This is a genomic window from Corynebacterium sp. HMSC064E10 (genome assembly GCF_001812505.1).
Classification (GTDB): domain Bacteria; phylum Actinomycetota; class Actinomycetes; order Mycobacteriales; family Mycobacteriaceae; genus Corynebacterium; species Corynebacterium amycolatum.
Genome location: NZ_KV809173.1, coordinates 1,090,488 through 1,179,173 on the forward strand (window position 1 = coordinate 1,090,488; position 88,686 = coordinate 1,179,173).

Here is an 88,686-nt window from a genome sequence, read left to right on the forward strand (position 1 = left end):
GACGCAGACTCGCATGTTTGGTGGGCTTCAGATTAGAAACTCCCAGGTCAGATTCACCCAAAAGCCCGAAAATGCCACCAAACATGCGAGTCTGGGTATTTTGGGCCTGTTTTGAGCCCTTTACCTGGTGCGCATGGGAACTATATTGCAGGCGTGGCTGAAGTGACGCATGGGGCGTACCAAGTAACCGGGGCGTACCAAGTAACCGGGGTGCACCAAGTAACCGGGGTGCTGGCTAGGCAGAGCCCACCCAACCCAAACCAACCCACCCAACCCAAACCAGCCCAATCAGAACTACAACTCCTGCTCGCGCTCAGCGTAGCCAGCCTCAGCGGCATCATAGGCCGCGGCCCACCAAGACTCGTTGGCGCGATACCAGTCGATGGTCTCGGCAAGGCCCGCGGAAAAGTCTTGGTAGCGCGGCTGCCAGCCAAGGGTACGGATGGATGCGGGATCAATCGCATAACGACGGTCATGCCCCGGGCGGTCAGTGACACGGACGAAATCGGACCGCGCACGTCCGAAGCCCTCCAGGATGTCGCCGACCACGTCGAGGTTGGAACGCTCGCCATCTGCACCGATGAGGTAGGTCTCCCCCACCTCGCCGGAATCCAAGATTGCCCAGACCGCGTCATTGTGGTCATCGACGTGAATCCAGTCCCGAATATTCTCGCCGGTGCCGTACACGCGAGGGCTACGACCGCGCAGCAGACCACAAATCTGCCGAGGAATCAGTTTCTCCGGATGCTGCCGCGGGCCGTAATTATTCGAGCAGTTACTAATAGTCGCAGCCAGTCCAAAGCTACGTACCCAAGCCCGGACAAAGTGGTCCGCAGACGCCTTGGAGGCCGAATAGGGGCTGGAGGGTTTGTACGAGGTGGCCGTCGTAAAGCGTGCTGGGTCGTCGAGAGCGAGATCGCCAAAGACCTCGTCTGTGGAGATGTGGTGAAGGCGAACATCGTGGGTGGTGCAGACCTTCGCCAGATTCACAGTGCCCATGACATTGGTGGTGACGAAGGGATCGGCATCCACTAGCGAGTTGTCGTTATGGCTCTCGGCGGCGAAGTGGACGACGGCGTCGAAGCGGGGCACGAGGCGATCGATCAGCTCCGCGTCACGAACATCGCCGCGGATGATCTCACAGTCCGCGCCTTCCAAGCTCGCAGGGTTCGCGGCATAGGTGAAAGCGTCCAGCACCGTGACATTCACATCCGGCCGCGTGGCCAGAGTACGGAGGACAAAGTTGGAACCAATAAAGCCGGCACCACCGGTGACGAGAACACGCATGGAAGCGATTCTAGTTCACCCGGCGATACCGGCTTGTACAAGTATGAAAGCTTAGTTCAGGCCAGCGTACGAGTGCAGACCCGAAACCACCATATTGATGAAGAAGAGGTTGAACACCATGGTCGCGAAACCGAAGATATTAATCCACGCGGCTTTGGTATTACGCCAACCCGAGGTCGCGCGAGCGTGCAGGTACAGAGCGTAGATAATCCAGGTAATCAGAGCAGTGGTCTCCTTCGGATCCCAGCCCCAGTAGCGGCCCCATGCGGACTCCGCCCAAATAGCGCCCAGCACAATGCCCAGACCGAACAGCGGGAAAGACCAAATAGCGGTGCGGTAAGCAATTGCATCCAGCTTCTGCGCGTCCGGCAGCGGCGCGACCAGCTTGCCCAGGAAACCCTTTTCGTTGTCCTTGCGGTTGTACATCCGCAGCATGTAGAGAATCGACGCGACACCGGAAATCAGTGCAATACTGCAGCCGATAGAAATAATCGAGACGTGAATCGGAATCCAAATCGACTGCAGTGCCGGCACCACTGGAGCAGCCTCAACATATAGGTTCTTACCCCCGTAGAACATCAGCGCCAGAATCGGTGCCAGCATCCACGGCCAGAACACGCGCATGGCCTCACGATGCAGTACGCCAGCTGCAATTGCCATAGCAAAGAGGATTGAAACTGATACGTACTCGTAGAGGTTGCCCCACGGGAAACGCTGCACGGCCAGGCCACGCAATAGCACCGATGCAAAGTGCACGGCTACACCGACGTAAATCAGCATTTCCGTCACAACGCCGAGTCGGTTCGTCAGCGCCTGGTTCCTAGGCTCGCTTGCCGACGCCTTCGTCTCCGACTCCCCCGAGTCAGCGACACTAGCGGTGGTAGCTCCATCACCAGCACCGGCGGCTACCAGCTCGCGCTCCGCAACCTGGCTCTTAGCTTCAGCGGCCGCGATACGACGGCTGTAGTAGGCAATGGATACAACAAAGGCCACAAGATAAAAGGCGAAGGCCGTGAAGTACGACCAGTCCGAAAACTGCGCCAGTGTCTTATTGACGAGCATGTACTTGGCTCCAAAAATGTGGAATTAGCGGAATACTTCTTCAAACCCTAGTACTAAAGCGGGACTAAGCAAAAGGGGACCGGAGACACGGGGGACGCAAAAAGTTGCGCGGAGGCGCATTTTCCGCCTCCGCGCATTCAGCCTGTGGCAGGGATGGACCAGGCTTAGTGGTCAGTTAGCTTTTGGCCTTGTTGTCCGCGCTCTCGTTGGTCGCAGTATTGTTGTCGGCAGCATCCTCGTCATCACTGTCACGTTCCAGGATGTCGTCAACGATGTACTGGAACTCCTCGCCCCAACCGGCCTTGTCTGTGCGGGCCAGGCCACCGAACTCAACGCGAGTGCGGCCATCTTCCAATGGGAACATGCGCACCCACACGCGCCGGCGCTTAATGCCCAGCGACATCACCATGCCCGCCAGTGCGGCCACAGTCGCCACCAGCACCCAGAACTGCGTGGGATCGTGCGAGATCTGCAAGTTGACGAATTCCTTCGCACCGAGGAATTCAATCTTGGTGCCGTCGGCAAGCTCGGTGGATTCGCCCTGTTTGAGGTTGACGCGGGCTTCCTTAGCCAGCTGACCCGAGTGCATCAGGTCGCGGTCGAGGGAGAACAGCCCCTGCGAGCGACCAGTGTCCAGGCCCGCGTCGCCGCGGTAGATGTCGACAGCCACGGCCGGGTCTTGCATCGCCGGGTAAGAGGACTGCAGCAGAGCACCCTTTTCACCAGTAAACTCCGCGGTCGGAGCGAACAGGCCCTCGATTGCAATCTGGTTCTGGCGGCGCTCGAACAAGTCCGGGTACATGCCCGCTGGTGGGTCGAAGCGCAGCGCCCCAGAGGACAGGAAGAAGGTCGGGTCATCCGGGCGGAACTGGACAATCGACGTACGCGACTCACCATTCGGCCAGGTCACCTTAAAGGCCGGGGCAAAGCCGTGCCCCTGCAGGTAGACGCGGTCACCGGCGATGCGCAGAGGGTGGTTGACCTGCAGCGTGGTCTTCTCCCACTCATCGACAGGCTTACGCATATCCTCTTCTTCTGCGAATCGGATGTGCGAGGTGAACATCTTGGCCTGGCCGTTCGGCAGGTAATCGGCGGCAAAGTCCTCCACCTGAATACAGAACGGGTTCAGAGTCGTACCGTCGAAGGTGTTGCCCGAGCGCAGCGAGTCATAGTTTGCCGCTGCGGTGTTACAGAACGGAACGCCCACCGCGCTGTTGACGTTGTCATCAGAAATTTCGGTGCCGGTGTTGGTCAGCAAAATGACCTGGCCCTCGTAATAAATCATGCGGCCCAAGCCGACGATGATAATCAGCAGCGCAATGCCCAGGTGGAATACCAGGTTGCCGAACTCGCGCAGGTAGCCCTTCTCTGCAGAAAAGGAGCGTGCCCCGGCGCGGTCTTCATCTGCTGGGGTTTCGGTCAATGCCCACTTGTTCAGGCGCTCACGCACCCGCTTAGAAACTTCGTCCGCGGGGGCATCGACGACGGCTTCGTCGTGAAGCGGAAGACGCGCCAACCGTTTCGGCGCCCTAGCCGGCGGCGTTTTCATGGCCTTGTAGTGGTCGATGGTGCGCGGAATAATGCAGCCGACCAGGGAAATCAGTAGCAATGCCACGATGGCGACGAACCAGACGGACGAGAAGACATCGAAAAGCTGCAGCTTATCCATGATCTCGGCGGTCTTGCCGTTGGCGGCAAGATACTGGTCGACCTTGTCCTTATTCAGCGAGCGCTGCGGCAACAGGGCACCCGGAACCGCTGCGAAAGCGAGAATGAACAGCAGAATCAGCGCCGTGCGCATGCTGGTCAACCAGTTCCAGACCTGCTGGAAGGGCTGTCGTACCTTATTCCAATTCACCGACATCGAAGAAATCTTTCACTAAATTGGCGTTACCGTATCAGTAATAAAAGCGGCCTGAACCCAGGCAACAAAAACATCCCACAGTCCCGTGACCAGGGCAATTCCGACCAGCACCAGCGCCACACCACCGATGAGCTGAATGGTTCGCGAGTGCTTACGCAGGAAGTCCACTCCCCGCATCGCACGTGCCGACCCCAGCGCCACCAAAATGAACGGCAGCCCCAGCCCCAGGCAGTAAGCGATAATCAGCGCCACTCCCCTGGCCGCAGTCATGCCCTGTGTACCTGCGGACACCGAAATAATTGCAGTCAGCGTCGGGCCCAGACACGGCGTCCACCCCAGCGCGAACACCGCGCCGAGCAGTGGCGCTCCCAGCCAGGTGGTCCAGCGCTTCGGCGCCATGCGGGTGTCTTTCTGCAGCGCTGGCACCATGCCCATGAAGGCAAGCCCCATCACGATGGTCACCACGCCACCGACAATCGTCAGCGTGCGCGCCTGCAGACGCAACGTGGACACGAGCCCGAAAATCGAGGCCGACCCCAGCACGAAAATGACAGTAAAGCCCAACACGAACAGCAACGCGGCCAGGCCGACGCGGGCTGTTGAGGAACGCTGGCCACGACCTCCATCGCCGTCATGCTTATCGACGGAGGTTGCGTCCGCAACTCCCGTCGTCACGCCGTTGCCCTGCGCCCCCGATGCTCCGGAAATACCGGTGAGATAGGAGACATAACCTGGCACAAGCGGGATAACGCACGGGCTAGCGAAGGAGACGAGACCGGCCAGTGCAGCGGCGAGCAGCCCCAACACAATGGGACCGCCGGTGGCGACGTCGGCGAACTGCTGGCCGATGCCATCGGCAAAATAGATCGTGTTCATGGCAAAAGTTCCCATGCCGGGGCCTAGCCCTCCGCCTTCACTTCATCGACAGCCTTCATCAGCATCGTGTGATCGACCTCGCGGAGGAATACCTTCGCCGGGCGGTGCTGCTTGTCCAGGATGATGGTCGTCGGAATCACCGACGCCGGGATGCCGCCGAGTGCACCGGCGTTGACGAAAGCCGGGTCATAGATCGACGGGTAGGTGATGCCGTTGTCCTTCACAAAGTCGATTGGAGCTTGGCGGACGTTGTCGCGGACGTTAATGCCGAGGACGGTGCCGATTCCCTGCTCTTCCATCTGTTCCTGAACGTACTGCAGGTCATCAGACTCGGAGCGGCACGGTGCGCACCACTGGCCCCAGGCGTTCAGAACCACAATCTGGTCTTTGAAGTCATCAAGAGAGATTTCCTTGTCATCGTCCTCGAGAGAAGGACCGAAGACATTGCCGACCGGCTTGCGCTCCTCTGGTGCGTAGTCAATGATTTGCTGACCACCCGGAGAAACAAACTCGAACTGACCGCCAACGGCGACGGCGTCGTGTCCCACCGACTCTCCGGGGTTACATGCCGCGAGCGACAGAGACAGAGTTGCTGCCACCAGCGTTGCTGCAATTCGGGACGATGAGACCTTGGCCACCTGGGTGCCACCTTCCGGGGTCAGTGAAACTTCAACAAAACTATTTATTCACCTTACAGGTGACTTGCCGGCTCACTGTAGCGCACGTCGACAATGGTGTCTCCGACGAAGATTAAGGAGGTCACGCTCGCCAGATCACACTGCCTGTTTGCCGGGTTGTGCGCGAGCTTCAAGTACCGCGCACGACGCTGAGCGGCAATGATGCACAGCTGGTGGGTCACCAGCACCGCTTCCGCTCCCTCGGCGGCCTCGCGGGCTCGCTCGATGGCATGGAACATGCGGTCCGCAATCTCCTCGTAGGGCTCGCCCCAGCTGGGCACGCTCGGACGACGCAGCCGTGGCCAGTACTTCGGATTCCACAGTGCGGAGTCAATGCCCTTGATGTGCAACCCCTCAAAGGAGTTACCCGCCTCTAGCAAATCTTCATCCAGGATTGGCTTCGTGCCGATTACCTCGGTGAATGGCCGTGATGTTTCCTGCGTGCGCTGCAGTGGAGAGCAGGCGAAGTAGCGGATGTCGTGGCCTTCGAAGGACGAGGCCGTGGCCGCTGCCTGGCGCTGACCACGCTCTGACAGGTGCCAGCCGGGCAGACGTCCGTAGAGAATCTTATCCGGGTTATAAACCTCGCCGTGGCGGACGAGATGCACAACCGTGGTCTTGGCGTGCTTTGTCGCACGCTTAACTGCCTGATTCTCCGGCTGTACCGGCTGCGCGGCCTGCGGTGCTGCCTGCGGTGTGGCTTGCTGTGCTGCCTGCTGCTCGGCCTGCGAATCGGTCTTGTTCGACACGTGTCACCTACTCCGGCTTGGCGGCTGCCGCCGCCTCGGCCGCGCGGGCTGCTGCACGCTCGATGATTTCGAAGTCGGCGTCGGTGAGTGCGGCGGAGACGAACCAGGTCTCGTAGCAAGAAGCCGGCGGGTAGACACCATTGGCCAGCAGTGCGTGGAAGAAGGCCGGGTAGCGGAAAGTATCCGCTGCCTGCATCTGCTCAAAGTTGTGCCCCTCACCCTCGGCGAAGCGCGGCGATAGCATCGTGCCCGCACGCTGAATGTGGTGGGCCACGCCCTGCTTGGTCAGGGCATCGGACAGAATCGTGGCCAGGCGATCTGCGTTGGCCGCAACGGTGTCATAGACATCCCTCGTGGCGTTTTCCAGGTTGGCCAGGCCAGCTGCCATAGCGACCGGGTTACCGGAGAGTGTGCCTGCCTGGTACACCGGACCGTTCGGAGCCAGGTACTCCATGATGTCGCGGCGACCGCCGAAGGCAGCGGCCGGCAAACCACCGGAGACGACCTTGCCGAAGGTGGTCAGGTCACCGGCCACACCATCAATGCCGTACCAGCCGTTGTAGGAAGCGCGGAAGCCAGTCATAACCTCATCGAGGATCAGCAGAGCGCCGTCTGCGTGGCAGACTTCCTTCAGCTTCGCGTTGAAGTTGTCCTGCGGTGTGACGGTACCCATGTTGCCCGCTGCCGCCTCAGTGATGACACAGGCAATCTCGCCCGGGTTCTCAGCAAATGCGGCCTTGACCGCCTCAATGTCGTTGTAAGGAACAACAATGGTGTCTGCAGCCGATGCACCGGTGACACCCGGCGAATCCGGCAGACCGAAAGTAGCGACACCAGAACCGGCCGATGCCAGCAGCGCGTCCACGTGACCGTGGTAGCAGCCGGCGAACTTGATGATCTTGGAACGGCCAGTGAAACCGCGAGCCAGGCGAACTGCGGACATGGTGGCCTCAGTGCCGGAGTTGACCAGACGCACCTCATCTACCGACGTACGCTCAACGATGTGACGAGCCAGATCGGTCTCAGCCGTCGTCGGAGCGCCGAAAGACAACCCGCGAGTGGCGGCACTCTGAACGGCCTCCACCACTGCCGGGTGGGCGTGGCCCAGAATCATTGGACCCCACGAGCAGACCAAGTCCACATATTCGTTGCCATCAACATCCACGAGACGAGAGCCCGCGGCGTGGTCAATGAAACGTGGGGTGCCACCGACGGAACCGAAGGCGCGGACCGGCGAGTTCACGCCACCCGGCGTCACTGCCTGAGCCTGCGTAAAGAACTCTGCCGAACGCTCGGTGAGCTCAACGTTTTCTGGGACATGAGGAGCATTAATGTCTTGAGTCACGGTGACCATCGTAGACGGCCACTCGGATTAAGGGCTACCCTGCCCTACCAACGTCCCAGCTTCACCCTGAATAGATGCTTCCTGCGGGACGACACTCGACGGGAACGCCAGTCGATCCACAAGCTGGAGAAAATCATCAATAGCGATGCCAGGAGCGGGTGAATCATACCGGTCATACCCAGCAGGATGACTGCAACGTTGTAGAACCACGCAAAGTAGATGTTGGAGTCCATCATCCGCACCACAGCACGTGCGATTTCAATGGCCTCCGGAATCGACAACACGTTGTTGCGCAGTGCCACGACATCGGCGTAATCGACATCAAGATTCTGGTTGCCTTCGGTGTTGTCCATCAAAACACCCACATCAGCGGCACGCAGAGAGTCCCGGATGTCCTTGTCGCCAACCATCACGACTGTCTCACCGTCACTGTGGACCGAACGCACCGCAATGGCCTTGCGGGAGGCAATGATGCCCGCGAATACTCGCGAGATATTCAGCCGGTCAGCGAAACGACGAGCTACTGGGTACGGATCTCGCGTGATCATCATGGTGTCCACGCCCATATCCTCCAGCTGGTCAATGCTCTCGACCGCATCGGGCTTAATGTCCTCACCAATGGTGATAACACCACGGACCTTGCCACGCCACGACACCACCATCGGTGTACCGCCACTGAGCGCAGCCACGGCCATTTTCTCGCTGAGTGCAGTGAGATCACGTGGACGCCAAACACGCCCCTCAACAAAGCGCATCTCCAACTTGTCGTCGGAGTCCTTCACCGGAATCTCTACCTGGCCAACGAACGCACCGTCTTCCGCAATTGCGACATGCACGGTCTCAATCCAGTGCGGCACCTCGCCACCGCCGGAACCGGCGTCGCGGGATGCACGGCACGCGCGCACGATGGCCGCCGATGCCGGGTGGTTGCTCTCCATCATGAGAGCGCCCGCCACACGCAGAACCAAATCCGGATTTTCATTGCGCTCTGCGGCGACACCGAGCACGTGGGTGTCACCCTCGGTCAGGGTTCCAACTCGGTTAAAAATCACCACATTGGCGGTAGCCAACTTCCGGAAAGTCTCATTGCCACGAATCAAAATTCCGTTACTAGCACCGGCCAGAATCCCGATGCGCTGCACGGTCGACGTAGACATTGCCAATGCCACCGGCGCGATGCCCGAGAGTATGGCCAGCGCCACCGCGAGGGCACCGCTCATCGTGCCCGTCGCCAGCCACCAGCCGCAAAATGCCACGCCTGCCAATGACAGCGTCCACGGCACCAGCTCTGATGCCGAGTGCACTGCGGTCTGGTGCATCACCGTTTCTTCTCGAACCGCTTGACGCAGCCAGCGCGCTATCGATGACGCCCGGGTCTTGAAACCGGTGCGCTCCACGCGCACCTTGAGCTCCGAATCCAGGTTGATTGCGCCGGCCCAAACCTTGGAGTTGACCTTGACCTTCTGCGGTTCAACGCCAATACCGAGTAGCTGTGCATCCATCGTGGACGCACCACCGATGACTGAGCCATCGACCGGAATCACCGAGTGCGGTGGAACCACGATGTCATCACCGATATTGAGCTCGGCGACCGTTACCTCCACTCGTTTCGGCTCCGCGGATTTGGCGCTCTTGCGCACGACCGTCACATTTCGCTCAGCTGGAATGCGCAGGTTGCGCAAAATCTGTCCAGTACGCACCTTGTTGTAGCGCGTAAACATACGGCCTGTTAGCAACAGCACGGTCAGGCCGCAAGCAACGTCGAAAAACACCTCTGCCGAGGCGCTTTCCCGGTAGTTGAAAGCAAACCACGTGGGCGCAGTGGTATATCCAATCTGTCCCGCGGGACCAAAGATAAGCTGCGCCAGCGACCACAGCCACGCCAGCAGAATGGCAATGGAGCTCGCCCCATCCAGCGCCGACATCCGCCGACGCAGGGACGCCGCCATTGCCCGGTGGAACGGCCAGCCACCCCACCACACCACAATCGTGGTCAGCACAAGGCACATCCACTGCCAGCCCGGGAACTGCCAGTTGACGTTCAACGACGTCACCAGCACCGGAATCGATAGGAACAGGCTGCCCCAAAAGCGCTGCTTGGTCACCAGTTCACGCGCCGTGAACAGTACCTCCGCACCGCCGCCGCTTCGGCGCAAGGCCGCTTCACGACGGCGAATGCGCTCCTCCTCATTCTGTTGAGCGGCAGCCGGAACAGCGGGACGGCGATGTTGTGACACATCCAGCCGAGTTGCACGACGACGAAGCGTGCTGCGCGTGAGGTACGACTCGACCCCGATTTCGCGGAGAGCTTCGATGAACTGATTCGGATCGATGGTATCGGGCGCTGTAATCCACGCGCGTCCGGGCTTGTAAACCACAGAGGCTGTCACATCTGGAAAGGATTCCAAAACATGCTCAGCACGCTCAGCGCTCTCGGCGTTTTCCAAGTTTTCCAGGATGAGTGCGAAAGCTGTGTTGGACTGGCCTCTGCGGTGTGCAAGCCGCTGATGGGCACTTTCTTCGTCGATGTCCTGACGGCTTCGTGGCAATGCCTTACGAGCAGCGACCTTGGCATCCACAATCGCCTGTTCAACGCGATTGTCCAGAGAGAAATCAAACTCACCGGTGTCACTCATGGCCTTTGAAACTTTCCGTCTAATCCTGTGGCTGATTGGCGCGCGTGAGCGCTAATTCACGATAGAGCAACAGTAGTCCACACGCCATCGCCAGGCTGGGCACGATAACCCATACAGTCAGCGCACCGGCCATAATGGCAAAGAACATGGCGAGAGCCGTGACAATCACCATGATGAGCAGGCAGTTCCGGGAGAGTTTGAACTCAGTGGCCGTCGGCAAGCAGCCGCTACCAATGAGCGAGCAGACCAGCGTCACACCGGCGACGATGTAGATATCGCGGCCAACGGCAGCGGGAGCCTGCGAGTAATCTCCGGTGACCAGTATCAAGCTCAGGACAATCTGGGCGATGAGCGCGACGAAGAGCACCCACTGCCAGGGCCGACTCGGCAGGGACATCATTGCTTGGACTCCTCAGGCTGCTTGGGCTGCTTGGGCTGTGACTGGTCCAGCTGCTGTTGCTGCTTTGTATCAGCGCCATGCTTCGACGCTCCCGGCAGATGCGATTTCGGCGCGGACGGAGTCCACGGTTTCGAGGGGCGCTGATGATTGAAGTAGTCCTTGGACTCCTTCGAGGCGGCGAGCACCAGGCCAGCTACCGCGGCAGTGGCAGAGGCGATTCGCACAATTCCGCTGATAAGAACAAGGGATGATGGCACTCCCGATTCTGAAGCCGTAGAAGAGAAGAAGGACATCAGCGCCGACAGTGCCAGGTAAAGCGAGCCGATAACCAGCACGGTGCGAGCACCTTCGCTCCCCTTGCGCATTCGCTCGATGATGGCGAAGAACGCGATGCAAAGCCCCACTGCGAAAAAGAACGCGATAACGATACTCGCCTTCATGGCGGCATCAATCTGGCCCTCGCTGAAACCCGGGAAATTCTCCTTAGCGGTTGAGGGGCTCATCAGCATTTCCGGATGCAGCCAGTAGGTCACCGTGGCTACTGCAGCGAGGAGCAGCTGCAACACGGCCGTAACCCGCCACGCCTGCCTAGCTCCCTCGACCTGCTCGGGAATTGCGGGCTTCTTCTCTTCTTTAGTCATCCGTCCACTTCTCGATGTTTATTACTGCACGTTCGCCTCAGCGAATTAGAACTGGGCGCGCAGCTTCTTCGCCAAGTCCACCGCTGCGTAGGTCAAAATCTGCTCCGCACCGGCACGGCGAATGCTCAGCACTGCTTCCATCATCGCAGCATCCAGGTCAATCCACCCGTTGGCGGCAGCGGCGTGAATCATCGCGTACTCACCAGAGACCTGGTAGGCAGCAACCGGCACCGGCGAGATGTCTGCGACCTCGCGCAGGATGTCCAGGTAGCTCATGGCCGGCTTGACCATCACCATGTCCGCACCCTCGTCAACGTCGAGCTGCACTTCGAGCAGGGACTCACGACGGTTTGCAGGATCCTGCTGGTAGGTACGGCGATCGCCCTGTAGCGAGCTGCCCACGGCTTCACGGAATGGACCGTAGAAGGCGGAGGCGTACTTTGCCGAGTACGCCATGATGGAGACATCCTCATGGCCAGCGGCGTCCAGCCCCTCACGAATAGCGGCAATCTGGCCGTCCATCATGCCCGACGGGGACACGATATGTGCACCGGCGTCGGCTTGGGCAACGGCCATCTTGACGTAGTTAATCAGCGTGCGGTCATTCTCAACGACCGTGTTGCCGAAGCGATCCGTGCCCAGTACGCCACAGTGGCCGTGGTCAGTGAACTCATCCAGACAGGTGTCGGCCATGATCAGAATGTCATTCCCGAACTCGTCGCGGAGACGACGCAGAGCGCGGTTGAGAACGCCCTCCGGATTCCAGGATTCAGAGCCCTCGCCGTCCTTATCCGCATCGAGCGGGACACCGAAGAGGTCAACCGCCGAGATACCTGCCTCAACAGCCTCGCGCACAGCTTCCACCAGGGAGTCTTCGGTGTGCTGCACTACCCCGGGCAGGGAGCTGATTGGCTTCGGCTCATCAATCCCATCTGCAACAAACATGGGAAGGATGAGATTCTTCGGAGTCAGTGTCGTCTCTGCCGTCATCGCACGCATCACCGGGTTGGTGCGCAGCCTGCGTGGGCGACGAATCGGGAGAGGAAATCCAAACTGTTCGAGATCGATTTCGCGGGATGATTCAGAAGCTCCAGATGTAGTCATAAAGACAACCTTAATCAAAACGCGAACTCGCCCCGATTCGCCCTGGTTTAGGCCTTGGTTTTACGCGAACGACGACGCTTTTTGCGCGGCGGTGGCAGTTGCCCTGCAGCCCGCAATTGCGCAACATGCTCTGCCAGCGCGTCCACCAGCTCCGGGATGCTTGCCCGCTCCGGCACGACATCTACACGCAGACCGTACTCGCGAGCCGTGGCTGCGGCCATCGGCCCGATGCAGGCAATGATGGTGCGAGCATGCGGCTTACCCGCGATGCCGACCAGGTTCTTCACCGTCGACCCCGAGGTAAAGCACACTGCGTCGAAGCCACCGGACTTAATCATGTCGCGGATGTCCGCACTCGGTGGCGCTGCCCGCACGGTACGGTAAGCGACCACATCATCGACTTCCCAGCCCAGGTCAATCAGACCGTCGACAAGCACGTCGGTGCCGATGTCGGCGCGTGGCAGCAATACGCGGTTGACCGGATCGAGATCCTCGATGTACTCCGGGAACACGTCGACGATGCCCGCGGCGTTCTGACGAGTGTCGTCCGGAAGCAGCTCCGGGGTAATGCCGAGATCACGGATGGCAGCAGCGGTGCGATGACCGACGGCTGCGATGCGGACGCCAGCGAACGAGCGCGCGTCCAAGCCGAATGCCTGGAACTTCTCCCACACTGCGGTGACAGCGTTGACGGAAGTGAAAACAACCCACTGGTAACGGCCGTCGACAAGCCCCTTGATGGCGCGTTCCATCTGCGCTGGGCTACGTGGTGGCTCGATTGAGATGGTCGGGACCTCAATCGGGATGGCGCCGTGCCCAACGAGACGAGCACTCATCGGCCCTGCCTGCGCCTTGGCGCGTGGGACCAGCACCTTCCATCCGTAGAGGGCCCGGTTTTCCCACCACGAGTACTTCGAGCGATTGTCCACACCCTTGCCAAGCGTGACCACCAGCGGACCGGCCAGGTCACCCGAAAGCTGCGCCAAGGTGCCCAGCGTGACGTCGTAGGTGCGCTGCAAACGAGTCGTACCGTTGACAGTCACCGACACCGGCAACGCCGACGGCAGACCGCGTTCACCGAGTTCGGAGGCAATGGCGGACAGGTCATCCTGCACGGCCTGCAGCACCAGCGGCTGCGGTGCCTGCGCCAACTCGTCCCAGTCCACATCGGCGCGACCGAGATCGGTCTCCGTGTACGTCGAGCCCAACGCGATACCGGCAAATGCCGGGACGGTGGAGGGCACGGACATACCAGGGACGATCTGGAACTCAACCTCGGCGTGCGAGACCTCGTTGATTTCGGCCAGCAGCGAATCGTTGGTCAGCGGATTTCCGGCCACCAAACGCACTACATCATTGCCTTTGGCTGCTTCTTCGACGAGCAGGGCGGCCATCTTCTTGGGATCGTCGATAGGCTCGCGCAAATCTGCAGCGGTCGGCGGTGCCGGACGCGGTGGCTTACGACGAGATCCCTTGGCCTTGGCTGCGGCGCACATGTGCTCGTACTCTTCCTCGGCTTCCTTCAGCAGCTCGGGAGGAACAGGCACATCGGTTGCGACGAGTTCTCGAACCCCCGGCATGACATCGGCGTCGACGTAGGCGATAGCGGTGTCTGCGAGAATCTCACGGGCGCGAAGCGTCAGCAGGTCGGGATTTCCAGGACCAGCGCCGACGAACAGGATGCGTCCCGTTGCTGCGGGGAGGGAGGTGTTCATCGTTGCGGAGTGATTTCTTTTCTATTGGTTGTTCACTTTTCGTGCCGATGAGTCACTAAGGAAGAAAGCGGACATGCGCCAACACATGTGAGGGGCAGGTAGACACCTGAATCTCACATGCGAGCACACGAAGGAAACCCTTATCCCAACGGCATGCATACAGGCCTATTAGCATAAAGGGTTTGAGCCAAATTAACTAACCGGCTACTTTTGAGATTCCCGCAGGGTATCGCCCATTACCTCATGAGCACCCTGTTCAAGCAGGGCCGCCGCAACCTTCCGGCCAAGCTCATCGGCCTTATCCACGGTTGCGGTAGCGGTCTCGAGCAACTGGCGCGATCCGTCGACTGCGAACACCCCCGCCCGCAGGGTGAGTTCACCGCTATCGCTCACGGTTGCGTAGGCCGCAACCGGGGCGGTGCAGCCCGCTTCCAGCTCATTGAGTACAGCGCGCTCAGCGACAGCGCGGGCATGGGACACCGGGTGGTCAATCTTCCGCAGAATATCCACAATTTCGCGGTCAGCAGTGCGGCACTCCAGCGCCAGGGCGCCCTGCGCCGGGGCCGGCATGAGGACGTCCACGTCCAGGGATTCCGCAATCTCTCCGAGACGCCCCGTACGCTCCAGTCCGGCGCGAGCCAGAATGACAGCGTCCAAGTCCTCAGAGACGCGCCCCATGCGGGTTTCGATGTTTCCACGCAGTGGTACAAGTTCCAGGTCGGAGCGCAGCGCACGCAGCTGAGAGACACGACGCGGCGCGGAGGTACCCACTCGAGCCCCCTCAGGCAGGTCCATCAGCGGCGTGGCATCGCGGGAAATCAGCGCCTCTCGCGGGTCGACGCGCTCCGGCACGGCTGCGACCATCATGTCGTCTTCCGGCAACGTGGGCAGATCTTTAAACGAGTGCACGATAATGTCGCACACCCCCTCGCGGAGTGCATGACGCAGCGCCTGGGTAAAGACACCGATACCAATCTTTTCCACCGGGTCGTGGCGGTTATGGTCACCGGCGGTCTTTACAATCACCAGCTCTGCAGGCTGCCCCAGCTCAATCAGTGCATCACGGACGTGGCCGGCCTGTGTCGTGGCCAGTTCCGAGCCCCTGGTACCGATACGAATAGTCGCTGGGTCAGGCATGTTTCCCTCCGGGTGTTAATTTTTGGTGGTTTCAGCAACGCCTTCAATGATGGCACTACTGTCAAGACCATACTGCTCAAATCCCTGCATCCGCCCAATTCGGCCCTCAACCATGAGATCTGCGGGGATATCGGTGTCAGCATACAGGCCAGAGGGCGTAGATAGAGGCAGGTCGAAGAGCTTCTGCAGCGCAAGCGCGTAGTTGCCGCCACCCTGCTGGCTAGAAAGCTTCTTGACCTGCACCGTTGGCGCGTGCAAGAGCTTATCGACGACGCGGCGAACCGTGGACTCGACTTCGCGACGTTCCTTTTGCGTAAGACCTGGTGTCTTCGCCTCCAGGCGAGCGAGCTCAGCCGCCGCCACATCTGCCGCACGCTCACGCAGAGCGCGAACAGTCGGTGCTACCTCGCTTGCACGCTGCGCCGTGAGGTAGGACTCCAACTCTTCGGCCACAATGTCGCGCGCTGCAGCCTCATCATCACGGCCCGGGACCTCCGTGCGAGTCATCTGCAGCAATTCGATGTTGAATAGTGCAATCCCCTCAAGCCCGGAGACATCCTCCGCAACGTCGCGAGGCATAGACAGGTCGACGATGGCGAGCGGGCCGTGGTCGATGACATCAGCAGCTGAAACGACGGGAGTCATGGCCCCAGTGGCGCTGACGAGAATGTCCACATCATCGAGGACATCGGCGAAATCATGCAACGCAATAGCAGTAGCGGGGATGCCTGCTTCGATGGAGTGGTTGGCCAGGTTCTGCGCCCTGTCAACGGTGCGGTTGGCAATAATCAGACGGTCAATACCGCAGCGCCCCAGGTAGCTAGCGGCCAGCGAACTCATCGCACCGGCGCCGAGGATCAGAGCCGAACGTCCGGCCAGGATATCGGTACCCTCAGCGACGTCAACACCAGAGTTGAATCCGGGTTGCAGTGCAGCAACCGCCTCGTCGATGGCCACGGAGACCATCGATGCGCCCGCGTTATCAATCAGCGTTTCGCTGTGGACTCGCTTGCCTGTGTGCAGCGCCTTCTGTGCCAAGTCATGCAGCATGCGACCGACTGTGCCGGCTTCGTCCGCTTCCTGGTAGGCATTGCGAATCTGACCGATAATCTGCTGTTCGCCCAGCACCATCGAGTCGAGACCAGCACACACCGAAAAAGCATGCTCCGCCGCAGCCTGTGCATACCGCACATAGAGGTGCGGCGTCAGTTCATCGAGTTCGAGCCCAGTACGACCGACAATTTCACGGACCACGGCCGATAGCCCGGAGTGGAAGCCGTTGGCCACCACGTAGTACTCAACGCGGTTACAGGTCGACAACAGCATCGCTTCGCTGATCGCTTCATCCGCAACCAGCCGAGCCAAAATGGCCTCTCGCTCAGTTTCACCGACGGAGACCTTTTCAAGAAGGGTCACCGGTGCAGACCGGTACGACATTCCGACGAGAAGCACACTCACCGCTCAATCACCGCTCTATTGCTCCTTCACAGGCCCCGCTACGGGCTTTTTCACACAGCTACGACTGTTAACGCTAGACAACTCTGCCATCTCGTCACAACAAAGGCATACTTTACTTAGCCTCTACCTCGATGTTCGCAGCACTCCCCTGCTTCTTTGCTGCTACTTCACATTCTGCCATGTCTCCGCAGCTCCTAGCAGTTCGGCAGAGTTGTCTCCCGAACTTATTCGGCTTCCGCTATCGCTTCCAGGAGTTCATCGTCATCGATTTCCCAGCAAGCGATTTCCTCATCATTGACCAAAATCACCGGTACGCGATCGCCAAATTCCATGGCCAAGTTCGGATCGGTATCGACATCTTCTACCTGGAACTGCGCATTTTGGCCCCGAACCAGCGGCTCAATCTGCGCAATCACTCGGGCGCACGAACCGCACGTCTTCCTACTCATCACCGTCACAGTCACCATAACGGCCAGTCTAAAGGTCGACTGTTTCGCTTTACGACGTCCCCCTCCCCACACTTCCCTGCAAAAGTGACTCTTCTTATCCTTGCCCCATCCGCTCCTTGAATCTCAGCGCGCGGCTTTGCCTAAAGAGCGGATACTATTCAACAAGAGCTTCCGATAACGGATATCAGTTGCATACACCGTGGAAAGAGATTTTCGTACCGTGAGTGAGTTCAGTGCCAACAACCGCTCCCCCTTCCCCATCGACATGCTGGGCGACCTTGCTTCCTCGCAGGGGAACGTCCGCAACTTCCTCGAGCAGATAGTTCTCGCTCCGCTCAATGATGAAGCACAGGAGGAAGCTGGTACTGCAGCAGCTGCCAATGCGCTGGAAGCTCTCGGCGAGGTCTACGACGTCGGCGGCGAAGAACTGGCTACGGGATTTCGCAGTGTAGCGGGTGCCGAAGATGCCGCTGGCGGTGCACGTGTGCTCTCGCAGCCCATTCCGGGTGTCGAACGAGATCAAGGCGCAGCCGCTTTCTTCGACGTGGACAACACGCTTGTCCAGGGCGCATCAATCTTCCTCTTTGCCATGGGGTTGGTCGAGCGCGGGTTCATCAAGAAGCGCGATTTGGCCGGGATGATTTGGAAACAGCTTAAATTCCGAATCTCGGGCGCGGAAAACGCCGCCGACGTAGCTAAGGCCCGCGAACAGGCATTGGAGTTTTTCGCCGGCCACGATGTGGATGAAATGGTCAAACTCGGCGAAGAGATCTTTGAAGAAAAGATCAGCGACCGCGTTTACCAGGGCACCCGCGATCTGGCGGAATTGCATATCCAGGCTGGCCAAGAGGTCTGGCTGGTCACCGCCACCCCGGTGCAGCTGGCCCAGGTTATCGCTAAGCACATCGGGCTGACCGGCGCCCTCGGCACAGTCGCCGAGGTCAAAGATGGAAAGTTCACCGGCCGCCTGGTAGGCGATATCCTCCACGGCCCGGGTAAGAAGCACGCGGTAGCAGCTCTGGCGGCCTCCTCCGGGTTGGACATGTCTCGCTGCACGGCATACTCAGATTCCGCCAACGACATTCCCATGCTGTCCATGGTGGGCACCGCCGTGGCCATCAACCCGGATCGCAAATTGCGGAATTACGCCCAGAAGATGGGTTGGACGATCTACGACTACCGTCACTTCCGCTCCGTAACCTTCGCCACGATGCGGTGGCTCTCGATCGGAGCACTACTGGCAGGAGTTGCTGGGGGCGCGGGACTCGTCGGCAAGCGACTGTGGGACGCGAACAAGGAAAGCTAAGCGCTGCTAGAAGTACTCGAGAGTAGTGACCGCATTTATGACAAAAATGGCTCGAAAAATGACCTGAAAGTGCCATAAACTCGCACAGTTTCACATTTGCAGCCCGCGATCTTTTGCTACTTAATCCGTACTCAGCAGCTCCCCCCCCAACGACAAAACCCGCCCTATCTCAACGAGACCGGGCGGGTTTTGCTTTTAAAACGTGTACGCGACGCAGCACGCGCGCTCCTGCGATAACGGCAGGAATGCTGGCTTACTTGCCGAGCTTACGACGCTGCACGCGGGTACGGCGAAGCATCTTGCGGTGCTTCTTCTTCGACATGCGCTTGCGACGCTTCTTAATGACGGAACCCATCGGCTCGACCTCGCTATTCGTTGACGGAAATTTCTTTTCTTGCACAATGGCGGCGTACTCAATGCGGCCTTACAACCGCCGAGATGTCACGCCCTTTTTCCTTCCGCCTTCACAGCTAGATACTTCATGACTTGAAGACGATAGGAAACAGGGGCGCAGCACAGCACCATGTACTAATCGGATTAATCATAGCGGGGACATATGCGTTCAGGTCAAACAGCCCCGCTTAAAAGGCAGAAAAAATTAACCCGCGTTGTAGAAAGAGGAGTCCAGGTATTCCTTGACTGCGGACTCATGGACGCGGAAAGAACGGCCAACGCGCACTGCCGGCAGCTCGCCAGCGTGAACCAGGCGGTAGACGGTCATCTTGGATACGCGCATGATGTCAGCAACTTCCGCAACGGTCAGAAAGGTGCCTTTATCTGCATTCTGCATTAGTTAATATTCCCTTCAGCGCACGCGACGCGCTGCAGGCTTCCCCTCCTGCAGAAAATCGTGACACGCACGTGCTTTTCATATCCTACCGGTAGGCAAGGTACCGGTGCGATTTTTGATAAAAAATAGGGGCATTGGCGAATGGTGTGACAGTTGTGACTAGCCCATCGTCCCTGCGTATCGGATTAGCTACTGCCCCTGGCCATTTCCAATGCCCCAAATATTGGGGTTACTTGTACACCCGCGACCACTCGGCGAAATACTTATTTACCCATCTCATTGGCCTTGTCATAGCAAGCCTGCAGCGCGCGATGCACCGCGCGGCGAATACCCTCTTCCTCGAAAACTCGGGTGGCCGCTGCCGTTGTACCGCCCGGCGAAGTGACATCAGCACGCAGCGCAGTCGGGTCCGCACCTTCCTGCATCATCATCTCGGCCGCACCAGCAGCCGTAGCCGACGCCAGACGCTTAGCCTGATCACGTTTGAGGCCCAGATTCACACCCGCATCGGTCATCGCCTCGACAAACTGGAAGAAGTAAGCCGGACCAGAGCCCGAGACTGCAGTGACTGCAGACATCAGCGACTCATCGACAACCTCAACGCTGCCGACCTTCTCCAGTAGTCCGACAACCTCGTCGGTCTGGCTCTCCGTGACAAAGCGACCCGGCGCGACTGCACAGACTCCCTTGCCCACCAGCATCGGGGTGTTCGGCATAACGCGGATCACCGGAGTGCCGACAGCACAGACACCTTCCATCTTGTCCAGTGTGATGCCAGCCGCCATCGACACCACGATGGTGTCAACTTCAGAGTCATCGAGCACGTCGGCAATCTGCTCGAGCATGTCGATAATCAAGTACGGCTTTACGCACAAGAACACCACGTCGGCACCGTCGACGGCCCCTACTGGGTCATCGGCATCGACAATGCCGTAGGTCTCCTTCAGACCGGCCAGGCTCTCCTTGGTTCGCCCCACCACATAAATCGAGGAGGGCGAGACACCACCGTCGATGAGACCACCGACGAGTGCGCTACCAATCTTTCCGCCACCAATTACAGCAATTCTTGTCATGGACGCTAAGTGTGCCAAAACTGGCCCACACATGCGAATGCAGGGACCGGAAAACTTCGCTTCCGGCCCCTGCATCAGGTGATGATTATTTTGTTGGCCCCACTACAACTGAAAGAGAATCCAGGGGCCAAATGTCAGTGCCAAACCGACAAGCCCCGCGAGAATCGGTGTCAGTTTGTCCTTCTCACGGCGCAGGTAGTTAGCCATTCCCGCGAAGCCACCAGAGACCACGAGAGCCATGATGACAACCACGATTTTTGGCAACGACGACCAGGCCATGGTGAAGCCCAGGAACACCAATGCACCAGCAATCAGACCCACGAAGACCTGAATCAGCAGCAACGGCACCGAGAGGGAATTGTCCTCGGCGTAGCCATCACGCGCGGCGACCTTGCCCTTGGAGCTCTTGGGTTCCTCACGCTTAACGACGTCCCGGGGCTCCGACTGCTTCTCGTCAGCTGCGACCTGGGTCGGTGTGGTCTCGGCCTGTACGTCTTCTGGCTGTGCTACTTCAGGAGTGACAGCGGCTGCCACTGCCGCCTCGGAAGCGGCCCCGGTATCGGCGTCAGCGTCGGCAGCCTCGAAGGTATCCGTTTCCTGAGCAGCTTCAGTCTCACCGACTGCGTCTGCTTCTTCCACCTGCGGCAGCACACGGGTTTGTTCTTCCGGAGCTTCTGTTGTTTCGGCCTCAGCAAGCTGTTCACCGTCGACGTCATCCGATTCCGCGGATGCCGCAGCCTCTTCGTCGACACTGCCCTGGACAACCGGAATGGAGGCAGTCGGACGGTCGTCGTAAGCGTTGGAACCGGTGAGTACTGCACGAGCGACTGGCCCCGGCTCCCCAATCTGCTGCGACTCGTCTGCCATGTCACGCAGTTCGGTGAAGGTGTAGGTAATCTCCGAACGCTCGGAGTTGACCATGACCGGACGGGGTTCCATCGGAATTGCCAATGGCACTGCAGTGGCTGCTGGCTGCGTAGTTGGCGTGCTCGGCGCAGCTTGTTCCTGCTGCGGAGTTGCCGGAGCAACCGGAACAGCCGGAGCAGCCGGTTCTTCGGCAACTTCGTCAGCTTCGACGTCAGCGACCTCGGCGTCAGCCTCAATTAATTCCGGCTCGTCCTCTTCCGGAGCAGCAGCTTCAGCCTCGGCCTCAGCTTGAACCTCATGCTCCGAAGAATCCGCCTCTTCAGCAACTATCACTGACTCAGCAACGGCCTCCGAGTGCTCCGGAGCTTCTGCCTCCGGTTCGGATGCCCGTGCTTCTTCGGTGCCGTTGGTCGCAGCTTCGTCGGCAAGCAGATCGCTCGTGGTCGTCTGACCGTCGTCTGCGTTGGAAAGAGCGTGCGCACCGCGTCGTGGTTCGCCGGCCTTAACGCGAGGGATTGAGCCAGTGAGTTCCTGAACGGACACACCGCCTTCTTCAAGGCTGCGTCGACGGCGGCGCCGCGGTGGTTCAGAGGGGGCTCCCTCCTTCTGCCGCCGCGCCAGCAGTTCGGCAACGGTGAGCTTTTCCTCGCTCATCTCAACCCTTTCCGTATAGGTCACTGTCCAGTCGTCGGAAGATAATGCCCTCGCGCAGAGCCCAAGGACAAATCTCGACCTTCTCTAATCCCAATGCTCGCATACTAGCCTCCGCAACGAGAGCACCTGCGACAATTTGGTGAGAACGATTTGCACTAACACCCTCAAGTTCAGCACGGTCAGCCGCCGTCATGCGTGAAATAAACGCAATCAACTGACGCAAACCAGCCGCAGTCAGGGTGCGCTTAACGCGCGGACCAGCAGCGGAAGGAGCTGCACCGGTCAGGCGGGCGAGAGTACGGAAGGTCTTCGAGGTAGCGACAGCCAAGTCTGGCTCACCAAGCGTGCGCAGATGACGAGCCGGCTCAGCGAGCTCAGCATCAATGTAGTCGCGCAGCAGGTCAATCTTCTTACGCTCCGGCGGGTCGGTCTCGAACCACTCGTGGGTCAAACGGCCCGCACCGAGCAGCAGTGAGTACGCGGCCTCCGGATCCTCATCGGTACCCGACGTCAGCTCGAGAGAGCCGCCACCGATATCCAGGTTGATTAGACGACCAGCAGACCAGCCGTACCAGCGCCGTACTGCCAAAAAGGTCAGACGAGCCTCGTCCTCACCGGAGAGAATCTGCAGCTTAATGCCAGTTTCCTTCTCGACGTGAGCGAGTACTTCGTCCGCGTTGGCGGCATCGCGAACAGCCGAAGTGGCGAAGCTAATCATCTCTTCGCACTTCATCTGCTCAACCAATTCCTTGGATTCAGCGACGTAGCCCGTCAGCTTGTCAATGCCCTTCTTGGACAGGTTGTTGTCCTTATCCAGGTACTCGACCAGCTTCATCGTCGACTTGGAATCGCTCATCGGAGTCGGATGTCCGCCCCGGCGGGCGTCCACCATCACCAAGTGGACGGTATTACTACCTACATCTAATACACCTAATCTCACTCTTAGTAGGTTAGACGGTCTACGGTGTATTGGTGTGAATCAACCCCACCCCCGCCCCGGTCGCGGACCACAACCATCTCCCGCTGAAGTCGCCTATGATTTTCCCCGAGAGTGGTTCGAGTTCGCCCACCCAGAGGACCCAGAACACATCATCACCTGCGACCTAACCTGGTTGATGAGCTCCTATCAATGCGCCTTCGGCACCTCCGCTTGCCTGGGCATCGACTCCGCGAACGCGGATGTCGGATGCTGCGGCCATGGCGCCTTTATCACCGACGACGAAGACCGCGAGAGGGTTATTGACGTCGTAAAGCGGATGGAAGGCGACTCCGCAGACCCCCAGTGGTGGCAGAACCGCCCCAAACAAACGCTGAAGTGGCTCGAAACCTACGAAACCGATCCCTCCGAGCCGTTGGAACCGTGGTTAGTGTGGGACGAGCTTGACGACGAAAACGGAGAGCCTGAGCCTGCTCTGAAAACGAAGGTCGTGAAGAATGCCTGCATTTTTGCCAACCGTGAGGGATGGCGAAATGGTGCGGGCTGTGCCATCCACCAGTGGGCGATGGCCAACGACATTGACCCAGTGAAGGTCAAGCCGGATGTGTGCTGGCAGGTGCCGCTACGTCGACTGGAGGACTGGGAGGAACGCCCAGACGGCCAGGAGATTCTGCGCACGACTATTACTGAGTACGACCGTCGCGGCTGGGGCGATGGCGGCGAGGACTTTGAATGGTTCTGCACGGGCGCGCCGGCCACACATGCCGGTGGCGAACCGATGTGGCGCACGCACAAGTCTGAGCTAATCGAGCTCATCGGCGAAGAGTGCTACGAAATTCTGGCGGAGCACTGCCGGGCTCGAGAGGCAGCGGGCGCGGCCAAGGCCTTCGGGCCGAGCGGCTACCCACTGCTGGCGATTCACCCGGCCACACGCGCAGCGGCCGAGGGGCTGGCACCGGACGAGGTTTAACGTCGAGGATTCATCAGATCGCCGGCGGAGAGCATCGGCAGCAGTTAGCTGCGTTAGTCCTCGAACTTGTAACCCAAGCCGCGAACGGTGACCAGGAACTCAGGCGAGGAAGGATTGCGCTCAATCTTGGAGCGCAGGCGCTTGATGTGTACGTCCAGCGTCTTGGTGTCGCCGACGTAGTCGGAGCCCCAGACGCGATCGATGAGCTGGCCGCGGGTCAGCACACGACCACGGTTGCGCAGCAAGTACTCCAGCAGGTCGAACTCCTTGAGCGGCATTGCGACATCATCGCCGTCAACGGTGACAACGTGGCGCTCGACATCCAGCACGACCGGGCCGCCGCGCAAGACCTCCTCGTAGATCTCCTCGACATCGTCGGAGTCGTCGTGACGACCGCGTCGCAGCACAGCCCGGATACGGGCAATAAGCTCCCGAGAGGAATAAGGCTTGGTCACATAGTCATCCGCACCAATTTCGAGGCCGACGACCTTGTCAATCTCAGTGTCACGGGCGGTGACCATAATCACTGGGACAGAGGACTTTAAGCGGATGTTTTTGCAGACCTCGGTGCCACTCATACCTGGCAGCATGAGATCCAACAGCACAATGTCCGGTTCTGCTTTGGAAAATTCTGCAAGTGCTTCCTGGCCGTCAGCGGCCATCCGCACCTCGAATCCCTCGCGCTGCAGCAGAAACGCTAGCGGCTCCGCCAAAGCCGTCTCGTCTTCGACAATAAGTACCTCAGTCACGGATTACTTCATTCCTTCCTTGGAATCCTTGTTCTGGGAATCCTTATCCTTGCCGCGGGTTTTGCCCGTACCACGCTGCGCGCTTTTCTTAGCCACAAGTTTACCCGCAGGCGGAGTGTGCCCGATTGGCAAACGTGCAGATACATCGCCGTCATTCGACGCGGAACCGGTCTTGTCCATCAGCGGTAGCTCAATGGTGAAGGTCGATCCAGTGCCCAGTCGACTCCACAGCTTGACGGTTCCCTTGTGGTTCGCTGCGACGTGCTTAACAATTGCCAAGCCCAGACCTGTACCACCTGTCGCCCGCGAGCGTGCCTTATCCGCACGGAAGAAGCGCTCGAAGATGCGCTTCTGGTTCGCCTGAGAAATGCCAATACCGCGGTCAGTTACACGGATAGCGACGGTGTCGTTATCCTCCGTGACTGCAGTCACGGACACAGGCGTGGCCTCTGGCGAGTAGTTGATGGCGTTTGAAATCAGGTTGGACACCGCAGTGATCAGCAGGCTGCGATCACCTTCAACGACCAACTCCGGCTCACAGTCAACGGTGATTTCAATACCCGCTTGCTCCGCGAGCATCTGGTTACGACGCACCGCTGCCTGGACGATCTCTTCAACCTTCACGGGCGACATGTCCGGCAGCGGCTCCGCCCCCTGCAGCTTCGACAGCGAGATGAGCTCCGTAATCATCGTCGACATCCGCTTGGACTCCTGCGTCAGACTCTCACTAAAGTGACGCACTGCCACCGGGTCGTCGGTAGCTTCATTCAACGCCTCAACCAACAGACTGATAGCCCCCACGGGAGTCTTAAGCTCATGGGAAACGTTGGCCACAAAGTCACGTCGTGCGGCTTCCATGCGAGCCTGTTCGGAGACATCCGCCGCGTAAATCACCACAAAACGGTCATCCACCAGTGACAGCGGAGTCAGCTGGCAACGGACGATCGTGTCCGGCGCCCCTGCCCGGCGCGACGGCAACACCAGTGTCAGCTCCTGGTCCTCCTGCGAGTCAAAAACCTTTTCTGCAGCTTCCCAGCCCACATCATTCAGGCGGCGCTCATAAACCAGCCCCAACTTGTGCGCCATGGAGTTGGACAAAATCAAATCACGGGAGATGTCAACGACCACCACCCCCGTCGGAGACTTCTGAATGGCCAGGTGCATGACCTGCGCCATGGTGGTTATTGTACTTTCCTCGTCGCTCCTCTGGCGCCGAGCGGCGTTATAGGCACCTGAGACAACCCCACCAAGAATCAGCACAGCTGCCATAACCGCAGCACCTAGTAGAGCAGCGATAATGATTTTTGACACGGGTCTTACCCTAAGCTCTTTTCACAATCCGCGCGCGCTGAAAAACTATTGCGCTCGCTAGCCCTAAATAAACCAAGGAGCACAGCCTCACTTGGCTGCGCCCCTTATCGGCCTATCAATCACCTACATATTTACTTGTTGCCCTGAGCGGCAACAGCAGCAGCACCTGCAGCTGCAGCTTCCGGATCCAGGTAGGTGCCACCCGGGTTCAAAACCTTGCCCTCAGCATCAAAATCGTAAACCAGCGGGATACCGGTCGGGATGTTCAGAGCGGCAATGTCCTCGTCCGAGATGTTGTCCAGGTGCTTGACCAGTGCACGCAGCGAGTTACCGTGAGCTGCCACCATGACAGTCTCACCGGCCTTCAGACGCGGCAGGATTTCCTCTTCAAAGTAAGGAATGAAACGCTTGACGACGTCCAGGAGGCACTCCGTGCGCGGAACCTCATCCAGGTTGGCATAACGCGGGTCATTAGCCTGCGAGAACTCGCTGTCATCCGACAGCTCCGGCGGCGGAGTGTCGTAAGAGCGACGCCAGGACATGAACTGGTCCTCGCCGTACTTCTCCTTGGTCTCTGCCTTGTTCAGACCCTGCAGAGCACCGTAGTGGCGCTCGTTCAGACGCCAGTCACGGATAACCGGAATCCACACCAGGTCAGCGGTATCCAGGGCAATGTGTGCGGTGTTAATTGCGCGACGCAGCAGCGACGTGTAGAGCACCTGCGGCTTCAGGTCTGCCTCTACGAGCAGCTCACCGGCACGTACTGCCTCAGCGCGGCCCTTGTCGGTCAGTGCAACGTCGACCCAGCCCGTGAACTGGTTGGATGCGTTCCACTCACTCTGGCCATGACGGACAAGAATCAGTTTTCCATTGCTCATACCCCCAATTGTGCCCCAAAACTGGACAGCCCGCCGTTCGTTGCCCCGCTATGTGGGTTACTACCCCCGGCTACTCAACCATGTGGCGGAACTGCTCCAGATTGGCCAGGTTTTCCCCGCGGTCAACCCGCCACTCCCACTCGCGCTTAATGGCCGATGCAAAGCCGCGTTCGAGGATCTGGTTGAAGTCCCCATCGGCCGTCTCCAGCAGCTGACCAAGGAGGCGATCGAGGTCATCGTCGGAAAGCTGAGCCGGCAGTTGACCAACCAGGTAGATGTCGCCTGCGGCGTCAATGGTGTAACCGATGCCGAACAGACGACGATTGCGCTGCAGCAACCACTTGTAGACGGCCTCGTGGTTTTCTTCGACAGCGCGACAAACGAAGGCTTCGACACGCAGGGAGTCAGGCGCCGGGATGAGACCAACGACGGTCTTTAGCTTCTTCTTACCAGGCAGAACCACCACGGCGGCATTGTCGGCAATGCCATGCTCAACACCGAGACGTTCTAGCTGCTCACCGAGGAATTTCAGCAGTCCTTGGATGTCCGTGCTCATCGTGAATCATCTCCCTGTTTATGTGGCTACGGCCCTGGCGATTCTGAAGCTAACGAAACCTACCGAGAGCCACCCGCATCCCGGATAGAGCCGGGACAATTTTCCTTTTGGAGTTCGGTTCGATGATAGACATCGGCCAACCGATCCACGGTCTTTTGCCAGGAAAACTCCAAGGAGTGCTCGCGCGCCTGGGTGGCCAACTTAATGCGCAACTCGTCGTCCTCCACCAGGCGACCGAGGGCATCGGCCCAGGCTGCGGGCTCGTGACCGTCGACAAGCAAACCGCTGACCCCATCGTCGACAGCGATGGAGAGCCCGCCAACATTCGCCGCGACAACGGGAGTGCCGGTGGCCTGAGCCTCCATCGCCACCAACCCGAAAGTTTCGTTGTAGCTGGGCACGGCGACGATGTCTGCGGCCTGGTAGAGCTTCGCCAGGTCCTGCGGCGGGCGTGGGGGCATGAAACGGACTAGGTGATCGATCCCCTCTTCCGCGGCGAGATTGGTGAACTCGTCGGGCGCGTGCACCCCAGAACCGGACAGGCCACCGCAGATAATCACTCGGACATTAGTGGCGGGATAGCGACGCATGAGCTCGCCAACACCGCGCAGCAATACCTGCGGCCCCTTCAGCCGCTGCAGCCTACCAACGAACAAAATGACCTTAGTGTGCAACGGGATGCCCAGCTCACGACGGGACCGCTCGGTGGCACGATCGCTGCCCGGCGAAAAGAGCTCCACGTCCACCCCGGGCGGCACGACATTGATGCGCCACGGGTCGGCATCGTGGAGATCCGCGAGCTGCTTAGCTTCGGCATCTGTATTGACGATGAGCCGGCATGCATTGTCCACAATCTGCTGCTCACAAATACGACGCGATTCAGGCTCTGGCGTATCCCCCTCTGCTAGATGGAGGTTCTTCACCGCCGCCAGCGTGTGCGCCGTGTGCACAAACGGAATATCAAGCAAATCCGACAGCAACCACCCCACCTGGCCAGAGAGCCAGTAGTGCGAATGAATCAGGTCGTATTCAATCCCCTGTTTGCGGGCGAACTCAATAACCCCGCCAGCAAAAGCCGGCATCTGCGTAGCCAGGTCTGACTTCTCCAGCCCCTCATATGGGCCAGCCACTATGTTGATGACACGGAAATTCTCACTGACCTGAATCACCGGTCCATCGCTGGAACGCGTGGCGCGAGTGAAAACATCCACCTTCACACCGCGTCGCGCCGACTCCTCGCAGGTGCGCAGCACGTAGACATTCATGCCGCCAGCGTCACCGATGCCCGGTTGCTCCAGCGGAGAGGTATGCATGGAGATCATCGCGATGCGGTTCGGCCACGCCGGGGTATTAGAGGTGGTGCTTGGGGTGGCTGCGTCTGCGCCCTCCGTTGCCGCCGGAAATATTTCGCTCATACTGCCCAGAGTGCCTATGCCAGGGGCAACCCCGCAAATGAGTACCTCAAATACGTGTATAGGAATTCCGGCATCGCAGTGCGACGTAGGGCACAATAGAGGTCGATACCTACTACGTCGTAGGTTATTATCACCTCACGACATAGTCAGGCGATAAACAAAACTTTAGGAGGACCCCATGGCCGATACATCCAGCTCACACGCTGCAAATGACTCTGCCCCAGCTCACGGTTCCACACCCAACGCTGCGGCCTCCAAGGCCTGGCTGAACCTGTATCCGGAGTGGACCCCACCCCACATCGACTACAACTTCGACACCCTCCTAGATGTCTACCGCCACACTCTGAGCAACCACCCGCGCCGCAAGGCACTGACCTTCTTCGGTCGCTCTACCTCCTATGCCGAACTGGATGCCAAGGTTCGCAGCGTTGCCGCCGGCCTGCGCGCACTCGGTGTACGCAAAGGCGATCGCGTGGCACTGCTCATGCCGAACTGCCCGCAGCACGTCATCGCCTACTGGGCAGTTCTGCATCTCGGCGCTGTTGCCGTAGAGCACAACCCCCTCTACACCGCCCACGAGCTGCGCCATCCGTTCAACGACCACGGTGCCCGCTTTGCCATCTGCTGGGACAAGATCGTCCCCGTACTTGAAGACCTTCGCAGCAACACCCCGCTCGAGACCATCATTGCGGTCAACATGCTGCAGGATCTGCCGTTTGTCATGCGCACCGCCCTGTCAATCCCGCTGCCGAAACTCCGCGCCGCCCGCGCTAAGCTGCATTCCTCCGCACCGCAGGTCATGGGTTTTGATGCTTTGCTTCACGACGCCGTCGGCGGAGACGGCCACGACCTCCAGGCCGATGAGTCCATCACTGCCGATGACACTGCAGTGATGATGTACACCTCTGGCACCACGGGCTCGCCGAAGGGCGCGCAGCTGAGCCACCGCGGGCTGGTCGCCAACATTCTGCAGGGTAAGGCCTGGGTACCGGGCCTTGGCAAGGAGCGGGAAATCTCCCTAGGCATCCTGCCGATGTTCCACGCCTACGGCCTGACCATTGTCACTAACTTGTCCATGCTGATTGGCGCTGAACTGGTGCTGGTGCCGGCACCGGAGATTCCGCTGATTATGAAGGTGATGAAGAACAATCGCCCGACATGGGTTCCTGGTGTGCCGACCCTCTACGAGAAAATTGTCGAAGCCGCCGAGCGCGATAATGTCGACCTCTCCGGCGTGAAGTTCGCCTTCTGTGGTGCCGCTACCCTGCCGGTTTCCCTCGTGCAGAAGTGGGAGAAACTCACTGGCGGTCGCCTTGTCGAGGGCTACGGTCTCACCGAAACCTCACCGATTATCGTCGGCAACCCGATGGACGGTAACCGCCGCCCGGGCTACGTTGGCCTGCCTTTCCCTGACACCGAGGTCGCCATCGTTGACCCCGATGACCCCACCAAGCTCCGCGCTGACGGCGAGGAGGGCGAGGTCATCGTCCGAGGCCCACAGGTTTTCGCCGGTTATCTCAACCTCCCGGAAGCAACGGAGAAGTCCTTTACCGATGGGCCGGCTGAGCTTCCCGCTGGCGACCGTTGGTACCGCACCGGCGATGTCGGAGTCATGGAGTCGGACGGCTTCATCAAGCTGGTTGCCCGCATCAAGGAGGTCATCATCACCGGTGGCTTCAATGTCTACCCGGCCGAGGTCGAGGAAGTACTACTCTCCCACCCGGACATCACCGATGCCACGGTTGTCGGCCTGCCAAAGAGCGACGGCTCCGAGATGGTCGTAGCCGCCATCACTCTTGCTGACTACGCCCGACTGGATTCCGATGCCTACCGCGACCACTGCTACGACAACCTGACCCGGTACAAAGTGCCGCGCGCATTCTTCCACCTGGAGGAACTGCCGCGTGACCAGATGGGCAAGGTCCGCCGCCGGGACGTCCGCGACGTGCTACTCAAGCAGCTGGAGCAGAAGGGCCAGAGCGTCGATTCGCTTTCCCACCGCAAGTCCCATTAGTTCACGGTGGTTTTGTAGTTGGGATAGGGGCCTGAGTAGAGCTGGCCCCTATCCCCATAAGGCGGATCCCCGCCCCCAGACTTAGTGACTAGGTTTATGGCAAAAAATTGCGAGTGAATGCAATTCACGTGTCATAAACCTAGTCACTTTCTCTATCCCCGCCCATTGACAGAAGGCCCGGGAGCGCAAGCTGAGGACTACCCAGCGGTTCTGTCAGCCCCAGCGGCCCCATCAGTCACGCCAGCCTCTCCAGCCCGGCTCCCCCTGGCCATCAGCCACCCGCCGCGGGCCTAATCGATGCTCACGCCGACCCACACCGGCTCGGGCACCAGGGTCACGCCGAATGCCTTTTCCACACCAGCGCGCACATCGCGTGCCAAAGCCACCAAGTCGGCAGCGGTCGTCGGCGCACCATCGCCGGACATCCCGCGGTTGGTCAGTGCCAGGGTGTGCTTAGTCGACAGTCGTGCGGGCGCACCGTCACCGGGGTAGCCCTTGGGGAACCCGGCGCGCTCGATAAGCCACGCCGCCGAGAGCTTCACGGCCCCCTCGTGGCCGGGGCCAGCGGGGAAAGCGGGCATATTCGCGGCCTCATCGGTCCCACGCAGCGCGGCAACCTTTGCACGCACGGTCTCCACCGAGTTCTCCGGAATGATCGGGTTGGTAAAGAAAGAACCCGCCGACCAGGTATCGCGGTCAGCATATTCGAGAACCATGCCCTTGCCCCGGCGCAGCTCAAGCACCTTTTCGCGCACCAGCTCAGCCGGCCTGCGAATCTCGCCAGCCGCAGCCTCGGCCTCGTCGACGCCCAGGCGCCGCGCCAGTTCGCCATAGCGAAGTGGCGCGGACATCCCATCCACGCTGAGCTCGAACCGCACGGCCAGCACCACTGCCCGTGCGGTGAACTTCAGGTTCGAGTAGCGGTAGGAAAGGTCGAGGGACTCCGGTTCCACCCACTCGACCGAGCCGGTTGCGCGATCGTAAAGCTGCACCGCGTCCAGAACCTGCGATACCTCAGCACCGTAGGCACCAACATTTTGCACCGGCGTGGCTCCGGCCGATCCCGGAATACCCGACAGGCATTCCAGGCCGCCAAAACCGGCGTCGACACTCATCTCCACGACCTCGTCCCAGACTGCACCGGCCTCGGCCTCCACGATTGCCGACACGGACTCCAACCCGTGTCCGCGAGTGCTCATGGTCACGTTGTCAGCCTCAATCACCACAGCCACCAGCGGCTCGAGTTCATCGGCTACCACCAGGTTGGATCCGCCTCCCACGATGAGGAGGGGCACGTTAGCGTCGTCAAGCGTGCGTACAACATCGACCACAGCGTCCGTCGTGCTACACCGGACGACGGCACGCGGCACCCCGCCGAGGCGGAGCGTCGTCAGATCCGAGAAAGCGGTACGCGTGCTGAGCTCCACCCCCTCTAGCCCCGCAAGCCCATCGATGGCTTCTTCCATGTCGGAGGTCAGGTGAATTGGGTTCGGCGATTGGTCGAGATTTTCCACGCCCCTAGCGTAGTGCAAGTTACGTATCATCAAGCGCATGACTACGACTAACACGCACACCGTCAACTTCGACCAGCCGATTGAGAAGGTCTACGAGGCCCTCACCGACGCCGGTTTCTGGGAGAAGGTCGCAAACCGTTTCTCGGCAGCTGACGGCAAGGTGGAAAAGTTCGAGACCACCGACGCTGGCACCACCGTCGTGATTCGCCAGACCGTCGCTGCCGACAAGATTCCGGCGCAGGCGCAGAAGTTCGTTAAGTCCGGGGTCGGCATGACGCGCACGTTCGTCATCAGCCCGCTTAACGACGACGGCGCGACCTCCACCGTGACCACAGAAGCTTCGGGCGTACCGGCATCCTTCAGTGCGTCCCAGAAGCTCACCGCCCAGGGCGAAGGTGCAGTGCTGACCACCAACTCCGAGTTCGCCATCAACGTGCCGCTGCTCGGTGGCAAGCTCGAGGAGAAGGCCGCTCCGTACCTGGAGCGCGTCCTCAACGCTGAGACCGCGGTACTGGCGGACTACGTCGCTAAGTAGGTTGCGCACCGGGGGGGCACCGGGGAAGGGTTTGCCACGCTTGCCGGGCTCCCCGGCGGATACCTGGCGAAGATAGGTGGTAGCGACGGAGCCGTCGTTAAGCAAGACTGGGAACCATGAGTTCTGCTAAACGCTCTTCGAGCGTCAAAGTCCTGCCCACCGTCCTCGGTGTCATCATCGTGGTGGCGCTTATTGCGATTGCCGGCGAAATCGGCGTCCGGATGTTCGTGAGCAAGGAGATTTCCGACGGTTACCGCACCTCCGCCGAGGAGCGTGGTGCGACGGTCACTGAGGACCCCAAGGTTTCTTTCGGCACCCGCCCGATGCTGCTCGCCTTGGCCACGAAGTCCGTGCCCTCGATGGATCTGTCCACTCCGAACACACTGGAGGTCAAGAACCCGGAGGCGCTGGGTGGCGCACCGGAGATCAACGGTGACCCGGCAGCGGAAGTGCACCTGGAAAACGTGGATCTGAGCAATCGCGCGGATCCGACGGCAGAGTCGCTGCGAGTAGATGTCACGATCCCACCTCAGCTGCTGCAGGCGCTGATTAACCGGGAAAGCGGTGTACGCGCTTCCACGATTACGCCGCTGCCAGACGAAGGCCTTTTCAACATTGAATTCGCCTCCGGATTTGCGACCTCCAAGTTCCGCCCGATTGCCAACGGCGGTCATATCGAAATCAACCTGGAGGGCGGCTCAATCCTCGGCTTAAACCTCGATGGCCTGGCCGGCTGGCTGGGAGAAGCGAGCGGTACGCTGTTGAGTTACGACATCGGCCACGGCATGCAGGTGGAGGAAGCGCACGTCACCGGGGAGGGCCTGGCGTTGACGCTGACGGGCGCAAATCTGCCTTTGTCGACCGTGAACGAACTTACCTTTAGCTAGCAGGTAAGATACCGAGAATGACTCGCTCTCTCATCACCGCAAAAAGCGGTACTCCCACCGAGCGCCAGTACATCTTCTCGCTCGGCTGTCCAGACCGTACCGGTATCGTTTCCACCCTGTCGACCTTCCTGTCCGACATTGGTGCGTGGATTACCGAGGCGGACTTTTTCTCCGACCCGGAGACCGGATGGTTTTTCACTCGCCAGGCGGTCCGCGCCGACGCGCTCGACCTGACTGTAGAAGAGCTGCGCGAGAAGTTCGCTGAGCTCATCGGTGATTGGGGCCCTGAGGTCCGCTGGAAGGTCACCGACAACGCTGTCCCGAAGCGCGCTGTCATCCTGGTGACCAAGGAAGGCCACTGCCTGCAGGATCTGCTCGGCCGCGTCGCACAGTCGGACTACCCGATGGAAATCGCTGCAGTAGTTGGCAACCACCGCGATCTGGAGCCACTGGTCGCAGCGTATGACATTCCTTTCCACCACGTGCCCTTCCCCAAGGATGCCGTCGGCAAGCGTAAGGCATTCGATGAGGTCGCCGAGATTGTCGACGCCGAAAACCCGGATGCCATCGTGCTCGCACGTTTCATGCAGATTCTGCCGCCGGATCTGTGCGAGAAGTGGGAAGGCCGCGCGATTAATATCCACCACAGCTTCCTGCCGTCGTTCATGGGCGCGCGCCCGTATCTGCAGGCTTATCGACGTGGTGTGAAGCTCATCGGTGCCACCTGCCACTACGCCACTGAGGACCTCGACGATGGTCCGATTATTGAGCAGGACGTCATGCGTGTCTCCCACAAGTACACCGCTGCGGACATGCAGCGTGAAGGTCGCGATGCGGAGAAGCAGGTCCTCGCCCGCGGTTTGCGCTGGCACCTGGAGGATCGTGTGCAGGTTTACGGCAACCGCACCGTGGTGTTCCAGTAGGTTTTCAGGGAACCAGCCCCAAAAAAAGAAAGTGTCTGGGGTTATGACAAAATAACCGGGTTTTTCACCCAGAAACTGTCATAAACCCAGACACTTTCTCAGTAGTGCAGCCTAGCACCCGCCCGGGACTAATAACCGCCCTGAGCGTTCGACAAAATGTCCTTGATCTGTGGGCGGACATCCAACCAGTAAATACCCGTGATGACTAGCCCGGCAATCAGCGGGATGCCCAGCATTGCCCAGCCCAGCCACGGCAGGAGCAGGAAGATAGCCGAACCGACCAGCATGCCGGCCCAGACGTTGCGGCTCTTGCGGTCTGCAGCGTCAAAGGCATCCGCGCGGGTGGTGATGACAAGCACCGCACCGATTAGCGCCAAGATGCCGATGACAAACGGAATGGCGAACTGAAACAGGACGTCCACATAGACGGAAATCGCCATTAGCGGCGAGTCCGCAAGACTGGGCAAAGATGGTAACAGGCGCACCGGGGGAACAACTCCTTTAACAGGGATGCATTGCTTTTTACATGCTAACGCACACCGTCTGATGTGCTGGGTTGTGCTGCTAAATAGCCCCAAACACCAAGGTCGACAGGGTGTAAATGGCCAAACCGGCCAGTGATCCGACAACTGTGCCGTTAACGCGAATGAACTGCAGATCGCGACCGACCATCAGTTCAATCTTGTCGGAAGCTTCATCGGCATCCCAACGCTCGACGGTCTCGGAAATGATCGAGGTAATCTCGCCCGCGTAATTATCAGCGATGAAGACGACAGCCGCTTCCAAACGGCGGTCCATTCGTTTGCGCAACTCAGGATCAGACTGGATCCGCTCGCCGTAGCGGGCGGCCGTTTCCGAGACCTTCCGACGGAGCAGGGAGTCCGGGTCGCGGGCAGCGTCGACAAGCTTTGCGGATGTTGATGCCCAAATCTTCGCCGGCGCCTGTGTGACGGCGGCGGACGAAAGAATGTCAGTCTTAATTTCTTCGACCTTGGCGATGGTCTTCTCGTCGTTCTGCAAGTCTATGGCGAGCTGCGTGAGGAAGCGGTGGAGTGCCAGGCGCGCGTCGTGCTTAGAGTCATGCTGCACCTGCCAGGTCCAATCAACCAACTCGCGATAGACCTTGTCGCCGATGAGATCGTTGACAAAGCTCGGTGCCCAGGATGGGGCGCGCTCTCCGACGAGGCGGTCGATAAGCTTCTGCGAGCCCAGCGACTTCCGGTGCAGCCACTCAGCCATCTGCTGGACGATGGGCTCGGTGCGCCCCTCTTCAATCAGCTGCTCGAGAACCTTACCCGCTGGTGGCCCCCACTCCGGAGCTGCAACTTCGTCGATGACTGCTGACTTCAGCACTGCGGCGGCATCGTCGGGATTAATCGCCTCCAGCACATTTCCGGTGAACTTACCGACCTCTGCTGACACTTTGTCGGCGTTTCCCGGCGCTACCAGCCATTCGCCGATACGCTCAGGGAGCTCGGCCTTACGCACCTTGTCCACAATCAAAGCGGGGTTCAGGAAGTTGTCTCCGACGAACTGCGCCAGGGACTCACCGACCTGGTCCTTCTTACGGCGGACGATAGCGGTGTGTGGGATAGGAATGCCGAGCGGGTGGCGGAACAGAGCTACGACTGCGAACCAGTCGGCGAGGGCACCGACCATGCCGGCCTCAGAAGCAGCGCGAACGTAGCCCACCCACGCGGGCACAACTTCGCCTGCGGATAAGTGTGAAGACTCAATACCGCGGCATGTGAAATACACAGCGGTTGCGATGACCAGAAGCATTGTAGCGAAAGCCTTGGCCTTACGCAGTTGCGCACGTTTTTCCGCTTCAACCTCAGGTGATGGCCCGGGAACTTCAAGACGGTCCGAGACCGTATCTACAGCTGCCGGGAGCTTAGCGGGGTTGTTATCCATGTGTATAGATTAGGCGCCGAAAACGCGAAAATGCCACCGCGCCGCAGTCCGCTGTTGGTGAGAGAGGTACTTCCCAGTACTTCCCCACCCCAGCACACTGTGCACAGTGGCATCAACTGTGGAGGTGCTAGTTCAAAAGGCTAGCGTTGCATCCGCCTAGAGGCGAGCCCCTTTAAACTGGGGCAAGCCTTTAGTGGTGAGTGCCGAATTCCTTTCGGTAAGCCTTGTAGTCACGACGACCGATGGAGATGCAGGCCACACCCGCAATAACCATAACCAGTGCGACTACCAGGCCAGCCCACATGAACACGCTGCCGTCGAAGTTCCAACCACCGGTGTAGTCGGTGTAGTTGGCGGCATCCTTAGCCAGGAAACCGTTGCTGTGAGAGGCAGCAGTCTGGTCGGCAAAAACGGTCGTTGCGAGACCGAAAATGAAGGTACCCCAAGCCGCCAGAGAGGCGAGAATGAGACCCATGCCAATCCAGGTAATGCTCTTGTGAAGCGAGGAGTATTCGGCATTCATGCTCTGAGGCACGTAACCGTCGACGAAGTGCTCTTCGCCCTGGTAACGCTTGACTGCATTCGCCATAATCTATGTCCCTTCTGGAAAACTCTAATCGAGAAAGAGTCTAGTCGTCCTTACCGCGGAAGAACGAACGAGCTCGTTCCTTGGTGACGGCGGCAACCGCAGTCAGCGGGATACCTGCCGGGCAGACGTCAGCACATTCACCATAGAGGGAGCACGGACCGAAGGTGCCTTCGACCTCGTCAACCATCTTGCGGGCACGCTTGCCACGCTCTTCCTTACCCAGCGGGACCAGGGAAAGGTGAACCAGCTTTGCGCCGGTGAACAGGTGTGCAGCACCGTTCGGGCAAGCTGCGACACAAGCACCACAGCCGATGCAGGCTGCGTGGTCAAGTGCGAACTCAGCGGTCTCGTGGTTCAGGTGCAGAGTATCTGCATCCGGAGCGGTACCAGCGTTGATGGAGACGTAGCCACCCTGCTCGAGGACACGGTCCAGAGCGGAGCGGTCAACGACCATGTCCTTGACGACCGGGTATGCGGCGGAGCGCATCGGCTCAATCTTCAGGGTGTCACCATCGCTGAACTGGTGCAGGCGCTGCTGACAGGTCGGGGTGTTCTGGCCCGGGCCGTGCGGACGACCGTTGACGTTCAGACCACAGGTACCACAAATACCCTCACGGCAGTCAGATGCGAACGCGAACGGCTCCTTGCCGGACTCGACGTACTTGGAGTTGACGTGGTCAAGCAGCTCCAGGATCGACATCTCTGCGACGGCGTCGTCAACGTCAACGGATTCAAAGTGTCCCTCGACGTTCGGACCTGCTTGGCGCCAGATTTCAAGGTGCAGTTTCATTACTTGTAGTTCCTTGTCATGAGCGGGACGGCTTCGAAGGTGAGCGGCTCGGCGTGGCGAATGAATTCGTGACCGGACTGATCCCATGCAGGACCATTGTTGCCTCGCTCCCATGCGGAAACGAAGCACCAGTTAGCGTCATCGCGCTCTGCCTCGCCATCTTCGGAGATGTGGTCATCGCGGTAGTGAGCACCGCAGGACTCATCGCGGTCGAGGGCGTCGACACACATGAGCTCACCGAGGTCGATGTAGTCAGCAACACGGTTAGCGTACTCGAGCTGCTGGTTCATCTCATTCGGCTCACCCGGGATGAACAGGTCAGACCAGAATGCCTTACGCAGTTCGCGGATCTCCTCGATACCACGAGCCAGGTCTTCCTTGTTACGGGCCACACCACAGTCGCGGTAGAGAATCTCACCGAGCTGGCGGTGGAAGTACTCAGCGCCGTGCTTACCCTGGATGCTCATCAGCTTGTCCAGGCGAGCCTGAGCGCGGTCCAGTGCTTCCTTGGCCTCCGGGGCATCCTCAGCCAGGCGGTCGGTACCGAGCAGCGGGCCAAGGTAGTTCGGAATGGTGAACGGCAGGGTGAACCAACCGTCGACCGAACCGGACAGCAGGGAGTTTGCACCCAGGCGGTTTGCACCGTGGTAGGTCCAGGATGCCTCGCCACCGGTGAACAGACCCGGGATGGAGGTCATCTGGTTGAAGTCAGACCACAGACCACCCATGGTGAAGTGGCAGGTCGGAGCAATGCGCATCGGAACCTTGTACGGGTCCTCACCGATTGCCTCTTCGTACATCTGAATCAGGTTCGAGTAGCGTTCCTTGATGACCGGCTGGCCCAGGCGCTCAATTGCGTCACGCAGATCCAGGTAGACGGAGTTCTTCAGCGGACCAACACCGTAGCCGGCGTTAATCTGCTGAGAGTTGGCACGGGAAGCGACGTCACGCGGGACGAGGTTACCGAATGCCGGGTAGCGACGCTCCAGGAAGTAGTCGCGCTCGTCCTCCGGGATGTCGTTGGCCGGGCGCTCGTCGCCCTTCTTCTTCGGGGTCCAAATACGTGCGTCGTTACGCAGGGACTCGGACATCAGAATGGTCTTCGACTGCCAGTGCGCGTTGACCGGAAGACCGGTCGGGTGGAACTGGATGAAGGACGGGGATGCGAAGTAAGCACCCTGGTCGTATGCACGCATGATGGCCGAAGCGTTGGAGTTCTTGGCCAGCGTGGACATGTGGTAGACGTTGCCGTAACCGCCGGTAGCCAGAATAACTGCGTGAGCAGTGTGAACGGTCAGCTCACCATTGATGAGGTTACGCATGATGGCACCCTGGCAACGGCCGTCGGCGACGATGATGTCAACCAGCTCGTTGTGGGTGAAGATCTCGACGTTGCCGAGACCAATCTGGCGCTGCAGAGCCGAGGTAGTCGACAGCTGCAGCTGCTGACCCGTCTGACCACGGGTGTAGTACGTACGGGAGACCTGCACACCACCGAAGGAACGGGTTGCCAGGGTACCGCCGTACTCGCGAGCGAACGGAGCACCAATTGCATTCAGGTGGTCGATGACGCGGACGGACTCGACAGCCAGACGCCAGCAGTCGTTCTCGCGGCAGCGGTAGTCGCCGCCCTTAACGGTGTCCTTGACGTGGCGGTAAGCGCCGTCGTTGTCGACCTTCTTACCGCGAGCGGAGTTGACACCACCCTGTGCAGCAATGGAGTGCGCACGGCGCGGAGCGTCGTGGTAGGTGAAAACCTGCACGTCGTAACCGAGCTCACCGAGGGCAGCAGCGGCAGCGCCACCAGCCAGGCCGGTACCGACGACCATGACGCGGAACTTACGACGGTTCAGCGGCGAAACCAGGTTGGCGTGATCCTTCTGGTACTGCCAGTGGTCCTTCATGGAGACCTTGTCACCCGGGGAGTTATCGGACAGAACCTTGCCGATCTTGACCCCGTCGACAACGCTTTCCGGCGCGCGGAAGTCCGCAGCGACGGTTGCTTCAGTGTTAGTCATAGTAAATTTCCTCCTCGACCTACGAGACCAGACCGGTCAGGACGGCGACTGGGATGAAGATGTTGCCGACAACAACCAGCAGCGGCAGCAGGCCGGACAGGAACAGCAGAACCTTGCGCCAGCGCTTACCGGTGATACCGAGGTCGGAAGTAGCAGTCCACAGACCGTGGGACAGGTGCAGCAGCAGAGCGAGCTGCGCAATGATGTACCAAACAACAACACCCGGACGCGAGAAGGACGCAATCACGTTCTGGTACGCCTCACCGTGCTCGAAAGAAGACGGAGCAACGCCAGCACCGATGGTCAGGTCCAGCAGGTGGAAGATGATGAAGGCCAGCAGCACGATGCCGGTGATCACCATCGAACGTGCAGTAAAGGTGTTCCAGCTGGACACCATGCCCTGACGGCGGAACTTGCCGCGGGACTGCTTAGCACGTGCAGCCAGGGTGAGGCCACCGAAAATGTGCAGGACAATAGCTACCAGCAGGACAATGCGGAAAATCCACAGAATGCCCTCGTTCGGAACTGCCGGAGCACCGACAGTGCGCAGGAAGGTCGCGTATGCGTTGAAATCTTCCGCGCCAGCGAAAATTTTCAGGTTACCCAGCATGTGGACAATAACGAAGAGGCCAAACAGCACGCCAGTGACGGCCATGGTCAGCTTCAGAGCCCATGAGGGGTATTTAGGCTGCTCGCGCAGCGGTTCTACATTAATTTTGCCGTGCGCGATTGCGTCACGGTTTGAACTTTTAACAGTCATGGCACCTCCAGTGTCATATTCACTCTAAAGTCACACAGCGCCTGGTAAACATTTTTCCCCCTTTTGGGTGGGGATTTTCACAGGTTACCTAGGGCTTTTCTCCGCCTTTTCTCAGGTTATCGCATTTTAGCCACTTCTGATGTCGTCGCTGTATAAATCCCCTTCCCCACCATAAAAACGCCCCTACCCCGACTTTTGCCGATTTTTCACCCGCCCAAACCAGCTAATAACGCAACATAAATAGCACGGAAATAAAAAACCGCCCACTTTTCTCAGGTGGACGGTTTTAATACTCAATAATTATGTTGCGAAATTCTTTATTTTTACCCCTGCCGAATTCCCCAAAGAACCCAAACAGCCACCCCCAACAGGCAATCCCCCCCCCATTGGCACCGTGTACAGCCGAAGCCGTCCGACTAATCCTCGCTCTGATCCGAGTTCGCCATCACCACGGTCAACGGCTCCGGACCAATGATCACCTCATGGCTCGCGACCATAATCGGTCCAACCTGGTGGTCGCCCTCCTCCAGGGCGACTTCCACCGTGCGGCCACGCACCGTCACCCGGATACGACAACCATGAATAGTGACTCGGTACGTCAGACCACTCCAGTCTTCAGGCAGACGCGGATCGATACTGTAGCGGCCATCGTGGTCACGGAAACCACCGAAGCCATAGACCAGGGACTGCCATACTCCACCGGCAGATGCGACGTGGACGCCATCGGCAGCGTTGCCATGCAGGTTCGCCAGGTCCACATAGAGTCCGCGTAGGAAGAAGTCCATTGCCTGCTCCTGCAAGCCCAACTCGGCCGCAACAATGGACTGCACAACAGCGGACAGCGAGGAATCACCAGTGGTGAGCGGATCGTAATACATGTAGTCTGCGCGCTTTTGTTCCGTCGTAAAGCGATTTCCCATGAGGAAAAGCGCAAGGACGACGTCCGCCTGCTTAATGACTTGGTGACGGTAAATCGTCAGCGGGTGGTAATGCAGCAGCAGCGGGCGCAGCGGGCCAACCTCGGGGTCGTCGAGATTCCAGCGTTTGCGCAGCAGGAACTGGTCATCCTGAGGGTGAATGCCGAGCTTCTCATCGAACGGGATGTACATCGCCTCAGCGGCCTGCTCCCACTCTTCAACCTCTCGCTCGGTGAGATCGAAGCGGTTGGTCAGTTCGCGGTAGGCGGCGGGGCGATCGCGCTTCATCTGCTTGACGACGTCCGCCGCAACCCGCAGGTTATACTGCGCCATCACGTTGGTGTACAGGTTGTTGTTCACCACCGTGTTGTACTCATCTGGGCCGGTGACGCTGTGAATCTGGAATTCGCGATGCTCGGCATCGAAGAATCCCAGCGACATCCAAAATCTGGCTGTACCGAGCAGCAAGTCCGTGCCCTCCTTGAGCAGGAACTCCTCATCGCCGGAGGCATAGACGTACTTCATCATTGCGTACACGATGTCCGCATCGATGTGGTACTGCGCCGTGCCGGCCTCAAAGTAGGCTGAGGACTCCTGACCATTGATAGTGCGCCACGGGAAGAGGGCACCGTCGTGCGCCAGTTCATCGGCACGCGCCCACGCGGCTTCGAGCATGTCCCAGCGGAAGCGCATGGCATTGCGTGAGAATTGCGGCGACGTATAAGTAAGGAATGGGGTCACGTAGATTTCCGTGTCCCAGAAGTAGTGGCCTCCGTAGCCGGTGCCGGTCATTCCCTTGGCCGGCACACCTTGGAATTCGGCGCGGGCGGCGGCCTGGATAATCTGCCAAATGTTCCAGCGCACTGCCTGCTGAATCTCCGGCTGATTGTAAATAACCACGTCAGAGCGCTCCCAGAAGCGTTCGAGCCACTCCTCCTGGTTCTCCATCAGCCTCAGCATGCCGATGCGTCCGACGCGGTTCAGGGTGCGCTCACAGCGGAATGCCAGCTCTTCGGCACGCACCTTGCGGGATGAGTGGTACGCGACCAGCTTCTCCAGGCGGATGACAGTGCCGACCGGCGCATCCAGGTTGAACAGGGAGCTGGCCACATCCGGCTCGGTCGACTGCGAAACCTCTACGAACGGCTCCGTGCCGTCGGGAGTGCGGACAGTAAAGGTGTGGTCCATGGAAGTGGCCACGGTCATACCGGAGTTTGCGCAGCGGTAGCCCAGCGTCGAGCGCTGCCCGTGCGCCGATTCCGACTGAAATGCTGGAATGAGCACGCGGTCTTCCAGCGCCTCGGCGCGACGGGGATCCAGTTCGGTGCCCTGCGCCTTGGCGGCATCGTGGTACTCGTCCTCGCCGTCCTGGCGGTTGAGGATCTGCGAGTTGATCATCACCGCAGCATCCGCATCCAGCAGCTCGACTTCCAGACTCATCGCGGCGACATGCTTTTCCTGGAAAGACACCATGCGCTCAGAGGTGACGCGAACGTGCTTGCCACCCGGGGTGCGCCAAATGAACCGACGACGCAGCACCCCCTCACGGAAATCCAGGCTACGTTCGTAGTCGCTGACCTCAGCATTGCCGAGACGCAGGGGCTCATCGTCAATGTAGAGACGCATTGCCTTGGCGTCCGGAGCGTTGACAATCGTCTGCCCCTGGCGGGCTAGACCGTAGGCGTCCTCGGCGTGCCTAATCGGCCATGTCTCATGCAGACCGTTGATATAAGTGCCGTGTTCACTGGAGTCACGACCCTCCGGCGGATTGCCACGCATGCCGATGTACCCGTTCGACAGCGCAAACAGCGTCTCGCCCAAACCGAGCGGGAGGCCGTTCGGCTTCGTCTCAATCAGACGCCACTCATCGACCGGAGTGATGTCTCGGTCCATGAGTCCCTCGGCATTCACCAGGTGGTGGTGCTTATCCGCACGACCCGCCGGGAAGTTGCGACGCTGCTTACGACGAACTGGGGACACCGTCTCCTCCTGTTTTTCAGCCTCGGCGGTCTCCGCGTCGTGACCCTGCCCCTGCGGAATCACACGCTCGGTCTCGTCGACTGCTGCCGTGGTCGAATCGTTGGCCATGATGCCTTCCGGTTTTCTCTCAGCCATTTGTCACGAGCCAGCCTAGACGAGTTCCGCCAAGTCACTGACCACAATGTCGGCACCCGCTCGGCGCAGCGCTTCTGCGCCAGCACCGCGGTCAACACCAATGACCAGACCAAATGCGCCGGCTGCACCCGCTTGCACACCGCTGATGGCATCCTCAACCACCACAGCATCGCGCGGTGCCACCCCCAGATTCTCCGCCGCGTACACGAAAGTATCGGCGGCTGGCTTACCCGGCAGGTTGTTCTCGTGCGCCACCACGCCGTCAACAATCTCCACGAACCGCTCACGCAGCCCAGCGGCCGTCAGCACCGGCACCGCGTTCTTCGACGAGCTGACCACCGCCAACTGCGGTTTTTCGCTTGCCGACGAGTCCCCCGCGCCCTGTAACTCGTCGAGCAGCGCTACCGACCCCGGGTAGGCCTCGATTCCTTTCTCGACTCGCGCCAGGAAGTCATCGTTCTTGCGCTTCCCGAGCCCCACAATCGTCTCGTCTTTCGCTGTGTCCTCATCGCTACCGTGTGGCAGCGAGATGCCGCGAGATTCCAGGATTGCTGCGATGCCCTCATCGCGGCGGCGACCATCGAGGTAGGTGAAATAGTCCTCCTCTGTGTAGGCCGAGACGCCCTTGTGCTCAAAGTAGTCGCTAAACATGTCCGCCCACGCCTGCTCGTGCACATCGGCGGTAGGGGTAATCACTCCGTCGAGGTCAAAGAGGATTGCGCCCGCGCTATGGAGGAATTCTTTGGCCTTGGCAAGGTTGGTAGCACTGTCGGTCGTGGAATTAGTCATGGGGGTCGCAGCTCCTTGGACGTTGCAGACTGCATATTCGCAATTAACTTCTCAATCAACGCTAGCAACGTTGCCCCTAGCCCGCTTGTGAACCCGGGTATCTCAAATTCTGAGCGCGCAGGTGCCACACACTGGCAACGGTTGGGGCTCTCAGTGCACACACCGCGGGTGCTTCCAACTCGGGTAGTTCCAACGCACGCCCTCTAAGCACGCGCAGCCACCACAGCAAAACAAACTGCCGGGTATATACGGAATTGGCTTTAGAAATCAGCCAACAACACATACACACCGGCAGTTTGGTGGTTATTTAGTTAGTTCGGCTCGGCAGTCGCCTGCTAACCCTAGCCTGACCCAGAATTAATCCTGGTCGATGCCCTCGCGCTTCTTGAACTCCAGGCGACGGCGGTGCAGGATCGGCTCGGTGTAACCGGACGGCTGGTTGACACCGTCGAGGATGAGCTCCTTGGCAGCCTGGAAACCAATGGACTTGTCGAAGTCCGGGGCCATCGGCAGGTACGCCTCATCGCCCTCGTTCTGGCGGTCAACAACCTCGGCCATACGCTGAAGCGAATCGATAATCTGCTCCTCGGTGACAACACCGTGCAGCAGCCAGTTAGCCAGAGTCTGGGAGGAAATACGCAGGGTAGCGCGGTCCTCCATCAGGTCAACATCGTTGATGTCCGGCACCTTGGAGCAGCCAACGCCCTGCTCAACCCAGCGGATAACGTAGCCCAGGATGGACTGGCAGTTGTTGTCCAGCTCGTTAGCCTTGTCCTCATCGGACCAGTCAGCGCCCGGCTCGCCAGCCTTAGCTGCCGCTACCGGGATGGTGAGCAGATCACCGAAGGTGTCGCGGCGACCGTCGGTAAGCAGCTTGTCCTGAACGCCGAAGACGTCAACCTCGTGGTAGTGGGTAGCGTGCAGCACACCACCGGTCGGGGACGGAACCCACGCGGTGGAAGCACCCTGCTTCGGCTGACCAATCTTCTGCTCCAGCAGCTCGGCCATCTGCTCGGTCATAGCCCACATGCCCTTACCGATCTGAGCCTTGCCCTGCAGGCCGTGTGCCAGACCGGAGTCGACGTTGTTGTCCTCGTAAGCCAGCATCCACGGAGCGGTCTTCTGAACAGCCTTGCGGAACATCGGACCAGCCTGGATGGAGGTGTGGATCTCATCACCAGTGCGGTCCATGAAGCCGGTGTTAATGAAAACGACACGCTCGGAAACAGCCTTGATGGCGGCGTCCAGGTTGACGGAGGTACGACGCTCCTCGTCCATCAGGCCGACCTTCAGGGTGTTGTGCGGCAGACCCAGCAGCTTCTCAACGTCTGCGAACAACTCGTTGGTGAACGCAGCCTCGTCCGGGCCGTGCTGCTTCGGCTTCACGATGTAGATGGAGCCGGTACGGGAGTTCTTACGTGCGTTGTCCTGGTCCAGGCCCGGGATTGCACAAGCAGCGCTGATGACGGCATCCATGATGCCCTCGAAAATCTCCTCGCCATCGCGGTCGAGGATGGCTGGGTTCTGCATCAGGTGGCCGACGTTACGGACCAGGTTCAGGGAACGACCGTGCAGGGTGACCTCGGAACCGTCAAGAGCGGTGTAGGTGCGGTCGTCGTTGATGGTACGGGACAGCTTCTTGCCACCACGGGTGAACTCTACTGCGAGGTCACCGACGTTCAGGCCCAGCCAGTTGGTGTAACCCAGGGTCTTGTCGGCAGCGTCGACTGCGGCGACAGAGTCCTCGAGGTCCATGATGTTGGTGACAGCGGCTTCCAGGATGATGTCCTTGACACCAGCCTTGTCGGTCTTGCCGACCGGGGACTCCGGGTCAATCAGCAGCTGAATGTGCAGACCGTTGTGCTTGAAGTAAATGGACTCCGGTGCGTCCTTGTCGCCGGTGTAGCCGACCAGGGTCTCCGGCTCGCGCAGACCGGAGGTAGCGCCACCTTCCAGGGTTGCCTGCAGGTGACCGTCGACAATGTCATAAGAGGTGACGTCCGCATGGGAACCGTCGACCAGCGGCAGAGCCTTGTCCAGGAAGTCACGGCCCCATGCGATAACACGGTCACCACGGACCTTGTTGTAGCCCGGGGTGTCCTTCTCCGCACCGCCATCTTCAGCAATAGCGTTGGTACCGTACAGCGCGTCGTAAAGCGAGCCCCAGCGTGCGTTCGCAGCGTTGATGGCGAAACGGGCGTTGAGGACCGGCACAACCAGCTGCGGACCAGCGGTGGAAGTAATCTCGGTGTCGACGCCCTCGGTGGTGACCTGGAAGTCACCCGGGTTGTCAACGAGGTAGCCAATTTCCTTCAGGAATGCGACGTACTCATCCTGGTTCTGCTTGCCCGGGTGTTCCTTGTACCAAGCGTCGAGCTTTTCCTGCAGCTCATCGCGCTTGGCCAGCAACTCGCGGTTGCGCGGAGTGTACTTAGCGACAATGTCACCGAAGCCGTTCCAGAACGCGTCCTTGTCCTCAATGCCGGCGGCGGGGAGTGCGGTGTCATTAACAAAGTCGTAAAGAACCTTCGCGACCTGCATTCCACCTGCCGAAATACGCTGTGCCATTGCTCTCCTCAAAACTATTGATTGCAATTTGCCCATCCAGCCACAGCCACGTCAGCGGCTCACGCACTGGATGCGTTGTTCCCCTACTGTATGTGATTCGGCGCACTTATGGACCGTCTTTTTTCATAACCCCCAACCGCCAGCCCGGTATAGCGCCGCTCACATTTGCTATTTCATTCGCTTTACGACGAGCACCCCGCGAACAGGCCCTACCCCTCCCCGATGACCATTCGGGCATTCAATCCCGACTCCACAACCAGCTCTCCCCACCCGCCTTGACCGCAGCATCCCTCGCACTCTTTCCTCCAGCCACGAAACAACACACGCAATGGGAAAGTGTCGCGCCTCACAGGCATTTACTATTGCGACCTGCACATCAACGGCCACCAACCAATCGTGTCGCGGCAGCCTCCACCTTCAAACCAGACCATAAAAGCGAGATGGCAACCGAAGCTCTGGCCACCATCCACGAACGCTCCGGCGGGGTATTGACGGTGTAACGGCAGTGTATTTAGAAGCCCGTTTCTACCTTTACGGCCGCGATTTCGGGGGTAGCGAATCACCCCCTAAACCCCAAACACTGTTAACGACCAGCTTTGATAATTACCAAAATATAAATCACCCCAAAGTGGGGGGAACATTATTAACGGGGCCATCACAGGAAAATAACAGTACGAATGTACCGCCCGGTCACAGGCGAAAATAGCTAAAGCCAAGCTACACATTGCAATGTTTGCAAACTTCACAGGTGTTATCCGGGTTACATACTTGAATTCACATCCAGAGTTGCTTGACGAACTTAGCGCTATGCCCCAAAATGTGAGACATGGCACGCGGAAGCGGACATTGTTTTTGTTCGCGTGTTTGTGTGCAGGGGTACGGCATTTTGCTAGCACCCCCTGCATTCACGTGACACCGCGGTCACTATCGGGTCAGCATGTAGATCGGTTCTGTCGGAATTGTTCTTAAGTCAGCACCCGGAGTTCGAAAAGCAAGCAAAAGGAAGTGACTCCGTTTATGTCTAACGTTGGTAAGGCACGTACCGCCGCCGAAATCCAGAAGGATTGGGACGAGAACCCGCGCTGGGAAGGTATCACCCGCGACTACACCGCTGAGCAGGTTGCTGAGCTCCAGGGCACCGTCGTCGAGGAGAACACCCTCGCTCGCCGTGGCGCCGAGCTCCTGTGGGAAGGCGTCAACGTTAAGGACGACTCCTACATCAACGCTCTGGGTGCACTGACCGGCAACATGGCCGTTCAGCAGGCTCGCGCTGGCCTGAAGGCTGTCTACCTCTCCGGTTGGCAGGTTGCTGGTGACGCTAACCTCTCCGGCCACACCTACCCGGACCAGTCCCTGTACCCGGCTAACTCCGTGCCGAACGTCGTTCGCCGCATCAACAACGCTCTGCTCCGTGCAGACGAGATTGCTCGCATCGAGGGCGACGACTCCGTCGACAACTGGCTGCTGCCGATCGTCGCTGACGGTGAGGCTGGCTTCGGTGGCGCTCTGAACGTCTACGAGCTGCAGAAGGCCATGATCAACGCTGGTGCCGCTGGTACCCACTGGGAGGACCAGCTCGCTTCCGAGAAGAAGTGTGGCCACCTGGGCGGCAAGGTCCTGATCCCGACCCAGCAGCACATCCGTACCCTGACCTCTGCTCGCCTGGCTGCTGACGTCTCCAACACCCCGACCGTCATCATCGCCCGCACCGACGCTGAGGCCGCCACCCTCATCACCTCCGATGTTGATGAGCGCGACCAGAAGTTCATCACCGGCGACCGCACCTCCGAGGGCTTCTACCACGTCCAGAACGGCCTGGAGCCGTGCATCGATCGTGCGAAGTCCTACGCTCCGTACGCTGACATGATTTGGATGGAGACCGGTACTCCGGACCTCGAGCTGGCTAAGAAGTTCGCTGAGGGCGTCAAGGCTGAGTACCCGGACCAGCTCCTGGCTTACAACTGCTCCCCGTCCTTCAACTGGTCCGCTCACCTCGAGAAGGACGAGATTGCCAAGTTCCAGAACGAGCTGGGCAAGATGGGCTTCAAGTTCCAGTTCATCACCCTGGCTGGCTTCCACGCCCTGAACTACGGCATGTTCGACCTGGCTTACGGCTACGCTCGCGAGCAGATGTCCGCATTCGTCGACCTGCAGAACCGCGAGTTCGAGGCTGCCGAGAAGCGCGGTTTCACCGCTGTCAAGCACCAGCGCGAGGTTGGCGCTGGCTACTTCGACCGCATCGCCACCACCGTCGACCCGAACTCCTCCACCACCGCCCTGAAGGGCTCCACCGAGGAGGGCCAGTTCTAAGTCACCCGGCTTAGGGCTTAGGTCTAAGACCTAGCTTCAACACCCAGCGAGGGCTGCACCTGCAGCTTTCGCTGGGTGTTTTTTGTGCGTTCATCGACGTGTCGACTCCGGGCCGTCGTGAAGCGTGCCAGAGAACCTGAGCGCCTACACACGCAAGCAAAGCTTGCAACGGTTTTCTACACAAATTCAGCAAAGCCCGCGATATGCTGGGCAGTATGTCGAAAACCTATGTCGGATCCCGCCTCCGCCAGCTCCGCCGCGAGCGCGACCTCAGCCAGGCCGCGCTCGCACAGGCGTTGGGCCTCTCGGCTAGTTACGTCAACCAGATCGAGCACGACGTCCGCCCACTGACCGTTCCTGTTCTGCTTCGTATCACGGACACATTCGGCGTTGACGCGACTTTCTTCTCCCGCGATGACGACTCCCGCCTCCTCGCTGAGGTCCAAGATGTGGTGATGGACAAAGAGATCGCCAAGTCCCCCATGGACCTGCAGGAAATCTCGGAAATGGTCCGCGACCACCCCGACATCGCCCGCATCATGGTGGACATCCACCGCCGCTACCGCAACGTCACCGACAAACTCTCCCTGGCCACCGAAGAGCGCAACTTCGGCAACAGCACCGACACCGCCTCCGGCTCACAGGCGCTGACCATGCCACACGAGGAAGTCCGCGACTACTTCTATGCCCGCCAGAACTACATCGCTTCGGTCGACACCGCCGCCGAGGAGCTGGCTCGCGAGCTGCGCATCACCGACGAGACCACCGATGTGGTCTCTGTGCTGGCCGACAGGCTGTCCAACGACCATGGGATTCGGATTGCGCTGGAATCGTCGTTAGGCGATGTGCAGCACAGCCTTGATCGGCGGACGAAGACGCTCTACCTCGCGCGGCACCTCTCGCCGGGGCAGCGGGCCTTCCGCATGGCCACGGAGCTGGGGTTTTTGGAGCAGGGCGAGACCATTTCCGAGGCTGTCGCGTCCGGGCATTTCATGTCGGAGGAGTCGCGGAAGCTGGCGCAGCGCGGAGTCGCGACGTACTACGCGGCGGCGCTGATTCTGCCGTATGAGTCGTTCCATGCGATGGCTGAGTCGAAACGCTACGACATCGAGCTGTTGTCGCGCACTTACGGCGTGGGCTACGAGACCATCTGCCACCGACTGTCCACGATGCAACGTCCCAGCCTGCGCGGTATCCCGTGGACATTCGTGCGCGTCGACCGCGCGGGCAACATGTCCAAACGCCAATCCGCCACGGGCTTCCACTTCACGCATTCGGGCGGTACCTGCCCACTGTGGAACGTCTACGAGACCTTCTCCTATCCCGGCAAAGTCATGCGGCAGGTCGCGCTCATGCCGGATGGTCGGCCCTACATGTGGATCTCGCGGACCGTGGAACATCACGCGGCACGTTTCGGCAAGCCAGGTAAGGTTTTTGCCATCGGTTTGGGCTGCGAGGCCCGTCACGCTGAGCGCACCGTGTACGCCGATGGTCTCGATCTCGCGGACCTCGACGCCGCCACTCCGATCGGTGCCGGCTGCAGGGTCTGCTCCCGCGAGGCATGTCCGCAGCGCGCGTTCCCGCCGATTCATCGGGATATCGACATCAACATGCACCGCTCCACCGTCTCACCGTACTAATTCGCTTTACGACGGGCGCAGGGTCGGCCTGTTTGCGGGGGCTTGGTTTGCGCAGGATGCCTCAAAGAAGAAGACCCCAAAAAGAAAGTGCTTAAGTTTATGACACTTTCGCACCGATTTTCACGGTCAAACTGTCATAAACTTAAGAACTAACTCGTATCTACCTGAGCCGGGACCAGCGAAAACTGGCCCTAGGCCAAAGCCACAACCTCTTACAGGTTAATCATCTTGCCCATAACGCCCTCGGCTGCTTCCTTCATGGCCTCGGACATGGTCGGGTGAATGTGAACGGCGCGGCCGATTTCCTCAGTGGTCAGCTCGTACTTCTCCGCCAGAACCAGCTGCGGCATGAGCTCGGAAACGTTGGCGCCCACCATGTGGCCACCCAGCAGCTCGCCGTATTCGGCATCTGCAATGAGCTTCACGAAACCAACCGGCTCCGCCAGACCCTGCGCCTTACCGTTGGCAGAGAACGGGAAGGTGGAGACCTTAATCTCGCGACCGTTCTCCTCTGCCCACTTCTTGGCCTGTGCCTCGGTCTTACCGAAGGAACCAACCTGTGGGTTACAGAAGGTTGCGCGCGGCATCATGTTGTAGTCCGGGATTGTCTCGGTCTCGTGACCCGCCATGTGCTCAGCTGCAATAACGCCCTGTGCCTCAGCGACATGTGCCAGCTGCAGCTTCATGGTGACGTCACCGATGGCGTAGATGTTATCGACGTTGGTGCGCATGTACTCGTCGATGACAATCTCGCCGCGCTCGCCCAACTCAACACCAGCCTTGTCCAGGCCGATACCCTCGGTGCGCGGTGCGAAGCCGATGGAGACCATAACGCGGTCGACGGTCAGAGTCTGCTCGTCGCCGCCATCCTTGGCCTCGACCTTGACCTCAACCGAGTCACCATTGTCCACGATGGAGGTGGTCTTGTGTCCAGTCATGAGCTTGACGCCCAGCTTCTTGTATTCCTTGGCAATAACCTTGGAGACGTCTGCGTCCTCGTTCGGTAGAACGTTGTCCATGAACTCGACGATGGTGACATCCACGCCGTAGTTGGCCAAGACGTATGCGAACTCCATACCGATGGCGCCAGCGCCGACGATAACCATGGAGTCCGGCAGCTCGTCGGAGAGAATCTGCTCTTCGTAGGAAACGATGTTGCCGCCGACCTCAACGCCCGGCAGGGAACGGACGACAGAGCCGGTCGCAATAATCGCCTTATCGAAAGTAATTTCCTTGCCTTCGTCATCGCCATCAGTGATGGCCATGGAGGTCGGGCCAGTGAATTCACCGAAACCGTTGATTTCGGTGATCTTGTTCTTCTTCATCAGGAAATGAACACCCTTGACAATGCCCGCGGACACCTTGCGCGAACGCGCGTGTGCGGCACCGAAGTCAAAGGAGACATCGCCGGAGATACCGAAGGTCTTAGCCTCATGGTTGAAAATGTGCGCCACCTCGGCGTTCTTCAACAGAGACTTGGATGGGATACAGCCAACGTTGAGGCAGACACCGCCCCAGTATTGCTTCTCCACCACAGCGGTCTTCAGACCCAGCTGGGATGCACGGATTGCTGCGACGTATCCGCCAGGACCGCCGCCGAGTACTACAAGATCAAAATGTTCAGCCACGTGCACAAGTCTACGCACGACTTGTCTTTACTTCACGCGCGAGTCCCGGTTTTACCTACTGCGGTCGGCTACGGTGGTGGGCATGGGCACCGACACGGACACCGACTTGGGCAACAATTCCTCCTTCGTCTCCACTGACCTTGTCCCCGATTGGCTGGACGATATCGACGGCTCCCAGGCGCTGGCGTGGGCTCGCGCGCAGTCGGAGGCCACCGTCGCAGGCGTCGATTCGCTTGCCGACGACACCAGCGACCGCACCAACTTGGAACAGCGCATCCTGACTGCGCTCAACACCGATGCCCGGATCGCATACCCGGTGCGGCGCGGCGAGTACCTCTATAACTTCTGGCGGGATGCCGAGCATCCGCGGGGTCTGTGGCGGCGCACCTCGTTGCAGAGCTATCTGGCTGGCCAGGAAGATCCGCAGGCGACCGAGTGGGAAGTGCTGATTGACCTCGATGAGCTGGCGAAAGCCGAAGGAGAAAACTGGGTCTGGAAGGGCACGGTGTGCCGTTATCCGGAGTATGACCGCGCGTTAATTCTGCTCTCTCGCGGCGGCGCCGATGCCACCGTGGTGCGGGAGTTTAACCTCGTCAACTGCACTTTTGTCGAGGATGAGCCGTTCTACCTCCCGGAGGCGAAGTCCGATGTCTGTTGGTTGGGCCGTGACGAGATTCTCGTTGGCAGTGATTTTGGTCCGGGGTCACTGACGGATTCGGGCTACCCTCGGCAGGTACGCAGGTGGCGGCGCGGCACGCCGTCGTCAAGCGCGGATGTGATTTTCTCGGGCCACAGTGATGATGTGGCCGTGGGCGGCTGGTTCGACGCGACGGAGGGTTTCGAGCGGCTGTTTGTCGAGCGTGCGCATGATTTTTATAATTCGCAGCGGTTCGTGGCAGCGGAGCGCTCGGGCAAGTTGGCGGCGCAGCAGAATGGGGACTTTTCGCTGCAGATTCTGGAGGTGCCACAGGACTGCCGGACGAGTGTCCATAGGCAGTGGCTGGTGCTGATGCCGCGCACGGACTTCAACGGCATTCCGGCTGGTGGCGTGGCTGTTGTGGAGCTAGAAAAGTGGCTGGCGGGCTCGCGTGAGGTGGAGGTGATTTTCACCCCGGATGCGCACACGTCGTTCCAGCAGCTCGCGTGGACGAAGAACTTCCTGGTGCTGACGCTGTTGGAGGATGTCGCGACGAAGGTGGTTGTCTTGCGGGAGGGCTCATGGGAGCCGGTGGAGGCCTTCGGCGAGTTACCTGCACAGGCCACTGTGAGCGTGATTGATACGGCCTCTGAACGCGATGATGAGATCTGGTTGGTGTCGACCTCGGCAACGCAGCCGGCAACCCTCTGGTACGGGCAAGTCGGCAGCCCGCTCACGGAAGTGCGGCGTGCTCCGGCGCTCTTCGACAGTGAGGGGATGGAGACACGCCAGCACTGGGCGGCCTCGGCCGATGGCACGCGCATTCCGTATCGCATCACCGGCCGCTTCGGCGCGGAGGCGGGCGCTGGTACAGGTGATGGCACAGGCGCGGAGACAACCACAGACGCACCCACTCCGAACCCAGCCCCAACCCTCGTGCACGCCTACGGCGGTTTCGAGGTCTCGCTGGTCCCGCAGTACTCGGCGATCCGTGGCCTGACCTGGCTCGAGCGCGGCGGTTACTTCGTGGAGGCCAACCTGCGTGGCGGTGGCGAATTCGGCCCGACCTGGCACTCCTCGGTGGTCAAGACTGAGCGGATGAGGGTCTATGAGGATCATCAGGCCGTGCTGCGCGACCTGGTTGAACGCGGCTACTGCACGCGCGAGCAGCTGGGCGTACGTGGCGGCTCCAACGGCGGGCTGCTGACCGCTGTCTGTCTCACTTCCTACCCGGAGTTGGTGGGCGCAGTGGTGTCCCAGGTGCCGCTGGCGGACATGATGCGCTATCACAGGCTGTCCGCGGGAGCCTCGTGGATGGCCGAGTATGGAAACCCGGACGACCCCACCGAGCGGGCTGCGATTGCGCAGTATTCGCCGGTCCAGCGTGTCGTCAAGCGAGAGCAGCGCGCCTACCCACCGGCGTTGATTACGACTTCCACCAGGGACGACCGTGTCCACCCGGCGCATGCGCGGAGCCTGGCGTGGCTGCTGGAAGAGGCGGGACAGCCGGTGGACTATCACGAAAACACAGAGGGCGGGCACGCGGGCGCAGCGGATAATTCGCAGGTCGCGTTCGTCGAGGCACTCATATCTACGTGGCTGTGGAACAAGCTCAAGTAAGGTAACAGCCGTGAGTAGCGCTGATTTCACTAATCCATATACCGGTATCGCGTTCAACCTGGGTTTCCGGGTGAACAAATACGAGCTGGACCTCGACTATCGGGTCGGGCCGAATCGTCTGAAGGCGACGGCGACTCTGCATATCGAGATCAACGCCTGGACCTCGCACATCACGCTCGACTTTGCGGATGCGCTGGGGGTCGATTCGGTGGATGCGATTTCCGATTCGCAGGCACACTCAATCGATGTGAAGCGCTGGCGCCATTCGGGTCGTAAGCTGCGCGCCACCTTTGACCGCGAGTTGGCTCCCGACGAGACGCTGCGGCTGATTGTCACTTACTCGGGCACGCCACGTCCGGTGCGCTCGAAGTGGGGCGAAATTGGCTGGGAGGAATTGGAAAACGGTGCGCTCGTGGCATCGCAGCCGGTGGGCGCGGCGTCGTGGTACCCCTGCGATGACGATCCCGAGGTCAAGGCATTCTACGAGTTCACGATGGTCACCGACGCTCCCTACGAGGTCGTCGCACCAGGGCTTGCCGACGCTCCGGTGAACGTGGGCGGATCGCGCCGCCGCTGGCGGTTTGTCACCGAGGAGCCCATGGCCTCCTACCTGGCCACCATCAATGTCGGCCAGTTTAAGAAGGTCGAGCTGCCGTGCCAGACCTCGACTGTGGTGGCCTGGGTGCCTTCTGAGCTGGTGGCCAATGCTCGCCATGACTTCCGCGATCAGGGGCGCATGCTCGATGAGTTCGCCAAGCTCTTTGGCCCTTACCCCTTCCGCGCTTACCAGGTGGTCATTTGCGAGGATGACCTGGAGATTCCCATTGAGGCACAGGGGCTGTCCATCTTCGGCGCGAACCATGCCGACGGCAAGGACACGTGGAATCGACTGATTGCCCACGAGTTGTCGCACCAGTGGTTCGGCAACAGCGTTGGCATTTCGCAGTGGCGCGATATCTGGCTCAACGAGGGCTTTGCCTGCTACTCCGAGTGGGTGTGGTCCGAGGTCAGCGGCGGTGCTAGCGCGGATGTGCACGCCCGCAAGCACTACTTGGATCTGCTTGAGGAGGACCAGGACATCGTCATCGCCAACCCAGGGCCAAAGCTGATGTTCGACGACCGTCTGTATAAGCGCGGCGCGCTGACTGTGCACGCTCTGCGCCTGCTGCTAGGCGACGAGGTGTTCTTCGACCTGGTGCGCAAGTGGACCACCACTAACCGCCACAGTGTGGTCGACGCCGTTGACTTCCGCGCACTGGCCAACCGCGTGTGCCGTGAGCGTGGCATCACCACCTCGCACCTGGATGTCATCTTTGATTCCTGGCTGTCACGCAGCTCCTTGCCAAACTTCCCCGCTGACCCGACGCGCTCCCCTGCTGACCAGGGCATCGACGATAATGGTGCTCCAATCGTGGACGAGAAGCTGGCTGCTCAGTTTGCAAAGCTCGGCTACTCGAAAGCCAAGGACTAGAGAGCTAGAGGCACGTCAATGTCCGGTTTCAAATGGTTGTCGCTGGCCACGATTGTCGCAGCGATAGGTAGCTTCGCGGTGCTGATTATCTCGGCCCGCGCACTTCCCAATGCAGTAAATCTGCAGTTCGTGGCGTTTTGGGGACTGTTCTTCGCGCTCACGGGTGTTCTCGGCGGGCTGATGCAGGAGACGACGCGCGCAATCGGTGCTGCGGAATCACGGGAGCGAGAGCACGATCAGGGGCGGGAGCGGGAAGCCTCGGAAGCGGGTCAAACTCTCGGCGCTCGTCCCATCACAGTTTCCCTGGGCGTCGCCGCAGTTACTTTCATCACCATGGCAGTGACGGGTCCGCTGTGGGCCCCACTAGTCGTGCAGGATGACGCCGGCACTGCAATTCTGCTTATGGCTTTTGGTCTGGCGCTGTACTCCATGCAGGCAACCACCTCGGGTCTGCTCAGCGGCCGCCAACTGTGGGGCCCTTACGCTGCGCTAATCATGATCGACATTCTCGTGCGCGTGGCGCTGGCACTCATCGCCTGGTACTTCGGCTGGGGCCTGCTGGCCTGGTTGATTATCACGGTGTTCGGCACTGTCAGTTGGCTTATTCTCGCAGTGTTTTCCTCAGCAACCCGTTCTGTCATGTTCGCGCGTGCCGACGTCCCGGTACGCCGCTTCATCACTCTTATGGTCACGGCCATGGGCGCATCCGGCGCATCTGCTGTGCTGGTTACAGGTTTTCCGACAATCGTCAAGATCGCCGGCGAAGCGGTCACCACTGGTGCCGGGATAGCCGAGTCGCTCACCCCACCCCATGCCGACAACTTCACCGCAGCGGTGACCATTGCGGGGATCGCCTACGCCGTAACGCTAACCCGCGCTCCGCTGCTCATGCCCCTGGAGAAGTTCCAAAACGCCATCATTGTGAGCTTTGTCCGGCATCGCTCCGAGGGCGTGCTGGCAGCGTTGGCCAAGCCGCTGGGAGCGCTGGCTGCTTTCGGCGCCTTCGGGGCCGGCCTGGCATGGCTCATCGGGCCGTGGATTATGACTCTGATCCTGGACGAGAGCTATCACGTGTCCGGGCCGGTCCTCGCAGCGCTGACGCTCGGTGCGACTTTGACCGCCATGTTGATGGTCACCGGCTCGGTCACCTTGGCCGTGGAGAAGCATCACATGTATCTGTTCGGTTGGTTGGCAGCGACCACGATTGCCGTTGCCATTCTTTTCCTCCCTGTGCACCTGTCGGTACGCACGGTCGCGGCTATCGCCGTAGGCTCTGCGGTAGGTGTTGTCATTCATCTGCTTGCGCTGCGCAAGCTTTCCCCGCGTGCTGCCAGGTCAGCTGTGTCGGAAGCTTTTGCGGTGGAATAGCACCATCCGCGTCCAATACCGTCCCCCCCCCCAAAAAAAACCGTCCAAATCCCCCTGTAAAACCCGAGGCTCGAGACTCACATGTCCACCATCACTAACCTCACGGTTCTCATGACCGTTTACCACCGCGTCGCCCCCAACCAGCTTGATACTGCGTTGCAGTCGCTGTGGGGCCAGACGCGTCCGGCCGCGCACGTCATCGTGGTCATCGATGGCCCCATTGGACAGGAACTCGACCGGGTCGTCGTCAAGCATGAGCAGGCGCATTCGGAGATGACAGTGCTGCGGTGTGCGGAAAATGGTGGCTCGGGAGTGGCTTCGCAGGCGGGTCTTCAGCTGGTGGAAACACCATGGGTGGCGCGGCTGGATGCGGACGATATTGCGCGTGCGGACCGATTTGAAAAGCAGTGGGACGCGCTGACCGCTGACCCGGAGTTGGATGTATTGGGCAGTGCAATGGCGGAGTTCGAGGGCACGCCGAACAATGTGGTGCGCGTGCGGACTCTGCCGCAGACGCACGCCGAAATTGCGCGTTATATCAAGATCAATTCGCCTGTAAATAACCCCTCCTCGATGCTGCGCACGGCGAAGGTGCGTGAGGTCGGCGGGTATCGCGACATCCGTCTGATGGAAGACTATGACCTCTGGGTGCGCCTCATGGCCGCCGGCGCGAAGTTTGAGAATCTGCCCGAGCCGCTGGTGTACTTCCGCGCCGACGGCATGTTCGAGCGGCGGACCTCGCGCGGCATCATCCGCGGTGAACGCCAGCTCCAGCGCACGCTGGTAGCTGAGGGACTGATTTCCCGGCCGCGGGCGGTGTTTAACTTGGCGGTGCGGACACTTTTCCGACTTTTGCCAACTCAGCTCATGTCACGCGCATATCGACGATTGTTTGTGCGGTAGGCTTCGGAGCGATGACTGACAACATGGATTTCTCGGACACCTGGCTGATTGTGCCGTGCTACAACGAGGGCCAGGTTATTCGTGAGGTTCTCGAGCACGCTCGCGAGACCTTCCCCAACATTGTCGCGGTCAACGACGGCTCTTCGGATAACTCCAGCCTGGAGATCCACAGGGCCGGCGCTCACCTGGTCAACCACCCTGTCAATTTGGGTCAAGGTGCCGCTATCCAGACCGGCGTGGAATACGCTCGCGCGCAGGCTGGATCGAAGTACTTTGTCACCTTCGACGCCGATGGCCAGCACCAGGTCAAGGACGTCGTCGCTATGGTGCAGCGACTGCGCACCGAACCAATCGACATCATTGTGGGAACCCGTTTCGGCCGCCCTCGCGCCGAGGATGACCAGGTGCCGCTGATTAAGCGAATTGTCCTCAAGACGGTAGTCATGTTGTCACCACGCACGCGCCGACTCGGGCTTACCGATGCTCATAACGGCCTGCGCGCCTTCAACCGCACGGTGGCAGAGCAACTGAACCTGCGCATGAACGGCATGAGCCATGCCTCCGAATTTGTCGAGGTCATGGACAGCAGAGGCTGGCGTACCGCTGAGCAGCCGGTGGATATCCTCTACACGGAATACTCCATGTCCAAAGGGCAATCCTTGTTCAACGGTGTCAATATCCTTGCCGACTCCCTGATCTCGAAGAGGCTGCCATGACCGCATCCATCGTTCAAATTATTTTGCTGCTGGCGATGGTGGGCCTGGTGGCTTACTTCGTCGCTAACCGTCGTAAAGCGCGCGCCAAGGCGGGCGTGAAACTGGGATTCGTCGTTTTCGTCATCGCGTGCCTGTGGGCAATCGTGCGTCCCGACGATCTGACCGTGGTGGCCAACTGGATTGGTGTGAACCGAGGCACCGATTTGCTGCTCTACGTACTGGTGTTGGCGTTCGTGTTTACCACGGTGTCGTCCTACATCCGCTTCCGCGAACAGGAGCTGCGCTACGCACGACTGGCTCGTGCAGTGGCCTTGAAGACCGCTGTGCGTCCGGAAGAAGAAATTGTGATTTCGGGCAGCCAGAACAGCAGCCAAAAAGACAGCGCGACAAACGTCGAGAACAACGCTCCGTCCGACTAATCGGCACGCTAAGCGCATGTGAATCTGAGGCTGTGGTTCCATAGAAGCCATGAGCGAAGAAAATAAGGACAACATCGCCGCTGACAACAGCAGCGATTCGCAGCAGCCCTCGGCAGACGCAGCGCCGCAGGGGACACAGCAGGAACCCCAGCAGGCTTCTCAGCCGGTACCCACTGAGCAGGACTTGGAGTCCTGGTCTGCCGACAGTGATGGAAAAACCAAGTCGTGGTACTCGATTCCGAACGCCGCATGGGCGCTAGCTGTCGTAGCATTGATCGTTGTCGGCGCAGCGGGCTTCTTCGCTGGCTCGCGTTCGGCTAGCTTCAACGGCGTGAGCACCGTCAACATGGCGGGCGTTGCACCAGGCAAGGGGGAAATTGCGCCTGTACCTGGCCCGAATGGCTCTTTCGACGCCAGCATCTACGGCCCAAAGGCGGGAGCGCAGCTAAAGTCCCCGGAGGATATGGACAATGTCCACCGCCGCAATGAAAATGATCCTTTTGCTCTCGGTGCAGTGGATGCGCCGGTCGTAATCTCGATCTACTCGGACTTCGAATGCCCGTTCTGCGCGAAGTTCACAAACGAAACCGAGCCTGCCCTCGTGGAAAAGTACGTCAATGAGGGACTGGTCCGCCTGGAGTGGAACGACATGGCCATCAATGGCGAGAAGGCCATCAAGGACGCTGAGGCCGGCCGTGCCGCGGCAGCTCAGGGCAAGTTCTGGGAATTCTCCCGTGCGCTGTTTAAGAAGGCCGGCGAGAAGGGCCAGGGCCACCCGGAGTTCACTGAAAAGGAACTGATTTCCACCGCTCGTGAGGCTGGTGTTCCAGACATGAAGCGCTTTGAAAAGGAGCTTAAGGACGGCAAGTGGACCGAGGCAGTCAAGAATGCCACTCAGTTCGGTTCCATGCTGGGCATTTCCGGTACTCCGGGCTTCCTCGTTGGAACTCAGTTCGTCTCAGGCGCGCAGCCTCTCGACGTGTTCGAGGACAATATCGAACTGGCTCTCATCCACGCCAAGCGCATGGAGGAGGCTGGAAAGTAGGCTAGCTGGCTTGTGGCTGGTTTACCCGCGCAGCTGCACGAAGCCGCCCGCGCAAGCTGCGCTAGCCCTGATTCCGGAAGTACTCCACGGTACGGGCAACACCCTCCTGAATACTCATAGCTGGTTCCCAGCCGAGTACCTCACGCGCCCGCGTGGGGTCTAACGCCGACCGCGCCACATCGCCAGTGCGCGGTGGCGCAAACTCCGGATTATCCTCGGCATGCGCAGCCTGCGCCACCAACGAGTGCAGCTGCCGATCCGAGGTTTCTACACCGGTGCCAATATTAAAGCGCATTCCACCACCGACCTCGCCGGATGCGCGGTAGAAAGCATCCACCACATCGTCGACATAGACATAGTCGCGGGTATTTCCTCCGTCACCGAATACCTTGGTTGGCTCTCCCGCTAGCAGTCGCTGAGCGAAAATAGCCACCACACCGGCCTCGCCGTGCGGATCCTGCCGCGGACCGTACACATTCGCCGGCGCGATGTGCGAGCATTCGAGCCCGTAAAGATTGCGGAACATATTCAAGTACAGCTCGCCCGTCGCTTTAGAAGCGGCATAGGGGCTCATCGGATTGACCGGCACGCTTTCCGACACCGGAAGCTCTTCCGGCGTGCCGTAGATGGAACCGCCCGAAGATGTAAATACAACCTTGCGGACACCGTGCTTTCGGGCCGCATCTGCAAGTTTGATTGTGCCAATGATGTTCAGCGTCGCATCCCGCACCGGGTCGGCCACGGAAATCCGCACATCAATCTGCGCTGCGAGGTGGAAAATAACCTCCGGGCGGTTTTGCCCGAGCAGCTCGTCCCAGTCCACCTCCAGCACATCGGCGGTTATGAACTCAAAGTCGTCGTTAAGCGATGCCTGCTGAAGGTTTTCCAGCTTTCCGTGGGAGAGATCGTCCAGCGCAGTGACCGCGTACCCTTCAGCCAGTAGCCGGTCAACCAGCGTCGAACCGATAAATCCCGCACCGCCCGTCACCAGCGCGCGTGGTTTCTCGCTTGCCGACGATACTGTCATCTCGGTGGCCGGTGATTCGTTCTTGTGCTTCTCCATAGGAAAAACTATAGGCGCTCGGTAAGGAAAACCGCTTATACATGTGCCAACCTCACATTGACGGGGTTGATTAGCTTTCCGAGGAACGGGAGATTACTCACCGCGCTGTGGCAGATTGACAGTGGAATTGAAGAAAATAACCGCGCCCATCAGGATAGCGATGACCATACCGCCACCGAGCATGACCGGGTAGGTCATCCAGGAGATGGACTCGGATAGCTTGGTCAGAATTGCCGGGAACGCGAAGCCGATGTAAGTCAGGCAGTAGAAGATACCGGTCAGCCCGGCCATATCGCGTGGGCCGGCGATGCGCTGTACCTCGTTGAGGCCGGTAAACATGGACAGGCCGTAACCGGTGCCCAACACCAGCGCTGCAATAAATGCCGTCACTGCAGTGGGGTTGGTGGACATCCATGCGGCCATTCCCATACCGATAACGACAATGCCGATTGCGATTAGCGAACCGCGGGCGTTGTACTCGGTCACAAAGCGTGGGCCAATCTGCTGAATACCAAAACCACAGAGCAGCGCAAACAGTGTGACCATTGCGGAGTAGAACACCGGCTGGGAAACATGCTCTTGCAGCAGCGACGGAATGATTGCGTAGGCGACACCGGCTGCACCGAAGACCCACGGCGCTCCCATCGCGGCGACCAGCAGGAAGCGACGGTTAGTTACCGATGGGGTGCGTAGGGACTCCCAGACCGTCTCTCGCGGAGCGTTGCTGCCGCCCAGATGCGGCGACTGGCGGGTCTCCGGCACAGCCAAAAGACCGAAGATTGTCGGGATAGAAATCAGGATATGGATGATATAAGCCAACTTCCCCGGCAGCGGTGCGAACTGCGCCAGCGTGCCGGCAATACCTGCACCCAGACCAAAGCCCAGGGTCAGGGCCATGGACTGACGTTTCGCGCCCGAGGTGGAGGTGGCCTTGGGGTCAAAGCGCGGATCGGAAAGCTCCTTTACCCACGAGCCGCCCACGGCCATGACAATGCCGACTGCCAAGCCCGAGATGAAGCGACCAGTGAGGATGAGCGGGGCGGTGGTCTCGCCTAGCGCGATAAGGGTCGACCCCAGGATCGAGAGAACCGGCGCGGCGAGCATCACCGGCTTGCGGCCGATACGGTCCGAGATCGGGCCAGAAATCAGCAGCGCCGGTGCGATGCCGAGGGCGTAGACCAGCAATAGAAGGTCAATGAACACTGGCGCCAGGTCGGCGTTTTCGCGGTACATCACCATCAGTGGCGTGAATTCATTGCCACCCCACGCGACACCGAAAACTGCAATTGCGGCGAGCAACCACATTGGCGTGCCCTTATTGGCTTTGGAGCTACCGTAAGGTACCTCATTTTCATTGCCGTTAGATCCTGCGTGAGAAGACATGCCGTTTACTTTACGACGGCCCCCAGCGCCTTGTGCACAATGGTGGAGATTTGAGCCCTGGGCTAACCACAAAGGATGTGCTGAGATAGCTTCAGCGCTTAGTGGCACCGCCGACTCAAATGCCCCTGAAACCTGGGGCTCACACCCCCGTCTCGGGGTGGCATGTTGCCGACCTTGCTTCCCTGCCCCATCCGGGGGCAGTGTCCTTTTCGACACTACATCGTTATTGTTCTGTTATTTTTTCCGTACCTTGAGCCACTTTTGCCACACCATTCACACAACTTCTGAATATATAATTACAAATTAGTTCAATGTGGGGGTAGTCGAACAGCTATAAAACGCAGATTTCCCCTATTTAAGACAATCTCACGCCTAGACGCCCACTAGGTCGCGCAAATTGAGCCAGAAACAGCTCGTCGTTAAGTAGTGCCCAACACACCCCCTTTTGCACACCCCCGAATCCGCCTATTTCAGGCATGCGTATAAATAAATCGGTCACAAACAAAGGAAATCTACCGCCATTCACCGACCCCCATTACCCCCGTTGTTCACTTTTTGTCACCGCTCGCTGAAGTTCAAACGCTGGTCGCTACCGGTCTGGCTGTGTAAGAATTCGACACCGTCAAACATTCTGTCCTTTCCCCAAGCGCTGGCTGAGAAAAACCTGGGGCGATTTCTGCGCGACCGCTGAGATCACCAAGGTCCTCGATGGCCGTGCGGACGGGTATGTAAAGAAAGTCTTGTTATTTATGACTACTTCGATCATCGCGAATGATCCCAAGCAGCGCCGTCAGGTGCTCACGGGAACTCTCGTGGGTACGACCATCGAGTTCTATGACTTCCTGATTTACGCTCAGGCCGCAGCTATCGTGCTTGCTCCGCACTTCATCGAGCCTGCTGCACAGTCGAATCCACAGGTGGCCCAGGTCCTCGCTTGGGCAACCCTGGGTATTTCCTTCCTCTTCCGCCCACTTGGCGCTATCGTCGCCGGCCATATCGGTGACCGTTACGGCCGTAAGATGATTCTGGTCTTCACCCTCATCGGCATGGGTGCAGCTACTTTCTGCATCGGCCTGCTGCCGACCTATGAATCAATCGGCATCGCAGCACCTATCCTGCTGGTTCTGCTCCGAGTCTTCCAGGGACTTTCCGCGGGTGGCGAATGGGGCGGCGCAGCCCTGATGTCCGTGGAGTACGCTCCGAAGGAAAAGCGCGGTCTCTACGGCGCATTCCCGCAGGCCGGTGTTCCGCTGGGTCTGACCCTGGCTACCGGCACCATGCTGGTTGTTATGGCAATCGTCGGCGAGGAAGCCTACATGGAGTGGGGCTGGCGTGTGCCGTTCCTGCTGTCCTTCATCCTGGTTCTGATTGGTTACATGATTCGCCGCAGCGTCGACGAGTCCCCGGTCTTCCAGGCTATGCAGGCTGAGTCCGCCGAGCGCTCCGCTCCGCTGCCAGAGCTCTTCCGCAACCACTGGGGCAAGGTCATCCAGGGTGCCCTGATCTTCGCTGCCCAGCAGGCTACCGGTTACCTCGTGATTGCATTCTTCGGCGCTTACGCACAGAAGACACTGGGCTACCCGGCAACCGTTGCATGGACCGGTACTCTCGTCGCCGGTATCTGCTGGACCATCTTCATGTTCATTGCTGGCGCTTGGTCCGACCGCATCGGCCGCGCTAAGACCTTCATCATCGGCTACGTCGTGATTATGATTTGGGAGGCCGTCATGTGGAACCTCCTGGATAAGGGTCCGTTCCTGTACATCATGACCGTCGCAGTTCTCACCCTGCCGCTGGCCCTGACCTTCGGTCCGCAGCCGGCCATGTACTCCGAGATGTTCCCGGCTGAGGTCCGCTACTCCGGCGCTTCCATCGCTTACGCCATCGGCGCGGTCCTGGGTGGCGCATTCGCTCCGATGATTGCCCAGATGATCATGGATGCCACCGGCAACCCGTTCTACATCTCCGTCTACCTGATGGCCATGGCTATCCCGGCACTGATTGCCCTGTTCCTGCTTCCGAAGGGTCTCGAAGACCGAGACCTGATCGAGCACCCGGAAACTAACCTCGACGAAGTTAAGTCGCGCGTCTAGTTCCCACAGCTAAGGGATCTGCCCCACCGAGGGTTGATTACGTAAGCCGTCGTCAAGCATTGCACAACACAGCATTTGCTTGACGACGGCTCTTGCGTTTCCACCTTCTTTTTCTCCCGGTAACCTGTTTTCTCTTTTCTCGGTCCCGATTTCCTCATGAGTTTCTCAGTCGAAAGCGACTGACAAGCCCCAGATATCCCATTAACGTTGGGTTATGGCACAGACTTCTTCCAGCTCCACGCGAATCCCCCGCCGGCGCTCAACCGACGCACCGAAGGCTCTCCCCTCCCGTCCTGAACCCGAAGTCGCAAACGCATTGCAAAAGGTCTTGGACGGCTATTTTCCCGAAGCACGCGCTGATGTCCGCACCCTCTTAGAAGATCCCTCCCTGCGGCCTAGCTCTGGGCTGACTGTGGATGAGGCCAGGCAGCGTACCACCAAGGCGCTGTCCAAGGTGCTGGAGACCGGCATGCCCCAAGGTGCGTTCCGCACCGACCAGGGCGGCACAGGAGATACCGGTGGGACTCTCTCCGGGATTGAAATGCTCGGCCACACCGACTTGTCATTGATGGTGAAGTCCGGAGTGCAGTGGGGCCTTTTCGGCGGCGCTGTCAGCAACCTGGGAACTGAACGCCACGGTGAATTGGTGCGTGATCTCATTGAGCTGCGGGCTCTCGGCTGCTTTGCGATGACCGAACGCGGCCACGGCTCGGACGTGCAATCACTCGAGACCACGGCACACTACGACCCTGACATGGAAGAGTTCATTCTTCATTCGCCCACCGCTTCCTCTGAAAAGTGGTTCTTGGGCAACGCCGCGCGCGATGGGCGCTGGGCTGCGGTCTTTTGTCAGCTCTACACACCAGGGCAGGAAGAATCTCACGGCGTGCATTGCATTGTCGCCCGGATCCGCAATGATGACGGTTCGCCTGTCGACGGGGTTGCTATCGGCGACCACGGCACCAAGGGTGGCCTCTTGGGAGTGGACAACGGCACTCTCATGTTCGACCATTACCGCGTGCCGCGGGAGAACCTTCTTAACCGTTTTGCAGATGTCTCGGCTACTGGCGAGTACACCAGCGATATTGACAGCCCCAATGCACGATTTTTCACGATGCTCGGTGCTCTCGTGCGTGGCCGTGTGACAGTCGGTGCAGCTGCTGGTGCGGCCACCCGCACTGCACTGACCATCGGCACCAAGTATGCACACCTGCGGCGCCAATTTGCTCCCGACGATTCGCTGCCGGAAAAGAAACTCATTGAGTACCGCCAGCACCGAATCCGGCTCCTCCCCCGTATTGCGCGTTCTTACGGTCTGCAATTTGCTACCAACCTGCTAATCAAGCGGATTCACGACCTTGAAGCGGAAGGGCTGGACCGTGCGAATCTAACCCTGGAGCAGGCTCGCGATCTGCGTGAAGCGGAGGCGCATGCCGCTGCATTGAAGGTCGCGAACACCGCGCATGCCACCGATGCCATCCAGGAGATGCGTGAGGCCACCGGTGGAGCTGGCTACATGGCAGAGAACCTGTTGACCATTCTCAAAGAGGACTCCGACGTATTCACTACCTTTGAGGGCGACAACGTGGTGATGTTGCAGCTGGTCACCAAGGAACTCTTGGGTGGTTTTGCCCGGGAGGTACAGAGTTTTTCCAACCTGGAAATGGTGCGCTTCGGCCTCGACAATTTCAGTGGCATTTTGCGCCGTCGCACCGGTGCGGACGCCGTCGTTCAGAACCTCTTGGATGCGCTGACTGACGCTGATGAGTCCTCGCTCTTTGACCCCGCCAGCCAGATGCAACTGCTCATCGAGCGCGAGAATCGACTTCTCAAGTCCCTTGCTCGCAGGCTGCGCCCGGCGCGGAAACTGCCTGTTGAAAAGGCCGCGAAGCTGGTGGACAAGGTCCAGGACCACATGATTTCCTGCGCGTGGGCGCATATAGATCGCATGCTCTTGGAAGCATTCTTCGAAGCCGAATCCACACTCACAGACGAGCGCTCTCAAGAAGTGCTCGAGCAGGTTCGTGATGTGTTCTTCCTATCGGTCGTCTGCGATAACGCCGGCTGGTTCTTGGAGCAGTCACTGCTCACCGGTACTCGCACCAAGGGCGCGCGAGCGGGATTGGCCGACTTGGTTGATTCCCTTGGCCCCTGGTCTGAGGTACTTGTCGACGCCTTTGGTGTCCCCAGCCCCATGCTGGATATCCCCATGATGGAGCCTTGCGACGCGATGACGCCGAAGGCTAAAGCCAACCCTGCTAGTTAGCGGGTTGGCGGGTTGGCTGCTGTGGTGGACACTGTGGCGGTGACTGGTGTGAGGTAGCTACGGCCTGGATGGGCAGCTTGGCTACTGCGCCAAGAAACCTTCCAGCCCAGCCACAGTGGCCTCTGCCAAGCGCTGACGGCCTTCGCTGGAGGTTAAGAGGGCAATGTCGCTGCTATCGCGCATGTTGCCGTATTCGACCAGTGCCTTTGGCTTTGTCGATAGGTTGAGTCCGGTGAGGTCTGCACGCGGATTCAGCCCTTCGCTGCCGAGATAGTTGGATGGAGCAAAACCAGCGGCAACAAAGGCATCGCGCAGGGCGGTCGCCAGCGCGGTAGATCCCTGCTCGTCATTATTGGCGAGCGGCTGAGAGATCGCAGACACATGGAATCCGCGGTTGCCCTCTCCAGCACCATCTGCGTGGAGGCTCACCACAGCATCGGCGTTGGAGGCATTTTCCTTCTCTGCACGGGCATCGATGCAATCTGCACGACCGGTGTCATCCTTGCGGCTAAGTAGCACCTGAGCACCGCGCTGTTCGAGCAGCTGCTTGATCTCCTGTGCCATCAGCCAATTGAACTCGTGCTCCGGGAAGCCGTCGTTAGAGGCGGTGCCGGAGGTATTACACGGCTTTTGACCGCCACGGCCGTCTGTGACCATCAGGTCGGCAGGTGGTGGGGTGCCCGCGTGGCCTGGATCGAGGTAGATGACCTTGCCGGCTACAGCGCTAGAGCCGTCGGCACGCGAAGTAGCGCGATTAGCTTGCTGTTGTTGTGCATCGCCCGGAGCGACTGCGTCGGGGCTAGCAGAATCAGGCATTGCGGACTCCTCATTCGGCGGAGTGGGGTTCGGCATCTGCATGGCCTCTTCTTCAGCTGCCAAGGAGGTTTGCGTTTCAGTCGACGCAGCTTGCTGAGCGCTTCCTCTCTCGGAAGCCTCCGTGTCGATGGTGCAGGCCACAAGACCGGCTGGCAAAGTTGCCGCAGCCACCAAAGCCACAGCCAGTCGCCCTGCTGATTGTTGCATTGTTAGTCGCTGGTGTCCGGGCTGCCGCATCGTGCGTTCTCCTAGTATCCGCGTACCTGCCATGTGCTGAGTAACAGTAGCAAACACCCGATTGAGAGTCGCTGGCTCCGAGGTTCCCTCCTTTCGTCTCGGAGAATCACTGCACGTCGGGGCCTATGCAAGATTTTTCAGGAGTTATCACCGAGGGGTATCGATGTAGAGGTCCTCGACGTGGCCTTTCGCCTCTGTCTGAATGACTCATTCGATTCTACTTGTACAGGCTGGCGTGGCGCAGCCCGGTTGACAATTCACTTGAAATTTATCAGGGCTGCTGATTTCTGTGAATCATGCCTCCGCCGAAAGGGGCGTGTGAGCACAGGTTACTTTTAGCGTGTTCAGTACACCGCACGGGATGGTGAAAGACCCCGCGAGTTACCAGCCGCGGGTGGCCACTCGGTCCCAGAGCGCGTTGCTCGCCAGCTCACCGACGCCCGCTGGTGAAGTACCAACGAACGCGTCTCGTGCCTCAGGATCATCAGCAAGGATGTAGCGGAACCACGCGGTGGCGTAACCGTCTCCGAACTCTAAGACGTCCTTGTGATCCGCGCCCAGGCGGCGTGCAATGACTGCCGGACCACCAGCTGATTGAAAGCTCTCCTCTAGGTCTGACCACGGGCTGACAAGCCAGCGGTCCGAACGACCATCGCTGGTCATCAAGAATAAAGGTGCCTCTACGTTGGCGGTGGTGTAGTCCCAGTCATTGGACTTTGCCACTCTGTGGGAGGCCGGGCTCGCCGCATACACGGCTGCTACCTCCGCGTGGGCCGCAGCGTTGATGGCGCCCGCACCACCCTGTGAGTGTCCGAAAATGCCGACCCGTGATCGGTCCACACGGGAATCCAATTCCGGCAAGTGCTCGATTAGGTTCACGACATTCTCCCCTGTTCCAGTTTGGAGAGTCTCATCGCCGACAACCACGAAACCCCAACTAGCCAGGTGTTCCGCCACGGGCAGATAGCTGCTCAACGGCGTGTTCGTACCATTAGCCATGACCACCGCCGGAAACGGTCCCGCGCCCGTCGGTGCCGCGATGGTCACGTCGCCGTCGCGCTGCACGTCGACTGCGTGCGGCCCCTCGCCCGCGAACGACGCTTCCAGCGGGCCACCCGTTTCAGCGCTATACCCGGCAGCCACGCCGTCATCACCGGTCACGCTGTCTGCATCGACCCACTGCATGAATCCCACAAACCCGACAAACGCCACCACAATCACGGCCACGGCAATCATGCCAACCACAAGCTTTTTCATGCTCTATATTGTGTTTCCCACGAGAGTGAAGGTCACTAGCGCTAGCACTACTTTTCCTGTACACAGCGCATGACCTGGCACCACCTATAAGAACGTTGGCCTGTTATACAGCTCCACTGCAAGAGCAAAAGCTTCCTTACTCTTCTCTAGGAGCCGCTCAATGATCTCTTCTTGCCCCTTATCCACGGGGGACCATTCTAACTTCTGCTCCCGATTCACCTCTTCGGTGTTCTCAGCCTGTGCCCTGTCTACACTCGGAATAGCACGGATAATCTGGGACAACTTAACCAGTGACGATAGGAAAATACCCCAGCTGGAACCCTGTTCTAGCTGGGGCATAATGGAGCCGCCTGCGAGAATCGAACTCGCGACCTTCTCATTACGAGTGAGACGCTCTACCGACTGAGCTAAGGCGGCACGCACATTGCGCTGAGCTTTCAAGCAAGCAGAAATGACCCTGCACAAAATGTACAAGCGGTAATACTACTGCACTGCCCCCATCGCTACCAAAATGGGGTCTGCAGTCCGCTGAATTAGGCGTCTCTCCCGGATTACCTGCGACCAACCTGCCCTGCGATCTGCAATTTAGCCATCAATTCATCCATCAAGACCGTCAGCTTCACTGCCGTCACGAGCATGCCGCGAACCTCAGTTACGGCATCGATGGATGCCAATATTGCCTCCGGCGGAAGACGTCGGGCTAACTCCGTGGCTGTCCGGCGACGGTCTGGATTTATGAGGTAGACGGAGCCATCCCCAAACTCGGAATCAGCGGCAGAGCTCAAATCCCCCGAAGCAGTCCCACCAGCACGTTCAGCCCCAAACGCCAGCACCAAAGCATCACGGTAAAGCCCCATAATGTCGGTCAACGATAGGTCAATCAGATCCGACTCCGCACGCCTACGCCGACGCTTCTGATTATCCTCCAGGTCCTTAATCACACCTTTAGAGCCGCGCAGTGCCGCCTGCGCACCCTTTCCAGACGCCCCGACGCCCAGCGAACGCTCGAGGTTCTCCAGCTCCTCAGCCTCCAGTGGCTCCATCCGCCGCTTCACCTCGCCAGCCACTTCGTTGGCTAGCTCTCGCGCCGCCAAATACGACTTCGCCGGGTCGAACACGGCCTCCACGAAATCCAGAGCCTTGCCCCGCCAGGCACGCGAGCCCTCATCGGAGACAAAGCCACGCGCACGCCCAATGTGACCATTGGACACCATCGCGGCCCAGACCGCTTGCTCGTCGGTAAGCTCTGGCCGCTCGGCGCGCAGGAGGTTTGTGACGTCGTCGATATGCGGCGTCGGCACATAGACATGGCGGCAGCGCGAACGGAGCGTAACGGAGAAATCCTCCGCGTTCGTCGTTGGTGCGCACATGATGATGACGGTGCGCAGCGGCGGCTCTTCCACCACCTTAAGCAGCGCATTTGAGGCGGACTCGTTGAGGCGGTCGGCGTCTTCGATGATCAGCACGCGGCAATCCGCCGTCGTGGGCATCTTGTAGGCCCAGGGCCGCAGCTCGTCCCTCACCGTCGCCACGGAAATGATGGTGCCCTCCGGGCGCACGATCTTGATATCGCCATGCGTTCCCGCCAGCGCAGTCCGACAGCCCTCACATTCGCCACATCCGGGGTTGTCATGTCGCGTGCACAGCAGCGCCGCCGCAAACGCCGTCGCCGTCACCGACCGCCCCGACCCCGCAGGGCCAGTGAACAGCCAGGCGTGCGTCATGTCCGAGTCGCGTGGCACATCGCTTAACGACGACCCCGCGTCCCCACCTTCCGGCGAAACCTCCGCCCCATCGCCTGCCAGCGGTTGACCATTGGCAAAGCGATAATGCGCAGCGCGCACAGCAGCCTGCAGCCGCTGGCGAACCCCACCGGTTTCGGGCATACGAGAAAACACGCTGCGCTCTGTCATGGGCTCTGTCATGGCCACAACTCTAGCGCGCCCCACAAGACTCTTGTGAGGTAACTACTCCCTGCAATCCAGGGTTGCCACTAAGGTAGTAGTCATGCAACGGCTCTGGCGAAATCTGAAATGGCTAAGTGGGACAATGTGGCCTGCTTATGCCTCATTTATCTTCGTCTGCAACCTTGTCGGAGCCATGATTGTCGGCTTGTTCCTCGGCATGCTGTTGCCACTGAACCAAGAAACTCACTTGCCACGGTTGGCTAATGGTGTCATTTATGCCCTGGCTGGGTACCTGGTTCTGGCAATTATCGCGGGCATCGGCACTACCTGGATCCTGTTCAAACCGCTGGTGAAATGGCAGCGTCATCCGGATATGCACGATCCGCGGCGGGTGCGCTATCTGGTCATGCGCGTGCCCGTCTATCAGGCACTTTTGGGTACCGTCATCTGGTCTTTGGGCGTGATTGTCTTCAGTGGAGTTGCATTCGCCTATGACAGCAAGATTGGCATGATGGTGCTGCTCACCTCAGTGCTCGGTGGCGCCATGGTGGCGCTGCTGACTTACCTGATTGCGGAACGCATGGTGCGTCCTGTCGCCGTGGAGGCGCTGGCACGGAGGGCTCCGGATTCTTCGCTGGAGCCACCGATTGGTCACCGCCTGCGCCAGACATGGGTGTTGACCAGCGGCGTTCCAGTGGTGTCAATCCTGCTTGTGCTGATAGGTCAGCGCCGTGGCCTATTTACAGATGACGCGGCAGATTTGCTGCCTACGATTACCGCGTTGGCAGTTTTGGCTCTGATCACCGGCTATTTCGGCACGATGCTGGCCAGCATGTCCATCGTTGACCCGATTCGGGATCTCACGGGTGCAATTAACAAGGTCCGCCAGGGCCAGGTGGATACGCGCGTGCCTATTTACGACGGCTCCGAGATGGGTGTCCTCCAAGCGGGCTTCAATGAAATGATGCGTGGCTTGCAGGAGCGCCAGCGGGTGCGTGACCTCTTCGGTCGCTATGTCGGTTCTGAGGTTGCCCGCAAGGCACTGGAAGAAAAGCCGACTTTGGGCGGTGAGGATCGTCTGGTCGCGGTGCTATTTGTGGACGTGATTGGTTCGACCAACTTCGCGGAGCAGAACTCCCCGGAGGTCGTTGTCCGTGAACTCAACGCCTTCTTCGACCACGTTGTTGACTGTGTGCACCGCAATAAGGGCATTATCAACAAGTTCCAGGGTGACGCGGCTTTGGCCGTTTTCGGCGCTCCCCTGCCCCTCGATGACACTGCTGGTCACGCTCTCACCGCAGCCCGTGAACTGCGCGAGGAGCTGCTCGACCTCCAGCTCACTGCCGGTATCGGCGTCTCCGCTGGCCACGTCGTTGCCGGCCACATCGGCGCCCGCGACCGCTTTGAGTACACGGTTATTGGTGACGCGGTTAACCAGGCTGCCCGTCTGACTGAGCTGGCTAAGGACACCCCGGGCCGCGTGCTCGCCACGGCTTCCACTATCCGCCTGGCCAACGAGGACGAGCAGGCTCGCTGGACCACCCTGAAGTCTGTGGAGTTGCGCGGCCGCACGCACATGACACAGCTGGCGCGACCGGTGCGTCCGACGCTTGCCGACGAGGCCTAAGGGGCGCCGAAATTGTTGGGTTCGCCAACCTGCACACCCCCGACAGTTCCTTTACGTTGGAGGAATGACTGACAACCGACCCAGTTCTAGCACCAACCCCAGACCTCGCATGCTCGTTCCCGACGCTGCGCGTGGGTTCGCGCTCCTCGGCATCGCTATCGCGAACATTGCCACCGCCTGGCTGGTGGCAGATCCCGAACTGCCCGCAGCATTCTTCGGAGGCGTCATAAACGACAGCATCGCCGACAAGGCCACCGTGCTGTTTACCGCTGTGACCGCACATAGCCGCGGGCTGCCGATGTTCGCAACGCTGCTCGGCTTCGGTGTCGGACTCATTGTCCGCAGTTTGGCCAGGAGGAACTTTCCACGGTCGCGGGCGCGGGTGGTCGTCGTAAAGCGATATGCGTTCCTGGGGCTGTTCGGCATCGCGCACATGCTGCTTCTGTTCTTTGGCGACATCATGTTTCTCTACGGCATCTGCGGCATCATCCTGGGGCTGCTTATGGGGCTTAGCAACAAGGTGCTGACGATTCTCGCGTGGATTGCGCTGACGATCAACGCTGCACTGAGCCTGCTGTTTTTGGGATTCGTAATTGCGATGCCCGACGCCGAGTTCGTCGGCTCCGACATGAGCGAGTTCGTCAACGGCGGTGCAATTGAAACGAGTTACCTGGATATGCTCGCCGCGAACCTCCAGGTCCTGACAATGAGCATCACTACCCTGCCGCTGCAGCTGTTCCTCTACCTGCCGGTGATGATGATCGGCTTCGTATGGGCTCGCAAGGGCGTGCTTGACGACGTTGACGCGCACCGCCCCCTGCTTATTCGGTGGCTCGTGGTGGCCGTGATTGTCGCCTTCGGTGTCGGAATCCCTATGGGGTTGGCAGCGATTGGAGTTCTTCCAGCCGGACAGCACATGGCCTTCTTGGTAATTAATAACTTTGCCGGAGTGTTCGCCGGTCCTGGCATCCTAGCCGGGCTGGCGTTGGCGCTGCAGCCGCTCCAGCGACGCCTGAACGAGGGCGCCGCTGTGCCTGGTTGGCTGGTACCGATTGTGGCGCTCGGCAAGCGTTCGATGACGGGCTACCTGATGCAGTCGGTGATTTTCTTTGTGCTGGTTTACCCGTTTACTCTGAACATCCCGCGCAACATGGGCGCGTTCGTGCAAACCCTCATCGCTGTAGGCGTCTGGTTGGTGACCCTGTTGGCCGCGTGGGCGATGGAGCGTCGCGGCATGCAGGGGCCGTTTGAGAAGGTGCATCGCCGGCTGTCGTACGGGCCGACGATGCGGGCGGAGCTGACCGGGGTCGGTGGCCCCAAACCAACTCCGCAGGAGGCGCCGGGTGCGGCGGGCACGCCAGGTGTGGCGGGCGCGGCGGGCGCTTAAGGCCTAACTGCCCTACTTGCCCCGGCGGGTCGCCTTCACCACTCGCTTGGTGGTGCGCTTGACTGCCTTCCTGGTGGTCTTCTTCGCAGCCTTCTTCGTGGTCTTGCGAGTCGACTTCTTCGCAGCCTTCTTAGTGCCACCATCGGCGGCTTCCTTCGCGCGACGCTCAGACAGCAGCTCGCAGGCGCGGGCATCGGTCAGCGTCTCAGGCGTATCACCCTTGCGCAACGAAGCATTGGTGACACCATCGGTGACGTACGGACCGAAGCGGCCATCCTTCACCGACATCGGGCGGCCGGAGACATCGTTGTCGCCCAGCTGCTTCAGTGGCGGCTTCGCAGCAGCACGACCGCGGCGCTTCGGCTCAGCGTAGATACGACGAGCCTCGTCCAATGTCACGGTGAAAATCTGCTCTTCGTTAGCCAGTGAACGCGAGTCCGTGCCCTTCTTCAGGTACGGACCGTAACGGCCATTCTGAGCAGTAATAACCTCGTTATCGACCGGGTCGACACCGACCTCGCGCGGCAGGCTCATCAGCTTCAGAGCCTCTTCCAACGTGACAGTCGACGGCTCCATGGAGGAAAACAGCGAGGCCGTCTTCGGCTTCAGAGTTTCCTCGATGATTTCCGCGGTGCGCTTTTCCTTCTGCTTGGCAGCGGTCTTGGTTTCCCAGTTCTTCTTTCGCTTGCCCTCGGCAGCGCGCTGAGCGTCCTCTTCGGCGCGCTCAGCTGCGATGATCTCCTCAGCCTTGGCTACGACACCTTCGCGCTCTTCATCGGTGACCAGCTCGGTGACGTAGGGGCCGTAGCGGCCATCGCGAGCAACAATCATGCGACCATTGGCCGGGTTAATGCCCAGCTCACGACCACCCTGCGGCATGGCCAGCAGCTTCTCGGCGGCGGCCAGATCCAGCTCGTCCGGAGTCATGGCCTCCGGGATGTTGGCGCGCTGCACCTCGTCGGCACCGTTTTCACCGGCACCCGGGCGCGTACGCTCCAGGTACGGCCCATAGCGGCCAACGCGAACGATGATCGGGTTGCCCTCGGCATCGTCGAAGAGGTGGAGCGAATTGACCTTCCGAGCATCAATCGATTCCAAGTTCACGTCGATGATGTTCTTCAGACCACCGTGGGTCGCAATGGCGTCGGCTCCCTTGTGGCGGTGATCCTTGTCATCACCGAAATAGAAACCGGTCAGCCAGGTCGTGCGATCCTTATTGCCCGCAGCAATGCCGTCGAGCTCATCCTCCAGCTCGGAGGTGAAGTCGTAGTTGACCAAATCGGAGAATGCTTCCTCCATCAGCCCCACCACGGCAAAGGCCACCCACGAGGGCACCAGAGCGTTGCCGCGGGAGTAGACGTAGCCGCGATCCTGAATGGTCTTGATAATCGACGCGTATGTCGACGGACGACCAATTCCCAGGTCCTCCATCTTCTTCACCAAGCTGGCCTCGGTGAAGCGCGCAGGCGGGTTGGTGGAGTGGCTGTCGGCGCTGAAGTCCGTGGCCGTCAGGCCCTGGCCTTCCGTCAACTGTGGCAGACGCTTCTCAGCGTTGTCGGCGACCTTACGGCCGTCAGAAAGCGCGGAGACCTCGACGTATGCCTTGAGGAAGCCCGGGAAGCGAATCGTGCGTCCGGTGGAGGCGAACTCGACGGCGTGCGTGTCGGTGGCGCCAGCGATGGTGACCTTCATGGACGTGCCGCGTGCGTCGGCCATCTGCGAGGCGACGGTACGCTGCCAAATCAGTTCGTAGAGCTTGAATTCCTCAGCATCCAGCGATCCCGCCAGCTGCCCCGGCGTTGCGAATGTCTCGCCAGCCGGACGAATTGCCTCGTGCGCTTCCTGCGAGTTCTTCACCTTGCGCGAGTACTGGCGCGGCGCATCGGCGACGTACTCCGAGCCGTAGAGCTCCAGCGCCTGCTTACGCGCGGCGTCGATACCGGCCTTGGACAGCGTCGTGGAGTCGGTACGCATGTAGGTAATGTGACCGTTTTCGTACAGGCGCTGCGCCACACGCATCGTGCGCTCAGAGGTGTAATGCAGCTTGCGGCCCGCCTCCTGCTGCAGCGTAGAAGTCATGAACGGCGGGTACGGGCGGCGCGTGTACGGCTTCTCCTCCACCGACGCGACCTTGAGCTCAGAGCCCACGAGGTCCGCCGCCAGGGTTTCGGCGAGCTGCTTATCGACGACCCGGATGCCATCGGACTTCTTCAGCTGGCCACGGTCATCGAAGTCTCGGCCCTGCGCTACGCGCTGACCATCAACGCTGGTCAGGGTTGCGACGAATTCCTTCGGCTGGTTGGCGTCAGCAGAAGCCGAGCCGGTGTCCAAAGTTGCGGCGACATCCCAGTACTCAGCGGAGATAAACGCCATGCGTTCACGCTCACGCTCGACGATGACACGCGTCGCCACCGACTGCACACGGCCTGCCGACAGGCGCGGCATGACCTTCTTCCACAGCACCGGTGAAACCTCGTAGCCGTAAAGGCGGTCGAGGATACGGCGACCTTCCTGGGCGTCGACCAGGTTCTGGTCCAGCTCACGGGTATTGGCGGCGGCTTCCAGGATGGCCTGCTTGGTGATCTCATGGAACACCATGCGGCGCACTGGCACCTTGGGCTTCAGAACCTCCAGCAAGTGCCAGGCAATAGCCTCGCCCTCACGGTCGGGGTCAGTTGCGAGATAGAGTTCGTCGACTTCCTTGAGCTTGGCCTTCAGGTCGGCGACTTTCTTCTTCTTATCAGCGCTGACGACATACAACGGAGCAAATCCGTTGTCGACATTCACACCCAGCCGAGCCCAGGGCTCTTTCTTGTAACGAGCCGGAACGTCAGCTGCGCCACGGGGCAAGTCGCGAATGTGTCCCACCGACGCCTCCACGATGTAATCATCGCCGAGATACGGCTGAATCTTGCGAGCTTTCGTCGCTGACTCGACAATTACAAGGCGCTTGAGGCCGTCTGAATTCGCCATAGAAGTTTTTCTATCCTGCAACGTTGACTGTTTTTGACTGTTTAAGTTCTGATTTTGGTTTAAATCTTGGGGTTCTTGACCGGACTCTGGCCGGGCTTCAGCTGTGAGAAGCCCGCGATCGGTTCCAACCGGTTCCAATCGGTTCCGATCAGTTCAAATCAGTTCCCGGTCTCTTTCTCCCCGGAAGATTATCTGGAAAGAATATGAAGAATATAAGGAATACCGTACACACAATCTAGTTTGTCGCGTGGAATCCTCAAGTATCGGGCGGATTTTGGGTGTGACTGAAGGGGCTGCTGTGGGGGGGGAGGGATACCCGGTGGCCAGCCCGACGACTGCTCTGTGGCTGGCCATGACTGGCCGCAACGGGCGCGTGACTGCGGGCTGCACGTGTGAATACGGGCTGCAAATGTGAAACTGTGCGAGTTTATAGCACTTTCAGGCGGTAGGTTCAGGCGGTGAATGCATCACCACTTTCGACCAGGAGAAGTAGTGAAGCAAACCCGCCGATCGAAATACAGTGCCATCAAACCCATTGCGCTTCAACATATCGCCAACGGGGCATCAGCAAGCGCGGTAGGGCGCGATTTAGCGATCCCCGCACCAACTGTTAGGCGGTGGGCGCGACAAGCCGGAATTGCGATTCAGCACCAGTCGCACTGCCCGAAGGTCTCGATGATGGATAAGCATCGCGTGATCTACGAGATGCTTATTGCCGGCACATATAGTGTTGCCCAGATTGCTGCACAGGCTGGGGTGTGCACATCCACGGTGTATAACCGGCGGGCTAGATTAACCACTATGAATACCCGCAGCCGGGTAACACCCGGTGATGTATCTCGTGTTGGCACTGGTCAGCGGCTAGGGCTGGCGGAACGCTTAGTCATTGCCGAGCATCTGCGAGCAGGGCATTCGCACCGGCGTATCGCCCAGATAGTCTGTCGTAGTCAATCCACCGTCAGCCGTGAGATCGCACGCAACAGCGTCGATGGTATCTACGATGCTTATCAGGCTGATCAGGCAAGCCGCGGGCGTCTTGCTCGCCCTAAGCTGCGCAAACTCGATGATAATCGGTTCTTACGCGCCCAGGTTGTTGATCTGCTCAACCGTGGTGCCTCGCCGCGTCAGGCCAGTGACAGGTTGGCTGCACTGTGGGGTGATAATACGTCCATGACTATTAGCCATGAGTCGATTTACCAGGCCCTTTACGTACAAGGGGTAGGTAGCTTGCGCAAAGAACTTGTGTTTGAAAAGTCCTGCCGGACTACCCGGCCAGGGCGTAAACCCCGCTCGCTTCTCGCAGGGGTGCCCAAGCCACGTGGAAAACGCTGGACTCATGATGCCAATATTTCACTTCGCCCAGCGGAAGCCAACGACCGTGCTGTACCCGGTCATTGGGAAGGAGATTTGATTATTGGCGCAGATGGCACCAGTGCTTTGGCGACGTTGGTGGAACGCCGCAGCAGGTTTGTGCTCCTCGGCAGACTCGGCACTGACCATACTGCCACAAGCGTCAATGAGGTCATGGTGCGGATGATTCGTCGGCTCAAAGAGTCGATGGACACCACGATGTCGACGTTGACCTGGGATCAGGGGGTGGAGTTTGCCAAACACACGGAGTTTTCCGTCGCGGAGAATATCCAGGTGTTTTTCGCCGATCCGCATTCACCGTGGCAGCGAGGTAGCAATGAGCAGATGAACCGGGATATCCGGTTTTATTTCCCCAAAGGCACCAACTTTACCGATGTCACCGACCAGGAGGTCGCCCAGGCGGAGGCATTGCTGAATAACCGGCCGAGGGTGGTGCTCGGCGGGTTAACTCCCCGGGAGGTAATCTCTGGTGTTATCCATGATGCAATGACCGCCTGACCCTACCGGCCATTTTTCGTGCGATTTGTGCCATAAACGCGATCAGTACCCCGGATCATCCCCGTCGCCGCCAGCCATAAACGCGGTCAGTAACTCGCATTGAAGTAAGAAGCAGAAGGTCCCCACCGGTCGACACGCTGAGCAGACGCACTTTTGCCTATTACCCCGCGATTGCCGCGCACTCCGGGACCCCAGAAATACAAAATCCCACGCAGAAATTACTTTCCACGTGGGAGAATCAAGGCTCACCCCATAAACACAACATGAACCTTGAAAAAGCCAAAAATTCCGCGAACCAAACTGAACAAAAGCCCAGTTCAGAACCGAACTCAGCCCCGAACTACTAAGTTTTACAGAGGCTTCACGTCCAGAGCCTGCGGGCCCTTCTGGCCTTCACCAATCTCGAACTCGACTGCCTGGTTCTCTTCCAGCGTCTTGAAACCAGTGCCCTGGATCTCGGAGTAGTGAACAAACACGTCGTTGCCACCGTCAGCTGGGGCGATAAACCCGAAGCCCTTCTCCGAGTTGAACCACTTCACAGTACCCTGTGCCATTACAAAACTTCCCAACTTCAGGATTCGATAAAACAAGTATTCGCGACGCACATCCGGCCACACACAATGGGGTAAACACGGCGAGAACACCCTTTCCGCCTCGAGCGGGCTTTTGCTGGGTGCCCTTTGGCGGGCGATACACTCAAAAAGTCTGCCACGTTTGGGGCGCAAGCGCCGATTAGGAACAGCTCCTTGCCACCCCCGTAAACCCGCGTTCGGGGCCCGGAGAAACTGGGTTGTCGAAAGGCGAAAATGTGGCTGGCAGGAAGCGTCGTCAAGCATATGAAGTGCGCGTTTATAGGAAAGGGTGGTGTCGGTGGAGTCATTTGGACGGGAGCTGCTGGGGCCGGTTATTCGTGCGCATCCGCGGGCGACGGTGACGCACATTGCGGATCTTCCTGCACGCGCTGGTGTGACCGCACCTTGGCCTGAATGGGTGCCGGAATGGCTGAAAGAAGTGCTGGTAGATCGCGGAATTGAGAACCTGTGGACTCATCAGGCGACAACCGCGAACCTCGCCCGCGAGGGCGTGCACTGCGTCGTCGCGACGGGCACAGCGTCGGGTAAATCGCTCGGTTACCTGCTGCCCGTGCTCACAGAACTGTCCGCCACCCCCGCGGCCACCGCGCTGTACCTCTCCCCGACCAAGGCACTGGGCGCCGATCAGCTGGACACGGCACGCGCGATGGCACCGGCGTCGCTGAGCTCGCTGATTTCGCTTTACGACGGCGACACCCCGCAAGACGCCCGGCGCGCGATTCGCGACCATGCCCGTTGGGTGTTTACCAACCCCGATATGCTGCATGTTTCGGTCCTCGGCAATCATGTTCGGTGGACGCGGATGCTGCGCAACCTGCGCTATATCGTCGTCGACGAATGCCATGCCTATCGAGGCGTATTCGGCGCCAACGTCTCCCAAATTCTGCGTCGCCTTCTGCGGCTGTCCCGGGAGTATGGCGCCTCGCCGACCGTGATTTTTGCCTCTGCGACGACCAACGACCCTGCTGACCAGGCTCGTCGCCTCATCGGCGAGCCTGTCGAGGCCGTCACCGAAGACGGCGCCCCGGTCGGTGAGCGGACTATCGCCCTGTGGGAACCCGGCCTGCTCCCCGACCTCCAAGGCGAGAACGGTGCCCCCGTGCGCCGCCCCGCCCCGACCGAGGCCGCAGATATCATGGCCGACCTGCTCGTCGAGGGCGCCCGCACCCTGACCTTCACCCGTTCGCGAAGCAGTGCCGAGAAGGTAGCGCTCGGCGTGCGCGAGCGCCTGGAGAAGCGCCGCCGCAGCGATATCGCCGAGCGCATCGAGTCTTACCGCGCCGGCTACCTGGCCGAAGAACGCCGCGACATCGAGCGCATGCTCGATGACGGCACCCTGCTTGGTGTGGCCACCACCAATGCACTGGAGCTGGGCATTGACGTCGGTGGCCTTGACGCGGTGGTGCAGGCCGGTTTCCCGGGCACGGTCGCTTCGTTCTGGCAGCAGGCCGGCCGCGCGGGCCGTCGTGGTCAGGGCGCGCTGGTGGTGTTGGTGGCTCGCGATGATCCCATGGACACTTACTTGGTCCACAACCCTTCGGCACTGTTGGGCCGGCCGGTGGAGAAGACCGTCTTCGATCCCCGTAACCCGCATGTGGTGTGGTCACACCTCTACTGCGCGGCTGTGGAGAAACCGATCACCACCAGCCAGCTTCAGGCATGGGGAACCCTGCCCGTAGCCGAAGACATGGTGGTTGCGGGCTGGTTGCGCAAACGCACCTGGGAAGGACAAGAACCCGTCTACTACCCGACCGACCGCGATGAGGGACCGCGCATTGCCACTGCTCACGATGCCGTGAACGTCCGTGGCGGCGATGGCCAGGAAGTGGCCATCGTCGACCAGACCGATGGTCGCCTGCTTGGCACCATCGATCTTGGCCGTGCGATGCAGCAGGTCCACGACGGTGCCGTTTACTTGCACCGCGGCGAGTCCTACCTTGTCGACCAGCTGGACTTCGACAGCCTCGTCGCCCTGGTCCACCCCGAGCAGCCACGCTATTCCACCAGCTCACGCATGGACACCACCATTCGCATCCTCGATGTTGACGACATGCGCCATTACCAGGGCTTACAGGTCGCTTCCTGCCAGGTCGAGGTTTTTCATCAGGTCACTTCCTATCTTCGTCGCTTGGATACCGGCGAGATTCTCGACAGCGTTGAACTTGACTACCCTCCGCAGCGTTTGGTCACGCGCGCCGTGGCCTACACAGTGCCCGAGTCCAGCCTGCGCTCGTGGGGTGTGGGCTCCAACATCGCACCGGGGGCTCTCCACGCAGCCGAGCATGCGGCTATCGGCATGCTGCCGCTGATTGCCACCTGCGACCGCTGGGATATCGGCGGTGTTTCCACGGTCATGCACGCCGATACCCAGCAGCCCACCGTTTTTGTTTACGACGGGCACCCTGGTGGTGCAGGATTCGCCGACCGTGGCTACGAGGCCTTCGCGCAGTGGATTCGCGCGACCCGCGATGCTGTCGCCGCCTGCGAGTGCGAATCCGGTTGCCCATCGTGCATCCAGTCGCCCAAGTGCGGCAATGGCAACGATCCGCTGGACAAGGCCGGCGCAATCAAAGTGCTCAGTGGAGTGTCGCGCGCGCTTAAAGACGGCCAGTAGCAGCATCCTCCACCGCGACCGGCCCTGCTCTGGACGTGGCTTTTCTCGCCTTTCGTTGGACGCTGACCTGCACGTCCTCCCCATCGATCTCGCAGGCCACAAGACGTGCGTGGTTAGCTTTTGCGATTGACCCAGCGGCTTTGCAGGCATCGTCGCTCTCTTGCGCAGCCACGGCACCGGCCACCGCGGCCAGATCCGCTGCTACCGCTGCCTGCCGAGCCTGCACCACCCTCACCCCGGCTGTAACTCCAACCAAAGTCAGAATGACGAAAGCAGCGATGAACAGTGCGGCTGCGACTGTGGTGGAACCATCTTCTTCGCGTAAGAGGCGGGCTGTCATGTTTCTCATGACGATGCCGCTCTTTCCTGCAGGGCAACCGCGCGTGCTTCCAGCGTAAAAGGCCCCGCTGAGCGCCGAATGGTCACGCGCACGGTACCGGAGGTTTCCGATATCGCGACCTGTCCATCCGCGTCGGCGCGGAGCTCGGCTACTGTCTCCGCATCGCCCCGCGCCTCAGCCCGTGCGATGGCTCCGGCTGCGTCGGTAAGCCCTAGGTACATTGCGATGGTGACCAGCCCTGACAAAGCCGTGACCATGACCGTGACCAGTGCCGCGAGACCGAAAGCGGTTTCTACCGTGGTTTGGCCTTCGTCGCCGACGCACAGGCGATGAAGCGTAGAGCGGATGCGGCTAGACATCAGTGTTGAGCGCCCTTTCGATGATGTCGGTGAGTGCCTGGGTGATATCTCCGCCGGTCACGACGGTGTAGAGCAGGGCTCCGAAAGCGGCAGCAGCAATCGTTCCCAAAGCGTATTCCACGGTCGACATGCCGTTTTCCTCAGTTGCCAGAGCACGCAGGCGTTTGTGCAAATACGAGCGGAGCTGAGACTGTGCAGTGGTCAATGGATTGGTTGGAAGGCTAGTTGGACGGCTGGAGTTTTGAGTGGTCATGAGTGTCTCCCCCTATGTGGAAGTCGAGTGATAGGTCAGTTGTGAGATGTGATGTGCATTGACGCGCGTTGCCCCGCGCTGACGCATGGTGGATCGCGGATTAGCCGGCGGCCCACGCGCACAAACGAGATCGCAATCGAAAGCGCAACCAACTCTGCGTCTGGCGCGTGCCAGCGCGCGAGGCTGGGCGCAGAGGTGTCCAAGCATCATCACGGCATCAGCCCTGCAAACATTTCGTCGGCAAGCCCGGCGATGGTGGGCACCAAACCCAGCACCACAAACGCGGGTAGAAAGCACAACGCCAGCGGCCCGGCGATGAGGACACCGGCCTTTTCGGCGACGGCTTGCGCCGCGTCGTGCGCTTGGCTGCGGTACGTGGCAGCGGTGTCCTCCATTGCCTGCGCCAGGCCGGTGCCGGATTCGCTTGCGCGACGCCCAGCAGTCGCCAGGGGCACGAGCGCGGGTGTGGCAGCAAGGCTCTCCCAAGCGGAGTGCGCGCCCACAGACAACCTGGCGGAACACTGTCGAAGTGGCTCGGCCAACTCCGGGTTTGCGCCATCGGCAGCTGCGGCCATGGCCTGCGCCAATGGCATACCAGAGCTCAAACAAGCGCCGATGATGTCGAGGGCCGCCGCGGCATCGAGAAGCACAGCCGGGCTGAGGCGCTCCCCGCCAATGACAGTTCGCACACGTTCCCGCACCTGTGCGACAATCCGCGACACCCGACTGGTCACCTGCCTCCACACGCCTCCTCGCGTACGAGCATCCGACTCCGCTATCAATTCGGGCAGTCGGCTGCGGACGGGATTGAACGTCGGCAAGCAGAGGTAGACGGCGATGAGAAGTGCGGCAGCGATCATTGTCCGGCCTCCGCACGATCAATGATGGCGACAGCCCATTCGATGCCCGCGCACACCAGTCCGACACCGATGACCAGCACAATTCCTCCAATACCGCGACTGAGGAACTCGAAGGGGGACGCTCCGAAAGCTTGCCCCATAATCAGCCCGAAGACTGGGAGCGAAGCCAAAATGGCAATCGTCATGCGTGGTCCCGCCAGCGCGGCCGACGTCTGTGAGCGATGTGCCTGACGAGCCTGCAGATCACCCCGCGCGCAGTCCAGTAACCCGGCCAAACTCAGACCATGTTGCTGCGCCACCGTCCACATACGCCCAATCCGACGCAGTTGTTCCGAAGACTCTTCGGTCTCCCACGGGTCGGCGAAGTTCGCACGGTGTGCCGCGTGCGCAAGATGATCGGCCAACACAGTCATGTCCTCTGCCCTGCGCAATTCCGCTGCTGCCGCGTTGAGCGCTCTTGAGGCCGCCGCACCTGCGCGCAACTGCGCGGTCAAGGTTTCCAGCGCTACCGCAGCGCTGTCCGCTTCCCGACGTTCACAGCGCCTCTCCCCCACAGCGCGCACTACGGCCCCTGCGGTGCGGCCCAGCAATAGCCCGGCTATGACACCTGGAATCCCAGCGAGCCACAGCAACACAAGTGCCGGACCGGCAACGATGAGAATCGATAGCCCTGCAGCTCTATTCGCACTGCCAGTGCTTGCGGCGCTCGACCCCGTGGAACCAGCACCAAGTCCAATCATGCGCTGCAACCACTTCAGTCCACAGGACACCTCACGGGCACGGCCTGCCAGCGCTCGCGAGCGCACCGCCGCCGAGCTGTCCGGCCAGATAGCGACTGCCGCAGCCGCGCCCCCAATGAGTACGGTCACGCTAAATCCCTCCCCCATAGCTGTTAATCTCCCCGTCTAATCCCCTGACTTTTCCCCCGGGTTATTCCACCGGTTATTCCACCGACTGTTCCCTGCCGACCAGCAATTTCTGCAACGTTTCCCACCCCGGCCCCGGCCCGTCCCGAGCAGTCCAAACCTCCACCACCTCCGGTGGGTTACCGCGCAGCAGCCCGATCTGCGCCAGCCGGCGAACATCAGCGCGTTCGACTACCAACACCACCTGCACCGCAGAGACCAACTGCGCATGCAGCCCGGCGCGACTAAGGCCACCGATCAACCCCAAAGCCTCAAAGCGCGCGACGACATCCCCAATCCGGTTGGCGTGAATTGTCCCTGCCCCACCGCGATGCCCCGTGTTCAACGCAGCCAGCAGATCCACCACTTCGGCGCCACGAATCTCACCGACGACAATGCGGTCGGGACGCATGCGCAACGCCTGCTTCAGCAACTCCTGCTGCCCAATCGCACCGGCCCCCTCCAAGTTGGCGGCTCTGGTCACCAGCTTCACCACATGGGGATGCTGCGGTTGCAACTCCGGAGTGTCCTCGATGCACACAATGCGCTGGTCAGGATTAACTTCTGAGAGCATCGCCGCCAATAGCGTCGTCTTTCCCGCACCCGTGCCTCCGGCGACAATAAACGACAGCTGTCCCGCCACGATTCCCCGCAACACCGGCAGAATCTCCGGTGGAAACAGCCCGATATCGCACAACTCCGCAAGCCCGCGACGAGCCGGACGCAGCACTCGCAGGCTAATCTGAGTGCCGGTCGCTGACGGTGGGGAAAGCACCGCATGAACTCGCACACCACAGCCGCCGACACCACCAGGAATATGGCCGTCGGCCCAAGGTTGCGCGTCGTCAAGCCTTCGTCCGCACCGCGACGCGAGCCGCACCGCATACGCGCGCACCTCGCCCTCGTCCGCGAAGGAAATCTCGGCCCGCTCCAGTCCGTTGCCGGCGTCGACCCAGACCTCGCCGGGCGCGGTGACCAGCACATCGCTGACACCCGGGCGGCGCAACAGCGCATCCAACACGCCCGCGCCCACTGTTTCCTCACGAATCGTGCGCAGAATCTCCAACACCTTCACATCGGAGACAACTCCCGCGGTCTCCGCGCGAATGATGTCGGCGACCTCGCTATGCGATGCCACCCCAGGCCGCTCCGCAAGCGCCGCCCGCACCGCCGCCAACAGCCTGACATCATCCATCGCCACCACCGCCGACAAGGGCAAACATCGCTTCCAATCCCCGCGTCAGCTTGCCGACGGCCCCAGCGAGCCCGCCCACATCTATCTCGTGAGCTACTTTCTTGCAGTACTCAATCTCACCAGCAATGGGCAGATTGAGCGCGTACTCAACCTCTTCGACACTGATATCGCGGTGCTGCTGGTGCCGAACCGCAAGACTTGGCGTGAATCCTGCCTGTGCACAGACGCTGGCCAGGTGTCCACCGGCTGCGATAGCTCGGACAGAGGTGGGCAGGATGATGACGGTGTCATCGGCAAGCGCGCCGATAGTGGTGACGTACTCCACTTGATTCGGGCAGTCCACGATGACCGTAATTCCGGCATGAATAAGGCAGCTAATGGTGCTGGCAATGTGCCGAACATCGTCGGGTCTGTCGGTTCTGCCGAGTCTGTCGGCACTGTCGAATTTGGTGGCCGCCGAGGCGTGGTTGTAAGCCGTCTCGGGCGTGCGACTGCGAGTCCACGTCAACACTTTCAGCGCGGGTGATCGCGGGCAGGATGGCAGTGCTTCGTAGAGTGCCGCCCCGTCGAGACGGCCATCAGCAGCCGAGAAGTCTTGCCACCTCAGTCCCGGTTCCGTTTCCATCCCGAGCACCAGATCAATACCTCCCGCCAGCGCATCTGCGTCCACCAAGCAGATGGGCCTTTCGCGGGAAAGAACCAATGCACTCGCTGCCGCCGTAATGGAAGCACCAGCACCGCCGACCGCAGGAACCAACATCAGGCACGTTGCCGTGGAATCGGTTGTAGTTGCTGGCACGTTCGGTGCGGGTTCTGTACCTGGTGCTGTAATCACGTCTGCGCTCGCAGGTGACGCTGGGGTGTGTTGGCGGTTCAGGAGGCTCGAGCTGTGTTGGAAATCGGAGAGCCTCGGACCATCCGGACGTACCTCGGCTCGGCCGAGCAGTTCGACAATATCGACGTTATCCGCGGGCAAACTAGCGCTGTAAACAGGAGCTAAAACCTTCGCCACTTGCGTATCTTCCGCCTCAGTATCACTGCGGACCAGAAAGATTGCTCCCTCACAATGAGGCCGCCCGGCTAATCTTCGGGCTGCCGACGCATCAACGAACACCGCTGGTGCCCGACGCCACAGAGCCGATGAAACCCCCGTTCCGGTCGATGCGGGCACTGACGCTGTGGCTGATACTGGTGGTGATGCTGGCGACGATGTCAATGCTTGTGCGGCCACTGGCGCTGCAGCCACAGGTGGCACGGTCTCTTGCACACAGTCACGACCGGTAGCAGCGACTATGAGTGCAACCTCTTCACGCAGCGCTTCATCATCGACAGCGTTGACTACTGGATTTGCTGGAGCCTCGGTTCGCGGAGCCATGGACAGTTTCTTGATTGCCATGGCCATAGCGTGCACCAAAAGGCGGATTCAATGATGCTCGCAAGAGACCAAAACCTCGCTGTCTGTGGATAATTTTCAGACTGTGGATAACTGCAGAACGCCATGTCGCCTTTGCCTTATGGCTACTGCGCGGCCTCACCAATACAAGTTAGTGGCTGCGTTTATGTCAAAAATGGCACGAAAAAGGCCTGAAAGTGTCATAAACTCACACAGTTTCACATTTGCAGCCCGCACTTTTACTACATGCCCCTCAACATTGGGCCAAAAAAGGGGCGACGCCCCGCGCCGGGGGGGGGG

71 protein-coding genes and 1 tRNA gene are annotated in these 88,686 nt (G+C 59.9%); 21 read left to right on the forward strand and 51 right to left on the reverse strand.

What is annotated here, in order from left to right:
* Positions 1-294: 294 nt before the first annotated feature.
* From rfbB to HMPREF2860_RS06745, 15 genes are all read right to left on the reverse strand, one after another.
* Positions 295-1,287, reverse strand: a complete 993-nt coding sequence (gene rfbB / locus HMPREF2860_RS06675) for a dTDP-glucose 4,6-dehydratase (protein WP_070628684.1) — start codon at positions 1,285-1,287, stop codon at positions 295-297.
* A gap of 51 nt (positions 1,288-1,338) precedes the next feature.
* Complete coding sequence (gene ccsB / locus HMPREF2860_RS06680; RefSeq protein WP_070628685.1) at positions 1,339-2,349, reverse strand: c-type cytochrome biogenesis protein CcsB; 1,011 nt, start codon at positions 2,347-2,349, stop codon at positions 1,339-1,341.
* A gap of 175 nt (positions 2,350-2,524) precedes the next feature.
* Complete coding sequence (locus HMPREF2860_RS06685) at positions 2,525-4,213, reverse strand: cytochrome c biogenesis protein ResB (protein ID WP_070628686.1); 1,689 nt, start codon at positions 4,211-4,213, stop codon at positions 2,525-2,527.
* Positions 4,214-4,228: 15 nt separating this feature from the next.
* Entirely contained in the window at positions 4,229-5,089 is an 861-nt protein-coding gene (locus tag HMPREF2860_RS06690) for a cytochrome c biogenesis CcdA family protein (RefSeq protein ID WP_070561002.1), read from the reverse strand.
* 23 nt (positions 5,090-5,112) lie between these two features.
* The gene (locus HMPREF2860_RS06695; RefSeq protein ID WP_038627561.1) at positions 5,113-5,727 is read right to left on the reverse strand and encodes a TlpA disulfide reductase family protein; all 615 of its coding nucleotides are present in this window, start codon (positions 5,725-5,727) and stop codon (positions 5,113-5,115) included.
* Positions 5,728-5,780: 53 nt separating this feature from the next.
* On the reverse strand, positions 5,781-6,515 hold the full coding sequence (locus tag HMPREF2860_RS06700) for a histidine phosphatase family protein (RefSeq protein ID WP_370547486.1): 735 nt from the start codon (positions 6,513-6,515) through the stop codon (positions 5,781-5,783).
* A gap of 7 nt (positions 6,516-6,522) precedes the next feature.
* Entirely contained in the window at positions 6,523-7,869 is a 1,347-nt protein-coding gene (gene hemL, locus HMPREF2860_RS06705) for a glutamate-1-semialdehyde 2,1-aminomutase (RefSeq protein ID WP_049180753.1), read from the reverse strand.
* A 35-nt stretch (positions 7,870-7,904) separates the two neighbouring features.
* Positions 7,905-10,496, reverse strand: a complete 2,592-nt coding sequence (locus HMPREF2860_RS06710) for a heavy metal translocating P-type ATPase (RefSeq protein WP_038627557.1) — start codon at positions 10,494-10,496, stop codon at positions 7,905-7,907.
* Positions 10,497-10,515: 19 nt separating this feature from the next.
* The gene (locus HMPREF2860_RS06715) at positions 10,516-10,896 is read right to left on the reverse strand and encodes a hypothetical protein (RefSeq protein ID WP_038627555.1); all 381 of its coding nucleotides are present in this window, start codon (positions 10,894-10,896) and stop codon (positions 10,516-10,518) included.
* Positions 10,893-11,537, reverse strand: coding sequence for a hypothetical protein (locus HMPREF2860_RS06720; protein ID WP_070431982.1), 645 nt, complete (start codon positions 11,535-11,537; stop codon positions 10,893-10,895). Before HMPREF2860_RS06720 ends, HMPREF2860_RS06715 begins: the two co-directional genes overlap by 4 nt.
* 45 nt (positions 11,538-11,582) lie before the next feature.
* Positions 11,583-12,641, reverse strand: coding sequence for a porphobilinogen synthase (gene hemB / locus HMPREF2860_RS06725; RefSeq protein WP_038627551.1), 1,059 nt, complete (start codon positions 12,639-12,641; stop codon positions 11,583-11,585).
* A gap of 47 nt (positions 12,642-12,688) precedes the next feature.
* The gene (locus HMPREF2860_RS06730) at positions 12,689-14,356 is read right to left on the reverse strand and encodes a bifunctional uroporphyrinogen-III C-methyltransferase/uroporphyrinogen-III synthase (protein WP_070628687.1); all 1,668 of its coding nucleotides are present in this window, start codon (positions 14,354-14,356) and stop codon (positions 12,689-12,691) included.
* Positions 14,357-14,560: 204 nt separating this feature from the next.
* Positions 14,561-15,493: a hydroxymethylbilane synthase gene (hemC, locus tag HMPREF2860_RS06735; RefSeq protein ID WP_038627547.1), complete on the reverse strand. Its 933-nt coding sequence runs from the start codon at positions 15,491-15,493 to the stop codon at positions 14,561-14,563.
* A gap of 15 nt (positions 15,494-15,508) precedes the next feature.
* Positions 15,509-16,951: a glutamyl-tRNA reductase gene (locus HMPREF2860_RS06740; protein WP_038627546.1), complete on the reverse strand. Its 1,443-nt coding sequence runs from the start codon at positions 16,949-16,951 to the stop codon at positions 15,509-15,511.
* 224 nt (positions 16,952-17,175) lie between these two features.
* Entirely contained in the window at positions 17,176-17,418 is a 243-nt protein-coding gene (locus tag HMPREF2860_RS06745) for a glutaredoxin family protein (RefSeq protein WP_070560756.1), read from the reverse strand.
* Between the two features lie 163 nt (positions 17,419-17,581).
* On the opposite strand from HMPREF2860_RS06745, the gene HMPREF2860_RS06750 reads away from it, so the two are divergent.
* Positions 17,582-18,706 (forward strand): HAD family hydrolase, encoded by a 1,125-nt coding sequence (locus HMPREF2860_RS06750; protein WP_038627542.1) that lies wholly within the window; start codon positions 17,582-17,584, stop codon positions 18,704-18,706.
* A 253-nt stretch (positions 18,707-18,959) separates the two neighbouring features.
* Here HMPREF2860_RS06750 and HMPREF2860_RS10895 read toward each other — a convergent pair whose 3' ends face one another.
* The 5 genes from HMPREF2860_RS10895 to HMPREF2860_RS06770 all read right to left on the reverse strand — a co-directional run bounded on the left by HMPREF2860_RS10895 (position 18,960) and on the right by HMPREF2860_RS06770 (position 23,030).
* Entirely contained in the window at positions 18,960-19,061 is a 102-nt protein-coding gene (locus tag HMPREF2860_RS10895) for a 30S ribosomal protein bS22 (RefSeq protein WP_003855542.1), read from the reverse strand.
* Between the two features lie 243 nt (positions 19,062-19,304).
* Positions 19,305-19,496, reverse strand: coding sequence for a helix-turn-helix domain-containing protein (locus HMPREF2860_RS06755; protein WP_005509751.1), 192 nt, complete (start codon positions 19,494-19,496; stop codon positions 19,305-19,307).
* A gap of 263 nt (positions 19,497-19,759) precedes the next feature.
* Complete coding sequence (gene proC / locus HMPREF2860_RS06760; protein WP_070560754.1) at positions 19,760-20,569, reverse strand: pyrroline-5-carboxylate reductase; 810 nt, start codon at positions 20,567-20,569, stop codon at positions 19,760-19,762.
* A gap of 102 nt (positions 20,570-20,671) precedes the next feature.
* Positions 20,672-22,090 (reverse strand): hypothetical protein, encoded by a 1,419-nt coding sequence (locus HMPREF2860_RS06765; protein WP_070628688.1) that lies wholly within the window; start codon positions 22,088-22,090, stop codon positions 20,672-20,674.
* Position 22,091: 1 nt separating this feature from the next.
* On the reverse strand, positions 22,092-23,030 hold the full coding sequence (locus tag HMPREF2860_RS06770; protein WP_161798944.1) for a Ppx/GppA family phosphatase: 939 nt from the start codon (positions 23,028-23,030) through the stop codon (positions 22,092-22,094).
* A gap of 34 nt (positions 23,031-23,064) precedes the next feature.
* Between HMPREF2860_RS06770 and HMPREF2860_RS06775 the strand changes: the two genes are divergently transcribed.
* Positions 23,065-23,997 (forward strand): DUF3109 family protein, encoded by a 933-nt coding sequence (locus HMPREF2860_RS06775; RefSeq protein WP_038627535.1) that lies wholly within the window; start codon positions 23,065-23,067, stop codon positions 23,995-23,997.
* Between the two features lie 53 nt (positions 23,998-24,050).
* Here the strand turns inward: HMPREF2860_RS06775 and HMPREF2860_RS06780 are convergent, their stop codons facing one another.
* From HMPREF2860_RS06780 to mshA, 5 genes are all read right to left on the reverse strand, one after another.
* Positions 24,051-24,746: a response regulator transcription factor gene (locus HMPREF2860_RS06780; protein ID WP_038627533.1), complete on the reverse strand. Its 696-nt coding sequence runs from the start codon at positions 24,744-24,746 to the stop codon at positions 24,051-24,053.
* 3 nt (positions 24,747-24,749) lie between these two features.
* Positions 24,750-26,057, reverse strand: a complete 1,308-nt coding sequence (locus tag HMPREF2860_RS06785; RefSeq protein ID WP_038627531.1) for a sensor histidine kinase — start codon at positions 26,055-26,057, stop codon at positions 24,750-24,752.
* Positions 26,058-26,188: 131 nt separating this feature from the next.
* Positions 26,189-26,935, reverse strand: a complete 747-nt coding sequence (locus HMPREF2860_RS06790) for a phosphoglyceromutase (RefSeq protein WP_038627529.1) — start codon at positions 26,933-26,935, stop codon at positions 26,189-26,191.
* 70 nt (positions 26,936-27,005) lie between these two features.
* Complete coding sequence (locus tag HMPREF2860_RS06795) at positions 27,006-27,491, reverse strand: type III secretion system chaperone family protein (protein WP_038627527.1); 486 nt, start codon at positions 27,489-27,491, stop codon at positions 27,006-27,008.
* A gap of 59 nt (positions 27,492-27,550) precedes the next feature.
* Positions 27,551-28,813 (reverse strand): D-inositol-3-phosphate glycosyltransferase, encoded by a 1,263-nt coding sequence (gene mshA, locus HMPREF2860_RS06800; RefSeq protein WP_210386753.1) that lies wholly within the window; start codon positions 28,811-28,813, stop codon positions 27,551-27,553.
* A 271-nt stretch (positions 28,814-29,084) separates the two neighbouring features.
* Between mshA and HMPREF2860_RS06805 the strand changes: the two genes are divergently transcribed.
* A complete protein-coding gene (locus HMPREF2860_RS06805) occupies positions 29,085-30,920 on the forward strand; it encodes a long-chain-fatty-acid--CoA ligase (protein WP_070628690.1) in 1,836 nt (611 codons plus the stop codon).
* A gap of 290 nt (positions 30,921-31,210) precedes the next feature.
* Here HMPREF2860_RS06805 and HMPREF2860_RS06810 read toward each other — a convergent pair whose 3' ends face one another.
* Complete coding sequence (locus tag HMPREF2860_RS06810; protein WP_070628798.1) at positions 31,211-32,386, reverse strand: UDP-N-acetylmuramate dehydrogenase; 1,176 nt, start codon at positions 32,384-32,386, stop codon at positions 31,211-31,213.
* 85 nt (positions 32,387-32,471) lie between these two features.
* On the opposite strand from HMPREF2860_RS06810, the gene HMPREF2860_RS06815 reads away from it, so the two are divergent.
* The 3 genes from HMPREF2860_RS06815 (at position 32,472) to purU (ending at position 34,779) form a co-directional block, all read left to right on the forward strand.
* A complete protein-coding gene (locus HMPREF2860_RS06815) occupies positions 32,472-32,969 on the forward strand; it encodes a DUF2505 domain-containing protein (protein WP_038627523.1) in 498 nt (165 codons plus the stop codon).
* 116 nt (positions 32,970-33,085) lie between these two features.
* Complete coding sequence (locus HMPREF2860_RS06820) at positions 33,086-33,856, forward strand: LmeA family phospholipid-binding protein (RefSeq protein ID WP_070566569.1); 771 nt, start codon at positions 33,086-33,088, stop codon at positions 33,854-33,856.
* A 17-nt stretch (positions 33,857-33,873) separates the two neighbouring features.
* Positions 33,874-34,779, forward strand: a complete 906-nt coding sequence (gene purU / locus HMPREF2860_RS06825) for a formyltetrahydrofolate deformylase (protein WP_038627519.1) — start codon at positions 33,874-33,876, stop codon at positions 34,777-34,779.
* A 128-nt stretch (positions 34,780-34,907) separates the two neighbouring features.
* Here the strand turns inward: purU and HMPREF2860_RS06830 are convergent, their stop codons facing one another.
* The 9 genes from HMPREF2860_RS06830 to HMPREF2860_RS06870 form a co-directional block, all read right to left on the reverse strand.
* Positions 34,908-35,219 carry a DUF2516 family protein gene (locus HMPREF2860_RS06830; protein WP_042388363.1) on the reverse strand — a complete coding sequence of 104 codons (312 nt, stop codon included), beginning with the start codon at positions 35,217-35,219 and terminating at the stop codon, positions 34,908-34,910.
* A 124-nt stretch (positions 35,220-35,343) separates the two neighbouring features.
* A complete protein-coding gene (locus HMPREF2860_RS06835; RefSeq protein WP_070560744.1) occupies positions 35,344-36,693 on the reverse strand; it encodes a DUF445 domain-containing protein in 1,350 nt (449 codons plus the stop codon).
* Between the two features lie 190 nt (positions 36,694-36,883).
* Positions 36,884-37,282, reverse strand: coding sequence for a hypothetical protein (locus HMPREF2860_RS06840; RefSeq protein ID WP_038627515.1), 399 nt, complete (start codon positions 37,280-37,282; stop codon positions 36,884-36,886).
* Between the two features lie 40 nt (positions 37,283-37,322).
* Positions 37,323-38,072, reverse strand: coding sequence for a succinate dehydrogenase/fumarate reductase iron-sulfur subunit (locus tag HMPREF2860_RS06845; RefSeq protein ID WP_070560741.1), 750 nt, complete (start codon positions 38,070-38,072; stop codon positions 37,323-37,325).
* Positions 38,072-40,090, reverse strand: a complete 2,019-nt coding sequence (locus HMPREF2860_RS06850; RefSeq protein ID WP_038627513.1) for a fumarate reductase/succinate dehydrogenase flavoprotein subunit — start codon at positions 40,088-40,090, stop codon at positions 38,072-38,074. The genes HMPREF2860_RS06845 and HMPREF2860_RS06850 overlap by 1 nt, the downstream gene beginning before the upstream one ends.
* Positions 40,091-40,109: 19 nt before the next feature.
* Complete coding sequence (locus HMPREF2860_RS06855; RefSeq protein WP_038627511.1) at positions 40,110-40,850, reverse strand: succinate dehydrogenase cytochrome b subunit; 741 nt, start codon at positions 40,848-40,850, stop codon at positions 40,110-40,112.
* 416 nt (positions 40,851-41,266) lie between these two features.
* Positions 41,267-43,882: a glycoside hydrolase family 65 protein gene (locus HMPREF2860_RS06860; protein ID WP_038627509.1), complete on the reverse strand. Its 2,616-nt coding sequence runs from the start codon at positions 43,880-43,882 to the stop codon at positions 41,267-41,269.
* 15 nt (positions 43,883-43,897) lie between these two features.
* Entirely contained in the window at positions 43,898-44,671 is a 774-nt protein-coding gene (locus HMPREF2860_RS06865) for an HAD family hydrolase (protein WP_038627507.1), read from the reverse strand.
* A gap of 357 nt (positions 44,672-45,028) precedes the next feature.
* Positions 45,029-47,239 (reverse strand): malate synthase G, encoded by a 2,211-nt coding sequence (locus tag HMPREF2860_RS06870; RefSeq protein ID WP_070628691.1) that lies wholly within the window; start codon positions 47,237-47,239, stop codon positions 45,029-45,031.
* Positions 47,240-48,256: 1,017 nt separating this feature from the next.
* Here HMPREF2860_RS06870 and aceA point away from each other — a divergent pair.
* Positions 48,257-49,549 (forward strand): isocitrate lyase, encoded by a 1,293-nt coding sequence (aceA, locus tag HMPREF2860_RS06875; protein ID WP_070628692.1) that lies wholly within the window; start codon positions 48,257-48,259, stop codon positions 49,547-49,549.
* Positions 49,550-49,764: 215 nt separating this feature from the next.
* A complete protein-coding gene (ramB, locus tag HMPREF2860_RS06880) occupies positions 49,765-51,189 on the forward strand; it encodes an acetate metabolism transcriptional regulator RamB (protein WP_038629316.1) in 1,425 nt (474 codons plus the stop codon).
* Between the two features lie 212 nt (positions 51,190-51,401).
* Here the strand turns inward: ramB and lpdA are convergent, their stop codons facing one another.
* Entirely contained in the window at positions 51,402-52,817 is a 1,416-nt protein-coding gene (lpdA, locus tag HMPREF2860_RS06885) for a dihydrolipoyl dehydrogenase (RefSeq protein ID WP_038629314.1), read from the reverse strand.
* Positions 52,818-52,899: 82 nt separating this feature from the next.
* Between lpdA and HMPREF2860_RS06890 the strand changes: the two genes are divergently transcribed.
* The 7 genes from HMPREF2860_RS06890 (at position 52,900) to HMPREF2860_RS06920 (ending at position 60,996) form a co-directional block, all read left to right on the forward strand.
* The gene (locus HMPREF2860_RS06890) at positions 52,900-55,074 is read left to right on the forward strand and encodes a prolyl oligopeptidase family serine peptidase (protein WP_083309520.1); all 2,175 of its coding nucleotides are present in this window, start codon (positions 52,900-52,902) and stop codon (positions 55,072-55,074) included.
* Positions 55,075-55,084: 10 nt separating this feature from the next.
* Positions 55,085-56,545, forward strand: a complete 1,461-nt coding sequence (locus tag HMPREF2860_RS06895; protein ID WP_070628693.1) for a M1 family metallopeptidase — start codon at positions 55,085-55,087, stop codon at positions 56,543-56,545.
* 18 nt (positions 56,546-56,563) lie between these two features.
* Positions 56,564-57,913 carry a polysaccharide biosynthesis protein gene (locus tag HMPREF2860_RS06900; protein ID WP_049180740.1) on the forward strand — a complete coding sequence of 450 codons (1,350 nt, stop codon included), beginning with the start codon at positions 56,564-56,566 and terminating at the stop codon, positions 57,911-57,913.
* 81 nt (positions 57,914-57,994) lie between these two features.
* Positions 57,995-58,816, forward strand: coding sequence for a glycosyltransferase (locus HMPREF2860_RS06905; RefSeq protein ID WP_070628694.1), 822 nt, complete (start codon positions 57,995-57,997; stop codon positions 58,814-58,816).
* Positions 58,817-58,839: 23 nt separating this feature from the next.
* Positions 58,840-59,532 carry a glycosyltransferase family 2 protein gene (locus tag HMPREF2860_RS06910; RefSeq protein ID WP_038629309.1) on the forward strand — a complete coding sequence of 231 codons (693 nt, stop codon included), beginning with the start codon at positions 58,840-58,842 and terminating at the stop codon, positions 59,530-59,532.
* Positions 59,529-59,951 (forward strand): DUF2304 domain-containing protein, encoded by a 423-nt coding sequence (locus HMPREF2860_RS06915; protein ID WP_038627495.1) that lies wholly within the window; start codon positions 59,529-59,531, stop codon positions 59,949-59,951. The genes HMPREF2860_RS06910 and HMPREF2860_RS06915 overlap by 4 nt, the downstream gene beginning before the upstream one ends.
* A 49-nt stretch (positions 59,952-60,000) precedes the next feature.
* Positions 60,001-60,996 (forward strand): DsbA family protein, encoded by a 996-nt coding sequence (locus tag HMPREF2860_RS06920; protein WP_070628695.1) that lies wholly within the window; start codon positions 60,001-60,003, stop codon positions 60,994-60,996.
* A 61-nt stretch (positions 60,997-61,057) separates the two neighbouring features.
* Here the strand turns inward: HMPREF2860_RS06920 and HMPREF2860_RS06925 are convergent, their stop codons facing one another.
* Both HMPREF2860_RS06925 and HMPREF2860_RS06930 read right to left on the reverse strand, forming a co-directional pair.
* On the reverse strand, positions 61,058-62,023 hold the full coding sequence (locus HMPREF2860_RS06925; protein ID WP_070628800.1) for a GDP-mannose 4,6-dehydratase: 966 nt from the start codon (positions 62,021-62,023) through the stop codon (positions 61,058-61,060).
* A 129-nt stretch (positions 62,024-62,152) separates the two neighbouring features.
* The gene (locus HMPREF2860_RS06930; RefSeq protein ID WP_070628696.1) at positions 62,153-63,442 is read right to left on the reverse strand and encodes an MFS transporter; all 1,290 of its coding nucleotides are present in this window, start codon (positions 63,440-63,442) and stop codon (positions 62,153-62,155) included.
* A gap of 749 nt (positions 63,443-64,191) precedes the next feature.
* On the opposite strand from HMPREF2860_RS06930, the gene HMPREF2860_RS06935 reads away from it, so the two are divergent.
* Positions 64,192-65,535, forward strand: a complete 1,344-nt coding sequence (locus HMPREF2860_RS06935) for an MFS transporter (protein ID WP_070628697.1) — start codon at positions 64,192-64,194, stop codon at positions 65,533-65,535.
* 214 nt (positions 65,536-65,749) lie between these two features.
* Complete coding sequence (locus tag HMPREF2860_RS06940; RefSeq protein WP_070628698.1) at positions 65,750-67,801, forward strand: acyl-CoA dehydrogenase family protein; 2,052 nt, start codon at positions 65,750-65,752, stop codon at positions 67,799-67,801.
* Between the two features lie 81 nt (positions 67,802-67,882).
* Here HMPREF2860_RS06940 and HMPREF2860_RS06945 read toward each other — a convergent pair whose 3' ends face one another.
* The 4 genes from HMPREF2860_RS06945 to HMPREF2860_RS06965 form a co-directional block, all read right to left on the reverse strand.
* Entirely contained in the window at positions 67,883-68,824 is a 942-nt protein-coding gene (locus tag HMPREF2860_RS06945) for an N-acetylmuramoyl-L-alanine amidase (protein WP_239392962.1), read from the reverse strand.
* Positions 68,825-69,235: 411 nt separating this feature from the next.
* Positions 69,236-70,111, reverse strand: a complete 876-nt coding sequence (locus HMPREF2860_RS06950; protein ID WP_070628700.1) for a poly(ethylene terephthalate) hydrolase family protein — start codon at positions 70,109-70,111, stop codon at positions 69,236-69,238.
* Positions 70,112-70,452: 341 nt separating this feature from the next.
* Positions 70,453-70,528 (reverse strand) — tRNA-Thr (locus HMPREF2860_RS06960).
* A 134-nt stretch (positions 70,529-70,662) separates the two neighbouring features.
* Complete coding sequence (locus HMPREF2860_RS06965) at positions 70,663-72,036, reverse strand: DNA polymerase III subunit delta' (protein WP_070628702.1); 1,374 nt, start codon at positions 72,034-72,036, stop codon at positions 70,663-70,665.
* 82 nt (positions 72,037-72,118) lie between these two features.
* Here HMPREF2860_RS06965 and HMPREF2860_RS06970 point away from each other — a divergent pair, with 82 nt between their 5' ends.
* On the forward strand, positions 72,119-73,645 hold the full coding sequence (locus tag HMPREF2860_RS06970) for an adenylate/guanylate cyclase domain-containing protein (protein ID WP_210386747.1): 1,527 nt from the start codon (positions 72,119-72,121) through the stop codon (positions 73,643-73,645).
* A gap of 64 nt (positions 73,646-73,709) precedes the next feature.
* On the forward strand, positions 73,710-75,032 hold the full coding sequence (locus HMPREF2860_RS06975; RefSeq protein ID WP_316247735.1) for a DUF418 domain-containing protein: 1,323 nt from the start codon (positions 73,710-73,712) through the stop codon (positions 75,030-75,032).
* 12 nt (positions 75,033-75,044) lie between these two features.
* Here the strand turns inward: HMPREF2860_RS06975 and topA are convergent, their stop codons facing one another.
* A complete protein-coding gene (topA, locus tag HMPREF2860_RS06980) occupies positions 75,045-78,005 on the reverse strand; it encodes a type I DNA topoisomerase (protein WP_070628704.1) in 2,961 nt (986 codons plus the stop codon).
* A gap of 492 nt (positions 78,006-78,497) precedes the next feature.
* Here topA and HMPREF2860_RS10900 point away from each other — a divergent pair, with 492 nt between their 5' ends.
* Positions 78,498-79,874: an IS30 family transposase gene (locus tag HMPREF2860_RS10900; protein ID WP_083309509.1), complete on the forward strand. Its 1,377-nt coding sequence runs from the start codon at positions 78,498-78,500 to the stop codon at positions 79,872-79,874.
* A gap of 350 nt (positions 79,875-80,224) precedes the next feature.
* Here the strand turns inward: HMPREF2860_RS10900 and HMPREF2860_RS06990 are convergent, their stop codons facing one another.
* A complete protein-coding gene (locus tag HMPREF2860_RS06990; protein ID WP_005511370.1) occupies positions 80,225-80,428 on the reverse strand; it encodes a cold-shock protein in 204 nt (67 codons plus the stop codon).
* Between the two features lie 316 nt (positions 80,429-80,744).
* On the opposite strand from HMPREF2860_RS06990, the gene HMPREF2860_RS06995 reads away from it, so the two are divergent.
* Positions 80,745-83,081 (forward strand): DEAD/DEAH box helicase, encoded by a 2,337-nt coding sequence (locus tag HMPREF2860_RS06995; protein ID WP_070628802.1) that lies wholly within the window; start codon positions 80,745-80,747, stop codon positions 83,079-83,081.
* On the opposite strand, the gene HMPREF2860_RS07000 is transcribed toward HMPREF2860_RS06995, so the two are convergent.
* The 7 genes from HMPREF2860_RS07000 to HMPREF2860_RS07030 all read right to left on the reverse strand — a co-directional run bounded on the left by HMPREF2860_RS07000 (position 83,065) and on the right by HMPREF2860_RS07030 (position 88,389).
* The gene (locus HMPREF2860_RS07000) at positions 83,065-83,430 is read right to left on the reverse strand and encodes an Rv3654c family TadE-like protein (RefSeq protein ID WP_083309511.1); all 366 of its coding nucleotides are present in this window, start codon (positions 83,428-83,430) and stop codon (positions 83,065-83,067) included. The genes HMPREF2860_RS06995 and HMPREF2860_RS07000 overlap by 17 nt on opposite strands.
* Entirely contained in the window at positions 83,427-83,780 is a 354-nt protein-coding gene (locus HMPREF2860_RS07005; protein WP_038627462.1) for a TadE family type IV pilus minor pilin, read from the reverse strand. Before HMPREF2860_RS07005 ends, HMPREF2860_RS07000 begins: the two co-directional genes overlap by 4 nt.
* Positions 83,773-84,033: a DUF4244 domain-containing protein gene (locus HMPREF2860_RS07010; RefSeq protein WP_070628705.1), complete on the reverse strand. Its 261-nt coding sequence runs from the start codon at positions 84,031-84,033 to the stop codon at positions 83,773-83,775. Before HMPREF2860_RS07010 ends, HMPREF2860_RS07005 begins: the two co-directional genes overlap by 8 nt.
* Positions 84,034-84,242: 209 nt before the next feature.
* On the reverse strand, positions 84,243-84,893 hold the full coding sequence (locus HMPREF2860_RS07015) for a type II secretion system F family protein (RefSeq protein WP_070628706.1): 651 nt from the start codon (positions 84,891-84,893) through the stop codon (positions 84,243-84,245).
* Complete coding sequence (locus tag HMPREF2860_RS07020; protein WP_224792298.1) at positions 84,890-85,762, reverse strand: type II secretion system F family protein; 873 nt, start codon at positions 85,760-85,762, stop codon at positions 84,890-84,892. Before HMPREF2860_RS07020 ends, HMPREF2860_RS07015 begins: the two co-directional genes overlap by 4 nt.
* Positions 85,763-85,835: 73 nt before the next feature.
* Positions 85,836-86,993, reverse strand: coding sequence for a TadA family conjugal transfer-associated ATPase (locus HMPREF2860_RS07025; RefSeq protein WP_081913995.1), 1,158 nt, complete (start codon positions 86,991-86,993; stop codon positions 85,836-85,838).
* Positions 86,986-88,389 (reverse strand): CpaE-like family protein, encoded by a 1,404-nt coding sequence (locus tag HMPREF2860_RS07030; RefSeq protein ID WP_239392960.1) that lies wholly within the window; start codon positions 88,387-88,389, stop codon positions 86,986-86,988. The genes HMPREF2860_RS07025 and HMPREF2860_RS07030 overlap by 8 nt, the downstream gene beginning before the upstream one ends.
* Positions 88,390-88,686: the final 297 nt, after the last annotated feature.

Excerpts from the sequence above, each read along its gene's own strand:
- HMPREF2860_RS07000 (WP_083309511.1), bottom strand. The coding sequence starts at position 83,430 with ATGAGAAACATGACAGCCCGCCTCTTACGCGAAGAAGATGGTTCCACC.
- HMPREF2860_RS06755 (WP_005509751.1), bottom strand. The coding sequence starts at position 19,496 with ATGCAGAATGCAGATAAAGGCACCTTTCTGACCGTTGCGGAAGTTGCT.
- HMPREF2860_RS06730 (WP_070628687.1), bottom strand. The coding sequence starts at position 14,356 with ATGAACACCTCCCTCCCCGCAGCAACGGGACGCATCCTGTTCGTCGGC.
- HMPREF2860_RS06945 (WP_239392962.1), bottom strand. The coding sequence starts at position 68,824 with ATGCAACAATCAGCAGGGCGACTGGCTGTGGCTTTGGTGGCTGCGGCA.
- HMPREF2860_RS06925 (WP_070628800.1), bottom strand. The coding sequence starts at position 62,023 with ATGACAGTATCGTCGGCAAGCGAGAAACCACGCGCGCTGGTGACGGGC.
- ramB (WP_038629316.1), top strand. The coding sequence starts at position 49,765 with ATGTCGAAAACCTATGTCGGATCCCGCCTCCGCCAGCTCCGCCGCGAG.
- HMPREF2860_RS06890 (WP_083309520.1), top strand. The coding sequence starts at position 52,900 with ATGGGCACCGACACGGACACCGACTTGGGCAACAATTCCTCCTTCGTC.
- HMPREF2860_RS06805 (WP_070628690.1), top strand. The coding sequence starts at position 29,085 with ATGGCCGATACATCCAGCTCACACGCTGCAAATGACTCTGCCCCAGCT.
- HMPREF2860_RS06940 (WP_070628698.1), top strand. The coding sequence starts at position 65,750 with ATGGCACAGACTTCTTCCAGCTCCACGCGAATCCCCCGCCGGCGCTCA.
- HMPREF2860_RS06690 (WP_070561002.1), bottom strand. The coding sequence starts at position 5,089 with ATGAACACGATCTATTTTGCCGATGGCATCGGCCAGCAGTTCGCCGAC.
- HMPREF2860_RS06965 (WP_070628702.1), bottom strand. The coding sequence starts at position 72,036 with ATGACAGAGCCCATGACAGAGCGCAGCGTGTTTTCTCGTATGCCCGAA.
- rfbB (WP_070628684.1), bottom strand. The coding sequence starts at position 1,287 with ATGCGTGTTCTCGTCACCGGTGGTGCCGGCTTTATTGGTTCCAACTTT.
- HMPREF2860_RS06745 (WP_070560756.1), bottom strand. The coding sequence starts at position 17,418 with ATGGTGACTGTGACGGTGATGAGTAGGAAGACGTGCGGTTCGTGCGCC.
- hemC (WP_038627547.1), bottom strand. The coding sequence starts at position 15,493 with ATGCCTGACCCAGCGACTATTCGTATCGGTACCAGGGGCTCGGAACTG.
- HMPREF2860_RS06860 (WP_038627509.1), bottom strand. The coding sequence starts at position 43,882 with ATGGCTGAGAGAAAACCGGAAGGCATCATGGCCAACGATTCGACCACG.
- HMPREF2860_RS06790 (WP_038627529.1), bottom strand. The coding sequence starts at position 26,935 with ATGAGCAATGGAAAACTGATTCTTGTCCGTCATGGCCAGAGTGAGTGG.
- hemL (WP_049180753.1), bottom strand. The coding sequence starts at position 7,869 with ATGGTCACCGTGACTCAAGACATTAATGCTCCTCATGTCCCAGAAAAC.
- HMPREF2860_RS06720 (WP_070431982.1), bottom strand. The coding sequence starts at position 11,537 with ATGACTAAAGAAGAGAAGAAGCCCGCAATTCCCGAGCAGGTCGAGGGA.
- HMPREF2860_RS06930 (WP_070628696.1), bottom strand. The coding sequence starts at position 63,442 with ATGTCTTCTCACGCAGGATCTAACGGCAATGAAAATGAGGTACCTTAC.
- hemB (WP_038627551.1), bottom strand. The coding sequence starts at position 12,641 with ATGACTACATCTGGAGCTTCTGAATCATCCCGCGAAATCGATCTCGAA.
- HMPREF2860_RS06835 (WP_070560744.1), bottom strand. The coding sequence starts at position 36,693 with ATGGATAACAACCCCGCTAAGCTCCCGGCAGCTGTAGATACGGTCTCG.
- HMPREF2860_RS06920 (WP_070628695.1), top strand. The coding sequence starts at position 60,001 with ATGAGCGAAGAAAATAAGGACAACATCGCCGCTGACAACAGCAGCGAT.
- purU (WP_038627519.1), top strand. The coding sequence starts at position 33,874 with ATGACTCGCTCTCTCATCACCGCAAAAAGCGGTACTCCCACCGAGCGC.
- HMPREF2860_RS06820 (WP_070566569.1), top strand. The coding sequence starts at position 33,086 with ATGAGTTCTGCTAAACGCTCTTCGAGCGTCAAAGTCCTGCCCACCGTC.
- HMPREF2860_RS06840 (WP_038627515.1), bottom strand. The coding sequence starts at position 37,282 with ATGGCGAATGCAGTCAAGCGTTACCAGGGCGAAGAGCACTTCGTCGAC.
- HMPREF2860_RS06990 (WP_005511370.1), bottom strand. The coding sequence starts at position 80,428 with ATGGCACAGGGTACTGTGAAGTGGTTCAACTCGGAGAAGGGCTTCGGG.
- HMPREF2860_RS06795 (WP_038627527.1), bottom strand. The coding sequence starts at position 27,491 with ATGAGCACGGACATCCAAGGACTGCTGAAATTCCTCGGTGAGCAGCTA.
- HMPREF2860_RS06950 (WP_070628700.1), bottom strand. The coding sequence starts at position 70,111 with ATGAAAAAGCTTGTGGTTGGCATGATTGCCGTGGCCGTGATTGTGGTG.
- HMPREF2860_RS07005 (WP_038627462.1), bottom strand. The coding sequence starts at position 83,780 with ATGTCTAGCCGCATCCGCTCTACGCTTCATCGCCTGTGCGTCGGCGAC.
- topA (WP_070628704.1), bottom strand. The coding sequence starts at position 78,005 with ATGGCGAATTCAGACGGCCTCAAGCGCCTTGTAATTGTCGAGTCAGCG.
- HMPREF2860_RS06845 (WP_070560741.1), bottom strand. The coding sequence starts at position 38,072 with ATGAAACTGCACCTTGAAATCTGGCGCCAAGCAGGTCCGAACGTCGAG.
- HMPREF2860_RS06710 (WP_038627557.1), bottom strand. The coding sequence starts at position 10,496 with ATGAGTGACACCGGTGAGTTTGATTTCTCTCTGGACAATCGCGTTGAA.
- HMPREF2860_RS06905 (WP_070628694.1), top strand. The coding sequence starts at position 57,995 with ATGTCCACCATCACTAACCTCACGGTTCTCATGACCGTTTACCACCGC.
- HMPREF2860_RS06685 (WP_070628686.1), bottom strand. The coding sequence starts at position 4,213 with ATGTCGGTGAATTGGAATAAGGTACGACAGCCCTTCCAGCAGGTCTGG.
- HMPREF2860_RS06765 (WP_070628688.1), bottom strand. The coding sequence starts at position 22,090 with ATGAGCGAGGAAAAGCTCACCGTTGCCGAACTGCTGGCGCGGCGGCAG.
- proC (WP_070560754.1), bottom strand. The coding sequence starts at position 20,569 with ATGACAAGAATTGCTGTAATTGGTGGCGGAAAGATTGGTAGCGCACTC.
- HMPREF2860_RS06810 (WP_070628798.1), bottom strand. The coding sequence starts at position 32,386 with ATGGAAGAAGCCATCGATGGGCTTGCGGGGCTAGAGGGGGTGGAGCTC.
- HMPREF2860_RS06815 (WP_038627523.1), top strand. The coding sequence starts at position 32,472 with ATGACTACGACTAACACGCACACCGTCAACTTCGACCAGCCGATTGAG.
- HMPREF2860_RS07025 (WP_081913995.1), bottom strand. The coding sequence starts at position 86,993 with ATGGATGATGTCAGGCTGTTGGCGGCGGTGCGGGCGGCGCTTGCGGAG.
- HMPREF2860_RS06870 (WP_070628691.1), bottom strand. The coding sequence starts at position 47,239 with ATGGCACAGCGTATTTCGGCAGGTGGAATGCAGGTCGCGAAGGTTCTT.
- aceA (WP_070628692.1), top strand. The coding sequence starts at position 48,257 with ATGTCTAACGTTGGTAAGGCACGTACCGCCGCCGAAATCCAGAAGGAT.
- HMPREF2860_RS06855 (WP_038627511.1), bottom strand. The coding sequence starts at position 40,850 with ATGACTGTTAAAAGTTCAAACCGTGACGCAATCGCGCACGGCAAAATT.
- HMPREF2860_RS07015 (WP_070628706.1), bottom strand. The coding sequence starts at position 84,893 with ATGATCGCTGCCGCACTTCTCATCGCCGTCTACCTCTGCTTGCCGACG.
- HMPREF2860_RS06865 (WP_038627507.1), bottom strand. The coding sequence starts at position 44,671 with ATGACTAATTCCACGACCGACAGTGCTACCAACCTTGCCAAGGCCAAA.
- HMPREF2860_RS06850 (WP_038627513.1), bottom strand. The coding sequence starts at position 40,090 with ATGACTAACACTGAAGCAACCGTCGCTGCGGACTTCCGCGCGCCGGAA.
- mshA (WP_210386753.1), bottom strand. The coding sequence starts at position 28,813 with ATGATCTCCATGCATACCTCTCCGCTGGAGCAACCGGGCATCGGTGAC.
- HMPREF2860_RS06900 (WP_049180740.1), top strand. The coding sequence starts at position 56,564 with ATGTCCGGTTTCAAATGGTTGTCGCTGGCCACGATTGTCGCAGCGATA.
- HMPREF2860_RS07030 (WP_239392960.1), bottom strand. The coding sequence starts at position 88,389 with ATGGCAATCAAGAAACTGTCCATGGCTCCGCGAACCGAGGCTCCAGCA.
- HMPREF2860_RS10895 (WP_003855542.1), bottom strand. The coding sequence starts at position 19,061 with ATGGGTTCCGTCATTAAGAAGCGTCGCAAGCGCATGTCGAAGAAGAAG.
- HMPREF2860_RS06975 (WP_316247735.1), top strand. The coding sequence starts at position 73,710 with ATGACTGACAACCGACCCAGTTCTAGCACCAACCCCAGACCTCGCATG.
- ccsB (WP_070628685.1), bottom strand. The coding sequence starts at position 2,349 with ATGCTCGTCAATAAGACACTGGCGCAGTTTTCGGACTGGTCGTACTTC.
- HMPREF2860_RS06715 (WP_038627555.1), bottom strand. The coding sequence starts at position 10,896 with ATGATGTCCCTGCCGAGTCGGCCCTGGCAGTGGGTGCTCTTCGTCGCG.
- HMPREF2860_RS06970 (WP_210386747.1), top strand. The coding sequence starts at position 72,119 with ATGCAACGGCTCTGGCGAAATCTGAAATGGCTAAGTGGGACAATGTGG.
- HMPREF2860_RS06910 (WP_038629309.1), top strand. The coding sequence starts at position 58,840 with ATGGATTTCTCGGACACCTGGCTGATTGTGCCGTGCTACAACGAGGGC.
- HMPREF2860_RS07010 (WP_070628705.1), bottom strand. The coding sequence starts at position 84,033 with ATGACCACTCAAAACTCCAGCCGTCCAACTAGCCTTCCAACCAATCCA.
- HMPREF2860_RS06915 (WP_038627495.1), top strand. The coding sequence starts at position 59,529 with ATGACCGCATCCATCGTTCAAATTATTTTGCTGCTGGCGATGGTGGGC.
- HMPREF2860_RS06830 (WP_042388363.1), bottom strand. The coding sequence starts at position 35,219 with ATGGCGATTTCCGTCTATGTGGACGTCCTGTTTCAGTTCGCCATTCCG.
- HMPREF2860_RS06935 (WP_070628697.1), top strand. The coding sequence starts at position 64,192 with ATGACTACTTCGATCATCGCGAATGATCCCAAGCAGCGCCGTCAGGTG.